Below are 82,570 nucleotides of genomic sequence, written 5' to 3'. Positions count from 1 at the left end.
GGTAGAGAGGAGGTTGGGTGACTATATCAGCGGACCCTTTCTTCTGCGCTCTCGTGGCGCCGGCCGTTGAAAAGTCATTTCATGTCTGTTGCATTCACCCGCGAAAACGATCTGGAAGCCACGGCGGCAGACTTGCCGGACCGTCCGATCTCGGCCCATCCCAATCTGGTGACCCCGCAGGGGCTGGCGGCGCTCGACACGGCGCTGGCCGAAGCGCGGGCGGCCTATGGCGCGGCCCAGGCGGCTGGCGAGGTACAGGCCGACCGCACCGCCATGGCGCGGGCGACGCGCGACCTCCGCTACTATGCCGCCCGCCGGGCTAGCGCGCAGCTCGTGGAGCCTGACCCAATGTCAGATAGCGTGCAGTTCGGAATGCGGGTGACATTTGAGCGCGAGGACGGTCGCCGCCAGACGTTCCGCATTGTCGGCGAAGATGAGGCCGACCCTGCGCGCGGTTCGGTCTCCTACGTCTCGCCGCTCGCCCGTGCCGTAATGGGCAAGGCGGTCGGCGATGTGACGCGGGTGGCGGGCGGCGAAGTGGAAGTGGTCGAAATCGGCTGATCCGCTCCTGAGGCGCAACGTAACTCGCTGGCATCGCTCCAGGCGCTGGCCGCATTAAGCAAAAGATCGCGGAAATCAGGCGGTGGTTGGCGACTTGATGCCGGAACACCCACGTACTCGCCGTGGACCCCACGCCGCTGCCCGGCTCAGAGAGCGGGTATCGGTCGCTTGAACCCAATCAGGACTTCGATCAGGTCTGCTCTTATACCGAGATCGATGTTGTCGATCTGGACCATCAAAAATGACAGACCGGAATGATGTTGGAGGTAGGAAACAATATCGTAGCCCCAGTCTATCGTCACAAGAGAACCATCGTTTCCCAGCGGATTGCCATGAAATTGCGGCTCTAGGATATTTCTTATCTTACCGTCCTGTAATGCGGCACGCCTACGTGAGGGCTTGTTCTTTAAAATAATGGGTACGGTCATTAATGTCGCACCCCCAGGTTTCAGTGTTCGTGCAATCTCTTTGATCGCCTTGTCAGGATAGAAAATATGCTCAAAAACGTCTTGTGTAATGACGAGGTCGAATTGTTCATCTTCGAAGGTTTGCGCCTCAAGGTTTTCGCTGCGATAGGATTTGCTGAGCATGCGCGGCGCATCGACGATTGAACCGAATGGTACTGATGCATTATACTGCGAGGCAGTATAAGAACTACATTCGCGGACCAAGCGTTGGCTCACCATGTCCCAGCCAGGCGAACTTTCATGAACTGATAGATGTGCCCAGTTCGGAAAATATGTCTTCAATACATGCATGATTGCGCGATGACGCGGCACTGACTTACAGTTCGAGCAAATCAAGGTCCCTCTAAAATAAGGACCCGAGGCGCTAAATTTCGCAGATGCCTCGCAAACCGGGCAAATGCCATCGTGGCTGAACTGAAAATCTTTGGAATTATCAGAATCTGACATTCTTAATTCCTGACGATATTTGTCACGGAGGACCGTGGAGGGGGAGTATTACCCTCCGAATCGTGAGAGGCAATCCCAGGGACAAAAAATCCGACGGGTCTCAGGGGCCAGCACAGAACAGTTTCCACAGTGGATGCCCGATCTCAGTCCGGGCTGTGCCACCATGTCTCGGGGAGGGTGCCGTAGAGCGAGGGCTGGCTTGGCAAGCGGATCGAGGCCCAGCGGGCGAGCCATTGGCCCGGGGCGTGGAACAGCGGCACACCGTAGGCCCCGGAAATCAACACCCGGTCCAGCGCGCGGGCGGCGGAGACGAGGTCGGCACGGCTGGTGGCGCGGATCATGGCCGCGATCAGAGCGTCGGCCGCAGCGCTCTTCATCCCCATGTAATTGCGCGTGCCCGGCTGGTCCGCCGCCGCGGAGCCGAAATAGAAGGCCTGCTCGTTGCCGGGTGAAAGCGACTGGCCCCACACAAAGGGCACCATGTCGAAATCATAGGAATTGCGCCGCGCATTGAATTGCACCGCGTCCACGATCCGCACATCGGCGGTGATTCCGGCCCGGGCCAGCTGGCTGGCAAAGGCGAGGCAGAGGCGCTCCTGCTCGCGGGTCGTGACCATGATCTCGAAACGGAATGGTATCCCGGTGTCGGCGCGGCGCAGCTTTCCGTCCTTCAACTGCCAGCCGGATTCAGCGAAAAGATCAAGCGCCGCCTTCAACCGCAGTCGGTCCCGACCGGAGCCGTCGGCGGCGGGCGGCGCATAGGTGCCGGCCAGCACGTCTGCTCGCACCGCGCCGGGGAAGGCGGCTAGCAGAGTCTGCTCCGCCGCATCAGCCCTGCGCCCGATCGCGGAAAGCTCGGAGCCATCGAAGAAACCGGCGGTGCGGCTGTAGAGCCCATGGTAAAAATTACGATCAAGCCATGTGAAATCAAATAATTCGATGATGGCGCGGCGCACCCGCACATCGGCAAACAGCGGCCGGCGGGTGTTGAATACCAGAGCATAGTGAGGCTTCGGCAGCCCGGTGGGGATCACCTGCCGAATGACCTTCCCGGCTCGCGCCGCTGGGAAATCATACCCGGTTTCCCAGCGACCTGGATCGCTTTCGAAACGGGCATCAACGAGCTGGCGCTTGAATGCTTCGAATTCGCTGTTCTGTTCGCGGAAATAGTCGAATCGAAGCTGCGAAAAATTGTTGAACCCCTTGTTGGTCGGCAGGTCGCCACCCCAATAGCTGGGATCCCTGGCAAGGGTCACGCTTGCACCCGGCTCCATTTCCACCACTTTGTAGGGTCCCGAACCGAGTGGTGGCTTGAGACTGGTTTCCCCAAATTTGTCCTTGTCCGTGGCGTGGCGCGCGAACACCGGCATAAGCCCCATAATCAGGGGTAATTCCCTATCCGCACTCACAAAATCGAATCGCACCACGCGCTCGGTGAGGGCCTGCGCACGGGCGATCTTGCCATAGTATAGGCGATGGTTCGGCCGGCCCTTGTCGCGCAGCAATTCATAGGAAAACACAACATCGTCAGCGGTAACCGGCGTGCCGTCTGAAAAGCGGGCGCGTGGGTCGAGGGTAAAGGCCACGAAGCTGCGCTGCGGATCGGTTTCTATGCTTTTGGCCAGCAATCCATAAAGCGTGAAAGGCTCGTCGTAGCCCCGCACCATCAGGCTCTCAACCACGTTGTTACGGATGAAGGGAGTCGAGGAGCCCATTATTATGAAAGGGTTGAGGCTATCGAATGTGCCGGGTAACGAGAGCGTCAGCCGTCCTCCCTGGGGCGCGGCGGGGTTTGCATAAGCGAAATGATCGAAGCCCTCGGGATAGGCCGGCGCGCCATGCATGGCGATGGCATGGCTCGTCTGAGCGCCGGCTGGGCCGGGTGCGGCGAGGAGCAGGGTGAGGAGAGCGGCGGCAGCCTGTCGCATCAGCAGGTGTTTTTAATCTCCAGCAGCGACGCTGTCGTGCGACAGCCGCAATGTTAGGCAAGGTATCACATCCGCGCACGGATGCGGTTCCCCGTCACCGTGTTGCCTTAATTGACACCGACAGAGCCGAGTTTAAGAGGGGTCCGCCGATCCACCCGGCCGGTGCCACGCGACAGGGAATTTTTGAAATATGACGAAAGCGAAAATTTTGCGCCGTGTCGGCGGTCTTGCCGCGATGGCCCTGGCCCTCGGCGTCGCCGGCGGCGCGTTCGCCCAGACGCAGCCGGCCAAGCCCGCTAAGCCGGCGGCTCCCGCGCAGGCTGCCCCGGCACAGGCCGCCCCCCAAGGCCAGCAGGCGCAAGGCCCGGCGTCGGTCGCCGTACCCGGCATCAATACTCCCTGGACCAAGGTCTGCGGCAACGACCAGCAGGCCAATAAGACAATCTGCATGACCACCCAGGACTTCACCGCTGAAACGGGTCAGCCGCTGGCTTCGGCCGCCATCCGCGAAGTCCAGGGCGACCCCGCTCTGAAATTTATCGTCTCGGTCCCCATCGGCATGATGGTTCAGCCGGGCACGCGCGTGATCATCGACCAGCAGCCTCCGCTGGCGCTGAAGTATGAGATCTGCTTCCCCAATGGCTGCTTCGCCAGCATGGATACGAACGCCGAGTTCGTGACCAAGCTGAAGAAGGCGCAGACCATCACCATCCAGGCGCTGCAGATGGGCGGCCGCACGCTGAACTTCCAGCTTCCCGCCAAGGACTTCGCCAAGGCCTATGACGGCCCGGCCTCCGACCCCAACGTGGTCGCGGCTGAACGCCAGAAGCTGGCGGAAGAGCTGCAGAAGCTGGCGCAGAAGAAGCTTGAGGAACGCGCCGCCCAGACCGGTCAGGCTGCCCCTGGTGCCGCTCCGGCTCCCGCTGCCCCTGCGCCCGCCGGCAAGTGATGCGGCGCGTGTGCGCTGTCTAAGACAAGGTGGAAACACAACGGCGCGCCTTTGGGCGCGCCGTTTTCGTTTTGATCGGTCATTGATTTGACCGAAGCTGCAATCAAAGCCGACTAGTTCAGCAGATCACGGCGCATGTGCCAGCCGCCTTCACCGTCGTCCGTTAGCGCTTCGGACACGCGCGGATGGCGCACCGGCTCGCCCGAGAGGTCCGCTTCGAGATTTTGCTCGGAGACGTAAGCGACATACTCATTCTCCGCATTCTCGGCGAGCAGGTGATAGAAGGGCTGGTCCTTGCGCGGCCGGATCTCCTCCGGAATTGCCTGCCACCATTCCTCGGTATTGTCGAACACGGGGTCCACGTCGAACACGACGCCGCGGAACGGGAAGTGTTTGTGGCGCACCACCTCGCCAATGCGAAACTTCGCTAATCGCATGGTGTCGGGTCCGTGTGTCGGAAACGCTTCGCGCACCTCGCCAATGTCGCGAGTCATCATCGCCTTGTCAGCGCGCGTAGGGGACGCTGCGGGCTCCCGGGGCTTTGAATCGCGTGGCATGTCGTGCTCTTAACCTCTCAACCGTATCGGCGCTCCTTGTCTAGAGGCCGTAAACCTTTGCCATGTCAGGATCTTTTTCCGACACGAGTTTGGCCAGGTCGACGATGACCTTGGCCTGCTTCCAGGTGGCGTCGTCCTGCATCTTCCCGTCGATCATCACGGCTCCCGCCCCGTCTGGCATGGCTTCGAGGATCTTGAGGGCAAATGCAACCTCGCCAGGAGCGGGACTATAGACCTTTTTTGCTATGGCAATCTGTGTCGGATGCAAGGACCATGCTCCGACGCATCCCTGGAGAAATGCGTTGCGGAACTGGCTTTCGCAGGCGGCCAGATCGCCAAAATCGCCGAATGGCCCATAGAAAGGCTTGATGGCATTGGCCGCGCAAGCGTCCACCATCTTGCCCACCGTGTAGTGCCAAAGATCCTGCTGATATCCTGTGCGGGGATTGTCTCCGTCGGGATCAGCGAGAACCTGGTAGTCCGGATGGCCGCCGCCGACGCGCGTGGTCTTCATCGCACGAGAGGCGGCGAGGTCTGCCGGACCAAGACTCATGCCGTGCATGCGTGGTGAGGCGGCAGCGATCTCTTCCACATTCTTCACGCCCTCGGCGGTTTCCAGGATGGCATGGATCAGGATCGGCTTGCCGATGGCGTGCTTGGCCTCGAGCTGCGCCAGCAATTGGTCGAGATAGGCGATGTCCCAGGGGCCGTCGACTTTGGGCAGCATGATGACATCGAGCTTGCCGCCGATCGCGTCAACCACCTGAACGATGTCGTCGAGCGCCCAGGGGCTGTTGAGGGCGTTGATGCGGGTCCATAACCCGGTGGAGCCGAAGTCCACATGGCGTGCCATCTCGATGAAGCCGGAGCGGGCCGCCTCCTTGGCATCGATCGGGATAGCGTCCTCCAGATTGCCGAGCACAACGTCCACCTGCTTGGCAAGATCGGGCACCTTGGCGCGCATCTTCTCCATGTGCGGCGGAACGAAATGGATCATCCGCTCGAGCCGCACCGGCAATTCGCGATAGGGGGTGGGCGCACCAATGGCGAGCGGCTTGAAGAAATTGCGCGGCAGCTTCATGCGGGGTCCCCCAGGATTTCCCTTCAGCATGACCACGGCCAAGCCGCGCGGCAAGTCCCAAGATGCGCTGCAACATGACGCGATGGCCGGCCGCCTCCACCGCTCAGTTTGACGTGCCGAGACAAAGTCGTTAGCAGGCGGGACCCTTCCGCAATGCACAATCCATGTCCGACCTTTTCGGCCTCGCCTTTCCCTTCTTCGGTCTGATTTTCCTTGGCTATGCGTGTGGTCGCTTCGTGCGGCTGCCGGAGGAGGGGCTTGCCTGGCTTTCCTTCTTCATCATCTATGTCGCGCTGCCGGCGTTGTTTTATCGCATCGTCGCGCAAACGCCGTTCGCGCAGCTGATCAATCCCGGCTTCATCCTTGCGGTGGTTGTCTCCACGTCCTTCTGTGCTTTACTTGCGCTCACCATCGGGCTGTGGCTGCGTCGCGGCAATGTGGGCGAGGCGGCGATCGCGACCACCATCGGCGCCTATGCCAATGTGGGATACATGGGCCCCGGCCTGACCCTCGCCGCGCTGGGGCAGGATGCCGCCACACCCGCCGCGCTGATTTTCGCGTGCGACAGCCTGTTCTTCTTCACCCTAGTGCCGCTGCTGATGGGCGTGCATGGCCGCAGCGAGAGCCTTCTGCACACGTTGGGGGGCGTGCTGAAGCGGGTGCTAACCCATCCCTTCAATATAGCTACGCTGTTGGGGATCGTGTCCGCTGCGTTCGAATTCCGCGCCCCCGGCGCTGTGGAGCGGATGCTGGACTTCCTGAAAAACGCCGCCGCCCCATGCGCCTTGTTCACCCTTGGCGTTACGGTGGCTCTGCGCCCGCTTGGTCGTGTGCCGCGCGAGCTGGCGCCGCTTCTGGCGCTGAAGCTGCTGGTTCATCCTCTCATCGCGCTGATGGCCCTGACGACGCTCGGCGTGTTCTCGCCCACCTGGGTGAAAACCGGCGTGCTCATGGCCTCTCTCCCTCCAGCGCTCAACGCTTTCGTGCTGGCGCGGCAGTACAAGGTCTATGTCGAAGAGGCCTCGGCCAGCGTCCTTTTGGGGACGCTGCTTTCGGTGATCACGGTGACGGGTGTGCTCTATCTGATTCAGCAGAACCTGCTGCCGCTGCACATGATCCGCTGAGCCGTCAGGCAGCGCGCGCACCGATGCCGAGCCGCATCAGGCCGCGCCGCAGCGGACCAAGCCGGTCGAGCATGTAGAGTCCGAGGCCCCGCACCCCTTGGATCGGCACCAGATCCGACAGAAGCGAGCGATTGAGCAGGTCCACTGCTGCCATTCGCCCGCTCACGTCGTTGCGGCGGTCGCGGGCATAGCTCTCCAGCACCTTTTCGCTGCCGGGGTCTGAGCCCTTGGCGATCGAATCACTCGCCAGCGCCACCAGGGTCGCAGCATCGCGCAGGCCGAGGTTGAGCCCCTGGGCCCCGATGGGCGGCATCACATGGGCGGCCTCTCCCATCAGCGCCACACGGGGAGCGATGACCTTTTCTGCCGTTTCCGCCGCGAGCGGATAGGCGCCGCGTCCGCTTTCCACCTCGAACGCGCCCAGGAGAGAGAAGGCGCGCCGCTCCATCTCTCTGGCAAAGGCTCTGGCATCGAGCCCGAGCAGATCCACCGCCTCGCGCTCGCTCACCACACACACGATGGACGAGCGATTGCCGGGAAGCGGCACCAGGGTGAATGGGCCATGCTCCATGTGGAATTCGGTGGAAATGTCGTCGTGCGGACGGGTGTGGCGCACCGTCATGGTCAAGGCGACCTGGGGATAGTCCCGGTGGCGCATGGCGATGCCGACGGCTTCGCGGACTCTGGAATTTCGCCCGTCCGCGGCGATGATCAGGCGGGCGGAGAGATGCCCACCGCTATCGAGCTCCAACTCAACCGCGTCCAGCCCGACATCGAGCTCGGTGAGAGAGGCTGAAATGATGTCGAGATTCGGAGCGGTCTCGCACAGGGAGCGCAACTGGCCCCGCAGGACCTCGTTCTCCAGATTGTAACCGAACGCCTCTAAGCCGATTTCACTTGATCGGAACAGTACCTCGGGGGCCCGCATAAGGCGCCGGGTTCCATCGACGATTCGCAGGTCGCGCAGTGGCGCGGCATGGGGTGCGAGATCATCCCACACGCCAAAATCAGCGAGAATCTGAATCGAGCCTTCCAGCAATGCCGTCGTCCGGTGGTCGACGCCCCGTTCAGGTCCGGTAACGAGGGCCGTGCGAACGCCCTTCCGGGCCAAGCCGAGCGCCGCCGCCAGCCCTGCCGGCCCCGCGCCGACCACCGCCACATCATACTGCGCCATCTCGTTCATTCCGGCCTCCCGGTACTGGTTGCCGCCTATCGGGGTTTGTTGTGTCCCTTTTTACGAGCGCGCGGGGCGCCTGTCGCGCGCCCAGTCGTCTCAGGTCCTCACGGATCTGCGCAAGCTCAGGCCGGAACGCCTTTGCCCGACGGGCAGGGCACGCCTATCATCTGCGCAAAATGGGGCCGCCGGGAGCCGAGAAAATGGTTGGAATTGTGCGTGTGCATCGGACCGGCGGTCCGGAGGTCATGATGTTCGAGCAAGCGGACATTCCCCCGCCGGGACCCGGCGAGGTGAGGCTCCGCCAAACCGCCATCGGCCTGAATTTCGTGGACACCTATTTTCGTAGCGGCCTCTACAAGGCGCCGCAGATGCCTTTCACGCCGGGTAGCGAGGGCGCTGGCGTGGTTGAGGCGGTGGGGCCGCATGTGAACGACTTCCACGCGGGAGACCGCGTCGCCTATGCCACGGCGCTCGGCGCCTATGCCGAAGTGCGCAACGTGCCGGCCTCTGCGCTGGTCCATCTGCCCGCCTCCATCGACGACCGCACGGCGGCGGCGATGATGCTGAAGGGAATGACAGCGCAATATCTCGTACGCCGAACTTTTGAGGTGAAGCAGGGCGATACGATTCTGATCCAGGCTGCAGCGGGTGGCGTGGGCCTCATTCTCTCTCAATGGGCCCATTTCCTCGGGGCGACGGTGATCGGGACGGTGGGGTCGAAGGAAAAGGCCGAGCTGGCGGTGGCCAACGGCGTCGACCACGTCATCCTCTATCGCGACGAGGATTTCGTGCATCGCGTCAAGGAGCTCACCAACGGCAAGCTGTGCGACGTGGTCTATGACGGGGTGGGCCAATCCACCTATCCCGCATCGCTGGACTGTATCAAGCCGCGCGGCCTGTGGGTCAGCTTCGGCAATGCGTCGGGCGCCATCAAGAATTTCGATCTGCTGACGCTGTCGCAGAAGGGTTCGCTCTATGCGACCCGTCCGACCCTTGCCACCCATGTTGCGACCCGTGCGGACCTCCTGGCCACGGCGAACGATCTGTTCGAGGCGGTCATCAAGGGCGCGGTGAAGATTCCCGTCCACCAGACCTATGCCTTGAGGGATGCGCAGACCGCCCATCGGGATCTGGAATCGCGCGGCACCACCGGATCGACGCTGCTTCTTCCTTGAGGACATTCATAAATTTACCTTGCGCTCCGGTTCAGCCTTGCGCCGGGGCGCGCCGTCCATGATATGGTTTGGAATGTCTCAAACGGGGCGGCCTCCCGCTGCTCCCTCCTGCTTCGACGGTCCGTTGCGCCATGATGCGCCAATACGAACTCGTCGAGCGTGTGCGCCGGTATAATCCCAACACCGACGAAGCATTGCTCGACCGCGCCTATGTCTACGCCATGCGGGCGCACGGCACGCAGCTTCGCGCCTCGGGCGATCCCTATTTTTCCCATCCGCTCGAAGTCGCGGCGATCCTCACCGACCTGAAGCTGGACGACGCGACCATCATCGCCGCGCTCCTCCACGACACGATTGAGGACACGGGCGCCACTAAGGCCGAGATCGAGCGCCTGTTCGGCACCCAGATCGCGACGTTGGTGGAAGGCCTCACCAAGATCAAGAAGCTGGATCTGGTCTCCAAGCAGGCCAAGCAGGCGGAAAACCTGCGCAAGCTGCTGCTGGCCATCGCCGACGATGTGCGCGTGCTGCTGGTGAAGCTCGCGGATCGCCTGCACAACATGCGCACGCTGAAATGGGTGCCGCAGGAAAAGCGCGACCGCGTCGCCCAGGAGACGCTGGACATCTACGCGCCCCTCGCCGCCCGCATGGGCATGCAGGACATGCGCGAGGAACTAGAGGATCTCTCGTTCCGTCAACTCTCGCCGGAAGCCTATGCCTCGATCGCCGCGCGGGTGTCCGAATTGCGCGAGCGCAACGGGCTGCTGGTGGAGGAGATCGAGCGCGAGCTCCAGGCCGAGCTGGCGCGCCGCGAGATCAAGGCGGAAGTGAAGGGGCGCGAGAAGCGGCCCTACTCCATCTGGGGCAAGATGGAGCGCAAGGCCATCGGTTTCGAGCAATTGTCGGACCTGTACGGCTTCAGGGTGATCGTGGAGACGGTGGAAGACACCTATCGCGCGCTGGGGGTGGTGCACACCAAGTGGCCCATCGTGCCCGGCCGCTTCAAGGACTACATCTCCACTCCCAAGCCGAACGACTATCGTTCCTTGCACACGACCCTGATCGGCCCGCGCCGCCAGCGTGTGGAATTGCAGATCCGCACCCGCGACATGGACGATATCGCCGAATACGGCATCGCCGCGCATGCGCTTTACAAGGACGCTGCCGGCGAGCAGGGGGCGATGCTCTCCAATGAGAGCCGGGCCTATGCCTGGTTGCGCAAGACCATCGAGAACCTCGCCCAGGGGCTGAGTCCGGAAGAGTTTCTCGAGCACACCAAGCTCGAACTGTTCCACGACCAGGTGTTCTGCTTCACCCCGAAGGGCCGGCTGATCGCGCTGCCGCGCCACGCGACACCCATCGATTTCGCCTATGCCGTGCATACCGACATCGGGAATACGGCAGTTGGCTGCAAGATCAACGGCACCGTGGCGCCGCTGGTATCGGAGCTGAAGAACGGCGACGAGGTGGAGATTATCACCTCAAAGGCCCAGACTCCTCCGGGGGCCTGGGAGACCATTGCTGTAACCGGCAAGGCACGCGCAGCGGTGCGGCGGGCGACGCGCACGGCGGTCCGCGCGCAATATGCCGGCCTCGGCCGCAAGATTGCTGAGCGCTCCTTCTCCAAGGCCGGCAAGGCGTTTTCCGACGAGGCCCTATCCAAGGCCCTGCCGCGATTGGCACGCATGGCCCTCGAAGATGTGTTCTCGGCTGTTGGCCGTGGCGAGATCAAGACCGACGATCTGATCCGCGCCGTTTATCCCGAATGGAGCGCCCAGCGACCCGACGAGCGCAGTTCTGCTGAAAAGGCGCCGAAGGGAGAGGGCTGGTTCGAGCTCAAGCGCGGGCAGAACCTCAAGTTCAAAATTCCCGATGGGCCTGAAGAGGCGAGCATCGGGGCGATTCCAATCCGTGGCATCAATGGCGAACTGCCGGTGCGCTTCGCGCCCGACGGGGGGGCGGTGCCGGGCGACCGGATCGTCGGCATCCTCACGCCGGGGGAAGGCATCACCATCTATCCCATCCAATCGCCGGCGCTGCAGAATTTCGAGGAGGCGCCGGAGCGGTGGCTGGATGTGCGCTGGGATGTGGACGAATTGAGCGATGGGCGCTTTCCAGCTCAAATCGTCGTGACCGCCGTGAACGAACCGGGCTCGCTGGCGCAGGTGGCGACTGTCATCGGCGCGCGGAACGGGAATATACAAGGCATCAACATGCGCTCGCGCTCGCCGGACTTCACCGAACTCCTCATCGACCTCGAGGTGTTTGACCTGCGCCACCTGAACGGCATCCTCTCCGAACTGCGGTCGAAGCCGGTGGTGTCCAGCGCCGAGCGTGTGAATGGCTGAGGGAGTGGAAATCATGCAGGGCGTGCGGCCAGTGCGGCTCGGGATTAACGTGGATCATGTGGCGACGCTACGAAATGCGCGTGGCGGCTTTCATCCCGACCCGGTGCGCGCAGCCGCCCTTGCCTTGGCGGCGGGCGCCGACGGCATCACAGCCCATCTGCGCGAGGATCGCCGCCATATCCGCGACGCCGACATGGCGCGTCTGAAGGCCGAGGTGGCGTTGCCGCTGAATTTCGAGATGGCGGCGACGGCCGAGATGGTAGAGATCGCGCTGAAGACTGCGCCGCACGCGTGTTGCCTGGTTCCAGAAAAGCGCGAGGAGCGCACCACTGAAGGGGGTCTTGACGCGGCGGGTCAGTCGGACGATCTCGCACCGAAGATTGCGGCGCTGAAGGCCGCCGGCATCCGCGTGTCCCTCTTCGTTGCCCCGGATCCGGTGCAGATCGAGGCTGCGCGGGCGCTTAATGCCGATATCGTGGAGCTTCACACCGGCGCATGGTGCGATCTGAGGACAGCAGGCAGGATGGATGAGGCGAAAGCTGAGTTCGCGCGCTTGGCCGCCGCTGCCATTCAAGCCGAAGCTCTTGGGCTTGAAGTGCATGGCGGCCACGGGCTGGATTATCAGACCGCCCGCCAGATGGCCGCCTTGCCGGAGGTGGTGGAACTCAATATCGGACACTACATCATCGGCGAGGCCATCTTTCACGGGCTCGAAAGCGTGATCCGCCGCATGCGTGAATCGATCGCACTGGGGCGGGCGCAACTGCGAACGGAACAGGCCGCATGATTCTCGGCATGGGCTCGGATTTCACCGACGCGCGGCGCATCGCGCGTTCCATCGAGCGATTCGGTGACCGCTTTCTGGATCGGGTTTTCACGCCGCTGGAGCGCGCGAAGGCTGACCGGCGCATGCGTCGGGCCGAGACCTATGCCAAGCGCTTCGCTGCCAAGGAAGCATGTGCCAAGGCCCTCGGTACGGGGCTGAGCCACGGTGTATTCTGGCGCGACATGGGGGTGGTGAACCTGCCCAGCGGCAAGCCGACGCTGGCGCTGACCGGCGGAGCCGCTGCCCGTCTCGCCGCGATGGTGCCGGACGGTTACGAACCGCGGATCGAGCTGAGCTTGACCGACGAGGGCCCGCTTTCCGCTGCGTACGTCATCATCAGCGCCGTGCCGTCCGGCACACCGGACCCAGGCCGTGCTAGGGCCGCATAACCCACGGCCGGCGTATGCACGTTTGCGCGATGCCCGCGTCCAACGCATGGCCGCTGCGTTGCCGCTCGTGAACGAACGGTCTATAGCTGGCCGGTGTCGCGCGGGGCATTTTTGGCCCGTGCGTCCGTGCGACCGCCTCTCGGGCATAAGTTTGCTGCACAGTGTGCACGGACACCATACATCGGACCCTCTATGACCGCAGCCAGCGATTCCAAGAAGGAAGGCGGTTTCCTTGAAACCGTCAAGGTCATCATCCATGCGCTCTTGATTGCGCTGGTGATCCGCACCGTCCTCTTCCAGCCCTTCAACATTCCTTCGGGGTCCATGAAGGACACGCTGTTGATTGGCGACTATCTCTTCGTTTCGAAGTTCAGCTACGGCTATTCGCGCTTCTCCATTCCGTTTTCCCCAAACCTGTTTTCCGGCCGAATCTTCGGGGCGGAGCCGACCCGGGGCGACGTGGTGGTGTTCAAGCTGCCGCGCGACAATGAAACCGACTATATCAAGCGTGTTGTCGGTATGCCCGGCGACCGCATTCAGATGATTGACGGCGTGTTGAACATCAACGGTGTACCGGTGCAGCGCGAACGCCTGACCGACATAACGGAAGACGACGGCAGCGGCCGTGTCGTTCCCATCAAGCGCTGGAAGGAGACGTTGCCGAACGGCGTCTCCTACGAGACACTTGATCTCGTGGACAATGGTTTTTACGACAATACCCAGGTCTATAATGTGCCGCCGGGCCATTACTTCATGATGGGCGATAATCGCGACAATTCGGCCGATAGCCGCGTTTTGAGCCAGGTGGGTTACGTTCCGTTTGAGAACCTTATCGGCAAGGCGCAGTTGATCTTCTTCTCCATCGACGATCACGCGCAGGCCTGGCAGGTCTGGACGTGGCCTTGGTCGGTGCGGTGGTCGCGCCTGTTCAGCATGGTGCGATGACCACTCCCGTGCCTGATCTATCGCCGCTCGAAGAGCACATCGGCCACGTCTTCGCTGACCGCAGCCTGATCGAACTCGCCTTGACGCACATCAGCGTCGTCAAGGGCGATACGCCACGTGTGCGCTCCTACCAGCGCCTGGAATTCCTCGGCGACCATGTGCTCGGCTCGATCGTGTCGCACATGCTCTACGCCGCCTTTCCCCAGGCCGAGGAGGGCGAACTCTCCCGCCGTCTTGCGGATCTCGTGCGCGAGGAAGCCTGCGCCGAGGTGGCAGAGGACATGAACATCGGCGCCTTCATCCGCCTCGGCAATGGTGAGACCCAGTCGGGCGCTCGCAGTCGCCGCACCATTCTCGCCGACGTCACCGAGGCGGTGGTCGCCGCAGTCTATCTCGACGGCGGGTATGAGGCAGCACATGCTCTGGTGGAACGCTTCTGGCGCGCGCGCTTGGTGGCGCCACGCCGGCCCTTGCGCGATGCCAAGACCCATCTGCAGGAATGGGCCCAGGCGCGGGGCCTGCCGCCGCCCTCCTATCGTGATGTGGAGCGCAGCGGGCCGGATCACGCGCCGAGTTTCCGCGTACGGGTCGAACTCCCTGGTCTTGCCTCAGCGGAAGCCATAGGATCATCCAAGCAGGCGGCGCAGAAAGCTGCGGCCGCTGCATTCCTGGCGCGCGAGGGCGTGCCCATCGGGAGCGAACCATGAACGACGCGGTCACCCCGCCGACCACGGCCGAGGGACAGACGCGCTGCGGTTTCGTCGCCCTCCTCGGCGCGCCAAATGCCGGCAAGTCCACCCTGACCAATGCCTTGGTGGGCACCAAGGTGTCGATCGTCTCCCACAAGGTGCAGACCACCCGCGCCATCGTGCGTGGCATCGTGCTCGATGGGCCGGCGCAGATCATCCTAGTGGACACCCCTGGTATCTTCTCGCCCAAGCGGCGGCTGGAACGGGCCATGGTCTCGACCGCCTGGACCAGCGCTTCGGACGCGGATCTTGTCGCCCTGCTGGTGGATGCCAATCGCGGCGTCGATGCGGAGATCGAGGCCCTGCTGGAGCCGCTGAGCCAGGTGCGGCACCCGCGTGCCCTGATCATCAACAAGATCGACCTCGTGAAGCGCGAGTCCCTGCTGGCGCTGGTGGCGGGGCTCACCGAGCGCCTGCCGTTCGAGAAAGTGTTCATGATCTCCGCGCTCAAGGGCGATGGCATCGAGGACATCAAGCATTGGTTCGCACAGTCGATGCCGTATGGGCCATGGCTCTATCCCGAGGATCAGATCACCGATGCCCCCATGCGCATGCTGGCGGCAGAAGTGACGCGGGAGAAGTTGTTCCTGCGCCTGCATGACGAACTGCCCTATCGCTCGACGGTCGAAACCGATTCCTGGAAGGAATTGCGCGACGGTTCCGTGCGCATCGAACAGACCATCTTCGTCGAGCGGGAAAGCCAGCGTAAAATCGTGCTGGGCAAGGGCGGTGCGGCCATCAAGGCGATTTCCACGGAGGCCCGCAAGGAAATCTCCGAGATCGTCGAAAGCCCGGTGCATCTGTTCTTGTTCGTGAAGGTGCGCGAGAATTGGGCCGACGATCCCGAGCGCTATCGCGAAATGGGCCTGGAATTCCCCCGGGGGGACTGACGCCGCCGTGGAATGGACCGACGAGGGCATTGTCATCGGCGTGCGTCGGCACGGGGAAAGCAGTGCCATCGTCGAGCTGATGACGCGCGAGCACGGCCGCCATCTCGGCCTGGTTCGGGGCGGAATGTCGAAACGCCAAGCTCCGCTGATCCAAGCGGGCAACAGCATGCGCGCCGTCTGGCGCGCACGGCTTGAGGGCGGTCTCGGCCTGTTTTCTCTTGAAGCCCTCAGCGTGCGCACCGACCTCATGATCCAGGTGCCCCATGCCGCTTTTGGCATGAGCCATATGGCGAGCCTGCTGCACCTGCTGGCGGAGCGCGACCCGCATCCTGGCTTGTACGACGTTCTGGATGCCATACTCGAAGCGATCGCAGATGCAGAGGCTGCTGGCGTACTGTTGGCTCGCTTCGAATTGGCGATGCTCGCGGAACTTGGGTTTGGGCTGGATTTGGCCGTGTGCGCCGCGACCGGCGGGCGAAATGATCTGGTATTCGTTTCACCGCGAACGGGCCGGGCCGTGTCTGAAAGCGCTGGCGCGCCATATGCCGAACGCTTGCTGGCCTTGCCCACCTTCCTGATTGGTGGCCCGGTGCCGCCGCCGCGGGAGGATTTGGCGGCCGCCTTTGCGCTCACCGGACATTTCTTGGCTCAGCGGATCTTCGAGCCGCGCGGGGAGCGCCTGCCCGAGGCGCGCGAACGCTTCCTGCTGGCGCTCCAGCGGGAGGCCGCGCGGGCCTCCCGGGGGGCGGGTTAAGCGTCAGTAGGGACGGGGACCATAATAGGGGCCAGGTCCCGGACCTGGACGGGGTCCCGGGCCATAAACGCGAGCCGGACCGTAAACGCGACCGCGCGGAGGACCGACCCAGACCCTGGAGCAACGCGTGGTGACAATGCGCCGGCCGTAGGCCCAGCGCGTCACCGGGCGGCAGACGCGCCGCCATGCAACGGTCTCGGCCTGGACGCCCGATCCGGCGAGGCCGAGCGGGGTTGCCGGAACCAACGGCATGGCATTGGCGGCGCCGGCCAGCGAGACAATTCCAAGAGCTGCCGCACCGCAGAAAGCAATTACAAGGTTTTTCATTTCCGCTTCTCCTCTGAAGCTCCCAAACACGCCGCTCGGCGTATGGACAGAAGGTGAAACGCTTGAGTGTCGGGCTTATGTTCCCGATTAATATCGCGGATTAATTCGCGGTAACCGAAAAGGTAATGCGGGCAACGGTTCTTGAATGCTCGTTCACATAGATAAATCAAACTGGGGGTTGCGTTCAGTCTTGCGGCCAACACGAGGTGAGGGTGTGACAAACCTGTGCACTAACCTGCACCGGCTTGTGCGCGGACGCGGGGCGCGCTAGTGCCATGCCATGGCTACCAGCACCCTTCCTCCTGCAGGCGATGGCAATATCGAGCCGGTCGAGTTGAAGGCGGCGCTCGAAGAACGCTATCTCGCCTATGCCCTGTCCACCATCATGCACCGGGCGCTGCCGGACGCGCGCGACGGGCTGAAGCCGGTCCACCGGCGCATTCTGCACGCCATGCGCCTGTTGAAGCTGGATCCGGAAGCCGGCTTCAAGAAATGCGCCCGCGTCGTGGGCGACGTCATCGGCAAGTTCCACCCGCACGGCGACCAGGCGGTCTATGACGCCCTGGTGCGCCTGGCGCAGGATTTCGCCCAGCGCTACCCGTTGGTGGACGGGCAGGGCAATTTCGGCAATGTGGACGGCGATAATGCCGCCGCCATGCGATACACCGAAGCGCGCCTCACCGAGACCGCGCGTCTGCTGCTGGACGGCATCGACGACGACGCGGTGGATTTCCGCCCCACCTATGATGGCTCCGAGGAGGAGCCGGTGGTGCTCCCCGCCGCTTTCCCGAACCTGCTGGCCAACGGCTCCCAGGGCATCGCGGTGGGCATGGCGACCTCGATCCCGCCGCACAATGCCGCCGAGCTGCTGGATGCGGCGCTCCACCTGCTGGACCATCCCGACGCGCCAGCCTCCGATCTGTTGCAATTCGTGCCGGGACCGGACTTTCCCACCGGCGGCGTGCTGGTGGAAGACCCTGTCGGCGCCGCGGAAGCCTATGCCACCGGTCGCGGTTCGTTCCGCGTGCGGGCCCGCTGGCACAAGGAAGACACCGGGCGTGGCACCTACCTGGTGGTGGTGACGGAAATTCCCTATGGCGTGCCGAAATCGCGCCTGGTGGAGAAGATTGCGGAACTGCTCACCGACAAGAAGCTGCCGCTGCTGGCCGATGTGCGGGATGAGAGCGCCGAGGATATCCGCTTGGTGCTGGAACCGCGCACCCGGACGGTGGATGCCGAAGTTCTGATGGCCAGCCTGTTCAAGCTCACCGAGCTTGAGGCCCGCGTTTCGTTGAACATGAACGTGCTGGTCCGCGGGCAGATCCCCAAGGTTCTGTCGCTGGCCGATGCTTTGCGCGAATGGCTCGCCCATCGACGCGACGTCCTGCTGCGCTCATCGCGGCATCGTCTCGGCGAGATCGCCCACCGGCTGGAAGTGCTGGGCGGTTATCTTGTCGCCTATCTCAACCTCGACGAGGTGATCCGCATCATCCGCGAGGAGGACGAGCCCAAGCTCTCGCTCATGTCCACGTTCGAGCTGACGGACGTGCAGGCGGAGGCCATCCTCAACATGCGCCTGCGCGCCTTGCGCCGGCTCGAAGAGATGGAAATCCGAAAGGAACACGACAAGCTCAGCAAGGAGCAGGACCAGCTCAACAAGCTGGTCGGGTCCGAGCCCGCCCAATGGAAGGCGATCGGTAAGGAGATCCGCGAGACCCACAAGCGCTATGGGCCGGACACTGCCATCGGCCGGCGCCGCACCAGCTTCGGGGTTGCGCCCGTGTTCGCAGACGAGGCTTTCAGCGAGGCGCTGGTGGAACGCGAGCCGGTCACCATCGTAGTAACCCAGAAAGGCTGGATCCGCGCGCTCAAAGGCCATGTGGCCGATGTGTCGGGCCTTCAGTTCAAGGGCGACGATAGCCTCGCCCACGCTTTCTATGCCGAGACCACTTCGCGCGTCATGGTGTGGGCCACCAATGGCCGTTTCTACACCCTGGACGCATCCAAGCTCCCTGGCGGGCGCGGCCATGGCGAGCCGATCCGCCTGATGATCGACCTGGAGCAGGAGGCGGAGATCGTCAGCGTCTTCACCTATGTGGGCGGACGCAAGCTTCTGGTGGCCTCGCGGGAAGGGCGCGGTTTCCTGGTTGCGGAGGACGATTGCCTCGCCAATACCCGCAAGGGCAAGCAGGTGCTCTCGGTTGATGCGCCCGACGTGGCGACCGCTGCTGTCGCGGCCGCCGGCGATACGGTCGCGGTGATCGGCGACAATCGTAAGTTGCTGCTGTTCCCGCTCAATCAGGTGCCGGACATGGTGCGCGGGCGCGGGGTGAGGCTGCAGCGCTATCGCGAGGGCGGCTTGTCCGACATCAAGGTGTTCGCCCGAGCCGACGGGCTCACCTGGGAAGATACCTCCGGCCGCACATGGACGGTGACCGAGCTGCTGGAATGGCAAGGAGAGCGGGCCTCCTCCGGTCGTCTCCCGCCCAAGGGCTTCCCTCGCAACAACAAGTTCGGCTGAGGCCATGACGGACGCGGTCGAAACGCGCGCCCGCGCTTCCGCCGTCGGCGCCAGTATCGCTCCCTTTCGGCCAGCACGCACCGGCGCGGGGAACTGCGCCTGGTGCTGCTTGCGGCCGTGGTCGGCATCCTTTCCGGCGCGGTTGCGATGGCGATCAGCAGCGGCGCGAAATGGATGCATGTCGTCCTGTTCGGCGCCGGTGCGGATGGCATGCTCAGCCGCCTTCCCAGCCTGTCGCAGCCCTATATGTACCTGATCCCCGCAGCTGGCGGGCTGGCGATCGGCTTGCTGGCGTGGATCGTGCGCAAGTTGAGGCCCGGTGGAATCCGCGACCCGATCGAGGCGAATGCGCTCCATGGCGGGCGGATGTCTCTGCTCGACAGCGCCATTCTCTCGGTCCAGGTCATGCTGTGCAACGGTTTCGGTGCCTCCGTCGGCATGGAGGCGGGCTATAGTCAGGCGGGGGCCGGCATAGGCTCGGTCATCGCCGCTCGGCTCGGCCTCAGCCGCGGGCAATGCCGCGTGCTGGTCGGATGCGGCGCGGCGGCCGGCATCGCCGCCGCATTCCATGCCCCCCTGACCGGAGCGTTTTACGGCTTCGAGCTGATCATCGGGGTCTATGCCATTCCCTCTGTCGCGCCGGTGATGACTGCGGCGCTGCTGGCGGTATTGACCGTCCGCACGCTGGGAGCAGAGCCGTTTCCCATCGTCGTGCCGCCGATTCCGGACCTGACGCTTGCGGATTATCCGCCCTTCATCCTGCTCGGCCTGATCGGCGCCGGGGTGGCGATATCAATCATGCGGCTGGTGACCTTGGTCGAGAAGGGATTCCAGCTCAGCCGGGTACCTTCCCCGTTGCGCCCCATGATCGGCGGGCTCGGGGTGGGCGCGCTGGCCCTCTACAGCCCGCAGATCATGTCGAGCGGAGAAGGGGCCCTGCACATCCAGGTGGGGACCGGTGTCACGCTATCGGTGCTCCTGGTCTTCCTGCTGAAGATCTGCGCCTCTTCCTTGTCCCTGGGATCGGGGTTTCGCGGCGGCCTGTTCCTGGCGGCGCTGTTCCTCGGCTCGCTCATGGGCAAGCTGTTCGCCGGGGCCGCCGCACTTGCAGGACTTCCGGTTGATCCCGTGGTCTCGGCCGTGGTGGGCATGGCCGCGCTGGCGGTGGGCATCGTCGGCGGGCCGTTCACCATGACCTTCCTGACGCTTGAGACCACCGGCGATCTCGCGATTTCCGGCCTCGTCCTCACCGCCGCGATCGCCTGCTCCCTCACGGTGCGGGAAACGTTCGGCTATTCCTTCTCAACCTGGCGGCTGCACCTGCGCGGCGAGAGCATTCGTGGCGCCCATGATGTGGGCTGGCTGCGGGATCTCACGGTCGGCAGGCTGATGGAACCGGTACGCGCAACCTTTTCCGCCGACGGGACCCAGGCCGCCTTCCGCGCCGCCTTTCCGCTCGGCCAGATCCGCCACGTCACGCTGCTGGATGGCGAAGGGCATTATGCCGGGCTGGTGCGGGTGGCACGCGTCTATTCCGCCGGGCAGGACGGGCCGATCGGTGCGTTTGCCCAGCACCGCAACGCCGTTCTCCATCCCGACATGAATGTCACCGAGGCGGCGGCGGTGTTCGGCAATGCCGATACGGAGATGCTGGCGGTGGTGGACCCCGCCTCCGGCAGGGCGCTCGGCCAGTTGCATGAGGTCGAGGCCCTGCGCCGCTACGCCCACGAGGTGGAGGCGGCGCGGCGCGACCTCTCGGGTGGCGATTGAGCCTCAGGACCCGAGTGGCTTCGCCGCCATGTGGGGAATTGGCAGGCTCGAGAGCAGCTCGCTTGCGCCGGTCCACATGATCTGCAGGCCGATGCACAGCAGCACGAACGCGAACAGGCGCACCAGGATGTTGGTCCCGTTGGGACCGAGCACGCGCTCGATCTCGCCGGCATAGCGATAGGCGAGGAAGATACTGGCCGACACCGCGATCAGGCCCAGGAGCGCGGCTCCCACTTCCAGCACGAGCATCTGGTAGGAAAAGAAACTATTGCTCGACACCTGACTGCCCAACGCGATGGCGGTCGCGATCGAGCCGGGGCCGACCGTCAGCGGCATTGTCAGGGGATAGAAGGACTGGCTCTCGATGCGCAGGATATCAACGTCCTGCGAGGAGTTCTGGTCGGTCTCGCGGTCGGCGGGTGCATTCCCCTGGTGCAGGATCTGCCAGCCGACAAAGGCCACCACCAGCCCGCCGCCGACCCGCACCACCGGCAGGCTGATGCCGAAGAAGGTGAGGATGTGCGAGCCCAGAACCATCGAGCACAGCAGGAGAACAAAGCCATAGGTGGCGATCTTGCGGGCGATCAGGGCGCGGGCGGCAGGTGAGGCGGCCCGGGTAAGTTGGAAGAAGATCGGCGCGCCACCGAGCGGGTTCACGACCGGGAACAGGGCGGCGAATACCGCCAGGAAGACGTTGAAGAACTGGCTCACCCGTTAAGCCCCCCGCTTGATCAGAGCACGCGTGTGTCGCAGTTCCGGCCGTATTGCAAGGACGTTTCGGGGCGGGCCGTCGCGTTGGCTGCTCCGGTCAAATGTTTCATGTGAAACACGCGTTTTGGGAGAAGAACCGCAGAGTCATCGTGATTTTCCGCGGCCTTTCTCCAGATTTTGGTCGAGAATTGGCAAATTCTGCGGATGTCTTCGCGTCGCCGCGCCATCATCGGCAAAACCGCCACGAACGGGAGGTCAGCAGCGGGCGGTCAGGCCTCCACGCGGTCCCAGCCCTGCGGCGAAAGACGCTCCTGGGGTAGGAAGCGGCGCTTGTAGTCCATCTTGCGCGAACCGCTCACCCAATAGCCGAGATAGACATAGGGCAGGCCCATGGTCCTGGCCTTGGCGATATGGTCGAGGATCAGGAAGGTGCCGAGCGAGCGGTCGGGGATGTTGGGGTTGTAGAAGGAATAGACCATCGACAAGCCGTCGCTCAGTACGTCGGTGAGGGCCACCGCGAACAAATCGCCGATGCCCCGCCCGTTGATGCGCGTGTCCGGGCCGAGCTTGCGGTATTCCACCAGCTTGGATTGCACATGGGTGTCTTCCACCATCATGGCATAGTCGAGCACGCTCATGTCGGCCATGCCGCCGGAGCCGTGGCGGGTGCTGACATAGGAGCGGAACAGGGAATATTGCTCGGAGGTCGGCACGGTCTCACGCAGCGTACCGCCGATGTCGGCATTGGCCGCAAGGATGCGACGGAAGCTGCGGCTTTCCTTGAATTCGTCCACGCAGATGCGCACGGAAACGCAGGCACGGCACCCCTCGCATGCCGGCCGGTAGGCGATCGACTGGCTGCGGCGGAACCCGCCCTGGGTGAGTACGTCGTTGAGCGCGGTGGCGCGCTCGCCCACCAGATGGGTAAACACCTTCCGCTCCTCTCTGCCCGGAAGATACGGGCAGGGCGAGGGGGCGGTCAGATAGAATTGCGGTGTGTCACGCGGGTGCTCGGTCACGATACTCAGGCCTCGAAGTTAGTCAGCATCGCTCCGAGGTTCGAGTCGGTCAAAAGATTTTGCGTCCTCGTCTTGCGAAATTTACCGGCGGCGCAGAAGGCTCGCGCGCGATTCGGTGTTCACGATCACCGCGCCCAGCAGGAAATCGTGCAGCAGCCGGCGCCGGTCGTTGAACAGGCCGACCAGAAGGACGAACGGCGTGAACACGCTGACCGATACCCAGAATGCCACCGCATGGACGCCGCCGAGCACGGAATAGGCCGGCGCGCCGTACCAGGTGCGCATCTCCAGTTCCATCAGCCGCATGCCCAGCGTGGCCGAGGCCGGCGAGCCGAGGGTGAGCGCGTTATAGGCGATCGCCCAGACCACGAACGCGGGGCCGAGCAGGGGAAACAGCATCCAGCCGAGGCTCAGCGTGAAGATGCCGAACATGAAGATGAATATGGCCAGCAACATGATCGGGCCGATGATCATCGTGGCATCGACAGCGAATGCCATCAACCGACGCGAGAGAACCCTCTCGAAATATTCCGGGTGGGTCACCGGGTCATAGGCATGGCCCCGCGACGCAGTGGAATAGCTGCGGGAGTCTCCGGGCGTGTATGTCATCTCGTCTCGCTCCATGCACCTTAAGGTGGTGTGCGATTCCTTTCGCCGCAAGAACCGCCCTTGCCGTAACGAAACGATGCCGCCACGACCTCGCCCATCTCGCCACCGACAAGGGCGACGACGCCATCCGAGGACCGGACCCTCCATGTCTTTACCCGCCATTGCCCGTCGCATTGCCCTGCTGCTTCTTCTTGCCGGATTGCCCCTCAAGGCTCACGCCATCTCCCCCTATCCGGTCGAGGGCCAGAGCGGCATGGTGGTGAGCGAGCAGGCCCTCGCGGCCCGCGTCGGCGCCGACATCCTGCGGCAGGGCGGCAATGCTGTCGATGCGGCGGTGGCGATGGGCTATGCCCTTGCCGTGGTCCACCCGTGCTGCGGCAATCTCGGCGGCGGCGGCTATATGCTGGTGCGCCTGGCCGACGGAACCGCGACCTTCATCGATTTCCGCGAGACCGCACCGGGGGGAGCGAGCGCCGGCATGTATCTCGACGGCGCCGGCAATGTGATCCCCGAGGCCAGCCTCAGGGGATGGCAGGCGGTGGCGGTTCCCGGCACGGTGATGGGGCTGGATGCGGCGCTCGCGCGTTTCGGCACCCTCTCGCGCACCCAGGTCATGGCCCCCGCCATCGCCCTCGCAGCCGAGGGCTATCTGCTCTCCGCCGGCGATGCGGCGATCCTGGCCACGGGGACGGCGGATTTCCGCGCCGATCCCCAGCTCGCCGCGATCTTCCTGAAGGACGGCGCGCCCCTGAGGGCCGGCGACCGGCTGGTGCAGGGCGACCTTTCGGCGACCCTTTCGGCGATCGCGGCGCACGGCCCCTCCGCTTTCTACCGGGGCGACATCCCCAAGCGGATCGCGGCGGCAAGCGCTGCCGGCGGCGGCCTTCTCAGCGCGCGGGATCTTGCCGATTACGCCGTGCGCGTCGAAGCACCTCTGCGCTGCACATATCGCGGCTATGACATTCTCACCGCCGCTCCCTCCAGCGCCGGGGGGACGGCGATCTGCGAGATCCTCAACATCCTGGAAGGCTACGACCTGTCCGCCTCGGGCTTCGGCGCGGCCGAGACCGTGCATGTGATGGCCGAGGCCATGCGCCATGCCTTCATCGACCGCAACTCGGTTCTCATCGATCCGGCGTTCGGCGCCAATCCGCTGTCCCGGCTGCTGTCCAAGGATTATGCGGTGTCGATCCGGGCGCGCATCGATCCCGCGAAGGCCGGCGTCTCGACGCCCGGGGATGTGGGCGCGGCGCCCCACGAAGGCACCGAGACCACCCATTATTCGGTCGCCGACGCGGCGGGAAATACGGTCGCCGTCACCACGTCCCTCAATGCCTATTTCGGCGCCCGCGTCATGGCGCCCGGAACCGGCGTGTTCCTCAACGACACCATGGACGATTTCACCGCCAAGCCCGACACGGCCAATGCCTTCGGCCTGGTGCAGGGCGCACGGAACGCGATCGCTCCGGGAAAGCGGCCGCTGAGTTCCATGAGTCCCACCATCGTGGTTCACGACGGCAAGCCGTTCCTGGTGCTGGGCTCGCCGGGCGGCTCGCGAATCATTTCCTCGGTGATGCAGGCGATCGTGAACGTGATCGACCACCGGATGACGCTTCAGGAGGCGGTGGACGCCCCCCGCATTCATCATCAATGGCTGCCGGACGTGCTGTTTGCGGAGCCCTATGCGCTCTCGCCCGACACCATCCGCGTCCTGGTGGCGATGGGGTACAAGGTCGTGGTGCAGCGGCCCTGGGGCGCGGTGGAGGCGATCCAGTTCCACGAGGCCGGCGCGGCCGGCCCGCAGCAGCCCGCCTTCGGCGCGGACACGCTGAGGCTCTGGAAGCCGAAGCCCGGCACCGTGTTCGGGGCCAATGACAACCGCCGTCCGGCCGGGGCGGCGGTGGCTCCCTGATTGGTGGGTGACTGACCGGCGGACCCCGGCTCAGGGGCGGCGACTTACCATTCGGTGCCGCCGGCACCGAGCCGCTCGACCGGCAGGCCTTCCGCTTCCAGGGCGCGCTGGATGTTCTGCGCATGCTGGGCGTCGCGGGTCTCCACCGTCAGGTCGAGCCGGGTGCCCTTGGCCGGAACATCCAGGAAGGTGCGGCGGTGGTGCACTTCCAGGATATTGGCGCCGAGCTGGCCCAGCAGCGTGGTGATCATGCCGAGCATGCCCGGCCGGTCCAATATGGTCAGCCGGAACGAGACGATGCGCTGCTCGCGCTCCAGTTCGCGCACCAGAATGCTGGCCAGCACCCGCGGGTCGATATTGCCCCCGCAGAGGATCAGGCCCACGGTCTTGCCCCGGAAGCGCTCCTTATCGCTCAGCATGGCGGCGAGGCCGGCGGCGCCGGCGCCTTCGGCCAGCACTTTCTGGTTGGTCAGAAGGGCGTTGACCGCCTGCTCCAGGCGCGTCTCCTCCACCAGCACGATATCGGACACGAGGCGGCGGATGATTTCAGCGGTCATGGTGCCCACGTTGCGCACCGCGATGCCCTCCGCCAGCGTGGGGCCGCCGCAGGGCCGGGCAATGCCGGTCAGGGCCGACCACATGGCGGGGTAGAGCGCGGCCTCCACGCCCACCACTTCCGTGGCGGGCGACAGGCCCTTGGCCGCCAGCGCCACGCCCGAGATCAGCCCACCGCCGCCGATCGGCACGACGAGTTGATCGAACATCGGCCCATCCTCGATCATCTCAAGGCCGACCGAGCCCTGGCCGGCGATCACGTCCTTATCCTCATAGGGATGGACGAACACGCGGCCTTCCACGGCGGCGATGCGCAGGGCTTCCTGCTCGGCGTCTCCGACACCCTCGCCATGCAGGATCACGCGGGCGCCGAACGCCTCGGTCGCGGCGATCTTCACCTGCGGCGTGCTCTCGGGCATGACGATGGTGGTGGAAATGCCGAGCCGCGTGCCGTGATAGGCCACCGCCTGCGCATGATTGCCCGCCGACATGGCGATGACGCCGCGCCTTGCTTCCTCTGGCGTAAGCCGCGCCAGCTTCACAACCGCGCCGCGTTCCTTGAACGAGGCGGTCATCTGGAAGGTTTCGTACTTCACCCAGACCTCCGCGCCGGTGAGCGCAGACAGGCGGGGCGCGCGCAGCGTGGGGGTGCGCACCACCGCCGCCTCCACGATGTCGCGCGCCGCCAGCACGTCCGCGAGAGTGACGGGAAGGGGCGCAAGGTCGGTCGGAAGCGCGTCGGCGCGCATGGGCAATCCTCGGAACGGGCATTCAGCCGGGCACGCGATGCGCCCGGGGAAGCGACCTTCTCACCGGACGCTGGCCCAGCGCCACCCGTTAAGGGCACCGCCGGCCGGTCGAGGCGGTTTTCCCGGCTCGGGATGCGCCGCGTGCCGCCTCAGAGCTGTTCCAGCAAAAGTGCGAAGCGGTTTTGCGTCCGGAATTGCGATAAAATTAATATTTAGAGCAGGTTAGGCGAACCGGGGTTTGCCGAACCTGCTCTAGCGGCCGGCGGCGAGGCGTTCTGCGACGCGGGGGGCGAAATAGGTCAGGATGCCGTCGGCGCCCGCGCGCTTGAAGGCCATCAGGCTTTCCTCAACCACCCGCTCGCCGTCGAGCCAGCCGTTGCGGATCGCGCCCTCGATCATCGCGTATTCGCCCGACACCTGATAGGCGAAGGTCGGCAGGCCGAACGCTTCCTTGAGGCGATAGACGATGTCGAGATAGGGCATGCCGGGCTTCACCATCAGCATGTCGGCGCCCTCGTCCACGTCGAGCGCTGCCTCCCGCAGGGCCTCGGCGCCGTTGGCCGGGTCCATCTGATAGGTCCGCTTGTCGCCGGTGAGGGTTTTCGCGGTGCCGATGGCGTCGCGGAACGGGCCGTAGAAGGCCGAGGCATATTTCGCCGCATAGGACATGATCTGCACGTCCTCATAGCCGGCCCGGTCGAGGCCGGCGCGGATCGCGCCGACGCGCCCGTCCATCATGTCGGAGGGGGCGATCACGTCCGCTCCCGCCTGCGCCTGCACGATCGCCTGATGCACCAGGATGGCGACCGTCTCGTCGTTCAGGATGCGCTCGCCTTCCAGCAGGCCGTCGTGGCCGTGGCTGGTGTAGGGGTCGAGCGCCACGTCGGTGATGAGGCCGATGTCCGGCACCTCGGCCTTGATGGCGCGCAGCGCGCGGCACACCAGATTCTGCTCGTTCAGCGCCTCGCTGCCGGTGGGATCGCGCAATGTGGGCTCGGTGTAGGGAAACAACGCGATGGCCGGGATGCCGAGCTTGGCGGCACGCTCGGCGGCGCGCACGATCTCGTCCACCGACAGGCGATCCACCCCCGGCATGGAGGCGATGGGTGTGCGCGTCGCGGTGCCTTCCACCACGAACACCGGCCAGATCAGATCGTCGACGGTGAGCGTGTTCTCCCGTACCAGCCGCCGCGCCCAGCCCGACTTTCGGTTGCGACGCAGGCGCTGCACCAGATCAAGGCTATCGCGCGCCGGGTCGGCAGGCGCGGGGGCGGCGGGGAAACGGGCAACGGGAGAAGACATGAAGAGCACTCGCGATCATGCGGCGGGGCTGAAAGCCCGCAAGCCGACGTTATAGGCCTAGATCGTCCGCAGGGCGAGACGATGACGAGCGGCGGGGTGACGCGCGCGCCGGCCGCCACGTTGACGCACGCGGATGCGCCCGCTAACCCTCGGCGGCCTGATCCTCCAGGCCTGCCCCCGCATCCTCATCTCCTAAGGAGCCGCTGTGAGCACCGAGCCTGACGTCCTGCTGGAGCGCCGGGGGGAAGCCGGCATCATCACGCTCAATCGCCCGAAGGCCCTCAACGCGCTGAACCTGACGATGGTGCAGGCGATCCATCCGCAGATGAGGGCCTGGGCGCACGACCCCGCCGTGACGCGGGTGATCATCAGGGCGGCGGGGGAAAAGGCGTTCTGCGCCGGGGGCGACATTCGCGCGATCTATGATCACGGACGCAACGGGCAGGTGGAGGAGGCGCTGCGCTTCTGGTTCGAGGAATACCAGCTCAACCATTATATCGGCACCTATCCCAAGCCATATGTCGCGCTGATCGACGGCATCTGCATGGGCGGGGGATTCGGCCTGTCGGCCCACGGCCCGTACCGGGTGGCGGGGGAGCGCTATCTGTTCGCCATGCCGGAAGTGGCCATCGGCCTGTTTCCCGACGTGGGGGGCACCCATGTTCTGCCGCGCCTGCCGGACGCGAAGGGGGTCTATCTCGCCCTGACCGGCGCGCGCATCAAGGCGGCCGATGCGGTCTCCGCCGGCCTCGCCACCCATTTCGTCCCCTCCGCCGGATTTGCCGCATTGGAGCAGGCCCTGATCGCCGGCGGCGACGTCGGGGAGACCCTTGCCGCCCATGCGCGCGATCCCGGCCCGGCGCCCCTCGACCGGTACAAGGCGGTGATCGCCGACGCGTTCGCTCGCGAAGATGTGTGGGCGATCCTCCAGCGCCTCGACGAGATCGGCGCAGGGGAAGGGGAGGCGGCCACCTTCGCGCGTGAGAGTGCCGCCAGCATTCGCGCCAAGTGCCCGACCTCGGTCGCCATCGCCATGGAGCAGATGCGGCGCGGGCCCGCGCTCGACCTCGCGGGATGCCTGATCGCGGAATATCGTGTCGTCAACCGGGTGGCGCGCGGCCACGATTTCTACGAAGGTGTGCGCGCGGTGATCGTCGACAAGGACAATGCGCCGCGCTGGGTGCCGGCCCGCCTCGAAGACCTGGATCCCGCGGTCGTCGCCGGCCATTTCGCTCCCATCGACCACGAATTGACCTTCGCGCCGGACCCTGCATGACCCATTATGATCCCATCGACGCCAGCGCCCGCGCCCATCTGGAGCGCCTTACGCCCTGGCGCCGGCGGCTGGTGTTCTTCCTGCGCGCGGTCTCCCTCTTCCTGCTGGCGGAGGGCGTGTATCAGTGGGCGGTCATCTGCGGCATCGGCGATGGGGCAACGAATTCCTTCGAGAGCCTGCCGCCCTCGGTGCAGGCGGGGATCATCTGGGCGGCCATCATCGATCCCATCGCCGGGGTCGGCCTGTGGCTCGGCGCCGGTTGGGCGGTGGTGCTGTGGCTTTTGGCGACGCTGAGCCAGGTGATCCTCGGTGCCTGGGCGCCCCCTGGCATGGGGCGCCTGCTGATCCTGACGCTGTTCGAGCTCGGCCTTGTGGTGGCCTATGCGGTGCTCTCGATCCGCGCCGCGCGCGAAAGCGACGAGGACTGACCCGCGCCTCGTGTTTCACGAGCGCGCATTTCACGAACAACCGGAGGGGACATGGGCGACGCGCAACGCGACCAGGCGCTGTGGGGCAAGGTCGACGATTATATCGTCGAAACCCTCGTGCCCGCCGATCCGATCCTTGAGGCGGTGCTCGCCGCCAGCGTCGCCGCAGGACTCCCCGAGATCAATGTCTCGCCGGCGCAAGGCCAGATGCTGGCGCTTTTCGCCCGCATGGTGAACGCCCGCCGCATCCTGGAGATCGGCACCCTGGGCGGCTACAGCACCATCTGGCTGGCGCGCGCCCTGCCGGTGGACGGCCTCCTCGTGACCCTTGAGGCGGACGGCGCTTTCGCCGAGGTGGCGCGGGGCAATTTCGCCCGCGCGGGGCTCTCGCAGCGCATCGAGCTGAGGGTTGGACGCGCGCTCGAAACCTTGCCGGGCCTCGAACGGGACGGCATAGGACCGTTCGATCTGATCTTCGTCGACGCCGACAAGCCCAGCAATCCCGACTATCTCGCCTGGGCGCTGCGCCTGTCCCGTCCGGGCACGCTGATCGTATGGGACAATGTGATCCGCGACGGCGCGGTGGCGGATGCGGCCAGCGAAGACCCGCGCGTCCAGGGCGTGCGGCGGTTGTTCGACCTCGTGGCGGCCGAGCCGCGCCTCAGCGCGACGGCGATCCAGACGGTGGGCAGCAAGGGGTATGACGGCTTCGCGCTGACCTTGGTTCACGCGGTGGATTGAGCGCGGGGGAACCGGGCCGTGGTGCGGAAGGTTCTTTCCGCAAGCCAAGGAGGCCCCTAATGCCCCGCATCACCGCTTTCATTCTCGCCCTGTGCGCCCTGCTGTCCGCACCGGCCCTGGTCCAGGCGCAACAGCAAACCGGGACGCTGTCCGGGCCGAAATTCGTCGAGGCGGCCGGGATTTCCGACCATTTCGAGATCGCCGCGAGCCGTCTGGCGCTGGAAAAGAGCGAGAACCCGCAGATCAAGGCGCTGGCCGCCACGCTGGTGGCCGACCATACCCGCGCTTTGGCCGACCTGAAGGCGGCCGCGAAGAAGGCGGACGGCCAGATCGTCGTGCCTTCCACGCTCGACGACACGCACGAGACGAGAATCGAACGCCTGAAGGCGGCCACGGGCGCCGATTTCGACACCCTCTTCATCCAGCTCCAGACCAGCGCCCACGAAGCGGCGGTCGGCATTTTCGCGAGCTTCGCGAAACAGGGCGATCAGACCACACTGAGGGATTACGCGGCCCAGGCCCTGCCCATGCTTGAGCGCCATTTCGAGCAGATCAAGCAGATCCAGATCAAGACCTGACGCCGCTTCAAGACCTGACGCGCCTTAAGATCTGGCGCGGCCCGGTGTCAGTTGGAGGACGCTTTGTCGGTGAGGACGGCGATCAGCGCGGTGGCGACTTCCCGCGTCACCCGCTTCTTGTACTTCGAATGGACCATCTGACCATTGTGGTACACGTCGTATTCGACATAGACCATCGTCCCGTCCCACCGCAGGATATTGTCGGTCTGGGTTGTTTCGATAACGCCGAGGCCTTCGATGAACTGTTCCCGGGGCTGCTTCAGCATGTCCGTCTCCCAAACCGCGCTCCGCCTTCAGAATGAAGGCGCTGCGTTCTTGAATGCGCGCGCGGCCTATCTGGAAAGATAGACCATCGCGGGCGTCCCACAAGCGTGGGCTTTGTAGGGCTGCCTTGCGAAGAATGGGTTAATCGTCGTTGGATGCATTGAGCTGATCGGTCCGCAAGCCCTCGGCCGTCGGACGCAGGCGCACACCGCTTTCGATGAACTCGATCCCGGCGCTGTCGAGTGCCGCACGCACGCGCGCGGCGGTGTCGGGCTGATCGATGATCGTCCCGTTCTCGATCCCCTTGATGGTCAGCGACGCGACGCCGCACGCCCGTTCCAGATCGCCCTTCGACCACCCGAGGAGGGCGCGCGCCGCCTTGATCTGCTTGGGGAGGGTCGGTGCGTTGGCCATGGGAGCTCCAAAGTGTGAACGAGGGGACAGGGGTCAGGCGCCGTCGCCGGGAGGCGTGCCGGGCTGGGCATCAGGAACCAGCCATCTCGCCAGTTTGGCGCCGAGCAGCTTGCGCGCGCGGCGCCGGCTCGCGGCCCGCTGTGCTTCGGTGCGGTCGAGCGCCGCCTGCATGACGACCACCCGGCGCTCCCATTCCAGCGTTTCCGCGCGCGCCGCGCTCAACCCGTGCTCCATGCGCAGGGAATGGGCGTGCACCGCGTCGCGGTCGCGCGTCAGGGCCGTGAGTTCCTCATGCAGCGTGTGGATCTTTTCCGCCGCCGCCTCTCGCGCGTGCTCTGCCGTCTCGGCGCGCCGGTCGAGGGCGGACAATTCCTGCTGAACCGCAAGAAGCGTGCGTTCCGCATTCGCGTTGTGAACCTGTACGGCGTCGCGGTCACTTGTCAGGGCCTCGACCTGCAGACGCAAGTCGCCGATCTCCTCGTCCGCGCCCGCCTGGGTCGTATCGAGCCGCGCTTCCATGTCCGACAATGCGGCCCGCGCCGCGACGAGTGCCTGCTCAAGGTTCAAAGAGTGCGCCTGCACGGCATCGCGGTCGGCAGCCAGGGCTTCGGCATGCGCGCCGAGACGGTGCGCATCCGCGGTGGCCTGATCACCGCGCTGCGTCTGCGCGTCCAGGGCGGTGCGAAGCTGGGCGAGTTCCCCGCTCAGGGTCAGGTTTTCTTGCCGGGTCCGATCGGCCTCGAAGGCCTCGATGCGCAGCGCGTCCTGGTCCTTGCGGGCGGCATCGAGTTCAGCCTGGAGGGCAATGGTCCGGGCTTGCGCGGCCTCCAGGCTGGCGCGCAGGTCCCCCTGGATCGCCTCAAGGTTCAGGGAATGATCGCGGATCGCGTCGCGGTCGCGCGTCAGGGCGGCGAGGCCCTGGTCCAATTCGTCGATGCGGGCACGGGCGGCGCTGCTGTCTGCCTGGGCGGCGGCAAGCGCGTCCTGCAACTCGGACGCCCGTGCTTCTGCTTCCGCCGCGCGCACGGCCGGGTCGTCGCCAACATCGGCGAGGTCCTGCGCGCTTTGCCGCGCGGCTTCCGCCACGGCCAGTTGCTCCAGCGCCTGCTGGAGCGCGACATTTGCTTGCGCCGCCTGTTCCGCGAGGGCTGCGCGTTCGTCCTGCAGGACTGTCCAACCGGTCTCCGTGGATCCTTCGACGTGCGCAGCCTCGATCAGGTCTTGCAGGCGGTCGGCATGTGCGCGGATGGCGTCCCGGTCGGCGGCGAGTGCCGCCACCTGCGCCTGAAGCTCGCGAACACGGGCGCGCAACTCCTCCTCCGCGCCCGGCCCCCCGCCCGCCGCGCCTGCGTCGAGCGACTGGATATGCAGATTGAGCTGGTGAACGCGTTGATCCTGTTCGGCCAGCCGCTCCTGAATCGAGGCGAGGGCAGGCCCATAGATCAGGCACGCCCGCTCGAACTCGGCGCGGACGCGGTCCAGGGTTTCAAGGGCACTGTTGGAGCCGGGCGTGCGCGCCAGTTCCTCCAGCGCATCATGGGCCAGGCGCACCCATTCGTGGATTTCCGAGCGCATGCGCCAGTTGGGATCATCGATGCGTTGACGGCGCAGGGTGTCGGACAGAAATCGGTCGATCTCATTTGCGGAGAAATCCGACAGCCGCGGCCACACGATATTGAGGCGCGCGCTGCTGGTTTCCACTGTGCCGCGCCAGTCTGTCAGCAGCATCCGCCAGGGGATGATGTCGCGCGGGCCGGTGCGGGAGGCGTGCTCCGCGTCCAGAACGTGTCGCAGCCAGATCAGCAGGCCATGGGCGATCGGCAGTTCGTCCCGCTTGCGCAGGGAGAGCGCCACTTCCAGCGGATTGCGGACCGGCAGCAGGGCGCGGGGCGTGTAGCCGGCGCTCCTGAGGCCCTCGAACCAGAACGGGGCCAACCGGCAGATACGCGGATCCTTTACCAGGATCAGCGGGGCGCCCTCGAACTCGTCCTGGATGGTCTCGCGCAGGGTCTCGGAAAATGTCCGGGCGACCCCTGTGTCCTTCCAGCGCGGGTTGAAGGCGCGCCAGTCGGCCCAGTTCGAGCCGCCGGATTCCAGGATGGCGTCGTTCAATTGCTGGATGCGCGTGGATTCGAAATAGCCTTGCTCATTGTGTTGTGTCGGCGGCATCAAGGTCTTGGGCGCGGTGGCCCCGAGGTGCACCAATGTTCCCGCCAGCGACGAGGTGCCGCTGCGGTGCATTCCCAGAACAACCAGTGCGTCCTTCATGGAGAACCTTGCCTTTACCGGCGATGCCCGTGGACTTGGTCCGACAGCGGACCGCTCCGCACGATCTGCCGCCCGGCCGGTCCCTTTAAACCCGAGTCACGCTAGCGTTCCGCGCTGCGGGGGGAAAGCCCCGCGAGGCCCCGAGCGGGGGGCCGAACCAGTTTTCTTCCAGCCGCCTCAAGCTGGCGGTCGCCAAGCCGCTAAGCGCGCGGGGGCGCGCCGGCGCCGGCCGCGGATACGGCTTCCGAGACCGGGAATTCCAGCACGATCTCGCCGGCCTCGTCCCGCACCTCGACGACGGCTGAGAACAGCCGCGGATCACCTGCGTGGGAGCGCAGCAGCGAGGCCGCCAACGCCTTCGCCTGGTCCCAGGCGGCATCCGCGTCCGGCAACGTCGCGCCGGCCTCGTCCGGTACGGTTTCCGCACCGAATTGCATGTGGAAGAAGTAGCGGGGCATGCGCGGCGCTCCGGTTGCGGGCCTCAGACGCCCATGTTGTCGATCAGGCGGGTTTTGCCGAGCCAGGCGGCCGCAAGCAGGCGGATCGGCTCACCGGATTGCCCCGTCAGCGGCGCCAGCGTCTCGGCGTGGCGGGCCGCGACATAATCGACCTTCAGGCCGGCGGCGGCGATGCGCTCCTGCGCCGCCGTTGCGGCGGCGTCGGCGGGCGTGCCGGCGCGGATCGCCGCCCCCGCATCCTTCAACGCCTGCTGGATCACCGGAGCTATGGCGCGCTCCTCGGGCGACAGATAGCGATTGCGCGAGGATAAGGCGAGGCCGTCATGCTCGCGCACGGTGGTGCCCGGCACGATCGCGACCGGCAGATCGAGGTCGCTGGCGAGGCGCGTCACCACCTTCAATTGCTGGTAGTCCTTCTCGCCGAACATCGCGAAATCAGGGCCGGTGCGGATCAGCAGCTTGCTCACCACGATCGCCACGCCGGAAAAGAAGTGCGGGCGGAAATCGGTTTCCAATCCCAGCGCCGGGCCGCCCATGGTGAAGGCGGTGGCGAAACCGTCCGGATACATGTCCGCGCCCGACGGCGCATAGACCATGTCCGTGTCCTCGGCAGCGAGCAGATCTATGTCGGTCTCGAACGTGCGAGGATAGCGGGAAAAATCCTCGTTGGGGGCGAATTGGGTGGGGTTGACGAAGATCGACACGATCACCCGCCGCGCCAGGGTCTTCGCCTGCCGCACCAGGGCGATGTGCCCCTCGTGGAGCGCGCCCATGGTCGGCACCAGCGCCACCTTTTCCCCGGCATCGCGGAACGCGGCCACCTTGGACCTCAGGACCTCGACCGTTTCCACCACTTCAGGCTTGCCCGCCATCTTGTCTCTCCCGCAGGTCGCGCGACCCGCCCCATTTTTGCGGCGCAGACCGTAGCGCCGGAAACCGGCGGGTCAACCACATGCGCCATCGCCCTTGGTGGGCGGGGCAGGAACGCCTATTTTGCAGGGATGGATCAGGATTCCCCTCTTCGCCCGCAGCTTTACCCCGCGCTCGGCTCGCCCGCGCCATGAGCAGATCGAAGCAGCCGACCTCCCCGGTCTCTCCTGGCGAGCCGGCATCCGTCGCCGCCGCATCGCAGGCCGAGGTAAAGGCGTTCCTGGACGCGGCCCGGGCGGTGGCTCCCACGCGCGCGGCCGGCCAGCGCGGCCGGCTGGCGTTTGCCATGGATGCGACCTTCTCGCGCCAGCCGACCTGGGACCTTGCCTGCGGCATCCAGGGCGAGCTGTTCGCGGCCGCCGCCGACCTTGGCGGGCTCGATGTGCAATTGATCTATTATCGCGGGCAGGACGAGTGCCGCGCCTCGTCCTGGGTGTCGGACCCGAAGCGGCTCGGCCAGTTGATGGCGTCGATCTCGTGCCAGGGCGGGCAGACCCAGATTTCGCGCGTTCTGACCCATCTTGCCGCCGAGGCTGAGCGCACCGGCCTGAAGGCGGCGGTGTTCGTCGGCGATGCGGTGGAGGAGAATGCCGACGCCCTGGCCGCGAAGGCCGGGGAACTGGCAGTGCTCGGGGTGCGCCTGTTCCTGTTCCAGGAAGGCGAGGACCGGCATGTGGAACGGGTATTCCGCGAGCTGGCGCGCCTCACCTCCGGTGCCTGGTGCCGCTTCCGCCCCGGGGCCGACGCGGAATTGCGGGCGCTCCTGCGCGCGGTCGCAGCCTATGCGGCGGGTGGGCGGCAGGCGCTGCTGGACCGCCCGGAGCCGGGCGCGCTCCGGCTGCTTTCGGCCATGGGCAAATGATGCCACGACAGGGCCGCAACACGACAATCGAAGGAGTGCGCGCGTGGTGACTTTGATTGCAGGAGCGCTCCTGCTGCTGCTCGGCCTCTACGCGCTGAAGCTCTGGACCAAGGCCTCGCCGAAGGCGTTGGCCGGCGCGCTCTACAAGATCACCGGCTATCTGATGCTGGCGGGCGCGGTCTTCATGCTGGTGACGGGACGGTTCGCCGTGGCGGTCCCGCTCGCCATGCTGGGTGGGGGATTGCTGGCGCAGGTGGGCGGCGGGGGTATCGGCGGCTGGTTCTCGGGCCTGTTCGGTCAAGGCCGGTTCGGCGGTTCGGCCAACCCACCGCGGGTCTCGCGCGTGTCCTCGCCGGTGTTCGAGATGGAGCTGAACCATACCAGCGGAACCCTCACCGGAAAGATCATTGCCGGGCCCCGCACAGGGACCTCGCTGGATGATCTGACGGTGCCGGATCTGCTGGCCCTGCGCGGCGGACTGGATCCCCAGTCGCTGGCGCTAATCGAAGCTTATCTCGACCGCCGGGCGCCCGCATGGCGTGAAGACCCGCAAAGTAATACGGGTCACGGGGGCGGGAGGAGCGCTCACAGCGCTGCTCGAAATAGTGCGATGACGGAAGAAGAGGCCCATCAAATACTTGGGCTTGAACCGGGGGCGGGAGAAAGCGCGGTCCGGGCCGCGCATCGCTCCTTGATGAAAAAGCTCCACCCCGATCATGGCGGATCCAGTTATCTTGCTGCGAGGGTGAATCAAGCGAAAGATGTCATTCTCAACAAACATCGCTGATTCTCTCCAAACGCACTACATCAATTGCGGAAAATCATGCAGGCGAAATCGTTGCGCTGCAGTAAACGACAGGCTTCTTTCGCCTTTTTTTCATCCAGTCCGGCAAAGCGCGCGCGATAAAGATCAGTCGAACCCTTCGAGACTTTCTCCGTAAATCCATCGGCTTGACCGAGGACGCCCTTCGCTTTCGCCTGCGCGACATCCAGGCGCGCACGGGCTTCCTTCTCGCCCCCGAAGGCGCCGATCTGGATTCCCCAGCCGGAGCGGTGCCGCTGAGGGGCGCTCTCGCTCTCGGATGTCCGGGCCGCAGGTTCCGCGCTGGCGCGGGTCTGCTGCTCGAACGAGACGGGCAGGGCGACTGGGCCGGCGGAGGCGGTGCGGATCGGCCGAAGCGCCTGGCGGGCCTCCGGCTGGGCCTGGGCCGTCTCCACCGGAGCGGGCGCGGGCGCGGCGCTGGTGGGCACCGGCGATCCGTTGGAGCCGATGTAGCCGAGCGTGCCGTTGCCGGGGGTGAACGTGGGTGCGGCGAGGGCGGCAGCCGGGCGCTGGATCGCCGTGGTCTTCACCGCCACCGGCTTGATCGGATCGGCGGAGCCGGGGGCCGGGCCGCGCACCGGAATGCTGGCGGTGACGACGGGGTCGGCTGCGGCATAGGCGAGGCGCTGCGGGGCCGGCAGCGGCGCGATGGGCGAGGAGGTTTCGCGCGGCCGGGACGCGGCGGCGACCTGGGCCGGCGTCTCGTCGGCGTCATCATCGGCCGAGGCGGTCTCGGTGACCTTCGGGGCGATGCGGTTGCCGGCATAGGCGCGGTTGTAATTATTGGCGATCAGGCTGGCCATGCGGGCATCGCGCGAGGAACCGCTGCTGCCGCCGAGGACCACACCGACGATGTAGCGGTCGTCGCGGTGCACGGAGGTGAGGAGATTGAACCCCGAGGCGCGGGTGTAGCCGGTCTTGATGCCGTCGACGCCCTCGATCTTGCCGAGCAGGCGGTTGTGGTTCCCGATCGTCTCACCCTTGTAAGTGAAGCTGCGGGTCGCGAAATATTTGTACTGGCGCGGGAAGCGCTCCTGGATCGCCCGGCCCAGCACGGAGAGGTCGCGCGCGGTCGTCACCTGGCGCGGATTGGGCAGGCCGTTGGCATTCTCGAAATTGGTGCGCGACATGCCGAGGGCATGGGCCTTGCGGGTCATCATGTCGGCGAATCTTTCCTCCGATCCGCCGACCGCTTCCGCGATCACCACGGCGGCGTCATTGGCGGACCGGGTGACAATGCCCTTGATGGCATCTTCCACGCTGATGGTGGTGCCGGGGCGTAGGTTCAGCTTGGTTGGCGACTGACCGGCCGCGCGGGCCGAAACCACCATCTCGCTGTCGAGCTTCAGGCGGCCGGCTTCGATTTGTTCAAAGAGCAGATAGAGGGTCATCACCTTGGTGATGGAGGCGGGGTGGCGCAGGGCATCGGCATTGTCCTCGTAGAGCACCTTGCCGGTGTTGCCGTCGACGATGATGGCCGCGCTTCCGGTCTTCCAACCCGGGCCCGTATTTTCCGCCGACCGGACGGAGGCCTTCTTGGCGTGGGACTGGCTCTGCGCGCTCTTCTGCTTGCGGGGCTTTGCATCGACCTCCGAGGAGGTGGCGGCCAGAACCATCACCGCGGCCAGAGCCGCCGCCACGAGCTTGGCGGAGAAAGAGCCGTTCGCGAGCGCAATACGCATGAAACCGTGTCCCGTGTGTCAGTCCAGGAAAGGGGGCTGGCTTGAAGCGCGCGGCCTGATTTCCGCGCCGCGGCAGCGGATTTTTGGAGGCCCCGATGTTCGTCAACCAGGGGAATGACTGCCTCCAGCCTAGAAACTCGGAGTTACCAACCCGTAAACCAGCCTAAAGTGTGACATGGTGCACTGCACAAAATTGTTGACGGATTTGCTGCAATGCATCTTAATGCAACTGGGGCGGCACTGAATGGCCACCGCACCGTGATCAATGAGTGGCAGCCCAGCAACGGATGAGGACACCCATGGCCCAGAATATCGAAGACTTCCAGAAGCTCGGCAAAGAGAACGTCGAGATCGCCATGAAGAGCTTCGGCACCTTCTCGAAGAGCGCCCAGGCGATCGCGCTCGAAATTGCCGACTACACCAAGAGCTCCTTCGAGCTCGGCACCGCCACCTTGGAAAAGCTGATGAGCGCCAAGACGCTCGAGCAGGCGGCCGAGATCCAGCAGTCCTACCTGAAGACCGCCTACGAAGGCCTGGTGGCGGAAACCACCAAGCTTGGCGAGCTTTACAAGGAACTCGCGAAGGAAGCCTACAAGCCCTACGAGAGCGCGCTCGCCAAGGTTCAGTGAGACGCGTCTCGACGAGAAGGTCTCCACCGGGACCTTTCGTGTGGTGTTCTAAAATGCGCTGTGTGGTCGCATTTTAAAGCCGATGGCCAACGGTGGTCTGGCATTGCCGGGCCCCCGTTCCTATTATCAGGCACGTGCCCGACACCCGATCGCATCTGCGCGGCTGGTCGAAACCTGGCACGGATGCCGATGAAATGATGCCGTATTCTTTCTGTCCCAGCCTTTTCCGTTCCCGGTCGCCCGACGGGGAGCGCCCGCGCGCACCGCTCCACCAGCTGCCGCGTGAGCCTGCGCTGGCCGCAGGCGAACCGCCGCGCCGTGGGGGCAGCGACAACACGCCCGGCATAGCGGTCATCACCCGCACGAAGACGCAGACCAAGCGGCCCAGCCTCTATCGCGTCCTGCTCCTCAACGACGACTACACCCCCATGGAATTCGTGGTGCACGTGCTCGAGCGCTTCTTCAACAAGGGGCCCGAGGAGGCGAATACCATCATGATGCACGTCCATCAGAATGGCGTCGGGGAATGTGGCGTGTTCACCTATGAGGTGGCGGAGACAAAAGTGACGCAAGTGATGGACTTCGCGCGCAAACACCAACATCCTCTGCAATGTGTGATGGAAAAAAAATAGTGCATTTGCGATCGGCACCGTCTCAAATTGGTGATGGAGATGTTCGGGCAAGGCTCTTGCGCAAACTGGGAGCCGGTACAAAGTTTGATGAAGCGCGTGCGTGAACGAAGCTGACGGACCCCCCGGGTTTCGGGCGACGCACGAGATAGAGGTCTAGATGCCAACTTTCTCACGCAGCCTCGAACAATCGCTTCACCGGGCGCTCGCCCTCGCGAATGAGCGCCACCACGAATATGCGACCCTCGAGCATTTGCTGCTGTCTTTGGTCGACGATCAGGACGCCGCCGCCGTCATGCGGGCTTGCAATGTCGATATCGACAAGCTGCGCCGCAATCTCATCGAATATGTGGACAGCGAACTGGAGAATTTGATCCAGGCGGCCGGGGATGATTCCAAGCCCACCGCCGGCTTCCAGCGCGTCATCCAGCGCGCGGTCATCCATGTTCAGTCCTCGGGGCGCGAGGAAGTCACGGGCGCCAACGTGCTCGTCGCCATCTTCGCCGAGCGCGAAAGTCATGCCGCCTATTTCCTGCAGGAGCAGGACATGACGCGCTACGATGCGGTCAATTACATTTCCCACGGCATCGCGAAGCGTGCCGGCCTTTCGGAGAGCCGGCCGGTGCGCGGCGCTGAAGAGGAGACCGAGACGAAATCCGGCGACGACACCAAGAAAAAGGCGGATGCCCTCGACGCCTATTGCGTCAACCTCAACAAGAAGGCGCATGAGGGGAAGATCGACCCTCTCATCGGCCGCGACAAGGAAATCCAGCGCACGATCCAGGTGCTCTGCCGGCGGCAGAAGAACAACCCCCTGTTCGTGGGCGATCCCGGAGTCGGCAAGACGGCCATCGCCGAGGGTCTGGCGCGGCGCATCATCAATGGCGACGTGCCGGAGGTGCTCGCCACCGCCACCATCTTCTCGCTGGACATGGGCGCGCTGCTCGCCGGGACGCGCTATCGCGGCGATTTCGAGGAGCGCCTCAAGCAGGTGGTGAAGGAGATCGAGGCCTATCCCAACGCCATCATGTTCATCGATGAGATCCACACCGTCATCGGCGCGGGTGCGACCTCGGGCGGCGCCATGGATGCGTCCAACCTGCTGAAGCCGGCGCTCGCCTCCGGCACGCTGCGGTGCATGGGCTCGACCACCTATAAGGAATATCGGCAGTATTTCGAAAAGGACCGCGCGCTCGTGCGGCGGTTCCAGAAGATCGACGTGGCGGAACCCACCGTGCCCGACACGATCGAGATCCTGAAGGGCCTCAAGCCCTATTTCGAGGATTATCACAAGCTGCGCTACACCAACGAGGCCATCAAGGCCGCGGTGGAATTGTCCGCCCGCTACATCCACGACCGCAAATTGCCCGACAAGGCAATCGACGTGATCGACGAGAGCGGCGCGGCGCAGATGCTGATGCCCGAGAACCGGCGCAAGAAGATCATCGGCCTCAAGGAGATCGAGGCCACCATCGCGACCATGGCCCGCATCCCGCCCAAGACCGTTTCCAAGGACGATGCCGAAGTGCTCGCCCATCTGGAAAGCACGCTGAAGCGCGTGGTCTACGGTCAGGACAAGGCCATCGAGGCGCTCGCCGCCTCCATCAAGCTGGCGCGCGCCGGCCTTCGGGAACCGGAGAAGCCCATCGGCTCCTATCTGTTCTCCGGCCCCACCGGCGTCGGCAAGACGGAAGTGGCCAAGCAGCTCGCCTCCATCCTCGGGGTGAACCTGCTGCGCTTCGACATGTCTGAATATATGGAGCGCCACACGGTCTCGCGGCTGATCGGCGCGCCTCCCGGCTATGTCGGCTTCGACCAGGGCGGCCTGCTCACCGACGGTGTCGACCAGACCCCGCACTGTGTGCTGCTGCTGGATGAGATCGAAAAGGCCCATCCGGACCTGTTCAACATCCTGCTCCAGGTCATGGATCACGGGAAGCTCACGGACCACAACGGCAAGACCGTGGATTTCCGCAACGTGATCCTGATCATGACCAGCAATGCCGGCGCGGCGGACCTGTCGAAGGAGGCCTATGGCTTCACCCGCACCAAGCGCGTGGGCGACGACATCGAGGCCATCAACCGCACCTTCGCGCCGGAATTCCGCAACCGTCTCGACGCGGTGGTGACCTTCGCGCATCTCCCGCACGAGGTGATCGGCCAGGTGGTGGAGAAGTTCGTGCTGCAGCTGGAAGCCCAGCTCGCGGACCGCAACGTCACCATCGAACTCTCCGACGAGGCGACGGCATGGCTGGTGGAACGCGGCTATGACGAGCAGATGGGCGCCCGCCCCATGGCGCGGGTGATCCAGGAGTACATCAAGACACCGCTGGCCGACGAGGTTCTGTTCGGCCGGCTCAAGGGCGGCGGTCACGTTCTCGTGGTGGTTCAGGGCACCGGCAAGGAGACGAAGCTCGGCTTCGAATTCCCTGCCGGCCCGATCACCCCGAAGCCGGACAAGATCGTGTCGTCGCCAGCCAAGCGCGCTCCGCGCCGCAAGGCCGAGGCTGCGGCCCGAGGCAAGGATGGCGGCCCGTCCAAGGGCGGGCCGAAGAGCGGCCCGAAGGCTCCGCCGAAGACGCCCCGCTCGGGCGGCGGCACCTCCGGCTCCGGTCCGCGGCGCGCCAGCCATGTGCCGAAGGTTCCGCTCGTGAAGGCGTGAGCCGCAGAGCGCTCACACATTGCTTGAAAGACGGGCGGCCCTCGGGTCGCCCGTTTTCGTTTGTGGCTATGCAGGTTCGTGTCACGCGGTGCGTGGCGGTTCGTATCACACGGTGCGTGCGCCGCCGCGTGGCGCGATGCCGGGCGGCTCAGCCGATCTGCGCGCGCAGCGCATCTGCCTTGGGCGTTGCCTCAGCCAGGGGGCGGCCGTCGAGATGCGAGACCGAGCGGATGCCGAGGCTGCTGGTGAGGAAGATTTCCTGGGCCTGCGCCAGATCCTCCACGCGCAGAGGCAGTTCGCTGCCATGCTCGCGCAGGATTGCCGCGCGCATGATGCCGGGCAGGGCACCCTCGCTCACGGGCGGCGTCACCAACAGGTCGCCGATGACGGCGAACAGATTGGCGATGGTGCTCTCCGCCACACGCCCCTGCGTATTGAGCAGCAGGGCATCGTCGGCGCCTTGCGTGGCGGCGTCCTGCCGGGCGAGGATGTTATCAAGATAATTCAGTGACTTGACCGCATGCAGCGGGGAGAATTCATTGCGTCGTGTCACACGGGAGATGATCAGCCGCGCGGGGGCAGGCGGGGCGGCGGCCGGCGCGGCTGTGATCAGCAGGGTCGGGCGCGGCGCGCTCGGCGGCAGCACTCCGCGCGGGCCTGACCCCCGACTGAGCGTGATGCGCACCACGCCGTCTTGAAGCGCGTTCGCTTCCAGCACGGCGCGTGCGGCGGCTTCAAAATCCATGGCTGGCACCGGCAGGCCGAGGACGCGCGCGCCCAATGCCATGCGGGCAAGATGGGCGTCGAGCCGCAGCGGCACTCCGCCCTGTGCCCGCACGGTTTCGAATAAGCCATCGCCGAGGGTGAAGCCGCGATCGCCGGGCGCGATGTGCGCTGCGTCCTCGGGCACCAGCACACCGTTCAGCCACACGATCATGCCGCGCCTCCCGAAACCGCCCGCAGCAAGGGGGCGATCTTCACCATGCTTTCCTCGAATTCGTCCGCCGGCAGGGAATCCGCGACGATTCCGCCGCCCGCCTGGGCGATCAGCATCTCTCCCGAGCGGGCGAGGGTGCGGATGACGATCGAGGTATCCATCGCGGCGTCAAAGCCGATCCAGCCGATGGCGCCACAATAAATGCCGCGCGGCATCGGCTCCAGTTCGTGGATGATTTCCATGGCGCGAATTTTCGGGGCGCCGGTGATCGACCCGCCGGGAAAGCAGGCGCGCAGCAAGTCCACCGGGCCGATGCCGGGGCGCAGGCGGCTCTCCACCACCGAGACCAGATGATGCACCGAGGCGAAGGTTTCCAGGCCGTTCAGCACCGGCACGCTGACGCTGCCGACCGTCGAGACGCGGGACAGATCGTTGCGCATCAGATCGACGATCATCAGGTTTTCCGCCCGGTCCTTCGGGCTCGCCAGCAGGGCGGCGGCGTTTTCGGCGTCGCGCGCCGGGTCGGCATCGCGGGGGCGGGTGCCCTTGATGGGGCGCGTCTCCACCTCGCCCTCGGCAGTCAGGCGCAGGAACCGCTCGGGCGAGGCGCTGATGACGGCATGGTCGCCGTCCACCGTGAGCAGGGCCGAGAAGGGCGCCGGGCTCACTTCCAGCAGGCGCAAATACAGCTCGTAATCGCTCAGGCCGGCGGGGCGGGGCGCCAGCATGGCCTGGGTCAGATTGGCTTGAAAGATGTCGCCGGCGCGGATGTATTCGATCACGCGGGCGATCCCGGCTTCCACATCGGTGCGCGGCTGAACCGCCGTCCAGGCGCCGAGGGCCGACCAGTCCGCCGGCCGCCGCTGCGTGGGTGCATTTTTGAGGCGCGCGAACAGGGTATCCGCCCGCGCCTGCGCCCGCCGCTCGCGCCCGGGACCTGCGGGTTCCGGCAGGCCGCTGGAGAGGATGAACGCGGCCTGCTCCTGATGGTCGAAGGCGAGGATCGCATCATAGAGGCCGAAGGCCATGTCGGGAAATGGCGCCGGGCTCGGACGGGGCGCGGGCAGGCGCTCCAGGTGCCGGCCGAGTTCATAGGAGAGAAAACCCACCGCGCCGGTCGCGAACGGCACCGGGCTTTCGCCCGCCGGCAGGGCGCAGGCGGCGAGGGCGGTTTCGAGCGCGCTGAAGGGATCGGAGGCAACCGCCGCCCCGTCGATCCGCACGCCCTGCGCCGAGGCGACGATGCGGCGGAACGGATCGGCGGCAATGTAGGAATAGCGCCCACGCTCACCATCCTGCGCACCGCTGTGGAGCAGTGCGGCGAAGGCTTCGTCCGCGAAAGCCTCGAACACCGCAACCGGATCGGCATAGGGGAAGGGAACGACGCGCACGGGACTCGCAAGCGGGCTGGAGGATGTCCCTTCTTCTAGGGCCTATCGGCAGGCGGCGAAAGGCATCTGCTCACCTCGGCGGCATGGCGCATGGCCGGGGTTCCAGCTCTGCAAATGATGCAGAGGGTCCAGGGCCATGCGATGCTAACCTCGTTTGCGAAGCACTCCAGAACGGACCAGAAGCCGCCCGTGCCGCCCGCCACCCCTCCTGCGCCCGAGCCCGCGCCATCGCCGCCACCTGACGTTCCGGCCAGCCGTTCCCCCTTCGCATGGGCGGTCCATGGTGCGCGACATGCGGTGTCCGTGCCGGGCATGGTATTATTTGCCGGCTATGTTGGTCTTGGCGGCCTATTGCACGGGATCGATTTTCCGTTCGTCGCCGGGATGCTCTCCACCCTGTTGATCTGGGCGCTGCCGGCGCAGGTGATCCTGGCCGGCGGCGCCGCTGCGGGCACGGCGCTGCCGGCGCTCGCCTTGGCCATCGGCCTGTCATCCCTGCGGCTGCTGCCCATGACGGTGGCGATCGCGCCATACATGCGCGGCCACAAGCGCAATTTCTGGCTGGAGCTTCTGTGCTCCCATTATGTCGCCATGACCTTCTGGGTGGAGGGGCTGCGGCTGCTGCCCAAGCTCCCGAGCGAAGGCCGCTTGGCGTTCTCGCTCGGCCTTGGCAATGCGCTGCTGTTCATCAGCCTTGCGGGAACGGCGGCAGGCTATGTGCTGGCGGGCGAGCTGCCGCTCCGTCTGGCGGCGGGGCTGCTGTTTCTCACTCCGGTTTCGTTCGCTTTGATGATGATCCGCAATGCCGGGCGCGACCTTCTGGATTGGCTCGCGCTCGCGGCGGGGCTTGCAAGCGTGCCGCTGGTGATCGGCCTGGCCGGCGGCGCGGATCTGATGATCAGCGGCATTGGTGGCGGGACGCTCGCCTATCTCGTCGGCCGCTATCTGCGGAGGCGCGCATGACGTTTTCCGGCGAATGGGGCGCGATCCTGGTGGTGGTGCTGGTGGGCTTCCTGCCCACCGAGGTGTGGCGCGCGCTCGCCATCATCGCCGGCCGAAAGGTCGAGGCGGGCAGCGAGCTGTTTCGCTGGGTGAAGGCGGTTGCGACCGCGCTGCTGGCGGCGGTGGTGGGGCGGCTTATTCTCGCCCCGGCGGGTGCGCTCGCGGACGTGCCGCTGGCCCTGCGGCTGGTGAGCGTCGCGGTGGCGGTCGCGGTGTTCTTCGCCTGCCGCCGCTCGATCCTGATCGGGGCGCTGGCGGGGGAGGCGGTGTTGCTCGGGGCCGGCTGGTGGTTCACCGGCTGAGCGTCTCATTCGGCCGCTCAAAAAGAAGGGGCGCCCGAAGGCGCCCCAGCTTTGAAGCTTGCGGTTGAAAGGGCCGGCGGACAGCCGGCCGGATCAGCCTCAGACCGAGTAGTACATCTCGAACTCGACCGGGTGCGGGGTCATTTCGAACCGCATCACTTCGGTCATCTTCAGGTCGATATAGGCTTCGATGAAATCAGGAGCGAAGACGCCGCCTTTCTGCAGGTAGGCGTTGTCGTCCTCCAGGGACTTCAGGGCTTCGCGCAGGGACCCGCAAACGGTCGGGATCTGCTTCAGCTCGGCCGGGGGCAGGTCGTACAGGTCCTTGTCCATGGCCGCGCCGGGATCGATGCGGTTCAAGATGCCGTCCATGCCGGCCATGAACAGGGCCGCGAACGCGAGATAGGGGTTCGCGCCCGGATCGGGGAAGCGGACCTCGACGCGCTTGGCCTTGGGGTTGTTGGTGTAGGGGATGCGGCAGGAGGCCGAGCGGTTGCGCGCGGAATAGGCGAGCAGAACCGGGGCTTCGTAGCCGGGCACCAGTCGCTTGTAGGAATTGGTCAGCGGGTTGGTGAAGGCGTTCAGCGACTTGGCATGCTTGATGATGCCGCCGATGTACCACAGGCATTCCTGGCTGAGGTCGGCATATTTGTCGCCAGCGAACAGGGGCTTTCCGTCCTTCCAGATGGACTGGTGGACGTGCATGCCCGAGCCGTTGTCGCCGAACACCGGCTTCGGCATGAAGGTCGCGGTCTTGCCATAGATGTTGGCGACCTGATGGATGCAGTACTTATAGATCTGCAGATGGTCGGCCATGGTCACCAGCGGGCCGAACTTCAGACCCAGCTCGTGCTGGGCGGAGGCGACCTCGTGGTGGTGCTTCTCGACCCTGGCGCCCATCTTGGCCATGGCGCCGAGCATTTCGGAACGCATGTCCTGCGCGCTGTCGAGCGGGGGCACGGGGAAGTAGCCGCCCTTGGTCTTGATGCGGTGGCCGAGGTTGCCGCCTTCATATTCCGTGTCGCCGTTGGACGGCAGCTCGACGGAATCGAGCTTGAAGCCGGTGTTGTACGGATCGGCCTTGAAGCGCACGTCGTCGAAGATGAAGAATTCGGCCTCGGGCCCGAAATAGACCGCGTCGCCGATGCCGGTGGACTTGGCGTAAGCCTCTGCCTTCTTGGCGATGCCGCGCGGGTCGCGCGCATAGGGCTCTCCGGTGGTCGGCTCGACCACGTCGCACACGATCGACATCGTGGTCTCGGAGAAGAAGGGGTCGATGCAGGCGGTCGCCGGGTCGGGCATGAGCTGCATGTCGGATTCGTTGATGGCCTTCCAGCCGGCGATGGAGGACCCGTCGAAGGCGGTGCCTTCGCTGAACAGATCCTCGTCGACCATGGAAAGATCGAACGTCACATGCTGCCATTTCCCGCGCGGGTCGGTGAAACGGAGATCGACGTATTTTACGTCATTAGTCTTTATGGATTCGAAGACATCCTTGACCTTAGACATGCTGGTAAGTGCCTTTCCTCTAGTACTTGTCTTATTTGTACTTTATCAGATGGCGTCGAGACCAGATTCACCCGTCCGGATTCGGATCGCTTCCTCGATGTTGGAGACGAAGATCTTGCCGTCACCGATGCGGCCGGTCTGCGCGGCGCGACGAATCGCGTCGACGGCCTTTTCGACCATGTCATCGGAGATCACCACCTCGATTTTCACCTTCGGCAGGAAATCGACCACATATTCGGCTCCACGATAGAGCTCCGTGTGGCCCTTCTGGCGGCCGAATCCCTTCGCCTCCGTGACGGTGATGCCCTGAAGACCGACATCTTGCAGCGCCTCCTTCACCTCATCGAGTTTGAAGGGTTTAATGATGGCCTCGATCTTCTTCATGCGCTCCGTCTCCCTGGCCCGTCCTACCGGCAACTGGCCGAGCCGGTTTAAGCAGGATGCGTGCCATGCGCGGCAATACATGACCTCTTCGCAGCGCCTTGGCAACACTGACTAAAAATTAGTCTTCATGCCCATGTAATAGGCGCAACAAAAACGCCGGTTGCGCGGATAATGGCCGGGAATTAGGCAGGAGCCAGATGGACACCCCCAGCATTGAGCTTCTCGATCCGGTCGAGATGGGCCAGGCGGACCGGCTGGCCATGGATGCCGGAGTCGCGGGCAGCCTGCTCATGGAGCGTGCTGGCACCGCCGTGGCCGATGTGGTCGCCCGCAGCGCCCTGAGCACCCGCGTCGCCGTGCTGTGCGGACCCGGCAATAATGGCGGTGACGGGTTCGTCGCCGCGCGCGTCCTCAAGCAACGCGGCTTTCGGGTGCGGCTTGCTCTGCTGGGCGATCGCGCCGCCCTGAAGGGCGATGCAGCCGGCGCCGCCGAACGCTGGACCGGACCGGTAGAGGATGCCGCGACGCTCGATCTCGCAGCGGCCGATGTGATCGTGGATGCGCTGTTCGGCGCGGGGCTCGCACGCGATCTCGATGGCGCGGCCCGCGCGCTCGTCGAGCGCATGGCCGCGAGCGGCAAGCCCATCGTCGCCGTCGACCTGCCCTCGGGGCTCGATGGGGCCACCGGCGCGGTTCGCGGTGCCGCCGCGAAAGCCGTGGAGACCGTCACCTTCTTCCGCCGCAAACCCGGTCATCTGCTGCTGCCGGGCCGGGCGCTGTGCGGCCGGGTGCGGGTGGCCGATATCGGCATTCCCGCCAGCGTGCTCGCGACCATTCACCCGCGCACCAGCGTCAACGCGCCGCCGGGCTGGGCGTCGCAGTTTCCCGTGCCGCAGGCGCTCGGTCATAAATATGCGCGCGGCCATGCGGTCGTGGTCAGCGGCGGCGCCTGGACCGCGGGGGCGGCCCGCCTCTGCGCGCGCGGGGCGCTGCGGGCCGGAGCCGGGCTGGTGACCGTCGCCTGTTCACCCGAGGCATTGCCGATCCACGCCGCCTCCTATGCCGCCGTGATGATGCGCCCGGCCGGCACGGCGCAGGAGCTTGCCGCGCTGCTGGAAGACCGGCGCCTTGCGACGATCGTGTTGGGGCCGGGGCTCGGCGTCGGGGCCCATGCGCGGGCGATGCTTGCGGCCGCCATCGCCCCGCATCGGCGCCTGGTGGTGGATGCCGACGCCCTCACCAGTTGCGATGCCCAAACGCTCGCGGCGCAGCTTGCCGGCACCGGCGGCGCGGTGATCACGCCCCATGACGGGGAGTTTGCGCGCCTGTTCGCCGGACATGCGGACATCCTCGATGCGCCGTCCAAGCTCGCGCGGGCGCGCGCCGCGGCGCGCATGATCGGGGCGGTGGTGGTGCTCAAGGGGGCGGACACGGTGGTCGCCAGTCCCGACGGGCGCGCGTCGATCGCCGAGAATGCCCCGCCGACCCTCGCGACGGCGGGCTCCGGCGACGTGCTGGCGGGGTTCATCGGCGGCCTGCTGTCGCAGGGCATGGCGCCGTTCGAGGCCGCCTGCGCCGCCGTCTGGCTGCACGGGGAGGCGGGCAACGAAGCCGGTTTCGGCCTCATCGCGGACGACCTTCCAGAGGCCTTGCCCGCGGTCTACGGGCGGCTGCTGTCCGATCTGGCAGGGGTTTAGAGGCCGATTCGCGGATCTGGCGTGTTTTGCGCAAGGCGGGAATGTCAGCGCCCCTCACCCGCCCGCTGTCGCGGTCGACCTCTCCCCGGCGGGGCGAGGTCGGGCGGGGTAGAGGGGAAATCGTCGTTTCCGGCGAGAGATGTCTCCCATACCCCCTCTCCCCGCCGGGGAGGGGGGTGGGGTGAGGGGGGCGGAGCCTCGCGCCCAGGGGCGAGCGATGGGGTCCGCTCAGGTCACGTCGTAGGAATGGGCGCTGACGATGGCGCCGTCGCCGCCGCGCTGGCCGATCAGCGCCCATTTGCCCGTCGCGCTCGGCACCAGGGCAGCGCGGACCGTGGAGCGCGGGGCGACCGGAATGGCATCGTGCCACCAGGGCTTCCAGCCGTCGTCCATGCCGTCGAGGATGCGGGCGGGCGCGCCATGCAGCAGCACCGCGACCGGGGTATCCTGCGTGTTTGCCAAGGACAGAACGACGCTCTGCCCCACCTTGACGCTGCCGAGGCTGGGGAACGCGGTGAGGGAGCCGGTGCCGGAAATCGACACATTGAACCGCGCGGCCGCTTCCAGCGGGATCTTCTCGGGCAGACCGTTGGAGGGCAGGGCTTCGGGCGCCGGCAAGGATTGGCCCTGGGGCGAACTGCCCGGGCCCACCGGCACCACGAGGGCGAGCTGGACCGGCAGTGCGCTGGTTTCCACATCCAGGCGGATCGGATCGGCGGTGCCCACGTCGAGGGCAATGTCGATGCGCCCGCCGGGGGTGAGCTGGGTGATGCCGTCCTTGAGCGCGAACGGCTGCACCGGCTGGCCGTCGATCGCCAGGACGAAGCAGGGCGCATCCCCGAGCTTGAGGCGCAGGAATCTTGAGCTGGCATTGACCAGCCGCAGCCGCGCCCGCCCGCCGGCCGGGGCTTCCAGCGTCGGCGAGACGGCGCCGTTCACGGTCAGCAGCGGCACTTTCATCGTGGGGTCGGGCGACCAGGCTTGTACCAGCAGCGTCAGGTCGGTGGAGAAGGGGGAGGCGCCGGGCTCCTCCACCACGAACGCGCCAACCAGGGAGCGTGCCGCCTGCTCGGGCACGAAGGCACGGTAGAGGAAGGTGCCTGCGTCGGGCGGGGTGAACGCGATGTCGCGCTTTTCACCCGGCGCGATGGCGGTGCCGGTGAGGCCGGGCACGCCGTCGAGCGCATTCGGCAGGCGCACGCCTTGCCAGTGCAGCGAGAGCGGGGCGCCGATCGCGTTCTCGACGTTCACGGCGAATGGCGCGCCGCGCTTGACCCGGAGCAGGGGGCCTGGAATGGACTCGCCGAACAGGGGCATCGGCGTCTGACCGCCGAGCTCGATGCGGACGGTGTTGGCGGCCTTGAGGCGATTGGCGGTATCCTGCGGGGTAGGTACGGAAGCCGGCGCCTGGGCGAAGGACGTCCGCGCGAACGGCGCGCTGAAGGCCAAAGCGGCGGCTCCGCTGAGGACCGCACGACGAGAAGGGGCCGATACGCGCAAGGCAGCTCTCCTGAAAATGAACGGTTGAGCGGTGCGGACCTTCCCTCGCCCTCGGGGAAAGGGCAAGCCGGATTTGCCGTTGCGGGCGGTGCCCCGGAAAAATCCCCAGGGATGGCTGCTCAGCCGGCTGCAAAGGGTGCTTTTTCTTGCTGCACGGTGACGGCAGCGTGATATAAGCCCCAGCCCGGCCGGTGCCGAGTCAAGTGGCCGCGCAGTGGAGACGTGCGCCTCGCGCAAAATGCGCGTGCGTGAATCTTCAGGTGCGTCGCTCTCGGTTCGCGGAGATCGGGCACGCGGGCGTGGCGGAACTGGTAGACGCGCGGGATTTAGGTTCCCGTGACGAAAGTCGTGGGGGTTCGAGCCCCTCCGCCCGCACCACGTCACCGGACCGTACCGTTTCAGGATGCGCAGGCACCCCAGCGGACGGGGTGCGCTTTGAGTTTTGATGGAATGACACCGCCGCGGCGGGACAAGAACGAAGGCAAGACGATGCAGGTGACCGAAACCCAGGCCGACGGCCTCAAGCGCGCCTTTCGCGTGGTGCTTCCCGCGGCGGACCTGGATGCCAAGGCCAATGGCCGCCTGACCGAGCTCAAGGGCCAGGTCCGTCTCAACGGCTTCCGCCCCGGCAAGGTGCCCGTGGCCCACCTCAAGCGCGTGTACGGCAAGTCCGTCATGGCCGAGGTGATCGAGCAGGCCGTGAGCGAAGCCAACGGCAAGATCGTCGAGGAGCACGGCTTCCGCCTGGCGCTGCAGCCGCGCGTCGAGCTGCCCAAGGACGAGGACGAGGTCACCCGCGTGATCTCCGGCGACGCCGACCTCTCCTACACCGTGGAACTTGAGATCCTGCCCGTGATCGAGCTGGGCAATTTCAAGGACATCTCCATCGAGAAGCTGGTGACCGACGTCTCCGAAGCGGAAGTGGACGAGACCCTGAGCCGCCTCGCCGATTCCAACCGCGCCTATAGCGAGAAGCAGGGCGCCGCCGAAAACGGCGACCGCGTCACCACCAATTTCGTCGGCTCCATCGACGGCGTGCCGTTCGACGGCGGCGCGGGCGAGGGCATCCAGGTGGTGATCGGCTCGAACAGCTTCATCCCCGGCTTCGAGGAGCAGCTGGTCGGCATGTCTGCCGGCGAGGCCCGCACGGTGAACGTCTCCTTCCCCGAGGCCTATGCGGCGCGCGAACTGGCCGGCAAGGCCGCCTCGTTCGAAGTGACTGCGACCCTCGTGGAAGCCCCCGGCGAGCTGGTGCTCGACGACGAGTTCGCCAAAAGCCTCGGCCAGGAAAGCCTGGACAAGCTCAAGGAGCAGATCCGCGCTCGCATCACCCAGGAACATGCCGGCGCCAGCCGCCAGAAGGTGAAGCGCGCCCTGCTCGATGCCCTCGACTCCCTGCACAAGTTCGACGTTCCGCCGACCTTGGTGTCGCAGGAGTTCGACGGCGTGTGGCAGCAGGTCCAGCAGGACCTGACCGCCCAGACCCGCACCTTCGAGGACGAAGGCACCTCCGAGGAGGCCGCACGCGGCGACTATATGCGCATCGCCGAGCGCCGTGTCCGCCTCGGGCTGGTTCTTGCGGAAATCGGGGAGCGCAACAATATTCAGGTCAGCGACGATGAAGTGACGCGTGCGGTGGTGGAGCGCGCGCGCCAGTTTCCCGGACAGGAACAGCAGGTGTGGGATTATTATCGCCGCAATCCGCAGGCGATGGCCTCCATCCGCGCCCCTCTGTACGAGGAGAAGGTCGTCGACTTCCTCCTTGAGCTCGCCAACGTGACCGAAAAGACGGTCTCCCGCGAAGAGCTCTACAAAGAGGAAGACGAGAAGGCGGCCTGAGCCTCAGGTCGTCACTGCTTCCACTGCGACGATATCGCGCGGCGCACCCATTTGGGTGGCCGCGCCTGAGGATGCGAGATGCGCGACCCCATTGAGACGTACAACAGCTATCTGGTTCCCATGGTGGTCGAGCAGACCAATCGCGGGGAGCGGTCCTACGACATTTATTCGCGCCTCCTGAAGGAGCGGATCATCTTCCTGACCGGGCCGGTGGAAGACGGCATGTCCACCCTGACGGTGGCGCAGCTCCTGTTCCTGGAAGCCGAAAATCCCAAGAAGGAAATCTCGATGTACATCAACTCCCCTGGGGGAGTGGTGACGTCGGGCCTCGCGATCTACGACACCATGCAGTTCATTCGGCCGCCGGTGTCGACGCTGTGCATCGGCCAGGCGGCCTCCATGGGCTCGCTGCTGCTAACCGCGGGCGAGAAGGGCCTGCGCTTCGCGCTGCCGAACGCTCGAATCATGGTGCACCAGCCGTCGGGCGGGTTCCAGGGCCAGGTCACCGACATCATGCTGCATGCCAAGGAAATCATGAGCCTGAAGCAGCGGCTGAATGAAATTTATGTGAAGCACACGGGCCAGCCGATCGCCAAGATCGAAGAGGCCCTGGAACGCGACAACTTCATGACGGCCACCGCCGCGCAGGAGTTTGGCCTGATCGATTCCGTACTCGATCAGCGCCCGAGCGAGGATCCGGCCAAGGCCTGATCCCTCCCTTTTTAGGGTCGAACTGACAGACGGCTCTTGCGTGCAGTGCAAGATCGCGCTTGCATGTCGCTATGAGCCGGCATCCGATCCGGCTGCGGCGGTACCCAGAGGCTCTTCCCGCCTGGGGAGACTGTTCGGGGACCCGCCGCGGCAGGCCGCGTTGGATGGCGTCACTGCATCGCCCGGGAAGCTTCACATCTTTTCGGCGGTGGCACCCTCGGACAAGCGTCTGGGCATAATCTGTGCATGTGCCTTGATTGCAACGCGAGAGGGTGATTGGCTGAACTTCGGCCGAAAGCCGAAACAGGTACTCGGGTGCGGCGCTAGTTTTGCCCGAGCCTGCATTTGGTCCTACGATCGTTCACTGTGTTTGCGGTGCGCGGGCGGACAGACCGGACGGAGAAGAAGATGAGCAAGACCGGCGGCAGCGACAGCAAGAACACGCTTTACTGCTCGTTCTGCGGCAAAAGCCAGCACGAGGTCCGCAAGCTCATCGCAGGACCTACGGTCTTTATTTGCGACGAGTGTGTCGAACTGTGCATGGATATCATCCGCGAGGAGTCGAAGTCCTCGTTGGTGAAGTCGCGGGATGGCATTCCGACCCCGAAGGAAATTCGCAAGGTGCTCGATGACTATGTCATCGGCCAGGAGCACGCGAAGAAGGTCCTCTCGGTGGCCGTGCACAATCATTACAAGCGCCTGAACCACGCCACGAAGCACGGCGACGTCGAGTTGGCCAAGTCCAACATCATGCTGATCGGGCCCACCGGCTCCGGCAAGACGCTGCTGGCCCAGACGTTGGCGCGCATTCTCGACGTGCCGTTCACCATGGCCGATGCCACCACGCTCACCGAAGCCGGCTATGTCGGCGAGGATGTGGAAAACATCATCCTGAAGCTGCTCCAGGCCGCCGACTACAATGTCGAGCGGGCGCAGCGCGGCATTGTCTACATCGACGAAATCGACAAGATCAGTCGCAAGTCCGACAATCCCTCCATCACCCGCGACGTGTCGGGCGAGGGTGTCCAGCAGGCGCTGCTCAAGATCATGGAAGGCACGGTCGCGTCCGTGCCGCCGCAGGGTGGTCGCAAGCATCCCCAGCAGGAGTTCCTGCAGGTGGACACGACCAACATCCTGTTCATCTGCGGCGGCGCGTTCGCCGGGCTCGACAAGATCATTTCGACCCGCGGCAAGGGCGGCACCTCCATCGGCTTCGCGGCCAAGGTCGCGGCCGTGGAAGACCGCCGGCCGGGCGAGGTGTTCCGCGAAGTGGAGCCCGAGGATTTGCTGAAGTATGGCCTGATCCCCGAGTTCATCGGTCGTCTGCCGGTTCTGGCGACGCTCGGCGACCTCGATGAGGCGGCCCTCAAGCAAATCCTGTCCGAGCCCAAGAATGCGCTGGTGAAGCAGTATCAGCGCCTGTTCGAGATGGAGAACGTGGACCTGACCATCCACGAGGACGCGCTCGGCGCCATCGCCCGCAAGGCGATCGAGCGCAAGACCGGCGCCCGTGGCCTGCGCTCCATCATGGAAGGCATCCTGCTCGACACCATGTTCGACCTCCCCGGCCTTGAGGGCGTGGAGGAAGTGGTGATCAGCAAGGAAGTGGTCGAGCAGGGAGCCCGGCCTCTCTACATCTACGCCGACCGTGTCGGCGATGCCGGCGCCAGTGCGTGAGGCTCCGCATACCGTTCAGGCCCCTCGCGCCGCGTGCGCGGGGGTGGTGTCAAAGCTTGCCCACGGCGCGGCTTTTCTTTCCGGAACAGCGGGATCGGTCATTTTCAGGGCGATCCCCCGGAGACTTGAACCGACGATCTTGAAACTCGTGGGCCGGCTCTCCATTTCAATTTCGAAGAATCCGGTCTCCGGGCTCGGTACTCGTGCCTCTCGCGGCTTTGCCACTTCTGCTTTGCCCGCTCCAGCATTGAAATCCCGCTCCCGTCCCGGCTGCGCTACGCAGGCGGACAGGCGTCCGTCTGTGCCGGCGTCACAAGAAAGGATTGGGTCATGACGAGCCAAAAGCCGCGCCCCGCGCTCGTTGCCGGCGTCTCTCAGACGTTCCCGGTGCTTCCGCTTCGGGATATTGTTGTTTTCCCCCATATGATCGTTCCCCTGTTCGTCGGCCGCGAGAAGTCCATTCGCGCCCTCGAGGAGGTGATGCGCGGCGACACCTATATTCTCCTGGCGACCCAGGAGAACGCCTCCGACGACGATCCGGCGACCGACGCGATCTACACTGTCGGCACGCTCGCGACAGTGCTTCAATTGCTGAAGCTGCCCGACGGTACCGTGAAGGTGCTGGTGGAAGGCATCACCCGTGCGCAGGTGGTCAAATATACCGATCGCGCCGACCTCTATGAGGCCGAGGCGATCACGCTCGACGACGAGATCGGCGACCGCGTCGAGGGCGAGGCCCTTGCCCGCTCGGTGGTCAATGAGTTCGAGAATTATGTGAAGCTCAACAAGAAGGTGTCGCCCGAGGTGGTCGGCGTCGTCGGTCAGATCGACGACCATTCCAAGCTCGCCGACACCATCGCCTCTCATCTCGCGGTGAAGATCCCCGAGAAGCAGGGCGTTCTGGAGACCATCAAGGTCGCCGAGCGCCTGGAGAAGGTGCTCGGGCTGATGGAGAGTGAAATCTCCGTGCTCCAGGTGGAGAAGCGCATCCGCACGCGGGTGAAGCGCCAGATGGAGAAGACCCAGCGCGAGTATTATCTCAACGAGCAGATGAAGGCGATCCAGAAGGAACTCGGCGACGAGGACGGCCGCGACGACCTTCAGGAGCTGGAAGACCGCATCAAGAAGACCAAGCTCTCCAAGGAAGCCCGTGAAAAGGCGACCCATGAGCTGAAGAAGCTGCGCCAGATGTCGCCCATGTCGGCGGAAGCCACCGTGGTGCGCAATTATCTGGACTGGCTGCTGTCGATCCCGTGGGGGATCAAGAGCAAGGTCAAGAAGGACCTGCCGTTCGCCCAGTCGATCCTCGATGCCGATCATTACGGCCTCGACAAGGTCAAGGAGCGGATCGTCGAGTATCTCGCCGTGCAGAGCCGTGCCAACAAGCTCTCGGGTTCCATCCTGTGCCTCGTCGGCCCTCCGGGCGTCGGCAAGACCTCGCTGGGCAAGTCCATCGCCAAGGCGACGGGCCGCGAGTTCGTGCGTGTCTCCCTCGGCGGCGTGCGTGACGAGGCGGAGATTCGCGGTCACCGGCGGACCTATATCGGCTCCATGCCCGGCAAGATCGTGCAGTCCATGCGCAAGGCGAAGAAGTCCAACCCGCTCTTCCTGCTCGACGAAATCGACAAGATGGGCGCGGACTTCCGCGGCGATCCCTCCTCGGCCTTGCTTGAGGTGCTGGATCCGGAGCAGAACGCGACGTTCAACGATCATTACCTGGAGGTCGACTACGACCTCTCCAACGTGATGTTCGTGACCACCGCCAACACCCTCAACATCCCGCCGGCGCTGCTGGACCGGATGGAGGTGATCCGCATCGCCGGATACACCGAGGACGAGAAGGCGGAGATTTCGCGCAAGCACCTGATCCCGAATGCGATCACGAAGCACGGTCTGCAGCCGAAGGAATTCGCCATCGACGATGGCGCCCTGATGCTGCTGATCCGCCGCTACACCCGCGAGGCGGGCGTGCGCAACCTGGAGCGCGAGCTCTCCACACTGGCCCGCAAGGCCGTGAAGGAGCTGGTGATGTCCAAGCGCAAGTCCGTGAAGGTCACGGCCAAGAACCTCGAGGACTTCCTCGGTGCGCCGCGCTTCCGCTATGGCGAGATCGAGGGCGAGGATCAGGTCGGCTTGGTGACGGGCCTCGCGTGGACTGAGGTGGGCGGCGAGCTGCTGACCATCGAAGGCGTCATGATGCCCGGCAAGGGCAAGATGACGGTGACGGGAAACCTGCGGGACGTGATGAAGGAATCCATCTCTGCGGCGGCGTCCTACGTCCGCTCGCGGGCGGTTGATTTCGGCATCGAGCCGCCCTTGTTCGAGCGCCGGGACATCCATGTCCACGTGCCCGAAGGGGCGACCCCGAAGGATGGTCCGTCCGCCGGCGTCGCCATGGCGACCACCATCGTCTCGGTGCTCACCGGCATTCCGGTGCGGCGCGACGTGGCCATGACGGGTGAAATCACCCTGCGCGGCCGTGTCCTGCCCATCGGCGGGCTGAAGGAAAAGCTGCTGGCCGCCCTGCGCGGCGGCATCAAGACCGTCCTCATCCCTGAGGAAAATGCGAAGGACCTGGCGGACATTCCGGCCAATGTGAAGAACGCCATGGAGATCATCCCGGTGTCTCGCATGGACGAAGTGCTCAAGAATGCGCTGGTTCGCAAGCCGGAACCCATTGAATGGACGGAACGTCCAATCACGGCGGCCGTGCCCGACGAAGATGCGGCTGGCGTGGTGGCTCACTGAGCAAATTCAAAGGCTTAAGTCATGGTGAGAGGCGGCCCCGAAAGGGTGCCGCCTCTTTCTTTTTGCGGCACGGAATGCGAGAAATCGTGCATTGATGCGGGTTTGTGGAGGATCGCGCTTGCAAAAGCCGCATTTTCCGTAAAGCTTCCCGCCCATCGCTGCGGGCGCATGCGTCCCACGATTCGAAGACAACAACGGAAGGAACGGTCACATGACCACCAAGAACGAACTGATCGCCGCGGTGGCCGACGAGGCCAAGCTGACGAAGGCGGCTGCGGCGGCCGCGGTGGACGCGACGTTCGACATCATCGCCCAGGCGCTCCAGAAGGGCGAAGAAGTGAAGCTCATCGGCTTCGGCAGCTTCTCGGTGGTGAGCCGCGCGGCGCGCGAAGGACGTAACCCCCGCACCGGCAAGCCGGTGAAGATCAAGGCCTCCAAGGCTCCGAAGTTCACGCCCGGCAAGGGCCTGAAGGAAGCCGTGAACGGCTGATCCTCCACCCGTGGGGGTGCTGCTTCGTCGCAACGACGCAAGAAGCGCCCCCCGGGTCGCTTGCCGGCCCGTGTGGGCTGGTGCGGGCATCTCCCGCAGATCGGAAGCCGTCGCGCCGTCAGAGGCCGCGCAACGCGGCCCTGATGGCGCGGCTTTCCGCATGTGGATCTAAAACGCCTTGGGGACCGGCCGCGCCCGGCTTGCGCCCCGAACACAGGGCGCTTAAAGCTTTCCCGCGGTCGCCAGTGCCCAGGGTCAGGCGGCGATCGACATGCAAGGGGACTTCGGCCCCGCGCGTCGAGGAATGATCCGCGCTACGGCGCTGGAATGCGACATTCCTTGGGATGGGCGGTTAGCTCAGTTGGTAGAGCATCTCGTTTACACCGAGAGGGTCGGCGGTTCGAGCCCGTCACCGCCCACCACCCTTCCGCCGGTTCCTCTCGCCGGTCTGTACTCCAGTCCCCTCGGGGCCCCTGCGCGGCCGACACGGCGCGATTCGCCATTTCGAAGCGTTCCCCCGCCTTGCCTGCTCTTTGCCCGCACCGCGCCGGGCTCACGCCCCTCGCCTGGGGTTTCCCTGTGGCTCGGGCTTCAGCACTCTGCCGGTGCCTGTTGCGTGAGGGCGCCGCCCCTCGCCCGCGCGCGGCGGAGAGTTTTGCACAGGCTGGCCAAAAATGCGGGCGCTTCGCTTGACTTGGTCGGGGCCGCGCCTTATCACCCGCCATCTCGACGCGCCGCCACGAAGGCAGCGTCGCTCGGGGGGTGTAGCTCAGTTGGTTAGAGCGCCGGCCTGTCACGCCGGAGGTCGCGGGTTCGAGCCCCGTCACTCCCGCCATTCATTCCAAAACCACTGATACGAACTTTACTCGCGCTATAAAGCGCGGGGCGAGCGTTCCATGGACGCGGTCGGGCGTCGTGTCGCGCGGCCATGCTCCTGCGCCCGTCGTACGCACGCGGCCCAAGACTCATCTTGTTCTCTTTTTGTTCTTATGGAATCCTGTGCCTCGATCTAAGAGGTGCCCCATGCCGCGCGAACCGAAGTCCTCACAGCCCAAGCCGGCCGAGTCCCGGACCGCCGATCCCGCCGATTTCGATGTGAGCGAGCCGGATATCGACGCCGCCGTCGCGGCCTGCGACGGTGATGCGCGCGCCACCATCCGCGCGCTGCTGGTGGCCTATGCGATGCTGGAGCGGGACATGAGCCTCATGACCTCGGCCGGCTTCGCCCGGCGCCCGATGCCGCCCCGTCGGCCCGGGTGAGACGCGCTCATGCCCGCCAGAGCACGCCGGAATCGATCTGCGCCAGGCTTGAGCGGCCGGTGAGGGCCATGGCGACTTCAAGTTCCGCCCGCAGCAGATGGATCGCGTGCGCCACCCCCGCCGCGCCCGCCACCGCCAGCGCGTGAATATAGGGCCGGCCGATCAGCACAGCGCTTGCCCCGAGCGCCAGCGCCTTCAGGACATCGGTGCCGCGTCGCACCCCGCCATCCAGCAGCAGCGGCACGGCGCCAGCCACGGCCTCGGCGATACGGGGCAGGGCCTCGATGGTGGCGGGCACGGTATCGAGCGCGCGGCCGCCATGATTGGAGACGATGACCGCCGCCATGCCGGCCTGCGCGGCGCGGCGGGCGTCTGCCGGGTTGAGGATGCCCTTCACGACGATCGGCAAATCAGTGAGACCGGCGAGCCAATCCAGATCGCGCCAGGTGGCTGCGCCGTCGAGGAAGCCGGAGAACAGCGGGCTTTGGCCGATTTCGGCCGATGCGGGCGGCCCGGCGCGCATGCCGCGTAGGTTCACCGCCTCGATGCCAGGCGGCAGGCGGAAGCCCGCGCGTTGCTCGCGGTTGCGCAGGCTTGCGGGAGCGTCGGCGGTCACCACCAGGGCGCGATAGCCGGCCGCTTTGGCCCGGGCCGCGAGATCGGCCGTGAACCCGCGATCGTGCTGGATATAGAGCTGGAACCAGAGCGGCCCCGCCGCCGCCGCCGCGATGTGTTCCAGGCTTTCGCTGGCCTGAGTGCTGACGATGGTCAGGGCCTTCGCCGCGCCCGCGCCCATGACGGTCGCGATCTCGCCTTCGGGATGCACCAGCCGGTGATATGCCACTGGCGCCAGTAGGATCGGATGCTCCAGTGTGAGCCCCAGCAGGGAGAGGCGGGTATTGGCGCCGGAAAGGTCCGCGAGCACGCTGTTCTGAAGCTTCAGGCGAGCGAAGGCGGCGCGATTTTCCCGCAGCGAGATTTCATCAGCCGCCCCGCCATTCACATAGGCGCGCACGCTCTCGCTCATGCGCTGTTCGGCGCGTGCTTCATAATCGGCGAGGGCGACGGCGGGGGATGAAAAATCCATGCCCCGTTTCTTACACCAGCCTCGCGCCCGGTGCGCGGGGGCGAGTTGAAGAGGCGGGCGGTTTCATCGCCTCACGTGTCCTGGTGGAGCGATGCCGAGGCCGTGGTGCCGGGGCCGTCCGCGTCGCCCCCCGGAGCAGGACCGGCCGCACGGATCACCTCGAAAATATGGCGCATGGCCCGCTCTTCCGCTTCCGTCAGGCGGCCGTCCCGCTTGATCATTCCCATCAGGAGCGGCAGCACGACGGACATTTCCTTCCGGTTGGCCGCAAGGCGCCTGGAGGCGGTGGTGGCCCCGTTCTGGCTGCCCGTCAGGGCCATGGCGCTCTCCCGCAGCGCATGGCGCAGGGCCTCGTCGAAGGACTGTCGCAGGACCCCCGCCACATGGGCCGAATAGGCGTCAATGGCGGCCCATTGGACATCTCGCGGCACCTCGGCCCTGGCGGCGACAAAACGGATGAGCTTTTGACCATCGCGCGCCCGCTCCACGGCACCGCGCACCGACCGGTGCAGGCCACCGCCGGCCGGCGGTGCCGGGATTGGGGCTGCGGCCGGCTTGGCGCGCCAGCCCACTTTCTTGGGCGAGCGGCGGGGCAGGGGCGACGGCGGCCGGGGCGGCGCGGGCAGGAGATTGGTGGGCGCCGGCCACGGCTGCATCCAAGAGGGAACAGCAGCGCGCTTCATATGGAAATAGAGCTGTGCCGTCAGGAAGGCATCCTGGAACGCATCATGCTGCTCGGCTTGCGATCCAAGGCCGAGCCGGCTGACGCAGGACGAAAGCTTGGCCGAGTGGCCGGGCCAGTGCCCCTGAGCCGCCTGCATGGTGCAGAAGACCCGCTTTTCTATGGGGCTCCGCTCTGCCTTTCTCAGCTCGCGCGCGACATAATGCATGTCGAAAACGGCGTTGTGCATGACCAGGCAGTCAGCCCAATCGAGCCAGTCCCGAACCTCGTCCGCTTCCTCCGCGAACAGGGGCTGGAAGCGCAGAAGCCAATCATCCCAGCCGTGGACCGCCTGTGCGCCGGGATGGGAATCCTTGCGCGGGTCGTAGACGCGGTAGACGTGATCCACATAGGTTCCGCGGTCGAAGCGGATCGCGGCGAGGGCGATGAGTTTGTCGTAAGGCAGGACACCCGTGGTTTCGGTGTCGAGTACGATGATGCGTTGATGTGGCATGTGCCCCCAGCCGTTTTGACGAAATCATGGGGTCGGCAATCACAGATTGTCCAGATCGTTCGGCACACAGCTCACACGCCGGACTTTGCGTCGCGGGGTGGAAGGCGCGGAGAGTGTGGGGAATGATAATGGTACAGGTGGGTGGGCTCGAACCACCGACCTCCGGTGCCACAGACCGGCGCTCTAACCAACTGAGCTACACCTGCGAACCTTCTGTGCGCCAGGGGCACTGAAGAGAGAGCGGAACCTACTCGGGACGTTTCGGCATTTCAAGGGGGCAGCGTGGATTGTCCAGCGCCGTTTTACGCTTTCCTGCCGCCGGAAAGCCGACGGCTCGGCGCATCTTCCGCACAGGCCGCATCCGGGCCTGCCGCCTCCGCGTGCGGAACGGAATCCCGTGCGGAACGGAATCCGCCGGCGATCATGCGCGTCGCGGCGGCGCGTGCTAGCTTGAGCTTGGCTGGCGATGTCCAGGATTTTTCATACGACAAAGCGTCACGATTGACGGCGGGAAATAAAAACTTAAACAAAATCTACCCGATCGGGGGAATTATGGGGGGAGGTAATGAAATACACGTTTACCAGTCTCTGGTTTGCTTTGTCCTGTCTGCTGATGATCGCTGCACCCGCGCATGCGGCAGGAAAACAGGATTTCGTGCTTGTGAACAAAACCGGCTATGACATCAGCCACGTCTATGTCTCGCCCGTGAAGTCCGATGACTGGGAAGAGGACGTTCTCGGCAAGGACCTTCTGGAAGACGGCGATACTTGGACAATCAAGTTTAATCGCAAGACGAGCGCCTGCAAATGGGACCTGAAAGTGGTCTATGACGACGATGATTCGACCGCGGTGTGGCAGAATATCGATTTGTGCAGCGTGTCCAAGATTACGATTCGTTATAATCGCAAATCGGATACCACAAGCGCCACGTTCGATTGAGCCACCGTCGGCTGCGTTTTGAGCCCCGCCCCCCAAAGGGCGGGGCTTTGTTGTTTGGGCCGCGAGATCAGGCCGAGGGCGGCTCGGCCACATCGGGGGCGGGCGCGTAGATCTTGCCGCCGCCGTCGCGGAACTTCTTCGACATCTCCTCCATGCCGGCCTCGGCTTCTGCCCGGGCGATATCACCGGCTTCGATCTTCAGCTCCTGGCTGATTTTCATGGAGCAGAATTTCGGCCCGCACATGGAGCAGAAATGCGCCACCTTGGCGCCTTCCGCCGGCAAGGTTTCATCGTGAAAGGATTCCGCCGTCTCCGGGTCCAGGGAGAGCGCGAACTGGTCGCGCCAGCGGAACGAGAAGCGGGCCCGGGAGAGCGCATCGTCGCGGATGCGCGCGGCCGGGTGGCCTTTTGCAAGATCGGCCGCATGGGCAGCGATCTTGTAGGAGATCACGCCGGTCTTCACATCGTCCCGATTGGGCAGGCCGAGATGCTCCTTCGGCGTCACGTAGCAGAGCATGGCGGTGCCAAACCAGCCGATCATGGCCGCGCCGATGGCCGAGGAGATGTGGTCATAGCCGGGCGAAATGTCCGTCACCAACGGGCCTAACGTATAGAAGGGCGCCTCGTGGCAGACCTTAAGCTGCTTTTCCACATTCTCGCGGATGAGGTGCAGCGGCACATGGCCGGGGCCCTCGATCATCACCTGAACATCATGCTTCCAGGCGATTTCGGTGAGTTCGCCCAGCGTCTCCAACTCGGCGAACTGAGCGGCGTCATTGGCGTCGGCGATGGAGCCGGGGCGCAGACCATCGCCGAGCGAGAAGGCGACGTCGTATTGGGCGAGGATCTCGCACAATTCTTCGAAATGCTCGTAGAGGAAGCTCTCCTTGTGGTGCGCGAGGCACCATTTGGCCATGATGGAGCCGCCACGCGAGACGATGCCGGTGACGCGGTTGGCGGTCAGCGGCACATAGGCGAGGCGCACGCCGGCGTGGACGGTCATATAGTCCACGCCCTGCTCGGCCTGCTCGATCACCGTGTCGCGGAAGATCTCCCATGTGAGGTCCTCGGCGACGCCATTCACCTTCTCCAGCGCCTGGTAGATGGGCACCGTGCCGATGGGGACCGGGGCATTGCGGATGATCCATTCGCGGATGGTGTGGATGTTCTTGCCGGTGGACAGGTCCATCACCGTGTCGCCGCCCCAGCGGATCGCCCACACCAGCTTGTCCACCTCCTCGGCAACCCCCGAGGTGACGGCGGAATTGCCGATATTGGCATTGATCTTCACCAGGAAGTTCCGGCCGATGGCCATCGGCTCGGTTTCGAGATGGTTGATGTTGTTGGGGATGATGGCGCGGCCGCGCGCCACTTCCTCGCGCACGAATTCCGCGGTGATGTCGGTGGGAATGGCCGAGCCGAGGCCCATGGCCTTGTGGTGCGGGTGGGCGCCGCCATTGGCCCGCGCGAGATTTTCGCGGGCGGCCACATATTCCATTTCGGCGGTGATGATGCCGGCGCGGGCATAGGCCATCTGGGTCGGACGCTTGCCGGGCTTGGCCTTCAGGGGCTTCCTGCCGGTGCGGTCGAAGGCGGGCAGGTGGCTGGTCTGGCCCGGCTTCAGGCCATCGTCTTCCGGCTTCTGCGCGCGCCCTTCCACTTCCTCGACATCGCCGCGTTCCAGCACCCAACTGCGGCGCAGCTCCGCGAGGCCTTTGGTCAAATCGATCAGGGCGGCGGGGTCGGTATAGGGGCCGGAGGTGTCATAGACGCGGACCGGACGTTCGGCCGGATCGGAGAGGCTGATCTCCCGCATCGCCACCTGCACGTCGGGACGATCGGCGGGGATGAACACCTTGCTGGACTGGAGCAGGGGGCCTGTCGTCACCTTCAGGGATGAGGTGGAGGCTTCGTCGAGCATACGGATCTCCTTCAAGCTCGCGCTTCAAATGAGATCCGGGAATTCGAGCTTAGGAGACGGGTGGCTCCGATTGGGATTCGCAGGCGAATCGTGGCGGAGGCCTATTCCGATCCCTTCGCCGGCATGACCCGGATCAGGTTCGAAGGGTCATCGCGGCGCCGGTGGTCGTGACGACCGAGCCGGAAGGCGATCTCTCAGCCCCCTCGCGGGGCTCCCCTTGGAATACGTCCACAGTGGGCAGCCGATTGATCCATGTCAACGCTGCGACGCACGCGGCAGATGCTGCGACGCAACACGTATTTGTGTGCGTGGGTCGCACCGACTTGGCGCAGTCGGCATGACATTTGACGAATGAGTGCCTAAATCTGACGGAACAATGCGGAACACCCACGGAGAAGCGGAGAGATGCGCCAGTATCACGACCTTCTTCTGCGCATTCTCGCTGAAGGCGCCCGCAAGGAAGACCGCACCGGCACCGGCACGCTCTCCGTGTTCGGCCATCAGATGCGCTTCGATCTGGCCCAAGGGTTTCCCTTGGTCACCACCAAGAAACTGCACCTCAAATCCATCGTCCACGAGCTTCTGTGGTTCCTGGCGGGCGATACAAACATCAGATATCTCAAGGAAAACGGCGTTTCCATCTGGGACGAATGGGCGGACGCGAACGGCGATCTCGGCCCCGTCTATGGTCATCAGTGGCGCTCCTGGCCGACCCCCGAAGGCGGGGTGATCGACCAGATCGCCCAAGTGGTGTCCGATATAAAACGCACTCCGGATTCCCGCCGCCTGATCGTAACCGCCTGGAACCCGGCCGATGTTCCGAAGATGGCGCTGCCGCCGTGCCACTGCCTGTTCCAGTTCTACGTGGCGGATGGCAAGCTTTCGTGCCAGCTCTATCAGCGCTCCGCGGACGTGTTTCTAGGCGTTCCTTTCAATATTGCGTCCTATGCCCTGCTCACCGCCATGGTGGCGCAAGTGACGGGCCTGAAGGCTGGCGATTTCGTCCATACGCTCGGCGATGCGCACCTCTATTCCAATCATATGGACCAGGTCCACGAGCAACTTTCCCGCCCCCTTCGGCCTTTGCCGCGTCTGGTGCTGAACCCGGAGATCCGCGATATCTTCGCATTCCGCTATGAGGATGTGTTGATCGAGGATTATAATCCTCATCCTGGCATAAAGGCGCCCGTCGCCGTCTGATGTCCGCTGTCACGGGCTTGTGTAACGCTACGTCGTAACTTTGGCGCCGAGGTCCGCATATCTTGAGTGATCACGAGAGAGCGGACCCATGCCCCTGTTTCACGAACGCAATGGCAAGTTCAGCCCGGAACTGACGCTGACTCTTCTTGGCGCGGCGGTGCCGGTGCTCTGGTTGGCGGGCCGTGCGCTTGCGGGCGATCTTGGCGGGCGTCCGGTGGCGGCGGCGATTAATTTCACCGGCCTGTGGGCGATCCGGTTCCTCCTCCTGAGCCTTGCCGTAACCCCGGTGCGGCGGCTGTTCCACTGGCCGAAACTGGTTCTCGCCCGGCGAAACATCGGCCTCGCGGCTTTGTTTTACGCCGCATTGCATCTCGGTTTGTTCGTTGTGGATCAAGGCTATAGCGTCTCTGCGGCGGCGCGCGAGATCATCCTGCGTTTCTATCTCACCATCGGCGCCGTGGCGGTCGCGCTGCTGCTGGCGCTGGGCGCAACCTCGTTCGACCGAATCATCCGCCGCATGGGCGCAAAGCGCTGGAATGCCTTGCACGCCAGCGTCTATGCCGTCGCCATTCTCGCGGTTGCCCATTTCATCATCCAGTCGAAGCTGGACGTCACGCAAGCGATGATCATGGGCGGCCTGCTTATCCTCCTGTTCGTGTATCGCATCATTTTCCACCTCACAAACCGTGTGGGACCAATGCTTTTCGCGGTCCTGGCAGGGGTGAGCGCGATACTGACCGCGCTCGGGGAGGTCGCCTTCTACGGGCTGTTCACGGGCATCGACCCCTGGCTGGTGGCGATGGCCAATCTCCAGCCGCAATATGGGGTGAGCCCAGCCCTGTGGGTGCTCGCCACGGGCCTTGCCGTGGCGGCGGCAGCCGGTGTGCGGCAGGTCTTCTTCCCACCTGCAAAGGCCGCGCGCGGCAAAGGATCGGCTGCGAAGGCCTCGCCCGCGGCCGCCACGGCATCCCGCTCGAGCCTCGCCGGCTGAGGCCGCGCCCGTTCCGGCGTAGACGGTGATCGGCTAAGTTAGCCAGGCGGTGGATTGTAACCGCGTGAACGCTTCGGGGGCGGGTGATGAACGCAACGATCAAGCGCGCGCTGTGGTGGATCTGCCTGTGCATGGCGCCCCTGGTCCTCGCCGGGATGGAACTGTTCCACCCGGCCGGTTTCACGCAAAGCCCGGGCATGTATGCCTATCTCTGCACCTCCCAGCCCTACGATCCCCGCCATTGGGCGCTGGGCTATTTCGGACCGACCTGGTGGTTCACCATGCACATGATCCAGCTTCCCATGCTGGGGCTGGTGTCGATCGGGCTCTGGATGGCGGTAGAGGGGATGGAAGAGGGGATGTCCTGCATCCTGGCCTGGGTGTCGCGCGTCGCCACCTTCGTATTCCTGATCTGCTACACGGCGCTCGATTCCATCGGCGGCATCGGGCTCGGCCGCAGCATGCTGAACATCGAGGCCATGCGCGCGGCCGGAACCCTGACGCCGGAGCAGGAGCAGGGGGCAATCGCGTTGCTCAATGCCGATTGGGTCGACCCTTGGGTCGGCGGTGTTGGGTCCCTCATCAGCCTGACGGGTTCCTGGATGATCCTGCTGGCCGCTGTGAGCGTGGCTCTCGCGCTGCACCTCACGCGCCGCGCGCCCTGGCCGGCGCTGGTTCTGCTGGTGGCGTTCGGCTGGGAGATCCAGCTCTCCCATGCAAGCCCGCATGGGCCCATCGGCTTCCTGTTGCTGGCGGTGGCCGCCGCCTGGATCCGTCTTGCCGGGGGCGCAGTGCCCGCGAGCCGACGCCTCGCACCGGCGTAGTCCTATGCCGCGAGGGCCTGCTCCAGTCGCGCCAAGGCTTGCTGCGGGTCGGCGCGGGGCCAATCCGGCATCTGATGGCGGAACCAGGTTTCCTGACGCTTCGCATAGCGCCTGGTATCATTCCGGCCCTCCGCAATCGCCTCGGCGCGATCGAGTTCGCCCGCCAGATGGCGCATCAGCGGTGGGACACCGCAGGCCTTGAGCAAGGGTCGTTCCGGGGCCAGAACGCGGGCCGCGAGCAACTCAACTTCCGAAAGGCCGCCGCGTTCGATCATCTCATCGAACCGGCGGTCGATCTGGCGCCGCAGCGTCTCGCGGTCGAGATGCAGGACCAGCCGCACCAGGCCGTCTGGGGGGAGCACTGGGGCCTGGGCGGTGCGCTGCCAGGCGCTGAGCGAGCGACCCGTTGCCTCGAACACTTCGAGAGCGCGCAGAATTCTCTGCCGGTCGTTGGGGGCGAGGCGGAACGCGGTTTCGGGGTCGAGGGTTGCAAGGCGGCTGTGCAGGACCGGTGCGGCCTCGCCCTCGGCGGCCGCCCGGATTGCTGCCCTCACCTGCGGCGGGATTGCCGGAATTGCGGCCAGTCCCTCTGTCAGTGCGCGAAAATAGAGGCCGGTTCCGCCGATGACGATGGGCAGCCGTCCATCGGCCCGGGCGGTCGCGATGGCTTGTGTGGCTTCGGCGAGCCAGTGACCGACGGAATAATCGTCGGCCGCATCCACATGGCCGTAGAGCCGATGGGTGACCCTTGCTTCCTCCTCGGGGCTGGGGCGCGCGGTGAGAATGCGCAGATCGCCGTAAACCTGCATGGAATCAGCATTGATCACGGTTCCGCCCATGCGTTCAGCAAGGGCAAGCGCGACCGCGGACTTGCCGCTCGCTGTGGGACCTGCGATGAGCACCGCGGACGATTTCAAGCTTTCCTCATTGGATAGACCATGGTGTATGTCGCGACACTTATCGCAAATCCTGCTCACGCGGACTTAACGCGCGACCTCGTCCATGCGGCGCGCGCCGTGTTGCCCGGTGCGGAGGAGGAGCGGATCCTGGCCCCTGGCGTGGCCGTGGACATCCCCTTCGACCCTGAACTCGGCGCCGATGCTCATGCTCTCGCGGACGAACTGCGGGCAGTGCTTTCCGGTGCGCCGGTGGATGTGGTGGTGCAGCTTGCCGCGGCAAGGCGCAAGCGGCTGTTCATTGCCGACATGGATTCCACCATGATCGGGCAGGAATGCATCGACGAGCTTGCCGATGTCATCGGCATCAAGGCCTATGTCGCCGAGATTACCGAGCGGGCCATGCGTGGCGAAATCGCCTTCGAACCGGCGCTGCGCGAGCGCGTCGCCCTGCTCAAGGGTCTCGCCACCCGTGTGGTGGACGACGTGCTGAGCAGCCGCATCTCGTTGACACCCGGCGGCGCAGAGCTGGTGGCCACGATGAAAGCCAACGGCGCCTATACTGCGCTGGTGTCGGGCGGCTTCACCTTGTTCACCGAGGCGGTCGCCGGCCTGCTCGGTTTCGACGAGAACCGGGCGAATCGCCTGGTGATTGAGGCAGATGCGTTCGCCGGGCTGGTCGAGGAGCCCATCCTCGGGCGCGACGCCAAAACCGCGGCCCTCATCGAATTGCGCGACCGGCTGCATCTGTCTCCGTCCGAAACCCTGGCGGTGGGCGACGGGGCGAACGATCTTGGCATGCTCGGCGAAGCCGGTCTCGGGGTGGCGTTCCATGCCAAGCCCAAGGTCGCGCAGGCCGCACACGCCCGCATCGACCATGGGGATCTCACCGCGCTGCTCTATCTCCAGGGCTATTCGGCGGAAGAGATCCGTCATCCCTGATCGTGCGTCGGGATAAAAAAGGCCCGGCATTGCCGGGCCTTTGTGTTTTTGCGGGAGAGCGTTCAGTTCAAGGGAATGGCCTGGAACTGCACTTGGCCGTCGGAGTCCGAAACCAGCAGGAGCACCGATTTCTTGCCGTCCTTCTTGAGCCCGTCCACGCGCTTTTGCACATCTTCCGGACTGGACACGGTCTCCTGGGCCACTTCCACCAGGACCTGACCGGGCTTCAGGCCCTTTTCCGAAGCGGGCGAGTTGCGGTCCACGTTCAGGATCACCACGCCCTTGACCGTGTCCTTGATCTTGAAGCGCTTGCGCAGCTCATCGCTCATGGGTGCCAGCTCCAGGCCGAGCGCTTTCTTTGCCTCCGGCTTTGCCATGTCGCCGGGGGGCTTGGAGGCCGCAGCCGCCGCCTTCTCGTCGTCCGGCATACGCGCGATCTTCAGGCGCAAGGTCTCTTCCTTGCCCTTGCGCAGGACCACCACGTCCACGTCCTTGTCGACCGCCGTATCGGCGACGATCCGGGGCAGGTCACGCATCTCCTTGACGTCCTTGCCGTCGAAGCGGATCACCACGTCGCCGGCCTTGAGGCCGGCCTTGGCGGCCGGGCCGCCGTCGCTGACGCCGCCCACCAGCGCGCCGCGCGATTTGCCAAGGCCAAGGGTCTCGGCGATCTCGTCAGTGACCGTCTGGATGCGCACGCCGATCCAGCCGCGCCGGACTTCCTTGAACTGCTCGAGCTGGGCGATCACAGGCGTGGCAGTGGAGGAGGGGACGGCGAAGCCGATGCCGATGGAGCCGCCGGAGGGGGAGATGATCGCCGTATTGATGCCGATTACTTCGCCGTCCATGTTGAACAGCGGCCCGCCGGAATTGCCGCGGTTGATGGCCGCGTCGGTCTGCAGGAAATTGTCGTAAGGCCCGGCATTGATGTTGCGGTTTCGCGCGGACACCACGCCGACCGTCAGCGTGCCGCCGAGGCCGAACGGATTGCCGATGGCCATCACCCAGTCACCGACCCGCATCTTGTCGGAATCGCCAAACTTAACGAATGTCAACGGCTTTTCGGGCTTCACCCGCAGGAGCGCGAGGTCGGTCTTGGTGTCCCGGCCAACCAACTCCGCCTTCAACTTCGAGCCATCGTTGAAATTGGCATAGATCTCGTCGGCGTCGGCGATGACGTGGTTGTTGGTCACGATCAGGCCGGAGGGATCGATGACGAAGCCCGAGCCGAGCGACGATACCTTGCGCGAGCGGCCGTTTTCACGTCCGTCACCGTTCTCTCCGTCCTGCTGCTGGCGGCGCTTGAAGAATTCGTCGAAGAAATCCTCAAACGGCGATCCTGGCGGCAATTGTGGGGTCGTTACGCTGCGCGAGGGCGCCACGTTCTGCGAGGTGGAGATGTTCACCACCGCATCCATGACCTTTGCAGCCACGTCGGCGACGCTATCAGGGCCTTTGCCGGATGCAGCCAGTGCAGGCACCGTGAAGGCCAGCGGCAGGCTCATCGCGAAGGCGAGCAGCGGCATCTTGAGCGCGGGCGAAAAACGCGCGGATAGGAAGCGAGCGGACATGAAGCGGGCGAACATGGCCTCTCCTTGGGACAGGGCGAACGGAAAACCCAGGCAAAGGCCGCATGCGACCTAAAGGAACTAAGGCCTCGCCTGCCAATGCGGCGGAAACGCGACGCCTGCCCGTCTATGCCGCGGAGTTTATCCCCGTACCAGCCAGACGATGAGGACACCGACCGCGCCCGCGACCAGCCCCGCGATGCGCACGGGCGCTTCGGGCGCCTGCAATACGGCCTTTATCGCGCTGCGCCACGCCGCCGGGAAGGCGGCGAGGCAGAGGCCCTCGATGACGAGGACCAGACCAAGGGCGGCAACCAGATCGCGCATCGACCCCCGCGCCGCGATCAGCGCGCGGGCGCGGGTTGCGCCGGGGCGGCGGTCGCGCCGGCGACGGGTGCAGGCACAGGCTTTCCGCCATTGCCGAACGGATCGACGAAATAGCGGAAGAAGCTTGAATCCGGGCTTATCAGCAGGCGGGTGTCGCCGGGCTTGAGGCTCGCTTCATACGCCTGCATCGAGCGATAGAAGGCGAAGAAGTCCGGGTCGCGCCCGAACGCATCGGCGAAAATGGCATTGCGCTCAGCATCGCCTTGACCGCGCAGCTGCTCGCCACGCGACGTCGCCTCCGCCACCACGATGGTTGCCTCCCGCTCGGCGCGCGAGCGCAGCCGCTGGGCGGCTTCCGCACCCTGCGCCCGGATTTCGGCCGCTTCGCGCTGACGCTCCGTCTGCATGCGCTGGAACACCGCCTGACTGTTCGCTTCCGGCAAGTCGGCGCGGCGGATGCGCACGTCGACGACGGTGATGCCGAAGTTGGAGGCTTCGCGATTCACCTGCTCGGCGATGCGTCGCATCAGCCCTTCGCGCTCGTCGCGCACGACACGGGTGAAGGTGCTTTCTCCCAGCACGCGGCGCAGCGACGAGTTGAGGATGGTCGCGAGCCGCGAGTTGGCTCCCTCGATCGTGCCCACCGCCTGATAGAAGCGCAGCGGATCGGAGATGCGGTAGCGCGCGAACGCATCCACCACCAGGCGCTTCTGGTCAGAGGCGATCACTTCCTGGGACGGATTTTCAAGGTCCAGGATTCGCTTGTCCAGATAGACCACGCTGTCGATGAACGGGATCTTCCAGTGAAGCCCGGGACTGGTGATGGGCGTCAGCGGATCGCCCAGGCGCAACACCAGCGCTTGCTGGGTCTGGTTGACGATGAAGGCCGAGGAATAGAGGCCGATCAGCACCAGCGCCGCGATGACGGCGAGGACGCCGCCGAGAACGGGATTTTTCATCGGGCGGCTCCTTGGGGCTGGGTGGTGCCCTGGGGCGCCGTCGATCTGCGTCCGATGTCGCCGAGCGGCAACACCGGGACCACGCCGGAGTCGCGTGAGGTGGCGTTCTGCTCCACCAGCACCTTGTCCATTCCGCCGAGCACGCGCTCCATGGTTTCGAAATACATGCGCTGGCGAGTCACGTCCTTCGCCTTCACATATTGCTCATAAATGCTGAGGAAGCGGTCGGCTTGGCCGCGTGCTTCCACCACGGTGCGCTCGCGATAGGCCTGAGCGGCGTTGTCGATCTGCGCTGCCTGTCCGCGCGCCTCGGGGAGGACGCGGTTGGCATAGGTCTGGGCTTCGTTCTGGGCGCGCTCGGCATCGGCGCGGGCGGCCTGGACGTCGCGGAAGGAATCGATGACCTGGGAGGGCGGATCCACCTTCTGCATCTGCACCTGGGTGATCTGCACACCCGCGCCATAGCTGTCGAGGGTGCGCTGCATGAGGTCGTGCACGTCCTGCTCGATGGTCTGGCGGGCGCCGGTGAGGATCGGCTGGATATTGGTGCGGCCGATGACCTCGCGCATGGCGCTTTCCGCCACCGCCTTGATGGTGCCTTCGGGGTTCTGCACGTTGAACAGGTACTTCTCAGCGTTGCTGATGACCCAGAACACAGCGAAATCCACATCCACGATGTTTTCGTCGCCGGTGAGCATCAGGCTCTCCTCGGGAACGTCGCGCATCACGGTGCTGCTGCGGCGAGGGTCGTCGGTCAGACGCATGCCGATGTCGAGGCGGTTCACGCGTGTCACCTTGGGCGTCACCACGGTCTCGATCGGATAGGGCAGATGGTAATTCAGGCCCGGTTGGGTGATCTCGACGAACCGGCCAAAGCGCAGCACGACGCCTTGCTCGTCGGGCTCGACCCGGTAAAAGCCCGAGAGCAGCCAGCCAGCCACCACGAGGGCGACAATAAGAATGGCGCCCTTCGTTCCCATGGAACCCGGCAACATGTTCTTGAGGCGGTCCTGACCGCGCCGGATCAGGTCCTCAATATCCGTTGGCGTTGGTCCCGAAGAGGACGGTCCCGTACCCCAGGGACCGCGCGGCCCGCTTCCCCATGGGCCACCGCCCTGATTCTTCCACGACATACGCCGTCTCCTGTTGGAGCGCCTCATAGGCGGTCCATCACAATCGAAACCGCCCGCGTCGAAGCTCCAACGACTCGCAACAAGGGCGAGCGGGTACCAGCCGACCGGCATCGGGTTATAGAAAGGCACGCGCCACGTTTCAACGCAGCGCGTGCTTCACAATAGGGTCAGATAGGGAGCCTATCGATCTTACGCAACGGGAGTTCCGACAGCTCCGGTGCGGTCGCCTGCATTCTGAACGCGACTGGGTGCCGCATGACCGCGGTAATAATCCAGGACAAAAAGACGGATGGCGGAAGAAAGATTGCCCTGGGTGCGCGACGAATCAATGGTTGCGACGAGGTCGGATAACGTCAGACGCCTGCCGCTCGCGATTTCCTTCAGGGCATCCCAGAAGGCATCCTCAAGGCTGACACTGGTTTTATGACCGGCGATCACGATGGATCTTTTGACCACGGGGCTTTTCATGTGTTTTCCCTCTTCGTGAGCAGGTGACCCTCCAGGCGCAAGGCTTCATCCCGCTTCTTCGCGGCTTCAGCTTCCCGCTCAGCCTTGGTGCGTCCGAACCGAATTCGGTTCTCGGCGGCCTCAGCTTGCGCCTCACTACGCGCACGATCTTTTCGCACGCGCCGAAGATTCACGATCTTGCTCACTTCAAGCCTCGACAAGCGGCGTGGTTCCCCCCAAACCGAGCCGAGCTCTTCAAGCCTCACGCGCAAGACACACACCGTGTCGTTCCGCTCGATAGCTCGATCAGGCGAGTTCGCACCTGATACACGGCGAACCTATGGCAAATTATACCAGATCGGCCCTCCCCTGCTACCGCCCTGTAACTATTTTACCATCGTTGCGGGCTCGGCGGGGTGAAATGCTGTGCTAGAAGCCACGTCGCTCCCAGATATTGGCGACAGGGGACCCCTCATCATGACAGCGACCCGTACCGAAACAGACACTTTCGGCCCCATCGAGGTGCCGGCCGACCGCTATTGGGGCGCGCAAGCGCAACGCTCTCTGGGTAATTTCAAGATCGGCTGGGAGCGCCAGCCGCTACCGATCGTGCGCGCCCTCGGCATCGTCAAGCGTGCGGCGGCCGAGACCAACATGGGACTTGGCCGGCTCGATCCGGCGCTCGGCGCCGCGATCATCCAGGCGGCGCAGGAAGTGATCGAGGGAAAGCTCGACGATCACTTTCCCCTGGTGGTTTGGCAGACCGGCTCAGGCACTCAGTCCAACATGAATGCCAACGAGGTCATCTCGAACCGGGCGATCGAAATCCTCGGGGGTGAACGCGGCTCCAAGAAGCCGGTCCACCCCAACGACCACGTCAACATGAGCCAGTCGTCCAACGACACCTATCCCACCGCCATGCATGTGGCATGCGCCGAAGAGATCGTGCATCGCCTGCTGCCGGCCCTCAGCACGCTGCACGCGGCCCTGGACGCCAAGGCGAAGGCATGGTCCTCGATCATCAAGATCGGACGCACCCACACTCAGGACGCGACGCCGCTTACGCTTGGGCAGGAATTTTCCGGCTATGCGCAACAGGTCGGCAACGCGATCGCGCGGCTCGAATCCACCTTGCCGGGGCTGATGCAGCTCGCCCAGGGCGGCACCGCGGTCGGCACCGGCCTCAATGCGCCGGTCGGCTTTGCGGAAAAGGTGGCGGAACAGATCGCCGAAATTACCGGATTGCCGTTCACCAGTGCGCCGAACAAGTTCGAGGCCCTAGCGGCGCACGACGCCATGGTGTTCTCCCACGGAGCCATCAATTCGGCGGCTGCGGCCCTGTTCAAGATCGCCAACGACATCCGCCTGCTCGGCTCCGGTCCGCGTTCGGGTCTCGGCGAGCTGTCGCTGCCGGAGAACGAGCCGGGCTCGTCGATCATGCCGGGCAAGGTCAATCCCACGCAGTGCGAGGCCATGACCCAGGTGTGCGTGCAGATCTTCGGCAACAATGCCGCGCTCACTTTCGCCGGCAGCCAGGGCCATTTCGAACTGAACGTTTACAATCCTGTGATGGCCTACAACTTCCTGCAGTCGGTACGGCTGATGGCCGATGCGGCCAACTCGTTCACCGAGCATTGCGTGGTCGGCATCGTGCCCCGCGAGGACAATATCAAGGCGGCGCTTGAGCGGTCTTTGATGCTGGTCACCGCCCTGGCCCCGAAGATCGGCTATGATAATGCGGCCAAGATCGCCAAGACCGCGCACAAGAACGGCACCACCTTGCGCGAGGAGGCCGTTGGCGGGGGCTATGTCACCAACGAGGAGTTCGACGCCGTGGTGCGGCCCGAGCAGATGATCTCGCCGGGCTGAGCCGGGTTTCGACAAAAACGCGGGCCGCGCCCTGCGCGACCCGCTGCGGAGAAGGGGCAACCATGGGCAATCGGACCGTTGCGATTGACGATCTGCATCCGACGCAACTGACCTTGGGCATGTCCGAGGTCGCGCGCCGCGCCAAGCGCATGGCCGGCCTCGACCCGGACGACCTGGAAGAGCTCATCCGCAAGCGGCCGGTCCCCTGTGTCATCGGCCCCGGGGGCCGCCTCTATATGATCGACCATCATCATTTGTGCCGGGCGCTGCTGCTGTGCGGCCGCACCACAGTGACCCAGGACCTCTCGGCGACACTCGATTGGTCACACATGGACGTTGACGCGTTCTGGCCCGCCATGGATCGCGCCGGGATGTGTTGGCCCATCGATGCCGACGGAAACCGGCGGCCCTATGTGCGCATCCCCCATCATGTGCGCGACCTCACCGACAATCCCTGGCGGACCCTCGCCCGCGGGGTGCGCGGAACCGCTTTTCGCGACGATGACGACACCCCCTTCAAGGAATTCATGTGGGGCGAGTATTTTCGCACCTTCATGAGCAAGCGTCTCATCGAGACCAGCCTGGATCTGGCCGAGAACCTCGCCCTCAAGCTGGCGCTGCTCGAAGAGGCGCAGGACCTTCCCGGCTATATGGGCAAGGGAAAATAGCGCGAGCGAAGATGCCACCCGGCCATGCAGCACGTCGACGATGCCGCATGGATTAAAGTGTCCCAAGATCGCCTCAACCGCTGATCCGTCCGAGGAGCCATTCCATGTCCTGCATCCGCGCCACCGCCGATCGCGTGAAGATCCCCTCCCTGATGCTGCTGGTGGCCCTTGTACTGGCCGGCTGCGGCGTAAACGCCATTCCGACCGAGGAAGAGCGCGCCAAGGCGGCCTGGAGCGAAGTGCTCAACCAATATCAGCGCCGCTCCGACCTCATCCCCAATCTCGTGGAGACGGTGAAGGGATATGCGGCGCAGGAGAAGGATGTCCTGACTTCGGTGGTGGAGGCGCGTGCCAAGGCCACCTCGATCCGCGTGGATGCCTCCACCATTACCGATCCCGCCCAGTTCAAGCAGTTTCAGGACGCCCAGGCGCAGCTCTCCGGTGCGCTGGGCCGGCTGATCGCCATATCGGAAGCCTATCCGGACTTGAAGTCGAACCAGAACTTCCTGGCGCTCCAGTCGCAGATCGAGGGCACCGAGAACCGCATCGCTGTGGCGCGCCGCGATTATATCGAGGCGGTCCGCGTCTATAATACCGAGCTGCGGACCTTCCCCGGCTCGATCTGGGCGGCCACGCTGTATCGTGCGAACAAGCCCATGGAGACCTTCACGATTTCCGAGCAGCAGATGCAGGTGCCCAAAGTGAAATTCAACTGACGCCGGCTGGGCGCAGCGTCATGGGCATGAAATGGAACTCGGCCTTGGCGGACGCCCCACCCTCGGTGAGGCGTATCCTGGCGGGCCTGGCGCTGTGCGTGGTTCTGCTGGCCATGGCAGGGACGGCGTGGGCTGAACTCACCTTTCCCCCACTCACCGGCCGCGTCGTGGACGCTGCCGGCATCCTCGATGCCGCGACCGTCCAAGACCTCGACGCCAAGCTCGCGGCGCAGGAGGCCAAGGTGACGGACCAGTTCGTCGTCGCCACCGTGCCATCGCTCCAGGGCACGGAGATCGAGGATTATGCGAACCGCCTGTTCCGTTTCTGGAAGATCGGGCAGGCCCGCAAGAACAATGGCGTGCTGCTGCTGGTCGCCCCCGCGGAACGCAAGGTTCGCATCGAGGTCGGGTATGGGTTGGAGGGCATCCTGACAGACGCGGTCGCGAGCACCATCATTCGGACCGCAATCGTCCCCCCGTTCCGGGCCGGGAACATGCCGGCTGGAATCGTCGCTGGCGCGGACGCGATTCTCGAGATTCTCAACCTTGATCCGGAGGAGGCGAGGGCGCGTGCCCGTGGGGCGGCGCCCCAGGCCGGACTGAGCGAGGACGACTGGATCCAGATCGTGATCTTCGTAATCATGGTTCTGCTTTTCATCTATTTCGTCTCGCGCGGATCGGGCGGCGGTCGCGGAATGGGTGGGCGCCGGCGCGGCGTGTTCGTGCCGGGCCCGATCTCCGGCGGGTGGGGTGGTGGCTCGGGTGGCGGCGGGGGCGGATTCTCCGGCGGCGGGGGATCGTCCGGCGGCGGCGGCGCCTCGGGAGGATGGTGAGATGAACCAGGCAGATTCGACGCCGAGGACAGCGGGACGAGGGCCGTGCGGCCTCGACGCCGCCGAACTGGCCCTGGTCACCGAAGCCATTGCCAGTGCGGAGCGGCGAACCTCTGCCGAGATTCGCGTCGCGGTTGCGTCGGCCCCTCTGGTTCATCCGGCGCTGTACCGGATTCTCTGGGCTGCGCTGGCGTCGCTGATTCTTCCCTGGGGAATCATTGCGTTCGCCTCCCTGCGGCCCGTGACGGTGCTGGCCACGCAGGCGGGATGCTTCATCCTGCTGAGCCTGCTGCTGACCTGGAAACCGCTTGGCTCACGCCTCGTGCCCCTGGCGGCGAAGCGCGGAACCGCCAGGGCGACCGCTCTTCACCTGTTCCATGCGCATGGCATCCACCAGACGATGGCCCGCAACGGGCTCCTCATCTTCGTGGCACCGCATGATCGGCTGGTGGAGCTGGTTGCGGATGAGGGGGTACAAGCCGCAATCCCTCGCGATGCTTGGATTTCCCTTTGCGGAGAGGTGGTCGAGAAGGCCGGTCGGGGCGCCTTGGGCGAGGGGCTCGCGGCAGCCGTTGAACGCGCCGGAGAACTCCTCGGGCCCCATTTGCCGGCCCATCCGCACGACCAAAACGAACTCTCGGACCGGGTCGTGATCGTATAAAGTATCGCGCGCGTGGCCTGCCGTGCGGGACATGCGCCAATGCTTGCAATAAAGCTGTCATGAAGCTTGCGAGCCCTTGACGCAGAGCGACTCTGCGGCTACACCACGCTCCACTTCCACGGCAGACGTTCGCGTCTGAGCGATTGAAGCAGCTTTCCCGGTATCCGGTGCGCTTCGATCAAATAGCCAAAAGCTCCCTGGAAGAGCACTGCGAGACAAGGGTGCACGATCGCGGCGCCAATCTCCGCAAGGAGATGGAGTGGCGTGATCCTCTGTCGCGAACGAAGCCTGGCGCTGTTGATTCAGCGTTACAAGCTTAGGCGTTTGCGGTGCCGCTGAGGGGCCTTGAGCCCTTCGGCGTCAAAACTGTTTTGTGGCGGCTTCGGCCGTTAAATCGTGGCGGTCCCCGAGGGGGTCGCAAAATTCATGGATGCGGCGAAAGCCGCAGGTCAGGACGAGGCGAAGGCGTACATGCCGACGATCAACCAGCTGATCCGGAAGCCGCGGGAAGCGCAGAAGGCGCGGGACAAGGCTCCTGCTCTTCAGTCGAGCCCGCAGAAGCGGGGCGTTTGCACCCGCGTCTACACCACGACCCCGAAGAAGCCGAACTCGGCGCTTCGTAAGGTCGCCAAAGTGCGGCTGACCAACAGCTACGAAGTGATCGGTTACATCCCCGGTGAGGGACATAACCTTCAGGAGCACTCGGTGGTCATGATCCGCGGCGGCCGCGTCAAGGATCTTCCCGGCGTGCGTTACCACATTCTCCGCGGCGTCCTGGATACCCAGGGCGTGAAGAACCGCAAGCAACGCCGTTCGAAGTACGGCGCGAAGCGGCCGAAGTGATCAGGGGAGCTTGAGCTATGTCTCGTCGTCATAAGGCCGAGCGCCGCGAAGTCATTCCTGACGCCAAGTACGGTAACCTCGTGCTGAGCCGCTTCATGAATTCCGTCATGCGTGATGGCAAGAAGTCGGTTGCTGAAAGCATCGTGTACGGCGCGCTCGACGTGGTCGAGTCCAAGGCCAAGCACGATCCGGTCGAGGTGTTCGTCACGGCGTTGGAAAACGTCGCGCCTGCAGTCGAAGTGCGGTCGCGCCGCGTCGGCGGCGCCACCTACCAGGTGCCCGTCGAGGTTCGTGTGGAGCGTCGCCAGACCCTGGCGATCCGTTGGCTCATCGCCTCGGCCCGCGCCCGCAATGAGAAGACCATGGTCGAGCGGCTCTCCGCAGAATTGCTCGATGCCGCGAACAATCGCGGCAACGCGGTTAAGAAGCGTGAAGATACGCACCGGATGGCGGAAGCCAACCGTGCCTTCTCTCATTATCGCTGGTGATCGGAGAGGACCTCAGTCATGCCGCGCCTTAACGCCATCGAGGACTACCGTAATTTCGGCATCATGGCCCACATTGATGCCGGCAAGACCACGACCACCGAGCGGATTCTCTATTACACCGGCAAGAGCCACAAGATCGGCGAAGTCCATGATGGCGCTGCCACCATGGATTGGATGACGCAGGAGCAGGAGCGTGGCATCACGATCACCTCTGCTGCGACGACCGCCTTCTGGAATGGCAAGCGCCTGAACATCATCGACACCCCGGGCCACGTCGACTTCACCATCGAAGTCGAGCGTTCGCTGCGTGTGCTCGATGGTGCGGTGTGCGTGCTTGACGGCAATCAGGGCGTCGAGCCCCAGACCGAAACCGTTTGGCGCCAAGCCGACAAGTACAACGTGCCCCGCATCGTGTTCGTCAACAAGATGGACAAGACCGGCGCCGACTTTTACCGCTGCGTCGAGATGATCATCGACCGCGTGGCCGGCAACCCCGTGTGCTGCCAGCTGCCGATCGGATCCGAAAACAATTTCAAGGGCATCATCGACCTCGTCCGCATGAAGGCGGTGGTTTGGGAAGACGAAGCCCTGGGCGCGAAGTTCCATGACGAGGAGATCCCTGCGGATCTCGCCGACAAGGCCGCCGAATATCGCAACAAGCTGGTGGAAGCCGCCGTCGAGCTCGACGACGACGCCATGGCAGCTTACCTCGACGGCACTGAGCCGGACGAAGCGACTCTCAAGTCGCTGATCCGTAAGGCCGTCGTGACCCGTAAGTTCAACCCGGTGTTCTGCGGCTCGGCGTTCAAGAACAAGGGCGTTCAGCCCCTGCTCGACGCAGTCGTCGACTTCCTGCCGAGCCCCATCGATCGTGGGGCGATCAAGGGTATCGACTTCAAGACCGAAGAAGACACGGTACGTATGCCGAACGATACGGACCCGCTGTCGGTCCTGGCGTTCAAGATCATGGACGACCCCTTCGTCGGTACCATCACCTTCTGCCGCGTCTATTCGGGCAAGCTCGAAACCGGCATGGGTCTGCTCAACTCCACCCGCGACAAGCGTGAGCGTGTCGGCCGGATGCTGCTGATGCATGCCAACAACCGCGAAGACATCAAGGAAGCCTATGCCGGTGACATCGTCGCGCTGGCGGGTCTGAAGGATGTGCGCACCGGCGATACGCTGTGCGACACCGTCAATCCGGTGATCCTTGAGAAGATGGAATTCCCGGAGCCGGTGATTGAGATCGCCATCGAGCCCAAGTCCAAGGCGGACCAGGAAAAGCTCGGCATCGCGCTCTCCAAGCTGGCGGCGGAGGATCCCTCCTTCCGCGTGTCGACCGATTTCGAAAGCGGCCAGACCATCCTCAAGGGCATGGGCGAACTGCACCTCGACATCAAGGTCGACATCCTGCGCCGGACCTACAAGGTGGACGCCAATATCGGCGCCCCCCAGGTGGCCTATCGCGAGACCATCACGAAGAAGACCGATGTTGACTACACCCACAAGAAGCAGACCGGCGGTACCGGCCAGTTTGCGCGGGTGAAGTTCACCGTCGAGCCGAACGAAGTGGGCAAGGGCTTCAGCTTCGAGAGCGTGATCGTCGGCGGTGCGGTGCCGAAGGAATATATCCCCGGCGTCCAGAAGGGCCTCGAAAGCGTGCTCGGAGCGGGCGTACTGGCGAACTTCCCGGTGGTGGACGTCAAGGTTCAGCTCACCGACGGCGCGTATCATGAAGTGGACTCGTCCGCGCTCGCCTTCGAAATCGCCTCCCGTGCAGCGTTCCGCGAAGCCCTTCAGAAGGGTGGCTCGGTGCTGCTGGAGCCGATCATGAAGGTCGAGGTGGTGACGCCTGAAGACTATACGGGTTCGGTAATCGGCGATCTGAATTCTCGCCGTGGCCAGATCCAAGGCCAGGACATGCGCGGCAATGCGAACGTCATCAATGCGATGGTGCCGCTGGCCAACATGTTCGGCTACGTGAACACGCTGCGTTCCTTCAGTCAGGGCCGCGCAACCTTCACCATGCAGTTCGACCACTACGAACAAGTGCCGTCGAATGTCGCGCAGGAGGTTCAGGCGAAGTACGCCTGAACCCCATAACGAACCCTGATCGAGCAATCGCCAGAGAGACCCAACGGAGAGTCCC

76 protein-coding genes, 4 tRNA genes and 1 riboswitch are annotated in these 82,570 nt (G+C 65.0%); of the genes, 48 read left to right on the top strand and 32 right to left on the bottom strand.

Annotated features, from left to right (window positions below):
• Positions 1-81: 81 nt before the first annotated feature.
• On the top strand, positions 82-561 hold the full coding sequence (greA, locus tag V5F77_RS18410) for a transcription elongation factor GreA (RefSeq protein WP_429006791.1): 480 nt from the start codon (positions 82-84) through the stop codon (positions 559-561).
• A gap of 146 nt (positions 562-707) precedes the next feature.
• Here the strand turns inward: greA and V5F77_RS18405 are convergent, their stop codons facing one another.
• Both V5F77_RS18405 and V5F77_RS18400 read right to left on the bottom strand, forming a co-directional pair.
• Positions 708-1,475: a class I SAM-dependent methyltransferase gene (locus V5F77_RS18405; RefSeq protein ID WP_429006790.1), complete on the bottom strand. Its 768-nt coding sequence runs from the start codon at positions 1,473-1,475 to the stop codon at positions 708-710.
• A gap of 143 nt (positions 1,476-1,618) precedes the next feature.
• Positions 1,619-3,403: an extracellular solute-binding protein gene (locus V5F77_RS18400; RefSeq protein WP_429006789.1), complete on the bottom strand. Its 1,785-nt coding sequence runs from the start codon at positions 3,401-3,403 to the stop codon at positions 1,619-1,621.
• Between the two features lie 190 nt (positions 3,404-3,593).
• Here V5F77_RS18400 and V5F77_RS18395 point away from each other — a divergent pair, with 190 nt between their 5' ends.
• Positions 3,594-4,352: an invasion associated locus B family protein gene (locus V5F77_RS18395; protein WP_429006788.1), complete on the top strand. Its 759-nt coding sequence runs from the start codon at positions 3,594-3,596 to the stop codon at positions 4,350-4,352.
• A 113-nt stretch (positions 4,353-4,465) separates the two neighbouring features.
• On the opposite strand, the gene hspQ is transcribed toward V5F77_RS18395, so the two are convergent.
• Both hspQ and V5F77_RS18385 read right to left on the bottom strand, forming a co-directional pair.
• Positions 4,466-4,789: a heat shock protein HspQ gene (hspQ, locus tag V5F77_RS18390; RefSeq protein WP_429006795.1), complete on the bottom strand. Its 324-nt coding sequence runs from the start codon at positions 4,787-4,789 to the stop codon at positions 4,466-4,468.
• A 160-nt stretch (positions 4,790-4,949) separates the two neighbouring features.
• On the bottom strand, positions 4,950-5,990 hold the full coding sequence (locus V5F77_RS18385) for an HpcH/HpaI aldolase/citrate lyase family protein (RefSeq protein ID WP_429006787.1): 1,041 nt from the start codon (positions 5,988-5,990) through the stop codon (positions 4,950-4,952).
• A 164-nt stretch (positions 5,991-6,154) separates the two neighbouring features.
• Here V5F77_RS18385 and V5F77_RS18380 point away from each other — a divergent pair, with 164 nt between their 5' ends.
• Positions 6,155-7,114: an AEC family transporter gene (locus V5F77_RS18380; RefSeq protein ID WP_429006786.1), complete on the top strand. Its 960-nt coding sequence runs from the start codon at positions 6,155-6,157 to the stop codon at positions 7,112-7,114.
• A gap of 4 nt (positions 7,115-7,118) precedes the next feature.
• On the opposite strand, the gene V5F77_RS18375 is transcribed toward V5F77_RS18380, so the two are convergent.
• A complete protein-coding gene (locus tag V5F77_RS18375) occupies positions 7,119-8,297 on the bottom strand; it encodes a UbiH/UbiF family hydroxylase (protein WP_429006785.1) in 1,179 nt (392 codons plus the stop codon).
• 194 nt (positions 8,298-8,491) lie between these two features.
• Here V5F77_RS18375 and V5F77_RS18370 point away from each other — a divergent pair, with 194 nt between their 5' ends.
• From V5F77_RS18370 to V5F77_RS18325, 10 genes are all read left to right on the top strand, one after another.
• Complete coding sequence (locus V5F77_RS18370; protein WP_429006784.1) at positions 8,492-9,466, top strand: quinone oxidoreductase family protein; 975 nt, start codon at positions 8,492-8,494, stop codon at positions 9,464-9,466.
• Positions 9,467-9,597: 131 nt separating this feature from the next.
• Entirely contained in the window at positions 9,598-11,814 is a 2,217-nt protein-coding gene (locus V5F77_RS18365) for a RelA/SpoT family protein (RefSeq protein WP_429006783.1), read from the top strand.
• Positions 11,815-11,827: 13 nt separating this feature from the next.
• Complete coding sequence (locus V5F77_RS18360) at positions 11,828-12,601, top strand: pyridoxine 5'-phosphate synthase (protein ID WP_429006794.1); 774 nt, start codon at positions 11,828-11,830, stop codon at positions 12,599-12,601.
• Entirely contained in the window at positions 12,598-13,029 is a 432-nt protein-coding gene (gene acpS, locus V5F77_RS18355) for a holo-ACP synthase (RefSeq protein WP_429006782.1), read from the top strand. The genes V5F77_RS18360 and acpS overlap by 4 nt, the downstream gene beginning before the upstream one ends.
• Positions 13,030-13,221: 192 nt before the next feature.
• Positions 13,222-13,974 (top strand): signal peptidase I, encoded by a 753-nt coding sequence (lepB, locus tag V5F77_RS18350; RefSeq protein WP_429006781.1) that lies wholly within the window; start codon positions 13,222-13,224, stop codon positions 13,972-13,974.
• Positions 13,971-14,681, top strand: a complete 711-nt coding sequence (gene rnc, locus V5F77_RS18345; protein ID WP_429006780.1) for a ribonuclease III — start codon at positions 13,971-13,973, stop codon at positions 14,679-14,681. Before lepB ends, rnc begins: the two co-directional genes overlap by 4 nt.
• Positions 14,678-15,613, top strand: a complete 936-nt coding sequence (era, locus tag V5F77_RS18340) for a GTPase Era (RefSeq protein WP_429006779.1) — start codon at positions 14,678-14,680, stop codon at positions 15,611-15,613. The genes rnc and era overlap by 4 nt, the downstream gene beginning before the upstream one ends.
• 7 nt (positions 15,614-15,620) lie before the next feature.
• Entirely contained in the window at positions 15,621-16,367 is a 747-nt protein-coding gene (gene recO, locus V5F77_RS18335; protein ID WP_429006778.1) for a DNA repair protein RecO, read from the top strand.
• Positions 16,368-16,974: 607 nt separating this feature from the next.
• On the top strand, positions 16,975-19,215 hold the full coding sequence (parC, locus tag V5F77_RS18330) for a DNA topoisomerase IV subunit A (protein WP_429006777.1): 2,241 nt from the start codon (positions 16,975-16,977) through the stop codon (positions 19,213-19,215).
• Between the two features lie 102 nt (positions 19,216-19,317).
• The gene (locus V5F77_RS18325) at positions 19,318-20,985 is read left to right on the top strand and encodes a chloride channel protein (RefSeq protein WP_429006776.1); all 1,668 of its coding nucleotides are present in this window, start codon (positions 19,318-19,320) and stop codon (positions 20,983-20,985) included.
• A 3-nt stretch (positions 20,986-20,988) separates the two neighbouring features.
• On the opposite strand, the gene V5F77_RS18320 is transcribed toward V5F77_RS18325, so the two are convergent.
• The 3 genes from V5F77_RS18320 to V5F77_RS18310 form a co-directional block, all read right to left on the bottom strand.
• Positions 20,989-21,696 (bottom strand): MarC family protein, encoded by a 708-nt coding sequence (locus tag V5F77_RS18320; RefSeq protein ID WP_429006775.1) that lies wholly within the window; start codon positions 21,694-21,696, stop codon positions 20,989-20,991.
• Positions 21,697-21,965: 269 nt separating this feature from the next.
• Positions 21,966-22,715: an arginyltransferase gene (locus tag V5F77_RS18315; protein ID WP_429006774.1), complete on the bottom strand. Its 750-nt coding sequence runs from the start codon at positions 22,713-22,715 to the stop codon at positions 21,966-21,968.
• Positions 22,716-22,796: 81 nt separating this feature from the next.
• Positions 22,797-23,324, bottom strand: coding sequence for an RDD family protein (locus tag V5F77_RS18310; RefSeq protein WP_429006773.1), 528 nt, complete (start codon positions 23,322-23,324; stop codon positions 22,797-22,799).
• A gap of 145 nt (positions 23,325-23,469) precedes the next feature.
• On the opposite strand from V5F77_RS18310, the gene ggt reads away from it, so the two are divergent.
• Positions 23,470-25,236 carry a gamma-glutamyltransferase gene (gene ggt / locus V5F77_RS18305; RefSeq protein WP_429006772.1) on the top strand — a complete coding sequence of 589 codons (1,767 nt, stop codon included), beginning with the start codon at positions 23,470-23,472 and terminating at the stop codon, positions 25,234-25,236.
• A 44-nt stretch (positions 25,237-25,280) separates the two neighbouring features.
• On the opposite strand, the gene V5F77_RS18300 is transcribed toward ggt, so the two are convergent.
• Together V5F77_RS18300 and hemB are read right to left on the bottom strand one after the other, a co-directional pair.
• Positions 25,281-26,540, bottom strand: coding sequence for a threonine ammonia-lyase (locus V5F77_RS18300; RefSeq protein ID WP_429006771.1), 1,260 nt, complete (start codon positions 26,538-26,540; stop codon positions 25,281-25,283).
• Between the two features lie 252 nt (positions 26,541-26,792).
• Positions 26,793-27,842 carry a porphobilinogen synthase gene (hemB, locus tag V5F77_RS18295; protein ID WP_429006770.1) on the bottom strand — a complete coding sequence of 350 codons (1,050 nt, stop codon included), beginning with the start codon at positions 27,840-27,842 and terminating at the stop codon, positions 26,793-26,795.
• 205 nt (positions 27,843-28,047) lie between these two features.
• Here hemB and V5F77_RS18290 point away from each other — a divergent pair, with 205 nt between their 5' ends.
• From V5F77_RS18290 to V5F77_RS18275, 4 genes are read left to right on the top strand one after another with little or no spacing between them, the layout of a single operon-like run.
• On the top strand, positions 28,048-29,118 hold the full coding sequence (locus V5F77_RS18290) for an enoyl-CoA hydratase/isomerase family protein (protein ID WP_429006769.1): 1,071 nt from the start codon (positions 28,048-28,050) through the stop codon (positions 29,116-29,118).
• Positions 29,115-29,546: a DUF6163 family protein gene (locus V5F77_RS18285; RefSeq protein WP_429006768.1), complete on the top strand. Its 432-nt coding sequence runs from the start codon at positions 29,115-29,117 to the stop codon at positions 29,544-29,546. The genes V5F77_RS18290 and V5F77_RS18285 overlap by 4 nt, the downstream gene beginning before the upstream one ends.
• 51 nt (positions 29,547-29,597) lie before the next feature.
• On the top strand, positions 29,598-30,287 hold the full coding sequence (locus tag V5F77_RS18280) for an O-methyltransferase (RefSeq protein ID WP_429006767.1): 690 nt from the start codon (positions 29,598-29,600) through the stop codon (positions 30,285-30,287).
• 59 nt (positions 30,288-30,346) lie between these two features.
• Positions 30,347-30,865 carry a DUF4142 domain-containing protein gene (locus V5F77_RS18275; RefSeq protein ID WP_429006766.1) on the top strand — a complete coding sequence of 173 codons (519 nt, stop codon included), beginning with the start codon at positions 30,347-30,349 and terminating at the stop codon, positions 30,863-30,865.
• Positions 30,866-30,912: 47 nt separating this feature from the next.
• Here the strand turns inward: V5F77_RS18275 and V5F77_RS18270 are convergent, their stop codons facing one another.
• The 5 genes from V5F77_RS18270 to panC form a co-directional block, all read right to left on the bottom strand.
• Positions 30,913-31,131, bottom strand: a complete 219-nt coding sequence (locus tag V5F77_RS18270) for a hypothetical protein (protein ID WP_429006765.1) — start codon at positions 31,129-31,131, stop codon at positions 30,913-30,915.
• Between the two features lie 139 nt (positions 31,132-31,270).
• Positions 31,271-31,543, bottom strand: coding sequence for a helix-turn-helix domain-containing protein (locus V5F77_RS18265; protein ID WP_429006764.1), 273 nt, complete (start codon positions 31,541-31,543; stop codon positions 31,271-31,273).
• A 33-nt stretch (positions 31,544-31,576) separates the two neighbouring features.
• Positions 31,577-33,811, bottom strand: coding sequence for a hypothetical protein (locus tag V5F77_RS18260; protein WP_429006763.1), 2,235 nt, complete (start codon positions 33,809-33,811; stop codon positions 31,577-31,579).
• A gap of 200 nt (positions 33,812-34,011) precedes the next feature.
• Positions 34,012-34,269: a DUF6894 family protein gene (locus V5F77_RS18255; protein ID WP_429006762.1), complete on the bottom strand. Its 258-nt coding sequence runs from the start codon at positions 34,267-34,269 to the stop codon at positions 34,012-34,014.
• 23 nt (positions 34,270-34,292) lie between these two features.
• Complete coding sequence (panC, locus tag V5F77_RS18250; RefSeq protein WP_429006761.1) at positions 34,293-35,141, bottom strand: pantoate--beta-alanine ligase; 849 nt, start codon at positions 35,139-35,141, stop codon at positions 34,293-34,295.
• A gap of 188 nt (positions 35,142-35,329) precedes the next feature.
• Between panC and V5F77_RS18245 the strand changes: the two genes are divergently transcribed.
• Positions 35,330-36,061 carry a VWA domain-containing protein gene (locus V5F77_RS18245; protein WP_429006760.1) on the top strand — a complete coding sequence of 244 codons (732 nt, stop codon included), beginning with the start codon at positions 35,330-35,332 and terminating at the stop codon, positions 36,059-36,061.
• A gap of 43 nt (positions 36,062-36,104) precedes the next feature.
• On the top strand, positions 36,105-36,848 hold the full coding sequence (locus tag V5F77_RS18240; RefSeq protein ID WP_429006759.1) for a molecular chaperone DnaJ: 744 nt from the start codon (positions 36,105-36,107) through the stop codon (positions 36,846-36,848).
• A gap of 20 nt (positions 36,849-36,868) precedes the next feature.
• Here V5F77_RS18240 and V5F77_RS18235 read toward each other — a convergent pair whose 3' ends face one another.
• Positions 36,869-38,566: a serine hydrolase gene (locus V5F77_RS18235; RefSeq protein WP_429006758.1), complete on the bottom strand. Its 1,698-nt coding sequence runs from the start codon at positions 38,564-38,566 to the stop codon at positions 36,869-36,871.
• Positions 38,567-38,865: 299 nt separating this feature from the next.
• Here V5F77_RS18235 and V5F77_RS18230 point away from each other — a divergent pair, with 299 nt between their 5' ends.
• The 3 genes from V5F77_RS18230 (at position 38,866) to clpA (ending at position 42,486) form a co-directional block, all read left to right on the top strand.
• Entirely contained in the window at positions 38,866-39,195 is a 330-nt protein-coding gene (locus tag V5F77_RS18230) for a phasin family protein (RefSeq protein WP_429006757.1), read from the top strand.
• 194 nt (positions 39,196-39,389) lie between these two features.
• Complete coding sequence (gene clpS / locus V5F77_RS18225; protein ID WP_429006756.1) at positions 39,390-39,827, top strand: ATP-dependent Clp protease adapter ClpS; 438 nt, start codon at positions 39,390-39,392, stop codon at positions 39,825-39,827.
• A 157-nt stretch (positions 39,828-39,984) separates the two neighbouring features.
• Positions 39,985-42,486 carry an ATP-dependent Clp protease ATP-binding subunit ClpA gene (gene clpA, locus V5F77_RS18220; protein ID WP_429006755.1) on the top strand — a complete coding sequence of 834 codons (2,502 nt, stop codon included), beginning with the start codon at positions 39,985-39,987 and terminating at the stop codon, positions 42,484-42,486.
• Between the two features lie 148 nt (positions 42,487-42,634).
• On the opposite strand, the gene V5F77_RS18215 is transcribed toward clpA, so the two are convergent.
• Both V5F77_RS18215 and pabB read right to left on the bottom strand, forming a co-directional pair.
• Entirely contained in the window at positions 42,635-43,423 is a 789-nt protein-coding gene (locus V5F77_RS18215; protein ID WP_429006754.1) for an aminotransferase class IV, read from the bottom strand.
• Positions 43,420-44,814, bottom strand: a complete 1,395-nt coding sequence (pabB, locus tag V5F77_RS18210) for an aminodeoxychorismate synthase component I (RefSeq protein ID WP_429006753.1) — start codon at positions 44,812-44,814, stop codon at positions 43,420-43,422. The genes V5F77_RS18215 and pabB overlap by 4 nt, the downstream gene beginning before the upstream one ends.
• 312 nt (positions 44,815-45,126) lie before the next feature.
• Between pabB and V5F77_RS18205 the strand changes: the two genes are divergently transcribed.
• Together V5F77_RS18205 and V5F77_RS18200 are read left to right on the top strand one after the other, a co-directional pair.
• Positions 45,127-45,777, top strand: a complete 651-nt coding sequence (locus V5F77_RS18205; RefSeq protein ID WP_429006752.1) for an AzlC family ABC transporter permease — start codon at positions 45,127-45,129, stop codon at positions 45,775-45,777.
• A complete protein-coding gene (locus V5F77_RS18200; protein ID WP_429006751.1) occupies positions 45,774-46,118 on the top strand; it encodes an AzlD domain-containing protein in 345 nt (114 codons plus the stop codon). The genes V5F77_RS18205 and V5F77_RS18200 overlap by 4 nt, the downstream gene beginning before the upstream one ends.
• A gap of 99 nt (positions 46,119-46,217) precedes the next feature.
• Here the strand turns inward: V5F77_RS18200 and glnA are convergent, their stop codons facing one another.
• Both glnA and V5F77_RS18190 read right to left on the bottom strand, forming a co-directional pair.
• Positions 46,218-47,627 (bottom strand): type I glutamate--ammonia ligase, encoded by a 1,410-nt coding sequence (gene glnA, locus V5F77_RS18195; protein WP_429006750.1) that lies wholly within the window; start codon positions 47,625-47,627, stop codon positions 46,218-46,220.
• Positions 47,628-47,672: 45 nt separating this feature from the next.
• Complete coding sequence (locus V5F77_RS18190; RefSeq protein WP_429006749.1) at positions 47,673-48,011, bottom strand: P-II family nitrogen regulator; 339 nt, start codon at positions 48,009-48,011, stop codon at positions 47,673-47,675.
• Positions 48,012-48,208: 197 nt separating this feature from the next.
• On the opposite strand from V5F77_RS18190, the gene V5F77_RS18185 reads away from it, so the two are divergent.
• Positions 48,209-49,708, top strand: coding sequence for an NAD(P)H-hydrate dehydratase (locus tag V5F77_RS18185; RefSeq protein ID WP_429006748.1), 1,500 nt, complete (start codon positions 48,209-48,211; stop codon positions 49,706-49,708).
• A 228-nt stretch (positions 49,709-49,936) separates the two neighbouring features.
• On the opposite strand, the gene V5F77_RS18180 is transcribed toward V5F77_RS18185, so the two are convergent.
• A complete protein-coding gene (locus V5F77_RS18180; RefSeq protein ID WP_429006747.1) occupies positions 49,937-51,208 on the bottom strand; it encodes a multicopper oxidase family protein in 1,272 nt (423 codons plus the stop codon).
• Positions 51,209-51,501: 293 nt separating this feature from the next.
• On the opposite strand from V5F77_RS18180, the gene V5F77_RS18175 reads away from it, so the two are divergent.
• From V5F77_RS18175 to V5F77_RS18135, 9 genes are all read left to right on the top strand, one after another.
• Positions 51,502-51,586 (top strand) — tRNA-Leu (locus V5F77_RS18175).
• Between the two features lie 111 nt (positions 51,587-51,697).
• Positions 51,698-53,047 carry a trigger factor gene (gene tig, locus V5F77_RS18170; protein WP_429006793.1) on the top strand — a complete coding sequence of 450 codons (1,350 nt, stop codon included), beginning with the start codon at positions 51,698-51,700 and terminating at the stop codon, positions 53,045-53,047.
• A gap of 78 nt (positions 53,048-53,125) precedes the next feature.
• Positions 53,126-53,758, top strand: coding sequence for an ATP-dependent Clp endopeptidase proteolytic subunit ClpP (clpP, locus tag V5F77_RS18165; RefSeq protein ID WP_429006746.1), 633 nt, complete (start codon positions 53,126-53,128; stop codon positions 53,756-53,758).
• A gap of 408 nt (positions 53,759-54,166) precedes the next feature.
• Positions 54,167-55,435, top strand: a complete 1,269-nt coding sequence (clpX, locus tag V5F77_RS18160) for an ATP-dependent Clp protease ATP-binding subunit ClpX (protein ID WP_429006745.1) — start codon at positions 54,167-54,169, stop codon at positions 55,433-55,435.
• A 330-nt stretch (positions 55,436-55,765) separates the two neighbouring features.
• Positions 55,766-58,183: an endopeptidase La gene (gene lon, locus V5F77_RS18155; RefSeq protein WP_429006744.1), complete on the top strand. Its 2,418-nt coding sequence runs from the start codon at positions 55,766-55,768 to the stop codon at positions 58,181-58,183.
• A 211-nt stretch (positions 58,184-58,394) separates the two neighbouring features.
• Positions 58,395-58,673 (top strand): HU family DNA-binding protein, encoded by a 279-nt coding sequence (locus V5F77_RS18150; RefSeq protein ID WP_348845029.1) that lies wholly within the window; start codon positions 58,395-58,397, stop codon positions 58,671-58,673.
• A gap of 346 nt (positions 58,674-59,019) precedes the next feature.
• Positions 59,020-59,095: transfer RNA gene (locus V5F77_RS18145), tRNA-Val, on the top strand.
• A 336-nt stretch (positions 59,096-59,431) separates the two neighbouring features.
• Positions 59,432-59,508: transfer RNA gene (locus tag V5F77_RS18140), tRNA-Asp, on the top strand.
• Between the two features lie 188 nt (positions 59,509-59,696).
• Positions 59,697-59,933 (top strand): hypothetical protein, encoded by a 237-nt coding sequence (locus V5F77_RS18135; protein ID WP_429006743.1) that lies wholly within the window; start codon positions 59,697-59,699, stop codon positions 59,931-59,933.
• 7 nt (positions 59,934-59,940) lie between these two features.
• On the opposite strand, the gene V5F77_RS18130 is transcribed toward V5F77_RS18135, so the two are convergent.
• The 3 genes from V5F77_RS18130 to V5F77_RS18120 form a co-directional block, all read right to left on the bottom strand.
• On the bottom strand, positions 59,941-61,020 hold the full coding sequence (locus V5F77_RS18130; protein ID WP_429006742.1) for an alpha-hydroxy acid oxidase: 1,080 nt from the start codon (positions 61,018-61,020) through the stop codon (positions 59,941-59,943).
• A 71-nt stretch (positions 61,021-61,091) separates the two neighbouring features.
• Positions 61,092-62,195, bottom strand: coding sequence for a 3'-5' exonuclease (locus V5F77_RS18125; RefSeq protein WP_429006741.1), 1,104 nt, complete (start codon positions 62,193-62,195; stop codon positions 61,092-61,094).
• 129 nt (positions 62,196-62,324) lie between these two features.
• A tRNA-His gene (locus V5F77_RS18120) sits at positions 62,325-62,401 on the bottom strand.
• Between the two features lie 359 nt (positions 62,402-62,760).
• Here V5F77_RS18120 and V5F77_RS18115 point away from each other — a divergent pair.
• A complete protein-coding gene (locus V5F77_RS18115) occupies positions 62,761-63,135 on the top strand; it encodes a hypothetical protein (protein WP_429006740.1) in 375 nt (124 codons plus the stop codon).
• Between the two features lie 67 nt (positions 63,136-63,202).
• Here the strand turns inward: V5F77_RS18115 and thiC are convergent, their stop codons facing one another.
• Positions 63,203-65,056: a phosphomethylpyrimidine synthase ThiC gene (gene thiC, locus V5F77_RS18110; RefSeq protein WP_429006739.1), complete on the bottom strand. Its 1,854-nt coding sequence runs from the start codon at positions 65,054-65,056 to the stop codon at positions 63,203-63,205.
• A gap of 93 nt (positions 65,057-65,149) precedes the next feature.
• Positions 65,150-65,284: riboswitch (TPP riboswitch) on the bottom strand.
• 177 nt (positions 65,285-65,461) lie between these two features.
• Here thiC and V5F77_RS18105 point away from each other — a divergent pair.
• The 3 genes from V5F77_RS18105 (at position 65,462) to V5F77_RS18095 (ending at position 68,071) form a co-directional block, all read left to right on the top strand.
• A complete protein-coding gene (locus V5F77_RS18105; RefSeq protein ID WP_429006738.1) occupies positions 65,462-66,256 on the top strand; it encodes a thymidylate synthase in 795 nt (264 codons plus the stop codon).
• Positions 66,257-66,344: 88 nt separating this feature from the next.
• Positions 66,345-67,247: a protein-methionine-sulfoxide reductase heme-binding subunit MsrQ gene (locus V5F77_RS18100; protein WP_429006737.1), complete on the top strand. Its 903-nt coding sequence runs from the start codon at positions 66,345-66,347 to the stop codon at positions 67,245-67,247.
• An 86-nt stretch (positions 67,248-67,333) separates the two neighbouring features.
• Positions 67,334-68,071: a hypothetical protein gene (locus tag V5F77_RS18095; protein WP_429006736.1), complete on the top strand. Its 738-nt coding sequence runs from the start codon at positions 67,334-67,336 to the stop codon at positions 68,069-68,071.
• Positions 68,072-68,073: 2 nt separating this feature from the next.
• Here the strand turns inward: V5F77_RS18095 and miaA are convergent, their stop codons facing one another.
• Entirely contained in the window at positions 68,074-68,988 is a 915-nt protein-coding gene (gene miaA / locus V5F77_RS18090) for a tRNA (adenosine(37)-N6)-dimethylallyltransferase MiaA (protein ID WP_429006735.1), read from the bottom strand.
• A gap of 21 nt (positions 68,989-69,009) precedes the next feature.
• Between miaA and serB the strand changes: the two genes are divergently transcribed.
• A complete protein-coding gene (gene serB / locus V5F77_RS18085) occupies positions 69,010-69,909 on the top strand; it encodes a phosphoserine phosphatase SerB (RefSeq protein ID WP_429006734.1) in 900 nt (299 codons plus the stop codon).
• Positions 69,910-69,971: 62 nt separating this feature from the next.
• Here serB and V5F77_RS18080 read toward each other — a convergent pair whose 3' ends face one another.
• The 6 genes from V5F77_RS18080 to V5F77_RS18055 all read right to left on the bottom strand — a co-directional run bounded on the left by V5F77_RS18080 (position 69,972) and on the right by V5F77_RS18055 (position 74,549).
• On the bottom strand, positions 69,972-71,495 hold the full coding sequence (locus V5F77_RS18080) for a DegQ family serine endoprotease (protein ID WP_429006733.1): 1,524 nt from the start codon (positions 71,493-71,495) through the stop codon (positions 69,972-69,974).
• A 123-nt stretch (positions 71,496-71,618) separates the two neighbouring features.
• The gene (locus V5F77_RS18075) at positions 71,619-71,804 is read right to left on the bottom strand and encodes a DUF2065 domain-containing protein (protein ID WP_429006732.1); all 186 of its coding nucleotides are present in this window, start codon (positions 71,802-71,804) and stop codon (positions 71,619-71,621) included.
• 17 nt (positions 71,805-71,821) lie between these two features.
• The gene (hflC, locus tag V5F77_RS18070; RefSeq protein WP_429006731.1) at positions 71,822-72,763 is read right to left on the bottom strand and encodes a protease modulator HflC; all 942 of its coding nucleotides are present in this window, start codon (positions 72,761-72,763) and stop codon (positions 71,822-71,824) included.
• Positions 72,760-73,896 (bottom strand): FtsH protease activity modulator HflK, encoded by a 1,137-nt coding sequence (gene hflK / locus V5F77_RS18065; protein WP_429006730.1) that lies wholly within the window; start codon positions 73,894-73,896, stop codon positions 72,760-72,762. The genes hflC and hflK overlap by 4 nt, the downstream gene beginning before the upstream one ends.
• A 189-nt stretch (positions 73,897-74,085) precedes the next feature.
• Positions 74,086-74,364, bottom strand: coding sequence for a ribbon-helix-helix domain-containing protein (locus V5F77_RS18060; RefSeq protein ID WP_429006729.1), 279 nt, complete (start codon positions 74,362-74,364; stop codon positions 74,086-74,088).
• Positions 74,361-74,549, bottom strand: coding sequence for a DUF4169 family protein (locus tag V5F77_RS18055; protein WP_429006728.1), 189 nt, complete (start codon positions 74,547-74,549; stop codon positions 74,361-74,363). The genes V5F77_RS18060 and V5F77_RS18055 overlap by 4 nt, the downstream gene beginning before the upstream one ends.
• 271 nt (positions 74,550-74,820) lie before the next feature.
• Here V5F77_RS18055 and fumC point away from each other — a divergent pair, with 271 nt between their 5' ends.
• The 8 genes from fumC to fusA all read left to right on the top strand — a co-directional run bounded on the left by fumC (position 74,821) and on the right by fusA (position 82,515).
• Positions 74,821-76,212, top strand: a complete 1,392-nt coding sequence (gene fumC, locus V5F77_RS18050; protein WP_429006727.1) for a class II fumarate hydratase — start codon at positions 74,821-74,823, stop codon at positions 76,210-76,212.
• Between the two features lie 62 nt (positions 76,213-76,274).
• Positions 76,275-76,880, top strand: a complete 606-nt coding sequence (locus V5F77_RS18045; RefSeq protein WP_429006726.1) for a ParB-like protein — start codon at positions 76,275-76,277, stop codon at positions 76,878-76,880.
• Positions 76,881-76,984: 104 nt separating this feature from the next.
• On the top strand, positions 76,985-77,596 hold the full coding sequence (locus V5F77_RS18040) for a LemA family protein (RefSeq protein WP_429006725.1): 612 nt from the start codon (positions 76,985-76,987) through the stop codon (positions 77,594-77,596).
• A 26-nt stretch (positions 77,597-77,622) separates the two neighbouring features.
• Entirely contained in the window at positions 77,623-78,429 is an 807-nt protein-coding gene (locus V5F77_RS18035) for a TPM domain-containing protein (RefSeq protein WP_429006792.1), read from the top strand.
• A gap of 1 nt (position 78,430) precedes the next feature.
• Positions 78,431-79,090, top strand: a complete 660-nt coding sequence (locus tag V5F77_RS18030; RefSeq protein WP_429006724.1) for a TPM domain-containing protein — start codon at positions 78,431-78,433, stop codon at positions 79,088-79,090.
• Positions 79,091-79,561: 471 nt separating this feature from the next.
• The gene (gene rpsL, locus V5F77_RS18025) at positions 79,562-79,933 is read left to right on the top strand and encodes a 30S ribosomal protein S12 (protein ID WP_012171083.1); all 372 of its coding nucleotides are present in this window, start codon (positions 79,562-79,564) and stop codon (positions 79,931-79,933) included.
• Between the two features lie 17 nt (positions 79,934-79,950).
• Positions 79,951-80,421 carry a 30S ribosomal protein S7 gene (gene rpsG, locus V5F77_RS18020; RefSeq protein WP_429006723.1) on the top strand — a complete coding sequence of 157 codons (471 nt, stop codon included), beginning with the start codon at positions 79,951-79,953 and terminating at the stop codon, positions 80,419-80,421.
• A gap of 18 nt (positions 80,422-80,439) precedes the next feature.
• Positions 80,440-82,515 (top strand): elongation factor G, encoded by a 2,076-nt coding sequence (gene fusA / locus V5F77_RS18015; RefSeq protein WP_429006722.1) that lies wholly within the window; start codon positions 80,440-80,442, stop codon positions 82,513-82,515.
• The last annotated feature ends 55 nt before the right edge of the window (positions 82,516-82,570 follow it).

Origin of the sequence: Roseixanthobacter psychrophilus (assembly GCF_043195195.1) — a bacterium.
Lineage (GTDB): Bacteria > Pseudomonadota > Alphaproteobacteria > Rhizobiales > Xanthobacteraceae > NCEH01.
Note: the sequence above shows the minus strand (reverse complement) of the source record. Positions and strands in the feature narration are given on the sequence as shown.

Bases quoted from the DNA above. Each gene is read 5' to 3' on its own strand.
- greA (WP_429006791.1), top strand. From the start codon at position 82: ATGTCTGTTGCATTCACCCGCGAAAACGATCTGGAAGCCACGGCGGCA.
- V5F77_RS18405 (WP_429006790.1), bottom strand. From the start codon at position 1,475: ATGTCAGATTCTGATAATTCCAAAGATTTTCAGTTCAGCCACGATGGC.
- V5F77_RS18400 (WP_429006789.1), bottom strand. From the start codon at position 3,403: ATGCGACAGGCTGCCGCCGCTCTCCTCACCCTGCTCCTCGCCGCACCC.
- V5F77_RS18395 (WP_429006788.1), top strand. From the start codon at position 3,594: ATGACGAAAGCGAAAATTTTGCGCCGTGTCGGCGGTCTTGCCGCGATG.
- hspQ (WP_429006795.1), bottom strand. From the start codon at position 4,789: ATGCGATTAGCGAAGTTTCGCATTGGCGAGGTGGTGCGCCACAAACAC.
- V5F77_RS18385 (WP_429006787.1), bottom strand. From the start codon at position 5,990: ATGAAGCTGCCGCGCAATTTCTTCAAGCCGCTCGCCATTGGTGCGCCC.
- V5F77_RS18380 (WP_429006786.1), top strand. From the start codon at position 6,155: ATGTCCGACCTTTTCGGCCTCGCCTTTCCCTTCTTCGGTCTGATTTTC.
- V5F77_RS18375 (WP_429006785.1), bottom strand. From the start codon at position 8,297: ATGAACGAGATGGCGCAGTATGATGTGGCGGTGGTCGGCGCGGGGCCG.
- V5F77_RS18370 (WP_429006784.1), top strand. From the start codon at position 8,492: ATGGTTGGAATTGTGCGTGTGCATCGGACCGGCGGTCCGGAGGTCATG.
- V5F77_RS18365 (WP_429006783.1), top strand. From the start codon at position 9,598: ATGATGCGCCAATACGAACTCGTCGAGCGTGTGCGCCGGTATAATCCC.
- V5F77_RS18360 (WP_429006794.1), top strand. From the start codon at position 11,828: ATGCAGGGCGTGCGGCCAGTGCGGCTCGGGATTAACGTGGATCATGTG.
- acpS (WP_429006782.1), top strand. From the start codon at position 12,598: ATGATTCTCGGCATGGGCTCGGATTTCACCGACGCGCGGCGCATCGCG.
- lepB (WP_429006781.1), top strand. From the start codon at position 13,222: ATGACCGCAGCCAGCGATTCCAAGAAGGAAGGCGGTTTCCTTGAAACC.
- rnc (WP_429006780.1), top strand. From the start codon at position 13,971: ATGACCACTCCCGTGCCTGATCTATCGCCGCTCGAAGAGCACATCGGC.
- era (WP_429006779.1), top strand. From the start codon at position 14,678: ATGAACGACGCGGTCACCCCGCCGACCACGGCCGAGGGACAGACGCGC.
- parC (WP_429006777.1), top strand. From the start codon at position 16,975: ATGGCTACCAGCACCCTTCCTCCTGCAGGCGATGGCAATATCGAGCCG.
- V5F77_RS18310 (WP_429006773.1), bottom strand. From the start codon at position 23,324: ATGACATACACGCCCGGAGACTCCCGCAGCTATTCCACTGCGTCGCGG.
- ggt (WP_429006772.1), top strand. From the start codon at position 23,470: ATGTCTTTACCCGCCATTGCCCGTCGCATTGCCCTGCTGCTTCTTCTT.
- V5F77_RS18300 (WP_429006771.1), bottom strand. From the start codon at position 26,540: ATGCGCGCCGACGCGCTTCCGACCGACCTTGCGCCCCTTCCCGTCACT.
- hemB (WP_429006770.1), bottom strand. From the start codon at position 27,842: ATGTCTTCTCCCGTTGCCCGTTTCCCCGCCGCCCCCGCGCCTGCCGAC.
- V5F77_RS18285 (WP_429006768.1), top strand. From the start codon at position 29,115: ATGACCCATTATGATCCCATCGACGCCAGCGCCCGCGCCCATCTGGAG.
- V5F77_RS18280 (WP_429006767.1), top strand. From the start codon at position 29,598: ATGGGCGACGCGCAACGCGACCAGGCGCTGTGGGGCAAGGTCGACGAT.
- V5F77_RS18275 (WP_429006766.1), top strand. From the start codon at position 30,347: ATGCCCCGCATCACCGCTTTCATTCTCGCCCTGTGCGCCCTGCTGTCC.
- V5F77_RS18270 (WP_429006765.1), bottom strand. From the start codon at position 31,131: ATGCTGAAGCAGCCCCGGGAACAGTTCATCGAAGGCCTCGGCGTTATC.
- V5F77_RS18265 (WP_429006764.1), bottom strand. From the start codon at position 31,543: ATGGCCAACGCACCGACCCTCCCCAAGCAGATCAAGGCGGCGCGCGCC.
- V5F77_RS18260 (WP_429006763.1), bottom strand. From the start codon at position 33,811: ATGAAGGACGCACTGGTTGTTCTGGGAATGCACCGCAGCGGCACCTCG.
- V5F77_RS18255 (WP_429006762.1), bottom strand. From the start codon at position 34,269: ATGCCCCGCTACTTCTTCCACATGCAATTCGGTGCGGAAACCGTACCG.
- panC (WP_429006761.1), bottom strand. From the start codon at position 35,141: ATGGCGGGCAAGCCTGAAGTGGTGGAAACGGTCGAGGTCCTGAGGTCC.
- V5F77_RS18245 (WP_429006760.1), top strand. From the start codon at position 35,330: ATGAGCAGATCGAAGCAGCCGACCTCCCCGGTCTCTCCTGGCGAGCCG.
- V5F77_RS18235 (WP_429006758.1), bottom strand. From the start codon at position 38,566: ATGCGTATTGCGCTCGCGAACGGCTCTTTCTCCGCCAAGCTCGTGGCG.
- V5F77_RS18230 (WP_429006757.1), top strand. From the start codon at position 38,866: ATGGCCCAGAATATCGAAGACTTCCAGAAGCTCGGCAAAGAGAACGTC.
- clpS (WP_429006756.1), top strand. From the start codon at position 39,390: ATGATGCCGTATTCTTTCTGTCCCAGCCTTTTCCGTTCCCGGTCGCCC.
- clpA (WP_429006755.1), top strand. From the start codon at position 39,985: ATGCCAACTTTCTCACGCAGCCTCGAACAATCGCTTCACCGGGCGCTC.
- V5F77_RS18215 (WP_429006754.1), bottom strand. From the start codon at position 43,423: ATGATCGTGTGGCTGAACGGTGTGCTGGTGCCCGAGGACGCAGCGCAC.
- V5F77_RS18205 (WP_429006752.1), top strand. From the start codon at position 45,127: ATGGTATTATTTGCCGGCTATGTTGGTCTTGGCGGCCTATTGCACGGG.
- V5F77_RS18200 (WP_429006751.1), top strand. From the start codon at position 45,774: ATGACGTTTTCCGGCGAATGGGGCGCGATCCTGGTGGTGGTGCTGGTG.
- glnA (WP_429006750.1), bottom strand. From the start codon at position 47,627: ATGTCTAAGGTCAAGGATGTCTTCGAATCCATAAAGACTAATGACGTA.
- V5F77_RS18190 (WP_429006749.1), bottom strand. From the start codon at position 48,011: ATGAAGAAGATCGAGGCCATCATTAAACCCTTCAAACTCGATGAGGTG.
- V5F77_RS18185 (WP_429006748.1), top strand. From the start codon at position 48,209: ATGGACACCCCCAGCATTGAGCTTCTCGATCCGGTCGAGATGGGCCAG.
- tig (WP_429006793.1), top strand. From the start codon at position 51,698: ATGCAGGTGACCGAAACCCAGGCCGACGGCCTCAAGCGCGCCTTTCGC.
- clpP (WP_429006746.1), top strand. From the start codon at position 53,126: ATGCGCGACCCCATTGAGACGTACAACAGCTATCTGGTTCCCATGGTG.
- clpX (WP_429006745.1), top strand. From the start codon at position 54,167: ATGAGCAAGACCGGCGGCAGCGACAGCAAGAACACGCTTTACTGCTCG.
- lon (WP_429006744.1), top strand. From the start codon at position 55,766: ATGACGAGCCAAAAGCCGCGCCCCGCGCTCGTTGCCGGCGTCTCTCAG.
- V5F77_RS18150 (WP_348845029.1), top strand. From the start codon at position 58,395: ATGACCACCAAGAACGAACTGATCGCCGCGGTGGCCGACGAGGCCAAG.
- V5F77_RS18135 (WP_429006743.1), top strand. From the start codon at position 59,697: ATGCCGCGCGAACCGAAGTCCTCACAGCCCAAGCCGGCCGAGTCCCGG.
- V5F77_RS18130 (WP_429006742.1), bottom strand. From the start codon at position 61,020: ATGGATTTTTCATCCCCCGCCGTCGCCCTCGCCGATTATGAAGCACGC.
- V5F77_RS18125 (WP_429006741.1), bottom strand. From the start codon at position 62,195: ATGCCACATCAACGCATCATCGTACTCGACACCGAAACCACGGGTGTC.
- V5F77_RS18115 (WP_429006740.1), top strand. From the start codon at position 62,761: ATGAAATACACGTTTACCAGTCTCTGGTTTGCTTTGTCCTGTCTGCTG.
- thiC (WP_429006739.1), bottom strand. From the start codon at position 65,056: ATGCTCGACGAAGCCTCCACCTCATCCCTGAAGGTGACGACAGGCCCC.
- V5F77_RS18105 (WP_429006738.1), top strand. From the start codon at position 65,462: ATGCGCCAGTATCACGACCTTCTTCTGCGCATTCTCGCTGAAGGCGCC.
- V5F77_RS18100 (WP_429006737.1), top strand. From the start codon at position 66,345: ATGCCCCTGTTTCACGAACGCAATGGCAAGTTCAGCCCGGAACTGACG.
- V5F77_RS18095 (WP_429006736.1), top strand. From the start codon at position 67,334: ATGAACGCAACGATCAAGCGCGCGCTGTGGTGGATCTGCCTGTGCATG.
- serB (WP_429006734.1), top strand. From the start codon at position 69,010: ATGGTGTATGTCGCGACACTTATCGCAAATCCTGCTCACGCGGACTTA.
- V5F77_RS18080 (WP_429006733.1), bottom strand. From the start codon at position 71,495: ATGTTCGCCCGCTTCATGTCCGCTCGCTTCCTATCCGCGCGTTTTTCG.
- V5F77_RS18075 (WP_429006732.1), bottom strand. From the start codon at position 71,804: ATGCGCGATCTGGTTGCCGCCCTTGGTCTGGTCCTCGTCATCGAGGGC.
- hflC (WP_429006731.1), bottom strand. From the start codon at position 72,763: ATGAAAAATCCCGTTCTCGGCGGCGTCCTCGCCGTCATCGCGGCGCTG.
- hflK (WP_429006730.1), bottom strand. From the start codon at position 73,896: ATGTCGTGGAAGAATCAGGGCGGTGGCCCATGGGGAAGCGGGCCGCGC.
- V5F77_RS18060 (WP_429006729.1), bottom strand. From the start codon at position 74,364: ATGAAAAGCCCCGTGGTCAAAAGATCCATCGTGATCGCCGGTCATAAA.
- fumC (WP_429006727.1), top strand. From the start codon at position 74,821: ATGACAGCGACCCGTACCGAAACAGACACTTTCGGCCCCATCGAGGTG.
- V5F77_RS18045 (WP_429006726.1), top strand. From the start codon at position 76,275: ATGGGCAATCGGACCGTTGCGATTGACGATCTGCATCCGACGCAACTG.
- V5F77_RS18040 (WP_429006725.1), top strand. From the start codon at position 76,985: ATGTCCTGCATCCGCGCCACCGCCGATCGCGTGAAGATCCCCTCCCTG.
- V5F77_RS18035 (WP_429006792.1), top strand. From the start codon at position 77,623: ATGAAATGGAACTCGGCCTTGGCGGACGCCCCACCCTCGGTGAGGCGT.
- V5F77_RS18030 (WP_429006724.1), top strand. From the start codon at position 78,431: ATGAACCAGGCAGATTCGACGCCGAGGACAGCGGGACGAGGGCCGTGC.
- rpsL (WP_012171083.1), top strand. From the start codon at position 79,562: ATGCCGACGATCAACCAGCTGATCCGGAAGCCGCGGGAAGCGCAGAAG.
- rpsG (WP_429006723.1), top strand. From the start codon at position 79,951: ATGTCTCGTCGTCATAAGGCCGAGCGCCGCGAAGTCATTCCTGACGCC.
- fusA (WP_429006722.1), top strand. From the start codon at position 80,440: ATGCCGCGCCTTAACGCCATCGAGGACTACCGTAATTTCGGCATCATG.